The following is a 115,343-nucleotide window of genomic DNA, read 5'->3' as shown; positions in this document are numbered from 1 at the left end:
CGCAAATTTAGGTATACACTCTAGGTTAAACCCAAAATGAGAATGAGAAGGTGATGATATGTCGTATTCAGTACTCATCTGCGATGACTCAGCGTTGGCTCGAAAGCAGATGGCACGCTCTCTCCCTGCATCGCTTAATGCAGATATCACCTTTGCTGTACATGGACTGGATGCGCTGAGTATTTTAGAAACGCAGCGCTTTCAGTTGATGTTTCTCGATTTGACGATGCCGGAACTGGATGGTTTCGGCACGTTAGAAGCAATGCGTGATAAAGGCTATACCACTCCTGTGGTGGTGGTGTCCGGCGATATTCAACCCAAAGCGAAAGAACGCGTATTGGCCCTCGGTGCTAAAGCCTTCATTCAAAAACCGATTAATAAAGACGATCTCAATGCGGTTATCCGTACGCTGGTTGAACCGCCCACGCAGCCACGTATCGTTACGCCTATTTCCATTGAACTGCCGGTTCTGCGCCGCCGCGATATTTATATGGAAGTGGCGAACGTTTCTATCGGCCGGGCAGCGGATGCTTTAGCACGTCACTTCGACGTGTTTGTGCAGTTACCTCTGCCAAACGTAAATATTTTTGAAGTGAGTGAACTGCACATGGCGCTGCGTGACTTGGCAGATAACGTCCACGTTTCCGGTGTTTGTCAGGGCTTTAGTGGCGAAGGGATTGCGGGGGAAGCTTTGGTTTTGCTGACCGATTCCAGTGTCGCCGATCTGAAAAAACTGATGAAAGTGCCAGCTGATAATGAAGAGTTGGAAGAGTTAGAGCTCATCATGGATGTCTCCAATATTTTGGTCGGGTCTTTTCTGAATGGGTTGGGCGAGCAGGCCGAAGTGCGTTTCTTCCAGAGCTCGCCGGTGCTGCTCGGTCAGCACATTCCAATCGATTCTGTGATTCAGTCAACCGCAGGTTCGTTTAAGAAAACCATGACGTTTGAAGTCAGCTACAACATAGAAGGCACGTCGATCCGCTGCGATCTCTTGTTTATGTTTGTTGATGAATCGCTACCGCTTCTGGACAGCAAACTCGCTTATCTGATGGAGGATTTCTGATGTTGTCGCTTCCTGCAGAATTTGAACAATTTCACTGGATGGTGGATATGGTTCAGAACGTCGATATGGGACTGATTGTCCTCGATCGTGATTACAACGTTCAGGTTTGGAACGGCTTTATGACTCATCACAGTGGTAAGTTAGCGCATGAAGCGATAGGCCAATCCTTGTTTACTCTGTTTCCTGAGATTCATAAAGAGTGGTTCAAACTCAAAACCAAGCCTGTTTACGATTTGGGGTGTCGCAGTTTCATTACCTGGCAGCAGCGTCCGTATCTGTTTAAATGCCGCAATGTGCGTCCGGTGACCCAGCAGGCCGAGTTCATGTATCAAAACATCACGCTCAACCCGATGCGAACGCCGACAGGCAAGGTGAATTCATTATTCTTGTCGATACAGGATGCCACCGCCGAAGCGCTGATGACGTTGCAAGCCAAGTAAATCGCGTCCAAGCAGAAAATTGACAACTAAGCCAAGGTGAACCTTGGCTTTTTTGCATACACTTTAAGTTTATCGTTTTGTATACAGGGACCAAACTGATGCCGTTACCGAAAGTTTTCTATACCGCGCAACAAGTCAAACAAGGTGAAGTGATGGCGGCCAAAACCAAAGGGTTGGAGATGTTCAGCCTGATGGAACGGGCCGGACAGGCGGTGTTTACCGTCGCGTATGCCCAATATCCGGGAACGCATCACTGGCTGGTATGTTGCGGTGGCGGTAACAATGGTGGCGACGGTTATATTGTGGCGTGTCTGGCCCGCTCGCTGGGCGTTCAGGTAACGGTTTGGCAAATAGGGGACCCAGAGCAGCTCAAGGGAGATGCACTTTCTGCCTATTACCACTGGCTGGATCATGGGGGAGAAGTGTATCCGATCGATGAAGTGGTGCCGGATGATGTTGATTTGATCGTCGATGGGCTGCTCGGCACTGGCCTAACGGGTACCGTTCGCGAACCGATGCAGCAATTGATTGATACGCTGAACCGCTGCTCAGCGCCGATTGTCGCAATTGATATTCCGTCAGGGTTATGTGCCAACACTGGTGCGGTTTTGGGCACGTCGATACGCGCTCAGCATACCGTCAGTTTTATCGGGCTGAAACAAGGGTTAGTAACGGGTAAAGCGCGTAACTACGTCGGAGAATTGCACTTTGCCGGGCTGGGGCTGGAAGAAAGCTTTAGTCAGCAAAATGTGCCGACCGTTCAGGCGATCGATCAGAAAACGCTTAAGCAACTGCTGCCCAAGCGAGAACCCTGCTCGCACAAAGGCAGCCATGGCAAAGCTGTGATCGTGGGCGGAAATGACGGTATGGGGGGCGCGGTGATCCTTGCGGCTCAGGCGTGTGCGCGGGTCGGCAGTGGATTAACCGCCACGCTGATGCATCCGAGTAATACCGCTCCCATGTTGTCCGCTTGTCCTGAAATCATGGCGGCAGGATGGACTGACGAAGCGATGATCGATGAGCGTCTGCAATGGTGTGATGTGCTGGCGATTGGCCCGGGACTGGGGCGAAATGACACCGCGCTGCAAATGATGCACAAAGTGCAAAAGCAGCCCAAACCGAAAGTCATGGATGCTGATGCGCTGCATTTTCTGGCGCAATCCGCAAACTTCGACCAGCAGCGTATTCTGACGCCGCATCCGGCAGAAGCGGCCAAACTGATGGATACCAAAGTCTCGAGTATCGAGGCGGATCGTTATAGCGCGGTGAAAGCGCTGCAGAAAAAATATGGCGGCGTGGTGGTATTGAAAGGGGCCGGGACACTGGTGTGTGATGGCAAAGAAACGTACGTGTGCTTGGCGGGCAATCCGGGAATGGCAACGGGCGGAATGGGCGATGTGCTGACAGGTATTATCGTTTCACTGCTTGCGCAGGGCCTGAGTCTGTTTGAGGCCGCGAAAATGGGCGTTTTGATCCACAGTTTAGCGGCGGATCAAAACGCCAAAGCGTTTGGCGAGCGTGGCTTGCTCGCCAGTGACTTACTGCACCATCTGCGCAGTTTAGTTAATTAGTTCGTTGCCTGACGTCGTGCCTTGCTCAAAGGCCAGTACGTTGTTCAGCGTTGTCTGGGCGATATTGTGCAGGGCATCTTCGGTCAGAAACGCCTGATGGCCAGTAAACAGTACGTTGTGACACGCTGACAGGCGACGGAACACATCGTCGACAATGACATCGTTCGACTTGTCCTGGAAGAACAGATCTTTCTCGTTATCGTACACATCCAACCCCAGTGCGCCGATACGACCTCGTTTCAACGCTTCAATCGCGGCAACCGAATCCAGCAGTTCACCCCGACTGGTGTTGATGATCATCACGCCGTCTTTCATTTGATTGAACGCATTTTCATCCAGCAGATGGTAGTTCTCTTTCGTCATCGGACAGTGCAGGGTAATGATGTCGCTTTGGGCGAACAGCTCTGGCAGCGACACGTACTTTGCGCCGATTTCAATCGCCAGCGGGTTCTCATACGGATCGAAACACAAAATGTTCATGCCCAGCCCTTTGAGAATACGCATGGCCGCGATGCCAATTTTACCTGAGCCAATAACGCCGACGGTTTTACCATAAAAGTTAAAACCGACCAGGCCTTCCAAAGAGAAGTTCGCGTCACGGGTACGCTGATACGCTTTGTGGTAGCGGCGGTTCAGACACATCATCAGACCAATGGCATGTTCCGCAACAGCTTCCGGTGAATAAGCCGGAACACGCACCACTTGCATACCAATGCGTTTAGCGGCATCCAGATCAACCTTGTCGAAACCTGCACAGCGCATCGCAACAAGGCGGGTACCCCCTTGATACAGTTCAGTCAGAACATCTTCACTCAGATCATCGTTCACAAATGCACATACAGCTTTACAGCCTTTGGCCATTTTGGCGGTTTTCTTCGTTAGACGAAAATCATGGAAATGGAGCGTGAACGCGTTTTTGTCGACGATTTTTTTGAATGAGGTTTCGTCGTAAGTTTTTGCGCTGAAGAAAGCGATATCGATCATAGCAGTCTCCTTAAATAAGACCTGACTTCAAATAATTATCGCTATAGTTAAACGGATGGTGGCAAAAATAAACCATAAGTTTTGTGTGTGAACAAAGGCTGAGCGGTGGTCGCTCGCCTTTTGTTCAGATTGAGGGAAAACACTACATTCTAAAGCGCGCACCCACACTGAATGAGGTACTGGAGTAACCTTTATCAAGGTCTTGGTAACTGACTTCAGCGGTAAACTCAAGGTTCGGGTTCAATCCGGTGGCGACGCGAGCGCCAGCACTCACATAGGGATTAACGCCCGAATGTGTCGAGGAGGTTTCCGGCACGGCGCTGACATTCGTTTCTTCCAACTGCGTATAGGCAAAGCCGCCGCGCGCGTAGAGTGTGGCGTATCGGGTGACTGGCGCCTCGGCGCGAATACCGCCGTAGAAACTGTCGTATTTGGTTTCGATGGCATTGCCGTTGCCATCGCGCAGTTTTGCGGTGCTCGACATCGTGCCGTTATAGCCCAAATCTACGCCCATGAAAGGCGAAAAGTAGTAGCTGTAGCCGACGGTCGTGGTAAATACCTGATCACTGCTGTGACCGTTATCTAAGGTGGTATAACCTGCATCAACGTTGAACTGATGCTGGCTGTTGGTGGCGGCAAAAGTTGGCATGGCGGCAAACAGTGTTGCCAGCGTTATCCCGGCGATCATGGGTTTTATCATTGTTGTTCTCCACTGCTGTTTCATAGAAGTTAGCCAAAAACAGGTATTTGGCGCTGCTAACTTCCGGTGAAGGAATTAGCGATAGTTAAACCTTAGCAAGGTTTACACCGTTTCAGAGGCTTTCGAAGCAGAGAGAAGAAAATGTGTGATCAGCGAAATATCGCCGTCATAATTTGTGGTGTTTTGCTGCCATTTGTCCGTTTGAACATGAGACATCAGTCTCACTTTTAGATTTCCTCACTCAGAGTGAACGTTTGCGGTGAACGTTTTCCTAGAGCAGTTTAATAAGTAGGTTCTAATTAACTCACTGAATATTAAGTGTTAAATCTGATATTTAGGCGCAGGGGAGAGAAAGGAGTGCGAACAGGTATGAAATCTTCGACAGGGTAACACAAAAAAAAGTCAAATATCAGACTTGCCGGAAAGAAATCGCGGCCTATAATGCTGAAAACCGGAGCGTCTGCCAACGCTCCGGTTTTTTTGTGTCCGAAAAGTACCAAAGTCTGCCAACCGCGGTACTACGCACTCTGCAAAAAGAGACACAAACTGTGAATCAATCAAGGAATTACACAATGCGTATCGAACAAGAACTTAAGTTGGGTTTTAAAGATGTCCTGTTTCGCCCGAAACGTTCAACCCTGAAAAGCCGTTCTCAAGTAAATTTAACCCGCGAGTTTACCTTCAAGCATAGTGGCCGTCAATGGTCCGGTGTGCCAGTCATTGCGGCGAATATGGACTCAGTGGGCAGCTTTGCGATGGCCAAAGCACTGGCTGAGCATGGTGTAATGACCGCAGTCCACAAACACTACACCGTTGAAGACTGGGCTGAGTTTGCGAAAACCGCAGATAAAGCCACCCTGAACAACGTGATGGTGTCTACCGGTACTTCCGACGCAGACTTCCAAAAAACCCAAGACATCATGGCGCTGTCAGATGAATTCATTTTCATCTGTATCGACATTGCCAACGGTTACTCAGAACATCTGGTTGAGTACGTTGAACGAGTGCGTGCAGCCTTCCCGGATAAAGTGATCTCAGCAGGCAACGTTGTGACAGGCGATATGTGTGAAGAGCTGATTCTTGCAGGTGCAGACATCGTCAAAGTCGGCATTGGCCCAGGCTCTGTGTGTACCACTCGCGTCAAAACCGGTGTCGGTTATCCGCAACTGTCTGCCATCATTGAGTGTGCTGATGCGGCACACGGCCTTGGCGGCACCATCATCGGTGACGGTGGCTGTTCATGTGCAGGCGATGTCTCTAAAGCCTTCGGTGGCGGCGCAGATTTCGTCATGCTGGGCGGCATGCTGGCTGGTCACGAAGAGTCAGGCGGCGAAGTCATCGAAAAAGACGGCGAGAAGTTCATGAAGTTCTACGGCATGTCTTCAAAGAGCGCGATGGACAAACACTCTGGCGGCGTCGCGGGCTACCGCGCAGCTGAAGGAAAAACCGTCCTGTTGCCATACCGTGGCAGTGTGCACGGCACCATCCAGGACATCCTCGGCGGTGTGCGTTCAACCTGTACCTACGTAGGCGCAGCAAAGCTTAAAGAGCTAACAAAGCGTACTACCTTCATCCGCGTACAAGAGCAAGAGAACAACGTATTCGGTAAAGAGTGATCGTAAGATTGCTCGGAAAATTGTTGAAACAACCATAAATTGATATTTACAACCATATATTGATATTTGGTACAACCATAATTTGATATTGCCTCTTCATAGTCTAGACTTATGTAAGTTTACGACAAAATCGTGATGAGGCAATATTATGTCTGTTCTATCTTCTCCTTCTCCTTCTCCTTCTCCTTCTCCTTCTCCTTCTCCTTCTCCTTCTCCTTCTACTGCCGCCCTGATTGCACTTGAAAGTGCATTTGTTACTCCTGCTCGAAACTTAACTAAGTCGCGTGGGAAAAACATACACCGTTACGTCAGTGCTAAGATGGGAAAAAGAGTTACAGTAGAATCTTTTTTAGAATGTGCTGCTTGTTATCATTTTGATTTTGAGCCCAGCATCGTGCGCTTTTGTTCTCAGCCGATAAGATTTTCATACTGCCTAAATGGTAAGACCCATACTTATGTTCCAGACTTTCTAGTTCAATTTGATACCGGTGAATTTAAGTTGTACGAAGTAAAGTCCGATATGGAAAGCTCAAAAGAGGAATTTCAATGTGAATGGGAAGCAAAAGTTCAAGGTGCGTTTGAGTTAGGTTTGGAGCTAGAGCTGGTTACAGAGGAAGAAATACTGGATGAGGTCATATTTAGCAACCTTAAACTTTTGCATCGATATGCTTCAAGAGATAACTTGAATCACTTTCATCAAACTCTCCTTGCCACCTTTAAATTGAATGGTACCCAAACCGCAAAGAGTTTAGGACACCACCTTGGCCTAAATGGAAGAAAAATATTACCATTCCTGTGTGATTTGCTCTCTCGAAACTTACTTCAAACAAGCTTAGAGACGCCACTTTCACTTGAGTCTGAATTTGAATTGGTTTGTCATGCCTAAGAATTCCTTTTCTAGTTTTCATCGGAAGTCGGCATTTCAGCAAGACAAACTTGAGTCGAATGATAGGGTTGTTGTTGATATCAATGATGTCGATGAAGCAACATATCAAGACATATCCGCATTTCCTGACAATTTAGCCACTCAGATTACTTTTCGTCTAAGTATCCTTCGTTATTTAGCCAGTAAGTGCGAACAAATCATTCCAAAGACTATCGAACCGCATCGCGTCGCACTACAACGTTTACACGACAGAAATATTCCAAGTTCGATATCAATATACCGGTGGTGGTTAGTTTTCAGAGCGTCTGATTGTAACCCAGCAAGCTTAGCTCCCAAGAACAAAGATAAGGGTAACAGTAAAGTCAAAGTACCAATATTCGTTGATGCCTTGCTGGAACAAGCTGTAGAAAGAGTTATCTCTGGGCGAAAAGTGCGTATAAGAAGTGCCTACAAGCGCGTGCGAAGGAAATTACGTCAGCATAATTTGAACAATGGAACGGAGTACAAATACCCAACTTATGAATCCCTTCGGAAACGGGTTAAAAAGAAGACCCCTTTCGAATTACTGGCCGCGAAGAAGGGCGAGCGAGTCGCGAAAAGAGAGTTCCGTAGGATGGGAAAGAAGATATTGACTTCTTACGTCCTTGAGAGGGTAGAAATAGATCATACGGTGGTGGATCTATTTGCTGTACATGAAGAACATCGCGTGCCATTGGGCCGACCTTGGCTTACTCAATTAGTTGATTGTTACAGCAAAACAGTTATTGGTTTTTACCTAGGGTTTGAACCACCTAGCTACGTATCAGTGTCACTCGCACTTAAAAATGCAATACTGCGGAAAGATGATCTTTTGAGCTCGTTCGACTCAGTACAAAATGAATGGCTATGTTACGGTATCCCTGATTTACTCGTGACAGATAATGGTAAAGAGTTCTTGTCTAAAGCTTTTGATAAAGCATGTGAATCACTGTTGATCAATGTACATCAAAACAGAGTCGAAACGCCCGACAATAAACCGCATGTCGAACGTAACTACGGTACTATCAATACTTCTCTGCTTGACGATTTACCAGGGAAAGCTTTTAGCCAGTACCTTCAGAGAGAAGGTTACGACTCAGTGGGTGAAGCTACCCTTACACTAGATGAAATCAAAGAAATTTACTTGATTTGGTTAGTCGATATTTATCATAAGAATTCTAACCAGAGAGGTACTAATTGTCCTAACGTAGCATGGAAAAGGGGCTGTCAAGAATGGGAGCCGGAAGAGTTTACTGGATCTAAAGATGAGTTGGACTTTAAATTCGCTATTGTTGATCACAAACAACTAACCAAAGCAGGTGTAACGGTTTATAAAGAACTGGTATACAGTAGTGAACGTTTAGCTGAGTATAGGGGTAAGAAAGGAAATCATAAAGTTCAGCTCAAATATAATCCGGAGTGTATGGCGGTCATTTGGGTGTTAGATGAAGACCTGAACGAGTACTTCACGGTTAACGCGATAGACTATGTATATGCAAGTAGAGTGTCTCTCTGGCAACATAAATACAATATGAAGTATCAAGCAGAGTTAAATTCAGCAGAATATGACGAAGACAAAGAAATTGATGCAGAGATAAAAATTGAAGAAATCGCTGACCGTTCAATTGTTAAGACTAAGAAAATCAGAGCACGGAGGCGTGGTGCCAGACACCAAGAGAATAGTGCAAGAGCTAAGTCTATCAGTGATGCCAAGCCTGTCCCATCCCAGAAACATGAAGACGAAATTGTAGTTGTTGATAATGAAGATTGGGATATTGATTATGTTTAAGAAATCCAGATGAATGAAACTCGAGAAGCACGCATCTCAAAAGCTAAAAGAGCATTTGTATCCACGCCGAGCGTGACGAAAATATTATGTTACATGGATAGATGTAGAGATTTATCAGACTTTGAATCTGAGCCTACTTGTATGATGGTCTATGGTGCTTCGGGAGTCGGTAAAACGACAATTATCAGAAAATATTTAAGTCAAAACAAACGAGATTCTGAAGTCGGGGGCGATATAATTCCAGTCTTGCATATAGAGCTGCCGGACAATGCGAAGCCGGTAGATGCTGCGAGGGAGTTGCTGGTTGAAATGGGGGATCCGCTAGCACTTTATGAAACAGATTTAGCCAGATTGACGAAAAAGCTAATTGATTTAATCCCGCTAGTTGGCGTGAAGTTGATTATTATCGATGAGTTCCAGCATTTAGTAGAAGAAAGGTCAAATCGAGTTCTCACGCAAGTAGGTAACTGGCTAAAAATGATACTCAACAAAACGAAATGTCCAATCGTTCTTTTCGGAATGCCATATTCAAAGGTTGTACTACAAGCTAACTCGCAACTTCATGGACGATTTTCAATTCAGTTCGAACTGCGACCCTTCAGCTACCAGGGAGGCAACGGTGTATTCAAAACTTTTTTGGAGTACCTTGATAAAGCTTTACCTTTTGAAAAGCAGGCTGGCTTAGCTAACGAAAGTTTGCAGAAAAAATTGTATGCATTCTCTCAAGGAAACATGCGGTCATTGAGAAATCTTATTTATCAAGCATCTATTGAAGCAATTGATAATCAACATGCGTCGATTACCGAAGAAGATTTTGTTTTTGCATCGAAGTTGACCTCAGGTGATAAACCTATTTCCTGGAAAAATCCTTTTGATGAGGGTGTTAAGGTTACGGAAGATATGTTGCGGCCGCCACCAAAGGATATTGGATGGGAAGACTATTTGAGAAATACCACTCATAAAATTAGAAATTCAGGAGTAAAAAATAACTTTTTCGATTAACACCCTACAGACTGATAAAAGTCGAAGAATACCAAACCTGGCGAATGTAGGTGTAATGCGTTTACACTCGTATTACGTGAAATTGCTCTTTTGTTCTTCCTATTCGACCGAACTGCGGAGATTCTCTTATGTTTGAAATCATTACTCTTTCATCAGGATCGCCAATGACAACTTTTTAACTTTTGACTACATTGTAATTGGCTAGAGGTGATAAAAATCAAATAAAAGCTATTAGGATATCGTGTGATAGAACGTCGGATAGATAAAAATCGTTTTTCTGAATATGTTGTCAGGCAAGCATTGTATTGGATGTCGCATCGGGCATCATGGCAACTCAGTGAAAGCGAGCAAGAATGGATTGTTCAGTTTTCTGCCGAGAGTGATATTGAGATTTATGAATTTGAACGCTTGTTGAATGACTATTTACTCAGAGAACGACTTTCACATCAAACAATTAGGTTGCGGGAACGAATTACATTATCTGTACTTGAATCGGTAGAACGGAAGTTACGTTTATGAAACTTCTTCCTTTCAACTTCGAGTTTATTGACTCAGATATTGCATTCTTAAGCAATGAGGCGGGCTTCTTCGAGTATTTGAATAGATCCCAGCTTGAATCACTTGTTTCCTTTTCTTCCACTGGTACAGAAGAACTAGATTTATTGCTGGAGTCGAAGTTGTTTTTGACTTCCCCCAATAGCTCAGGCGTATCAGTTAATGCCTTAGCATCTGGTATGTCCAAACGTCTGATGAAAGCGTTGCAATTCAACCCAATCTTCATGATCGTTCCAACATTACGGTGTGATCACACATGTCGATACTGTCAGGTTAGCCGAGCCTCAATACACGCTCGGAATTTTGACATGGAAGAAAGCAATATCACTCCGATGATGGAACAAATTAAGACCTTATCTTCACCTCCCTACAAACTGGAGATCCAAGGTGGGGAACCTTTAATACGTTTCGATCTCGTTCAGAAAATTTATGATAGTGCTGTTAGCATTCTTGGAGAAGAGCAGTTTGAGTTTGTCATCGCTACGAGCCTTTCCCTTTTAACGGATGAGATAGTTTCTTGGTCGGAAGCCAAAGCTATCCACTTTTCTACTTCTCTGGATGGTTCACACCTAATACATAACTCACATCGAATACTAGGAAATGGGGACTCATTTGAACGTGTTAAGCTGGGCATACAAAAAATCAAAAGCTCTCTTGGTGATAAACATGTGGCAACGGTGACAACCGTAACGAGCGCTCTACTACCATATCCCGAAGATATTATCTCGACACATACAGAGCTGGGACTGAACGATATTTTTATTCGACCTGTAAGCCCTTATGGTTTTGCCAATCATGATCAGCGTTCGACATATTCTATCGATGAATACATCTCCTTTTATGAACGTTTTCTTAATGTTCTGAGCACTTATCATCAACGAGGATATAAGTTGGTAGAGCATTCAGCACTGATTCACCTGAAACGTATTCTAGACCCGAACTATAGCAGCTATTCTGATTTAAAGTCCCCAAGCGGCGTCATTTTGAATTCGATACTTTTTAACTACGATGGCCGAATCTTTGGCAGCGATGAAGCGAGAATGCTTCAAAAATCGAACTCAGATATCGATTTTTCCCTCGGTACTATTCAATCTCCAAATGTAAGTAACAACCAGTTTTATCGCAGTGTGCTGAGTCAATCTTTTTCTCTGTGTCATCCAGGTTGTATTGACTGTGCATATCAGCCATTTTGTGGTGCAGATCCCTGCCAAAACATCAGCGTATTTGGTGAGCCAGTAGGGGATAAAAGCCAGTCTCGCTTTTGCCAATATCATAAAGCCATGTTTACGCTGGTGCTCAAGCATTACCGTAGCAAAGATGAGGTCGGCCAGATGTTCAAGGAGTGGATATATGGATGACGCGATTCGTCAGGATCTCTTTGAATTGAGTTTGAGAGACTTCTCCAACAGTGGTTATTATCAACTGCGCAAGTCTACCAATCCAGTAGAGACACAGTATCTCGACCAATTGCTGATAATGGGAGATGAAAGTACGTCACTTCCATCAATTCCGATAGGGTTTGTCGGTGTTGTGTTTAACCAAGCCTTATATGAGTCTATTTATGATGGAGACATTGCCACCATTAATACATTCGATCAACTTCGAGTCATTCTATCGCGCAATGCCAATCACAACACTCTACTTGTCACTGAGCGATGCAATAACCTGTGCTTGTTCTGCTCTCAACCACCTAAAAAGGATTTTGACTCGTGGTTATTGACCTATGCTGCCCAAGCAGTTGCAGCGTTTGGTTTTGACGGTGAGATCGGTATTAGCGGTGGTGAACCATTGATTTATGGATCTGATTTTTTGCGCTTTCTTGATTTTGTATCCGAGTTCGCGCCAAAGACGCGACTGCATATTCTTACTAATGGCCGAGCGTTTTCTGATCTGAGGTTTAGCCAGGAAATAGCGCAACGAACTAGAAATATGAGACTGGCCTTTGGTATTCCCCTGTATGCAAGCAGAGCCGCTATTCATGATGAGCTTGTCGGCTCGAAAGGCGCATTTGCCGAGACTGTCACAGGTATGATTAATGCTGGTAACTTAGGTATTGAAATGGAAATTCGTTTCATACCTACACAGGCCAATATGAATGAACTTCCTGTTCTCGTGGAATATATCAGCAGAGTTTTTTCCAATGTTGTTCAATTGTCTGTGATGAATTTGGAAGCTACAGGTTGGGCTAAAAAAAATTGGTCTACCTTGTATAGTACAACGGATGATTATGTCGAGTGCTTAAAAGAGGCTGTTTGTCTCGCAGACGTTTTAGGTTTACACCCAACGTTGTTTAATTTCCCTTTATGCCATCTTCCGTCTGAACTTAGACCCTATGCGGTTAAATCAATTTCCGATTGGAAGAACTATTATCCTGATGAGTGTGGACAGTGTCTGCTATTGAAGAGTTGCGGTGGTTACTTTACCTCGTCTAGAGGGAAGTATCATCAACAGGCTAGGAGAATCATATGAAGAATAAATGGAACTTGGTGGCCCTATTACCAGGCTTTTTGGCAATGAGCACATCGTCTAGAGCCCAGGAGGCAATGGCTGTAGGAGACGGAGTACTTAATGATTTTGATTTGGATAATATAGCATTGGCCCCACTCAACAATGAGGTGCCTTTCTATATTGCAGCACATCGAAGTCATAGCAGTCACCGGAGCCACAGTTCTCACCGCTCATCATCAGGGGGCACATATACAGCTCCAACTAAAAAGTACTATTCGGAGCCATTAAGCGAGCCTAGCACCCCTAGTTATACCGCACCCTCAACAACCAAACCACAGAAGGTCAATCCAACTGACTTGGCGAAGCGCAAGGACCTCATCATAAGAGTGCAATTTGCACTTTACAATCTGGGATATTATCAGGGAACCATAGATGGAATCATGGGTAAGCAAACGCGCGAAGCTCTCAATGCATATCGAAAAGTGAATAACATTCCGTTGTCGAAAACGCTGGATACGGAGACACTCAACTCATTGGGGATCATGGCTCGATGAGACGTCTGTTTTACGTCATTGTGTCATTGTCTTGTTTAGTTTGGATAAGCATATACGTTGCTTCACCTGTTACTGCGTATTTTGTTTACAAAAATCAGTTTATGCAACAGACGGCGGAATGTGCTCTCGCTATGGATGAGGCTTGGTATATTGAACAAGCGAACCAACCAGAGCTTGATACAACGACGAAAGTCCATCTGATGGCATGCCATGAATATGACAAAACGAGAAAAATCATGTTGTCGTTAAAGGTTCCAGAAAGTGTTTTGGAATATCTAGGATTAGAAGCGATAGAACTTCATCAACGTACAATTGATGCACTGACTGAGCAGCATCGCTTTAGGGAGCGATAGATGAAGATTTGGTTAATCCTTATTATCACGAGCTTTCAATGTTTTCAGTCTCAGGCATTAACCTTGGATGAGTCATTGGATGTTGCCATTCACGCTTTTCAACTTAAAGGTGATGTATGTAAAAAGGGAGGAGTACCCGGACTAACGCCAATGGCATCTGTTGGAAAAGTCATTTTTGAACGTCCAGTATTGAGTGGAGATAAGGATATTTCTTGTGCCAATTGTCACATCGACAAAAAGGCATTAGCAGATGGTTTACCTTTATCTGTGGGCGTCGGCGGTGTAGGGGAAGATAAGCAGCGGCAAGAGAGTGGTGGAGCTGTTGTGCCGAGAAACGCATTTACTTTGTTCGCTCGCGCTGATGCACGTTTTACAACGTTCTTCTGGGATGGGAAAGTCAAGCTCGAAAATAACCAAATCTACTCCCCAATTGGTGAAGGCTTTTCCATGGGGTTTAATTCTGCATTGTCTGTTGCTGCCGTGTTACCGCTGCTTGCAAGAGACGAATTTCTTGGTCATAGCGGACCATATGACAATAACCGCCATGTTGAGCTGGTCGAAAGTCAATATTTTCAAGATAAAGTGCATGCTCAGAACATCTTTCTACAAGAGCGACTTAACGAATCGAATGATATTGATGTGCGCTCGTTATTAGACGCGTTGAAGTCTGCCGGTTTGTCGAGTAAGGATCTGACATTGCCTGTAGTTGGGAATGCTTTGGCTAGCTTTATTAGTCACAAGACAGCCAACTCATGTGAGCCGTCAAGATGGGAAAGATACATAAACGGCGACAAGGCGGTGTTATCTCAGGAGCAAAAGCAAGGTGCATTGGTGTTTTATGGAAAGGGACGATGCGGAGCCTGCCACAGCGGTGATTTATTGAGCGACATGAAGTTTCATTCCATCGGTGTTCCTCAAGGTTCCCAAGGTCCTCACATGTTCGGGCAAGATTTAGGCCGAGCTATGGTTACGCACTTGGCGCAAGACCGATATCGATTCCGGACACCTTCACTCGTTAGTGTTTCTAAAACGAGTCCGTATGGACACAACGGTTTGTTCTCCTCACTTGAAGAGGTCGTCAAATATCACGTTAGCCCAATATTCTACTTCAGAAGTGAGAATATAGAGGAGTCAATGATCTTTCGTAACAGTGAGGTTATCGCAAGTCGAAGTGATTTTTTACGTTGGATACGGTTAGATAAGCAGGAGTTTACTGTTCTATTGGCATTCCTTGAAACCTTGTGAAAGCTATAGGAATGTGCCTGTCTGGTGTCGGAGGACAATAAACTGTGATAGGAAACGTGCCTTTTGAGGCAATTCTTAGGCTATAAAAAGATAAAGTTTGATCATTTTTGAGGTGCATTGCTATCTTAAAAACTGCCGAAACGACAATAAAGTCTGATCGACTTCTAGCAAGCATTTTGGGCAGAATTAATCATTTTCGGAAAATTGAACATTAGCAACACATGAATAACTAGAAGTATGGAAAACCAATTTCTGATTCAATGTTGTGGTTGATAAAGCACACAAAGCCCCATATTTTGAAAATCGACTCGCAACGTTACCTTGGCTATGCAAATCAAACGAGATTTTGACTACTACCACAACCTTTACAACGTCATTACCCACGCCCTGCTTCATTTGCTGTGTCAGGTATCTGCATCCACCCGTTTTTTTCCAGTAACAACACGCAATGACATACTGCTCAAATACCTTAAGCCAAAGTTCAATTATAAGCCATTATCGATAAAAAGGTCATTATATAAACGATTACACTGGGTAAATGCACAGTATAATGATAAGGTGTTGATTGAGAGAATTATTCAAAACTAAGGTACTCTAATATGAAAAAACAATTAATGACAGCGGCTTTGCTTTCTGTCTTGGGGAGCCCTCCAACTTTAGCCGACACATTGCCCGACCAATACGTGTATCAAGTGGCACTATTTGATGGCGATGATCTTTTGTATAAGCACTCAAGTGTCACGGTGGACAGTAACCGATATTCCAAAGGAAAGCGTATCCCATACTTAATAAAAACGTGTGAAAACCAAGGGGAAAAAACCATCAATAAATCGGGCGGTAAGCAATTCTATCAGGGGATGGGCTACCAGATTGATGTGCATGCCGCGACGGTGACGTTTGTTGAGACGGTTATCGATGAATCTACGTACATTGAGCCACAAAAAGACGAGTTCGACTTGTGTATGAATACGGGTGAACCCCAAGAGAAAGAATACGAGTACAACGCGAACTTTGATCGGAACGTACTGGGAGTTCAAAAATTCACCTTTAATAATAACCGCCGCATCGAGATCATTGTGCAAAAAGAAGGGTGAATGACATAAGCGGCCCGCTGCTGTCAGGACAATAAAGATTGATCTCTTTTGGCTGCTCTATGCGTTATGTTTGATCGTTTTTTTTGAGTCGGTTTATTCTATATTGACTTAAGCTAAGACAATATAGTTTGATTTGGCTTTTGGATTTACAAGTCCGTTATTAACAATAAAACCGACAAACTTTATTGGCATCCGACATCTGGATCATTTCAAATGCGTTAGCTTCATTACTCATCCAAGGAAGAAATTTTCACCGACAGAATGTCAATAGAAACTATTAGATGAAGACAAATTCATGACTATATCAAAACAGGTAGAAATGAGGATAAAGCGCTCAAAACGTGATGTTTACATGCGTGCTGATTTTAGCGATCTTGGTAGTTATTCCCAGATAGGAAAGGCTTTACAACTGATGTGTTACAAAGAAGTTCTAATTAAAATTGGCTATGGTATATATGCCAAAGCTCGACGTAATCGTATCAACAATAGATTAATGTTTGCTGCACATGGAGGACCAAACAGCATACTCATTGAAACTCTTGACCGACTTAAAATTCCCTATGAGTTTTCTGGCTTAACAGCTTCCTACATTGAAGGATCCACAACCCAAATTCCAGCGTCACTAGAAATCAAGATTAAAAAACGGTTTTCTCGAAAACTAGTAATAAATAATATAAAAATCAATTAGATTTTATTAAATATAACAGAATTGGTATCAGTTGAATTTGCTACAACATACTAAAGTAAATCCTTTTGGCAATGAGTAATATTCTAGGTACTGGAGACCTAATAGCCTGACTGTAATGGAAGCTGCACTTTTAAATAGTATTTCTGGAAATGGCTATCAAGTTTTTCGCGTAACTTTGTTCTAATTTTTTGTAAAGGCTACCAGTGGAAATAATGTGTATCGACAACTATGGTGGCGCTATCAAATCAAGAAAAACTTCTCTAAGTGAGATAATTGCTGGGACAATCACCCGACGGAGTGGTTCTTCAGAAGTCTAAAGACAGAATGGATACCATTGTCAGGTTATCGAAGCTTTACCGAGGCAAGAGGACAAATAATTCGTTATATCACAGGTTATTACAACCAGCTCAGATCCCATCAATATAACGGCGGGCTGGCACTCAATAAATCTGAAAGGCTGTATTGGGAAAACTCTAAAACCGTGGGCAATTTTAGATGACCACAGTTTCTCTATACAGGACATTGAGTTTGAAACCTCTTATCAGGGTACAAAGTATATTCACACGATATGGCAACATGATTCACCGACATACTAAAGAAAAGTCGCTTCTAATTGACAATTAATAGTATAAAAAGGCCCGGTTGTCGCGGGTAGGCGTAACGAGTACAGCTGTGAGAGGTTCGGCAGCCATGATTCTTGGGAGTGATACTCGAGGTTCTCCGTCTTAAAAATACGGAATGTCGATAACTATTTGAATGTGCTGGCCAATTTTTCAATATCTACTTATTCAGTAGTACCTGATCACGAGCTCGAATGAAAGTGGTACGTTTGTTATCAACTACTTTTGCAGTAGTATTGAGGATTACAATCCTCAATTATTAGCAAGGCAAACAGTCTTTAAAAGACTATTTGTGAGTTAAATCTGCCTATGCGGCGGTGAACTTGAACGTCCGGAACGGCTTGCGCCCGTGCAAATTATCAGCTGCCTATGCGGCGGTGAACACTTCACATTTACGGTTTCCGTCGCTCGCCATATTATCAGCTGCCTATGCGGCGGTGAACAATGGTCAATTTAAATATAGTGTATATTTATCAATCTATTAATCGGTAAAGCAAAAATAATACCTTTTATTTTAATGGTTAATTTTTTTGTTTAAAAATCAGGAAATTATAGGGCATGAATATTAAATTGGTCAAATGACGGGAACAGGGCAACTTTCAAGTTCTTTATTTGCAAGCCCGTAGCTTGAGAATGCCCATCTTCCATGTGCCACGGTATCTAGTTGTTGATATTGCAAGTTTAACCTGAATGATTGACCACTACGGGTACTGGTTATCGGTATAGAATGATAATGTTCAAACAAAAGGTCTTCTGGGGTAAATCGAGTAGGTGAATCGCCTCTATCTCTAGCGCGTTTCGCCAAACGTTCGGCTCTGATTCTTTGCCCATTCGGTGTCGCTTGGTCGATTTTTTGATTGCGTCGAAAAACAGCCAGATGGCATTCTTCAGGAACCATTGTTGACTCCGATATGTTGAAGTATCCAAGCGCTGTCATGTCAGCAAAGTAGGCTTGCTGAAGCAAAAAGTCTAGCTCTAGCGGGTTGGGTGAGATAAAACTGATTTTGTCACCGATGGTCTCCTTCCGCCACTCGGGAAAAGACACTCCGATAGTGTTGATGGTGTACTTAGTACATACACCATGAAGTACTTTTAGGCAGCATCCGATCAATGCTTCGTTATTCTTTTTGATTGGCAAAAAAGTGACTGTTCGATAGTAAAGCATACTTTCAATCCCCTTTTTCCTGAAATAGTCCACCTTTGATGAGGTTAGCCATAAGGAAGTGCATATCATTGAGTTCGTCTTGATTTAACTTTTTGGTCTCTTTTAGTCGGTCAACAAATTGGTCGGTTCGCTTTAAAATACTAAAGAAGTCCTTTCCTGTATCGGGATGCCGATATGCAGTACAGTTTTCCCGATCTACGCCGTAGTGACCAATCCGAATTGGTACCTCGGCGTCTGGATACCAAGAATCTATTCTGGCGATGGCGGCTCCCGTTTTATAACAACCCATAATGGGGGATTTGATACCCTCAATAACGTTCGACTGATAAAGACGACTATTCCCCTTCTGGGTGGCTTCTTTAAACATTTGGCTAGGGTATAGTTGCGCCATAGTGGGCTTTAACAAGTTGGCTTTAACTTCCAGAATGCACAAACCTAAAGGGACGCTTAACGCTTCTCTAATTTTTTCGACGAGCTCATTCCAGTAGGGCAATTCATGGATAGAACTTTGACCTGAAAGGTATTTTTGTATGTTATCGATGATAATCGGTTCTCCTTCCCAGGGCCACGGCCGAATTTCTATGGCAATGCAATAACTTCGTTTGGTGTTGTGCCAAAGCCAGGTTCCTAGTGCAATATTAGCGAGGTACTTGGTTATCAGTTCGTCTAACCCTGTGTGCTGGTTATACAAGTGAACAAAATCTTGAAGAGTTTTTTTGACGCCTGCATCTGAACATTTATAAGGTGTGAGCAATGCAGAAGAAAAGGAAACGGAGAAGCAGCACTCTATTGATTTAGCTCCGTATGGCACAGAACAATAATCCAACTCATGAATATTGCCCTCGACCAGCGTATTCGTTTTCAAGTTGCTTCGTACAGCACCGGAATCGTCATAGCCAACGTGTGAGCCCTCGTTGAGTCCAACGATTGTTCGGGTGTAACAAGGCAGTGGCTCTTTATGTTCATCTGGCCAAACGACTAAAAAGGCAACATCAGAAGGGGAAATTGAGCGTTCAAAAGCTAAATGGGTCGGAAGTTTCATTTGATGCTCCTTGGGAGTAAGCAAACGCCAAAGGGTTTGACCTGATAACACCAAAATAGATCATCTAAATTGGTCGCTCGGGATACGGGTTGGGATTTCACATATCCCAAGATATTTTCGACAAAGGCGTGAGGATAATCTCGCAGAGAGTCGGGTTTCACCGTTGGCGGTTCTAAATACTGGTATCCCATTCCCGTTAACCATAGATTTCTGCGATTGACAGCGATACCGACGAGTGAATCTGTTGATGTTAACGACAAGTCCGCTTCAAACGACAACCAAGTACCGAGTGGATTTTTTATTGCCTGTATTGCGGTGAATGGCTCGGGAAACGTCGCTATGTTTTGAATGTCATCAATGGGCAACCAAATCGACCCTCTTGCAAAGCGTTTTGGAAGTAATGCAACGATTTTGTCGGTGGATATCGTTTTCGATTCCGGTGTTTTGATAATCAGACTGATACAACTATCGAATTGCCAATCATCATAGATGGCGGGAGGCGCAATTTTTTCTTTCTCATCTTTATTTGCTTTTGTTTTTTTTATCGCTTCTTTGGTTAACCCTCGTTTTTCCAGGTGGTAGTTATGGATGCAAATGGCAAAACTATCAATGGTAAAACTCGTCAGCACACGATGTACGTTTCGTTCAAACGCATGGATAAATCCATAAAGTGACATCATCGAGAATAGTCCTACACTCACCGACGAACTCATGGCTGAACCTCCACATATCCTTAGCTCTGGAATTAAGAGGTACTGGCTAGTCGCTGCCGGTTTTCTCTCTTCTTTGGAACTGTTATTTTCTATATCACTTTCAATCAGCTGTATAAATAACCGGGTCAACCTTGGTTGATATGCGTATTTTTCGACAATACGTATGGATGCTATGTCATTATTTAATTGTTCGGCTAAGGCGGTAGGGGAGAGAACATCCGTCTTTGTGACGGTGGTTAACCAACGATTGATCATCGCGCGAATGTCGGACTTTACTGTTGTCATGTGACGCAGTTTTTTAATTGGGGTCGCTAGCCATTGTTCGGACCGTAAATACTGCTCCATCGCTCGAATGGCTTCTTTGGTGAGCCAGTTCGCTTGTTTTGAAATGCACTGGTGTCGCTTATCTTTTATGTATGGTTTCGTTTCAATCAGGCGAAGTCGACCACCACAACTGGCGGCAAGTAGCCCCATATTCGGTGCACGGTCAAAGCTCATGAGTGCTGTTTGTCGATGATGCTGTTCCAGCGATTGGTAAACAAAGCATTGCATAGCTTGGGATGCAATGGGAGAGAAAGATAGATAGCTATCCTGTCCATCCGGAAAAGACACTTGGCTGAGATAATTACCGGTTAAATCGACATCAGTTAACTCATTGGCAATTTGAGAAAGCGCCTTGACAGCCTGTTTCTTAGTATTTTCATAGCACCCTAATTTTTTGAGTGCCTTCCAAAGTGGGTGTTCACTATCAGCCAAGGCTTTGGCTAAGCAGCATGCTTGTCCTGCCCATAGAAATTCAGATGTAAAAAACAGACAGCGGTTGATATCGGAAGAGTCCTTTGAATAAGACCACCCTATATTAGGCAATTTGCTCGACGTGATAAAATAAGCAGGAAGGTTATCGGGTGCTGCAGTTCGAATAGTGCCTGTCGAACGAATATCTGGAAATTTAACATTATGGCTGTGCCGGTATTGGGCTGTTTTTAAGACTGCCGCCCACCATTTGTCATCCCTTAACTTTTCTTTACAGCGAGTCCTGTCCATGAGGTTTTTGTTGGTTATGCCTTTTTCTGTCAGGTTGACCAAGATAGTCAGTGCATCAAGCGGATTGTTGGTAATATCAATGAGTGGAGATAGTGGCCGAAATGCTCGCTTAGTGCTGCTTACAAGGTCCTCAAAGTCAGTGGCTGCTAATAGTTCATCTAACGTCATAGGATTACCATCGAGAAGTATAGAACGAACGATTAAACTCATCGGTCTGAAATTCGGCAAGCCAGAGACAGAATATGTCACCGAAATGGAATAAGTAGTTTGTATAACTCAAGGGCTCATCGTGCTTTTGATGCCTCATAGCTACTAATAGCCCTTGCTCAACCATCGACGCCAATTGCTCTATATCGCAATTCAATACAAGAGCAGCTTCTAAAGCGTTCAACTTCAAATTGGCAATTAATCCATTGTTCTCCCATAAATGACTTTCTAGGTAGTAGAACAGTTCTCTCAGGATCAGGTTGTATTGGAGGTTTCGTCTCGGAAGGTTAATGGCACCAAAGAGCAACTCGCCGATTAAGTCTTTGAGTCGCCATTCTTGAGGTGCCTGTAGGGAGTACTCTTGGTTATGACTTAGTGTTTGTTCGATTAGATTATGGAAGGATTCCGGCCATTGACGCCAAAAAGTAGAGAAGCTACAGGTCTCTAGTACCTCCGTATTTTGATTTCTCATCCACCAATGAATCGTTCCCCAGCGATAACTCGCTGGGAGCTCCGGTAGCCACTTGATGGTTTCTCCGGCTAACCAAAGTGAAATTTCTAATGAGTCAATTTCTGGTTCATTTTTCGATTGAGTGATTGTTGTACCGCATGAGGAGCACTGTAAACTCAATCCGTTTATACGGTAATCGTAGGGCTCGCCACATTCGCAACGGAATGTCAGTAGCTTCTGATGGATATGACAACAATCATAACCTTCAAAGTGCCAAAGGTAATTGGCATAGCCTTGTTCAATCAAACAGCTTGAGCAGCAAGGAATGTGTTTCGTTCGGATTAACGATTTTGGAAGTATTTCACCAGCCCGAATCACTGATGTAGTTGATGGCGAAAATTTTAGTGGTGACCGGCTGATGGCTAGACGAAGTAAATCTGCAGTTTCTGTAAATGTTAGTTGACTGATGTATTGAAGTGCATGACTTCTAGCTGCGGAACTTCGCTGTGATGAAGATGGATTTATTTGTCTAATGTCAGTCGGGAAAGTGGTAAATCGTTTTGAGTCGATATGGCAAAGGTAATGTTTTAGCGCCACCAAGAAGCGATTGATGTTTTCATAGCCATTGTTGTTTGCTACCCGTATCAGATAGCTTTCAAGGCTTTCATCAGCCTGCGGTTTTGGGCGTTGCAATAACATTGTTTGTCTCTCTCACCAAACTGTTTTTACTGTACGTCCAAATACACTCATGTTGATAACTTAAATGACAGTTTTTGGCTAAATGTCACAACTAGTAGTATGGATAGCCACCGAGTCAGCAAACACTAGTTCGTCCAATCTTCACTCATAATATAACTTTCAGATTAGTCTCATTTCAATTGGCTTATGTATCAGTAGAATTTTCGCCTATCTTATTGGTTAGGACGCTTAAAAATGAAGACAAATATCGACCCAATTACGCGATGGTTCCACTGGTTCATGGCGAGTATCATTCTATATGCCACGGTGGCAGGCTACTATATGCATTTTGTTGTAAATAGTCACCCTAAAATATTTAACTTTCTATCAACATTGAACATGTCTCTTGCTACTGTTGCGGCACCTGTGTTTGTTGCTAGATGGGTATGGTCATATTTTAGACCATCTGAAGGCAACGTTAAAAATAAAACCACTTACTCAGCAGTAGTTAGTTTAGCGCATGCTATATTATATTTTTTAATGTTCATGGTGTTTATAAGTGGATTTTTTATGCTAACGGATGGGTATTATCTTTTTTGGCTTATATACATGCCAAACTTAATTACCAGCGTAGATATAAATGGTTTGTTTTTTACTATACACAGATTTTCATGTTTGGCGCTATTTAGCTTGGTTTTGGTTCATATTAGTGCTGCTCTATATCATCACTTTGTGATGAAAGATAAAATTTTGCTTAGGATGTTAGGTAAAAATTTGCAGTAATTAATTTGGGAAAATGTATTTCGCTGCCATTTTTCATTGAGCGCTAAATAAGGTAATGGCGTTTTTACCACCTCATTTGGTGTTCGAGATCATTAAGCTGCTAAAATCTATGCTTAAGTCGAACGAAATGGGGTAGGTCTTAATTTTAGTGAACTCCATTATATCTACGGCTCACTCGATATATGGCAGCGTACGTGTCTCAAGGCTCACTTCTATTCTCTCATATTATGCTCAACTTGCTGCTCAACTGACCCCCTATCTTTCTTAAAACACAATTATATGAATGCAGCACCAGTGTGTGGTCAACTAAAATTGGCCACGGTTTTAGAGTTTTCCCAATAATCGTTCTGACTCATTGGGAGTTAGACCACCGTTATACTGATGTGGCCTGAGTTGGCAGTAATATCCAATGATGTAGCGAGTGATCTCTTGTTGAGCCTCAGCAAAGCTACGATAACCCACCGTTGGCACCCATTCCGTTTTCAGACTTCTAAAGAAGCGCTCCATCGGCGCATTATTCCAGCAATTTCCTCGGCGCGATAAACTCTGCTTTATTTGAAAACGCCACAATAATTGGTGGTATTTACGACTGGTATAGTGACTACCTTGATCGCTGTGGAACATGACACCTTTAGGCTTACAACGAGACTCATAAGCCATCGAAAGAGCTTTGCCTGTTAGCCTAGAATCAGGTGATAACGACATCGACCAACCAATCACTTTGCGGGCAAAAAGATCGATAACAACCGCTAAATACATCCACCGATTACCTGTCCAAATATACGTAACATCGCCAGCCCAGACTTCATTTGGCGCAGTAACCGCAAACTGACGACCTAAGTGATTTGGAACTTCAATATGTTCTTGTGAAGCTTTTCGGTAACGATGTCTTGGTACTTGGCAACTCACTAACCCAAGCGTTCTCATAAGCTTTGTCGCTCGGTATCGGCTCAGATTTACACCCTGATTTGTGACTATATCTGCAATGGTTCTCGCTTCCGCAGAGCCATTGCTTGCGGCATGAGCCTCACTGACCAAGCTGCGCAATTTTACTGTTTCAGCATTAATTACCGTTGGGCGTTTAAGCCAATAGTGATAACTACTTCGATGAACATTGAAGACTTCGCATAATGTTTTTACGCTGTAGCTCTGCTTGAGTTTCTTGATTATCAAGAATTGTTCAGTGAGTCCGACATCAACAGAGCCGTGGCTTTTTTTAATATTTCATTATGCTCTTCAAGGTGAGCCAACTTCTTTTTTAATTCCCGAATTTCTATTTGTTCAGGGGGCATCGGTGAAGCTTTAGGTGTTTTTCCTTGGCGCTCTTCTCTGAGCTGGCGAACCCATTTATCCATCGTGGACTTGCCCACATTCATGGCTTGGGCTGCTTCAGTCACTGAGTAGTTTTGGTCTAGGACTAACTGCGCTGCTTCTAACTTAAATTCTGCGCTAAATAGTCGTCTTGTACGTTTTGTCATAGTGTCACCTGTTAACTTATGAGGTGATGATATCACCTCTAACTAAGTGACCAAATTCACTATGTCACTACAATCAGTGCTAAAACTTCGATTTTGTTTGCCCGTATTCTTGTCCGACTTAAAACTGCTATTGACTCAGTTTTGTTAGCCGTTGATGTGCGCTTAGATGCTAGTTATGAATTTCCGGAAACTTTTACTGATGTACTGCAAGGGCGTGATCTTATACATTCTCTTAAGCAAAAGAAGTTAGAAGATGGGCATTATGGTAAGCGTCGAGCTCTCGATGATCTTGTTCGAGTTTCAGGCGAGTTGGAGAGTTTAATAGATAAGCTCGTACCATTTATTAGCTATATGGAGACGGATGAACTTGCACTTTACTCGATTCTTGAAGACATACTAATTTTTGAATATATCGGGCAGCATGACGAGTTTCCACCTAAATCTACATTGCTTGCAGATGAGTTTCCTACAATTGTCAAAGCGTATTATGATTGCCAGAAAGTTCAAGGAGTCGAAGTTACCCCAATTTCATGGAGAACTTGAGTGCGCACATAACAAAAGAATCGAATTGACTCGTTATGCTCGTCATTTTTTGTATGGAGTTCGGTGCACTTTGTTGGTTCAACGGGCTTTGTTGCTTAAATCGGTGGAACTAAATCAAAAATCTACGATCTGATCGGCTATACCCATCAATCGTCGTAGCCTCATGCCTAAACCTCGTTACAAAACAACTAACTGGAAGCAATACAATAAAGCCTTAATCAACCGTGGTTCTCTGGCCTTTTGGATTAATGAGAAAGCGATAGCCGAGTGGAAGCAAAACAAACAAGGCAAGCGTGGTAGACCTCGCCGATTCAGCGACTTAGCCATTACTACCGCACTGATGGTGAAACGCGTTTTCTCTATACCATTGAGAGCGTTGCAAGGTTTTCTAGACTCAGTATTTAAGCTGGCTAACATCCCGCTTGTTTGCCCGCACTACACCTGTATAAGCCGCCGAGCTAAGGAAGTTGAGGTCTCATTTAAAACCAAAACCAGAGGTGCGATACAACATCTGGCAATTGATGCCACTGGCCTCAAGGTTTATGGCGAAGGTGAATGGAAGGTCAAGAAGCATGGAACTGATGGGAAGCGAAGAGTCTGGCGTAAGCTGCATATCGCGGTAGATACAAGCACCCACGAAATAGTCGCAGCAGAGCTGAGCTTATCTAACGTAACTGATGCCGAAGTGCTCCCCAACTTACTCAAGCAGACACGTCGTCAAATCATTGAGATATCAGGCGATGGCGCTTATGACACAAGGAATTGCCATGATGCCATACGGATCAAGCGAGCTGTTCCGCTCATCCCGCCAAGAGAAGGAGCAGCCTTCTAGGAACAAGGGCATCCTCGTAACTTAGCGGTAGGTTGCCAGAAGCTCTACGGCTCCAACAAGAAGTGGAAAAAGAGGTATGGCTATCATAAGCGCTCTCTGTCAGAGACCGCAATGTACCGAGTAAAACAGTTGCTAGGTGGGAAATTAAGTCTAAGAAATTACAATGCTCAGGTTGGCGAGACTTACGCTATGATCAAAGCGCTGAACAAGCTTACAGGACTTGGTATGCCTGAAACTCGGTATGTTGTTTAAGAACTGAACAACATGGGGCTACCATGTCTTCTCACCGAATTAAGCAACAAAGCCGTTTTCATAGCCATTGTTGTTTGCTACCCGTATCAGATAGCTTTCAAGGCTTTCATCGACCTGTGGTTTTGGGCGTTGCAATAACATTGTCTACCTCTCTCGCTAAACTGGTTTTACTGTACGCCCAAATACACTCAGGTTTGTGACTGAAATAACTATTTTTCGCTAAATATCACATTTAGTTGCGTATATAATTTGTCGAATCTTGAGTAAGTGCGGCGTGACGAAATAGCTGAGTGTAAAATCTCGAAGCGGGACACACTTCTCTTCTAACTTAGGACGATTTCATCAGTCAAATCTCGAAGCCAGACTTTTGTTCGATAGCGTCGCCAACACATAAACAACTTGATTAATTCTTCAATGAGCATGAGTGCGTAGACGTATTGAAAATCCATCTGCATGAAAAATGCGCCGACAGCTGTAATGGGTATACCACACAGCCACATTGCCACGAAATCGGTGCGTAAACAGAATGCATTGTCGCCTCCTGATCTTAAAATGCCATTGATCATAATCATGTTAATCATTTTCAGACTGACAGCGATACTTAGTATTGTTATTGCGGGTTTTGAGATTGGCAAAAATTGTTCTGAGTCCATTGCCAATAAGCGTAAAAGCAAAGGTTGTAGTAAAAGCAAAACAGCAGATGAAATAATACCGAGTAAGCCAAAGACCTTAGTAAACATCACGGATGTCTTGAATGCATCGTCATAATTTTTCCCGCCTAAACGTTGTCCAATCATGACAGAACAAGCGACAGAAAGCCCAAAGAACAACGAATAACACAGCGATTCAAATGGGCCTAATGTGCTGTATACCGCAAGTTCCAATGTTCCCATGTGGCCAAAAATCGTCTGATAGACCATTGTTCCCATGGCCCACAACAATGAGTTTGCAACAGCTGGAATGGCTAGTCTTCTATAAGTGATTCTAAGCGTGGCGCTATCTCTAAGTTGAGAGACTGACTGTAGCCAATGTCGTTTGATATGAAAGTAACTCAAAAAAACGGCAAGCTGGACAATCCTTGATATTGTGGTCGCTAAGGCGGCTCCGGCAACACCTAATGCTGGCATACCAAGATTTCCAGATATCAGACCGTAATTCAGTATGATGTTGATGGCGATCGTCATTACTGCGATAAGTAAGGGTGTAAAAGCGTCATTCGTAGAGCGCATGGTTGACTCGAATACGATAACTAAATGGGTCAGAAGTAATACGGGGGATGCGTACCACAGATATTCAGAACCGAGTCGGACGACATTCATGTCATTGGTTTGGATATGAAGTATATGATCCGAAAACACAACAAATATGACACTGATGGGGGTCAAAAGAATCGTTCCGGCTTTGATAGCAATTATGGTGACCGTTTTGGCTGATGTTGGGTCGTTCTTCCCCCAAAATTGTGCAATTAAAATGCCACTTGCAGTCGATAGACCCGCCATAAGCATGATAGCGACGAAGTGCCATTTAGACGCAAGACCGACCGCCGCGGTCGCTTCTGTCCCAAAGTTACTCACCATCAATACGTCAGCTAAAGACAGTATTGCGACTAAAGCACTTTGTATTGCAACGGGCAGGCCGATTCTGACCGTTTGAGAAAGCAAATTTTTGTCTTTATTATCGATTTGAAACATGTAGGCTACGTCTCATCGTTGAATGAATTTGGATGTGCGAACTTTAAGCGAACGAATAACGATTGAGAATGTTGTGTTCAGGTGAAAATCTGTTCGAATCCGTCATGTGAGAGGTTAAGCAATGTGTAAAATTTGGAATGATGAAGTTTATCTTGCTGCCGAATGTGAAGAGCGCTTCCTTGTTGCGTCCGATATCGCAGAGATGAAGCAGTATGATATTTTCATGGCTGGTCTTGCTCATCTTAAAGAGGGTTATCGAGTCGAGCGCTCTCGGCCTGATATTCATACTGTGCTGGTGACATTAGAAGGCGCGGGAGTACTTTCTACAGATGAAGGTGTTTTTGATATATTGCCCAATACAATCACAGTACTACCGAGTGAGAAGCCATTTTGTTTTGAGCTTGCTTACCCATGCAAGTCTTGGAAAATGGTTTGGCTCCTTTTACATAGTTCAGACACTTGGACAAATTTGTTACGAATCAATCGTCCGGTTATTCACTTTGATGCTTGTGAATCTATTTGGTCTCTTACTTCGTTGATTTACAGAGAAATTGGCGGCCGTTCTGCTTTTAGGAACATGATGCTAAGTGAGTTGGCGAAAGTATTGTCTAGTGTTACCGCGAATATTTCAGATACTCATATGCGGGTACTTAGTGTGTTGAATAGCGTCGAATCGCAACTGCATCTTGATTGGAAAGTGTCGACAATCGCTGAACTTACTTTTCTGAGTGAAGAACAGTTAAATCGTGTTGTTAAGCAGCTTGTTGGTATGTCGCCGCGTGATTATCTTTTAACTTTACGCATGAAAAAAGCGACGGATTTGCTGAGCCACAAAGATTGGTCGATAGCGATGATTGCTTTACGATTAGGTTACAAAGACCCTAATAACTTCACTCATCGGTTTAAAAAGCACTTTGGAAAGCCGCCTACTCACTACAGAGCATCATTATTACCAAGCAAATTAACTTAAATTCGTAACGTTTCGATTTTGTTGAATTCTCATAATTAGGAGAGAATCTTGTTTCTTTAACAAAGCGGACATATGTGGGCTTTGATCACAAATGATAGGGTGGAGAGGTACTGTTTATTGATCCGTTTCACATTAACCTTATGTGACGCTTATAGTTGATTGCGATGACAAAATCGTAACGTTAAGATTTGTTCGGGAATGAGATGAATTAGTCTGACTGAACTAGTTGAAGGTTGGACGTTATTGGGAGTTTTTATGTTTAACTTAACGTTAAAGCAGCAGCAGAGGTTGATTATCGTCATGTTCTTGGCGATACCATTGACATTACTATTTACCTTTTCGTATTACCCTGCCAGCCAACTGTTTTACATGAGTGTTACCGACTGGGATGGTTATGCACCAGTCAAAAATTTTATTGGTCTAGAAAATTATACGTACTTATGGGAAGAACCTGATCAGTTGAATCCTTTGTTAGTGACGTTGTACTACTTTGCAGGCGCGGTCATTCAACTGACTCTGTCACTGTGGTTTGCTGTACTGGTCAATTCCAAACTCGCTGGCCGGAATTTGTTTAAGACACTACTTTTTATCCCGTTTGTTTTGAATGCAGTCGCGGCCTCGATGGTTTTTCAAATTTTCTACCAAGTCGATGGCGCGTTAGATAGCTTCTTGATCTTGATTGGTTTGGATGATTGGATTAAGCCTTGGTTAATGGATCGCAATGTTGTTAACTGGGCGCTTGTTGCAGCATCGATTTGGCGTTATTTGGGCTTTAACCTAATTCTATTTTTTGGTGTCTTACAGTCGATTCCGCAAGACCAATATGAAGCCGCACGAATTGAAGGGGCTAGTGAATGGCAACAATTCCGCTTTATTACGTTACCTTCCATTAAACTCGTGATCGGATTGCAAGTGCTGTTAGCATTTGTGGGGTCCCTGTCGGTGTTTGAAATCCCTATGATCATTACGAAAGGTGCAAACGGAACCAAGACCTTTGTAATGGCTACATTGGAAACTGCATTCAATTTCAATGATTTTGGCCTTGCCTCTGCGATGGCAGTGCTACTGCTGATGATCGTTGTCTTGTTTATGATTCTTCAAAAAGTGTTGTTTAAAGGAGAAAACTGATATGTCTGAACAAACCACTGCAACGACATATGAAGAGCAACTGGTTATCAATAGAGTTGAGCGTTCTAAACGAGAAATGCGAAAAGCCCGTTTTAGAAAAAATATGTCAAATCCTTCATGGGTATTTTGGTCAGGTTTTAAGTATCTCACATTAGCTTTGGCTTCATTAGCTGTACTTGTACCACCATATTCTGTTCTTATGGCATCGTTTAAGACACTGGATGAGTATTATAATACGAGTAAGGTTGGTATACCTGATTCGTTTCTTAACTTTAGTAATTATATTAAAGTGTTTACCGATGGTGATCTCGGTTTAGCTTTTCTCAATACCGGGACTATTTTATTAATTTCGTTGTTTTTTACTATCGTCTTCGGAACCCAAGTTGCCTATGTGTTATCGAGATTTGAATTTCGTGGGAAGAAGTTAGTTTTATTAGCTTACGTTGTTGCTATGGTTATACCTGCGGTTACCACACAAGTCGCGACCTTCGAAGTTATCAAGTCATTGGGATTAATCAATAATAAAGCTTCAGTCGTATTATTATATATTGGTGCTGATGTTGTAATGATCTATGTTTTCCTTCAATTCATGAAAGGTATTCCTGTCGAACTTGATGAGGCCGCAAAAATGGAAGGGGCATCGTATTTTCTTATCTATAGAAAGATTATTCTGCCTTTGTTGAAACCAGCAATAGCGACCATCATCATCCTACGAACTATTTTTATCTACAACGATTTTTATTTCCCTTTGTTGTACTTGCCAGAATCTTCACAGGTAACAGTATCGACAGCTCTCTATAAATTTACATCGGTATTCGGTACGGAATGGACCACAATATCTGCAGGAATTATTATTATTCTTGTACCTTCGGTCGTCATCTTCCTATCCCTACAGAAGCAAATTTATGCGGGTGTAACTAACGGTGCGGTGAAGGGATAAAGATGATGTCAACGTCGCCTTTGATCAATTTTTGTCGGTGGTTATCGCGTTTGGTTTGGTTAAATATTACATGGGTTTTGTTCACACTACTCGGTGGTGTTGTCTTTGGTTTTTTCCCTGCGACCGTCACAATGTGTTTCATCATCCGACAATATCTTAACGGTGCTGAAAAATCGACGATCAAGACGATGTGGACTGTCTTTAAACGTGAATTTTTACGAAGTAATAAAGTTGGTTGGGCAGTATTAATACCTACATTATCACTTCTCTGGTACGTAAATTGGGGAATAATAAATTTAAGTGAATTGTATTCGCTTATAGCAATAAGTTTCTTCCCTTTAACGTTATTACTAATCGCATTAATATACTATTTGATGATTCAAATCAGTATTTATGATACAGATGGAATAAAAAATAATTTTGTTAGTGCTTTATCATTGTTGATAAATGATAAGCAGACATTCCTAATGACGATTTTGGTAGGGATGATATTAGTATTGTTTGGTTTGTTCTTTCCGATAATCTTTTTGTTATTCGGTCTTTCACCTATATGTTTTTGTACAATTGCCTTGCTTTGGTTGAAAAATAGTGAATTCCAATACAATGCGTATGATTCATAACCAAAATTACGAGAGAAATTATGTTAGATTTAAATAAGTTTAAAAATGAGATTGCGGCAGAAGCTGAGCATATTCTAGATTTTTGGCTAAAATTCCAAGATACAAATCTAGGTGGATTTTACTGTTTTGCCGATTTTGTTGGTAACATTGATCCGGAGCATGACAAAGCTGTTCTACTCCATTCAAGAATATTGTGGACGTTTTCTGCCGCATACAGAGTCTTAAAAAAAGAAGCGTATCTACAAGCTGCTGAGCATTGCTACCAATTCCTCGTGGATAAAGCGATCGACAAGGAAAATGGTGGCGTCTATTGGCTTTTAGATAAAAATGGTAACGTTACGGATTCGCAGAAGCATGTTTATAATCAAGGATTTGCTATTTATGCGTTGTGCGAATTCTATTTAGCGACAGGCAATCAAACGGCTTTAGATACAGCATTATCGCTCTTTGACTTGATAGAGAAACATGCCTTTGATGTGGCATACGGTGGTTACCGAGAAGCATTTGATCGGTATTGGAACCCAATAGAGAATCAGCTGGTGTGTGACACTGCAGAAGGCATCCTCGCTGAAAAATCAATGAACACGCACTTACATGTATTAGAAGCGTACACCGTGCTTCACCAAGCAACACAACTTCCAAAGGTAGCAGAAAAGCTAGAAATGTTATGTACATTGATGTCCACAAAAGTTGTGGATGAGAATATGCATTATGGCCTGTTTTTTACCCGTGATTGGCGCTGCGTTTCTAAGGATGTGTCCTATGGGCATGACATTGAGGGTTCCTGGCTTATCGATCTAGCGGCCCATGAGTTAAACAACGAGCAATTGTTGACGCAGATTGTTGACCAAAGCTATGAAATGGCGATAGTGACGAGTACTGAAGGCGTTGATAAAGACGGCGCCGTTTTCAATGAGTTGCGGGAAGGTCATTTACTTGACTCCGATCGGATTTGGTGGGTTCAAGCCGAAGCCATGGTTGGATTTTTCAATGCATATCAGAAAAAACAAGCGCCAATGTTTCTAGAAAACGCTCAGATGTGCTGGAACGTCATTAAAGGACAGCTAAAAGATCGCCTAAACGGTGAGTGGTTTTGGAAAGTCAATCGGTATGGGAAACCCTACAAGGAGACCCCTAAAGTTGAGCCTTGGAAATGCCCATATCATAACGGGCGTGCTTGTATTGAAATGATCAAACGAATTGAGTTAGTCGGTGCTGCTCAAAAGGCCACAATTGTATAAACGTGAGGATGACAACATGCATGCTGTAGAAGTAAAAAAACTAAATAAATCTTTTGGTAAAACGGTCATCCTAAATGACATTGATTTGGAAATGGAAGCTGGAGGCTTCACGGTGCTTCTGGGGCCTTCTGGTTGCGGTAAGTCGACTCTGCTTCGCCTTATCGCTGGATTAGAAGATGTCACTTCTGGCCAAGTGGTGATTGGCGGTAAAGACGTGACGCTCGCAGACCCTAAAGATCGTGATATCGCTATGGTATTTCAATCCTACGCGCTGTTCCCTCATATGACGGTCAGTGAAAATATCGGCTTCGGTATGAAAATTAATAAGAAGCCAGCTGACCAGATAGCGCAGCGTGTGAAAGAAGTTGCTGATATGTTGCAAATTGGTCATTTGCTTGACCGAACGCCGGCTCAATTGTCTGGTGGACAAAGACAACGTGTTGCCATTGGTCGAGCATTGATGCGACAGCCCAAAGTGTTCTTGTTTGATGAACCATTATCTAACCTCGATGCAAAACTACGTGGTGAGATGAGGCTCGAGTTGAAAAAGCTACATGCGACTTTGGACTCAACGATCATCTATGTGACTCATGACCAAATTGAGGCGATGACTCTGGCGACCAAAATCGTACTGCTGAATAAAGGTATCCCACAGCAAATCGGGACACCTTATGAGATTTACAACAAGCCAGCGAATGTGTTTGTCGCGAAGTTTGTGGGAGCTCCGCAGATCAATTTGTTGAAAGGTCTGTTGTATAAAGAGGGCGACCGATGGGGGGTACTGGTTGATAATATATGGATCCCTGTGGATGGGTATGAGTTTTCAGAGAAGCCGGTAAGTGATCGTAAAGTGTTATTTGGTATTCGTCCTGAACATGTGACTCAATCACCGCTCAATAGCCATTTTGAGATTCAGTTGCCAGTCAACGCTTTTGAGATGACCGGTTCTGAAACACTTGCGGAGTTTGATATGTATGGGCAACCGCTGAGATCTAAGCTCGATGCTAACCAGCAAATCAAGAATGGAGAATCGCTCAATCTGCATTTGAATCTTCAAAACGTATCGATTTTCTGTGCTGCTACTGAAGAACGAATTTAGTCTATCTATACTCTCCACTAATAAGAACAGGCATTAACTGCCTGTTTTTTTTGATTCAGTTAAAATTTTACCAACATAGACTTGAGTCCTGATTGCTTCAATGCGACACTTTCTTAACGTTACGAATTTTTGCAGCCCGAAGAAATTTATGTCTAAAGCTACGTTAAAAACTATTGCTGAGTTTACTGGATTATCGGTTACCACGGTCTCTCGTGCTTTGAAAGACGGAGATGATGTCAAACAACCCACGAAAGACAAAGTAAAAGCAGCAGCAGAAAAGCTAGGGTATCGACCGAATCTTTCTGGTTTAGGATTGAGAACGGGGATCAACTACAATATTTGTGCGATTTTACCGGTGACAAAACCCGGTGATATTGTCGGTGATGTCGGTACTCTAGCGCTCATCGCCGGGTTGACTGCGGGCCTTGAGGGAACACCATTCCATCTGACAGTGTTACCTTTAGAACCGGGACAGGATCCGCTGATTCCGGTCAAATATGCTGTAGAAAACAACTTGGCTGGTGGTATTATTTTTAACCTGACTCTGACTCAAGACGAACGAGTGACGTATCTCCACGAGCAAGGTATTCCATTTGTCACTTTTGGTCAGACGGAGATGAGTGTCGAGCACGCATATGTCGATATCGATAACTATGATATCGGGTATCGAGCGGCAAGTTATCTATACGACAAAGGATGTGAGCATATTCGTTTGCTCAGCTCCTCACAAGTATATACCTACGCCTGGCATAAGTATTACGGTGTCAAAAGGGCATCCATGGAATACGGAATGTCTTTTTCCAAAGACAAAGACATTATCTTTGACACTGATGTTGATAACTATCGAGATTACGCAAAACGATTGATGGAAGGAGAGAATGCTCCAGACGGTATCATCTGTGGTTCTGAGATCAGTGCTTGCGGTATGATTGCCGGGATTCAAGATGCGGGTAAACAGATCGGAAAAGACATAGAATTGATTGCGGTAGAAACGTGTGATTTGCCTAGCTTTTTTATGCCGCCAATTCCGGGTTTAAGGCAAGATTTTCACAGTGTCGGTAAGATGTTGTCTCGCTACATCGTCAAGTGTGTTGAGGGGGCGGATCCAAAAGATCTGAGATATGTCGAAAAAACAACGCTATATCCTCGATAACTAATTACGGTGCAATCGTAAGCCTTTCATTTTTGAGCCAGAACGAGAAGTTCTGGCTTTCTTTTTAGTGTTGTTTCGCCTGTTAAAACTCAATATACATCACACTTATTGTCTAAATAATGCAGATGTTCTTGAAACTTTTTGGCAAAAACTCAAAAATGGTAACGTTACGATTTCTGGAGAGAATAATGGAAAACTTAGTCCAAGCATTTAAAGCTTATGACATTCGAGGTCGGCTGCCAGATGAATTGAATGAAGATATTGCTTACCGAATTGGTCGAGCATACGCGGAGTATCTTCAGACAAAACAAGTCGCGGTTGGCTACGATATTCGTTTAAGTAGTGAGTCTTTGGCATCTTCACTTCGCAAGGGGCTGATCGATGGTGGTTCTGAAGTCATTGACCTAGGTTTAGTTGGAACAGAAGAGGTCTATTTTGCGACGAGCCATTTAAACCTCGATGGCGGCATCATGGTGACTGCTAGCCATAATCCGAAAGAATACAACGGAATGAAGCTTGTTCGCGAACAATCCAAACCGATTAGCGGTGACACGGGTTTAAATGACATTAAGGCGCTCGTACAGTCCCAACCCTATTTACCTTCCAACGATATTGCTCTTTATGACAAAAAATCGAAACGTTACGATATATCGGGTGAGTATACGAAACATTTGCTTGGTTACATCAATAAAAGCGAACTAAGGCCATTGCGTATCGTCGTGAATGCAGGCAATGGTGCCGCTGGCCATATGATTGACAATCTAGAAGCTCATTTACCGTTTGAGTTCATAAAAATCAATCATACGCCTGACGGCAATTTCCCTAATGGGATACCGAACCCATTATTACCTGACAATCGACAAGCGACAATTGACGCCGTTATCGAAAAGAAAGCCGATTTTGGTGTTGCTTGGGATGGTGATGTTGACCGCTGTTTTTTATTTGATGAAAACGGTTGTTTTATCGAAGGTTATTACATCGTAGGTATGTTGGCTCAAGCGTTTCTTGATAAAGAACCGGGTGCAAAGATCATACATGACCCTCGATTAACGTGGAATACCATCGATGTAGTTTCGAATTCTGGTGGTGTTGCCATTCAATCAAAAACTGGGCATGCGTTTATCAAAGAGCGAATGCGTCAAGAGGACGCTGTCTATGGTGGGGAAATGTCTGCACACCATTATTTCCGAGACTTCGCTTATTGTGACTCGGGTATGCTGCCTTGGTTATTGATTGCTGAACTCGTATCAAAAACAGGTTTGAGCTTATCTCAATTCGTATCCAAAGCTCAAACCTGCTATCCAATTTCGGGCGAGATAAATCGTACTGTTCCGAATCCTGAAGTTGCGGTTAACCGAGTCTGGGATGCCTTCATTGATAGTGCGGTTGTGACAGATATTACTGATGGTATCAGTATGGAATTTGAAGATTGGCGATTTAATCTACGCTCCTCCAACACTGAGCCTGTTGTTCGTTTGAACGTTGAATCGAAGCGTAACCCTATCTTAGTTGAACAGAAAACAAATCAGATTCTGGCGCTGTTACAACAGTAGTACCTTCTTTTTTTGATTTTTAAGTTTGGAGAATAAAATGTCTGTAAAAATTATTGGTGATGCAATTCCTAACATGCCTTGGCAAGAGAAGCCTGTTGGCGAAGAAGGGGTTATGTGGCGTCACTCTGAGAATCCTATCATCGACTGGAACCCATTTCCTGCCGCTGCTCGAGTGTATAACTCTGCCGTCGTACCGTTTAATGGCGAGTTTATCGGTGTATTTCGTTGTGATTATAAAAATGGTCGTCCGCATTTGCATGTTGGGCATTCAAAAAATGGATTGAATTGGGAATTTCAACAAGATCCTATCCAATGGTTAGATGTTGACGGAAAGCCTTTTCAACCCACATACGCCTATGATCCGCGAGTTGTAAAAATCGAGGACATTTACTACGTGACTTGGTGTACTGATGACCATGGTGCCACGTTGGGTGTTGGTATGACTCGTGATTTCAAAACGTTTACGCGTTTAGAAAATGCATGTGTGCCATTTAACCGCAACGGTGTTTTGTTCCCTCGTAAGGTCAATGGTCAATTTCTGATGTTGAATCGTCCTTCTGATTCCGGCCACACTCCGTTTGGCGATATTTTCCTAAGCCATTCAAATGACATGGAATACTGGGGTAAACATCGCCATGTGATGGGCAAAGGTGGCAATGGCTGGTGGCAGGGAACCAAGATTGGTGCTGGGCCTATTCCTATCGAAACCTCGGAAGGGTGGTTGATGATTTATCATGGCGTATCTGGGACATGCAATGGTTTTGTATACAGTTTTGGTGCTGCATTACTTGATTTAGATGAACCATGGAAAGTGAAATACCGTACTCGAGACTACATTTTAACGCCTGAAAAGAGCTATGAAACAACAGGTTTTGTTCCGAACGTTGCCTTCCCATGTGCCGCGTTGGCGGACTCTGAAACGGGACGAATCGCAGTTTATTATGGAGCGGCTGATACCTATTCAGCTGTCGCCTACACAACTGTTGATGACCTCATGCGTGAATTAAAAACAAAATCTGAAGTTTTCTAACGTCAAACTTTAAATATCAAGCACATAATGATGATAAATCGTAACGTTAAGTTTTTATTTGTCATCATTATAACGATTGTCATTCATCGTCTGATGATGATGTCTGTTTTAAAATTTAGGGTCAAATATGTCTATTTTTAGCCAAAGACTTTCTGATTTGAAATCAGATTTTTCTCGTAATACTGAATATGAAAATTCACCAATTACTCCAGGAAATGGAATTTTTTATCGCTACAAAAAACCTGTATTGACAGCGGCACATGCACCATTGGCTTGGCGTTATGATCTGAATCCAGAAACGAATCCTTTTTTGATGGAACGCCTAGGTATTAATGCTGTATTAAACCCAGGTGCTATCGAGTTAAATGGGAAGTTTTACTTAGTTGCGCGTGTTGAAGGACATGATCGTAAGTCTTTTTTTGCCGTAGCGGAATCAGAAAACGGTGTTGATGGTTTCAAATTCTGGGATAAACCTTGTGTTATTCCGCAGACGATTGAGCCTGATACAAATGTTTACGACATGCGTTTAGTGAAGCATGAAGATGGGTACATTTATGGCCTGTTTTGCACTGAGCGAAAAGATCCTGAAGCTCCCAAAGGCGATGAGTCTTCGGCTGTAGCACAGTGTGGCATTGTACGTACTACTGATTTAAAAACCTGGCAGCGTTTACCAGATCTTAAAACTCGTTCGGCGCAACAACGTAATGTTGTTCTGCATCCGGAGTTTGTAGACGGCAAGTATGCACTTTACACACGACCACAAGATAGCTTTATTGAAGCGGGCAGTGGTGGTGGCATTGGCTGGGGGTACACCGATTCTATGGAAAGTGCTGTGGTTGACATGGAATATGTCATTGATCCAAAGACTTACCATACAATAAAAGAATCTAAGAATGGTCAAGGGCCAGCGCCAATTAAGACGAGTCAAGGGTGGTTACACATTGCTCATGGTGTGCGCAATACTGCCGCAGGTCTTCGTTATGTTCTCTATAGTTTTATGACTGCACTCGATAACCCAACGAAAGTGATCCATCGACCTAGCGGATACTTTTTGGCTCCTGAAGGAGAGGAGCGGGTAGGCGATGTGTCCAACGTCGTGTTTTGCAATGGATTAATTGCTCGAGACAATGGTGAAGTGTTTATCTACTACGCATCATCAGATACTCGTTGTCATGTATTAACCACAACTGTCGATCAGTTGGTCGATTATGTGATGAATACACCAGAAGATCCGCTAACATCATATCAATGTGTTGCTCAAAGAATTGAATTAATTAAGTCAAACGAAAAATATGTATGACGCTAAGAGCACGTATGTGCTCTTTTTATTTATCTATAATATTATTTGTGATCTAAGTTATATAAAAAAATAAAAATGTGATGCTTATAGAATATTAATATTAGGTAATCACATGGAAATAGATCTTGGATCTCATTTATGATCATAACTTATATTCTCAATCATAAATGGTGATCGAAATCGTAACGTTACCATTTTTTGTTTTGGTATAGTTACCTCAACCCAAATGAAGCCAGTAAGTAAAAGGATTTTGTTGGGTGGGTCTTTTTGAATTTCAAACAGTAACGATAAGAAGAAGCACTATGAAACTAAATAAATTAGCAAAAGGTATCATCCTTGGATTATTTGTAGCGTCTGCCCCTGCGCTTGCTTTAGAGACTTCAGGAGAGCTACACGGTTATCTCAAATCGGGTCTATTACTCAACGGTGATGGAACACGATCCAACTCCCTAGGGCTTTTTACCAATTACGGTAAATTCCGTCTTGGGAACGAACAAAACACCAAAATCGAGCTGTTGCCTACAATCAAAATTACCACTGACGAAGGAACATGGGCTCGAGTAAGAGCGAACTTGACGCACGAAACGAAGTGTACAGCAGACTGGAACTGTGTTGATGGGGATGATCATGACATTCAGTTCCGCGAAGGCTACGTTGAAATGGGCGGGTTTTCGTTTGCGCCAGAGAGTGTGTTTTGGGCAGGTAAACGATACAGTTCATCTAACACATCGAGCCATCAATACGATTGGGAGTACATTCAATACAACGGTACCGGTGGTGGCGTTGACAAAATTGATGTTGGCTTCGCAAAAATGGACGTAGGTGTTTACGCTTTTACCCCTAGTGGCGAAAACTCTGCAGATCCTGACGATAGTTCGACCCAAGGTTATCCAGAAGATATTTCTCTTAATGTTTGGTTCAAAAAAATCGCTGATTCAGGTTTAGATTTCCAAGTTGTAGGGCACACAATGGAGAAAAGCTCGTGGCGTCAAAATGGTCCTACAAGTGGTTTGGGATTGACCGCGGTTTATAACTTCGATGGCTTTTATGGCTTAACGAACGGCTACTCTCGCATTACTGCTCAATATGGTGAAGGTCTTGCTGCGGGGGATTCACTGGGTAAAAACGGTTGGGGTTTTGGTAATGCTAAAGACGCTAAGTCAGCGCGTATTGTTTTTGATGGCCTAGCAAATCTAAGTGAGTCTTGGGAGCTATCTACTTTTGCGTTTTATCAGAGTGATTCAGATTATGCGCCATGGGCCGGTACCAAAACTGGTGCAGATCGCGATATCTACGCAATTGGCGTTCGCCCACATAACCAAATCACCAAAAATTTCGCAATGCAGTATGAACTTGGTTATGAGCATATTAAAGAAGACGTTGCTGACGGCGCAGATGGTGGCTTCTATAAGGCAACTATCGCTCCAACATTGATGCTGGAAACTGGCTTCTGGGCTCGTCCACAAATTCGTGCTTTTGTCACTTATGCGAAATGGGATGATGGTGCATCGTCAAAAATTGATTCTGGTTACACTCGTAATGGTGAAACAGATACATTGAACTTCGGTATTCAAGCGGAAGTTTGGTTCTAGGTTATCTATGTAGATTTACTGCCCTTCTTTGGAGAGAGCATTGCTCTCTCCTTTTTTAATATTGGTGAAGGAATGCCATGAAAGTTGTAACCCAAATTATAATAGCCTTTGTTAGTGTTCTATTGATTCTTACATTGACGAACTCATTCGTAATCTATCATTCAAATTCAGCGAAGGATGACATTGAGTTCGCAATCAATAAATCGCTTTCTTTGAATGAAGTAGCCAGTCAGCTACAAAGTGAAAGTCAAAATATTGATATTCAACTGTCAACTGTTATGAATGCTAATGATGCCAATATTATTAATAATGAAATTTTTTATTTACATGAGAAAATGGATGCCTTTATCAATTCATTGTCTTCATCTCACCTTGCTGATGTGAATTATCTAGAAAATATTGCTGATGATTTAAAGGAAGTTATTGAACAAAAAATATCAATTAAAAAATTAGTCCTTGACAAAGAAAATAAAATAAAAACAGATCGAAATGAAATGGAAAATATTTCCGTTTCATCGGCTATTATAATTAAACGAACATTGACAATGTCTAATGAGTCTGATGAGTTTTTAATTAAAGATATAGAGTCATATCTCGAAAAAATAAACGCATCCATAGCAATGACGAATAAGATTTTGTTTGTAGATGATGAAGTCGAAGCAAAAACAATTGTCAACCAGATGAATAACCTCAAAAGTCTAATTGAGGATGATGAAGAGTTTCTTTATGAAGAATTACCATCGATTAGAAATGAAAAAGATTATATAAGTTCGAATGATAAGTTAATGAGAATCCTCTTTTCTGAAAATAGCCTTCCTCAGTCTAAGTTAAATGTCATACGGTATAATGATGAACTTGAACAGTTAAATGTTAATTATCTTGAAAAGAAAGAAGAATTGTCGAGAAAATTAATCGAACTCAGAAACGACGCAAGTAAAAGTAACGAGGTCGTAAAGAAAGATATCTCTATAACACTTGATTCCATTGTTAAAATTCAGCTCGTGTCCTTATTCCTTTGTTGTACTGTTATTGTTGTTTCAGCTTGTATTTTAGCAAGGAAAATAAAAACGCCAATCAATTATTTACTTGATGTGCTTCAAGGGTTAATTAAAGGGAATTATTCCCAATCTGTGACTTGCCAGGGGTGGAGTCTCGAGTTTTCTTTACTTATTCACCAATTAAATGAAGTAATTGTTACTAACAGAGAGTTGATAAATAAAGTAAAGTCGAACAATTTGAGCATATTCTCATCAAGTGAAGATAATGCACGTTGTGTAGACAACCTGCGGGGTCTTAACAATAGTCAAGTATTAGCTGTACATTCTATATCAGCAGCTTCTGAACAGTTAGAACAAACAAGTAAAGAAACGGAAAGTTATATAAATAACACGAGAAATCATACACGAGGAATAAGTAACTCTGTTGATGATGCCATTTGCTTAATCGATGGCAGTGTGGATGGAAATGACTTGTTGAGCGAGATGATTAAAGAAAGTTCACTGACTATTTCAGAGGTTGAGTTTAGGACGAAAGATATTAGAAATATTGTCGATGTTATTAATGACATTGCTAGCCAAACGAATTTGTTGGCACTCAATGCTGCTATTGAGGCCGCTAGGGCAGGAAGTTATGGACGAGGGTTTTCTGTTGTATCTGATGAAGTCAGTAACTTGGCCAAACAAACAACGCAATCCACCAATAAAATACAAAAACTAATTGAAGCATTGAATATGGCTAGTTCTAATGCTGTAGAAAGCATGTCTGTTTGTACTGAACAAATGAAAAAAAATTCAAAGGACTTACAGCAAACTAAAGCGGCAATATCTGATATTAGTGAACATGTCTCGGAGTTAGTTCAACAGACAGATATTGTTGCTCAATATGCTCAGGAGCAGTTCCAATCATGTGGACATATTGCGAATTCAGTTTCTTCTGTTGTTCTAGGGTTTGATAAGAGTGTCGAATATTTAGATAACGTTTCTGGAGCGAGTCATAGCTTATTAAGCCTATCTAATGGTCAGAAAGAAGAGCTAAATAAATTTCTAACGTAATTGATTTTTATTGTTGATGTTATTTTATTTTGAGGTGAGAGTATGATCGAAATTAAAGGTGTGATTAAGAACTACGAATGGGGTGGTCATCATTACATTTCCATGATGACAGATTCAGATTTATCAGATATGCCTATGGCAGAGTTGTGGCTTGGCGATCATAAGTCCGGCTCTTCTATGCTTGTTGACGGATCATCGCTTTCAAAATGGATAGAAGCTTCCCCTGAATATCGTCTAGGTAAAAAGTTGGTTCAACGTTTTGGTACTCAACTGCCATATTTGTTTAAAATCCTTGATGTTAAGGAGCCTTTATCTATTCAAGTTCATCCCACACTCGAGCAGGCTAAACAAGGATTTCTTCGAGAGCACTCTCTTGGAATTCCGGTTCAATTGAGAAGTTATATGGATGAGAACCATAAGCCGGAGCTGATGCTCGCACTTTCCGATTTCTATCTGCTACATGGATTTCGTAACGTTACGGAAGCTTTGAATGAACTTAGTTTGTTTAAGTCTTTCGACCCGTTAGTTCGCTTGTATTCAGATCTAGGGATTCAAGGGTTTGTATCGTCAATTTTCGCGTTGCCAGCGGATAGGATTCGGTCTTTGCTTCTTCCTGTGATTGAGCAGTATCGCAACGCTTATCATCAAAATGAAATTTCTAAATCCGAGCCACTTTTTTGGTTTATGAGATCGGTAGAAATTATTCAGAAAAAAGCTAGACCGCTTGACCCTGGTTTGATCATGATTTTTATTATGAACCTGATGTATGTTCCAAAAGGTGGCGTTGTTTTTCAGGATGCTGGGGTGCCGCATGCTTATCTTGAAGGTCAGAATCTTGAGTTAATGGCGAATTCAGACAACGTAGTGCGCTGTGGGCTTACGCCTAAGCATATTGATATCCAAGAACTGCTGGCTATCACTAAATTTTCTCCAATTGTGCCGAAGACTTTAGCCGGTAAACCGAGTTTGGATGGAGGATTAGATTACATTGTAGAATCAGATGATTTCCAACTAAGAGAATATCGACTAGATAAGGGGCAATCGCTTACTACTCCGGATGAGCTGGGAGCTTGTATTTGGTTTGTTCTAAGTGGAGAAATTAGACTCGGAAATCATCACCATTATTCTCGCTCTGGTAGTGCTTTCTATCAACGTCCAGAAGAAGTCAATGTTATCCATGCAACTTCAGATGCTTTGATTTATCGAGCTTCTGTGTCAGCCAGAGTTTTTTCTTAATTCAATTCATTTATGTCGGATCAGCAATAGGGCCTTAGCCTTCTCCGATGTTAAGACACAGCAAGTCACCAGCTAAAACGCCAGCAGTATAGCTGGCGTTTTAGTATCTAGTTTATCTTCTTTAGTAGACAGGTTTAAGAAACTCGATGTCTTCAATGTAGATTGAACCGTTCAGTGGGAATTTATCACCGACAATACAAACAAACATGTCAGGTAATTTCTTGGATAGGTCCCCTAAGTTGATTTCTACGACTTGTTTATAAAAATATTGACCACCCATTTTCACTTTATCTAGGTCTTTAACTTGAACTCGATGTTTGTCAGCATCGAGCTTAACCCAACCATCACCGAGAGCAGCATAAGGTCTCAGGCCACCTTTATCGTCGTTGTTGACGGGAACGTAGAGTGTGTAGCGCATCTTGGTATGTTGTGAAAAATTAGAAACTGCTTGGTTTCGAATCTTGAGCTCTTCCCAGTCATGTTTACCAGACCAATCTACATTGAGTTGTAGCATTGGCTTGCCCAATTTTTCAGATACTTCAATCGCGGGAGTATTCCAACTGGCTTGCCATGTGCCGTCTTTTTGCCATCCTTGAGTTGTGCGATCACTAAAATCGTATTTAGTCTCGACTTCATATCCCTTAATTGGTCGATTAATGTCAACGCTTGCTTTATCGGTTTGACGCTCACCTTCAGCAAATGTTGCGACGGTGATAAATGTTTTGGCTCCATACCCAATATCGGCAGAAACCAAATTTGCTTCAAAATATCCGTCGCCATTGGTATCAACCATATCTACAGTTAAATCATTCTCCGGAATTCTTAGCTGCATTTTTGTGATTTCATTGCCTAGCTTAGGCATTGGATAACTGCGCGCAGTAAACGTTGGTTCAGATATCTTCATTCCGTCAATTGGGTACGTGAGATACACGGTGTCTTTTGTTGAGTATTCCACTCCTCTCATTTGCTTCGAATGGTTGGTGAGGATCTGTGCCGTGCGACCACCATCATTTAAGATTCTAAAGCCATCATAATCAGGGTACAGGTTATTGGGTTGATCGGGGTCTGTACCGGTTAAAATCCAAAACATACTGCCAGCTAGGCCTGCTTGATAGGCTGTATTTGTCCATTTATGATAGATGAAGTCTCGATTCTGTGGCTCATTCTTGCCAATGCCATACTCTTCAAGTACAGCCGGTTTGTTAGCTTTCTTCGCGGCTTTTGCATGCTCCTTGATCCACTGGGTTCCCCATTCTTCGGCGTTATGTTTTCCCCAGTGTTCAGGGTACAAATGGAATGTACCGTAGTTGATATTGGGCAGCGTGATGATACGTTCCCAATCGACACCTTCACCGCCATTATATGTCCAGTCTGTATTGCCTTCGCGGTTGAAAAAGCCTTCAGACCCTAGAGCGATCAATTGATGCGGTGCAAGCTCTCGAACAAAGTCACTCATCTCTTTGGTCCAATTAAGCAGCAACTCACCCGTGTTATCTGATTGTGCTCTAGGTTCGTTTGCCAGCTCCCAAGTTAAGATGGTTGGTTCGTCTTTATTGATAATACCTGTATAGCGGTTTTTATGTTCTATGAGATGTTTTACGTAGTTTTTATAGGCGTCTTTAATATTGATGTCTTTGTAAAAATCATCATGATGAGTGCCGTTAAACCAGTCGACATATTGTTGCATTCCACCAAAATCGCCCCAGTTGTTCGTCAGTACGATAACCACCCGAATACCACGTTTCTTCGCCTCTGAAACTGTATAGTCCAGTTTCTCTAAAGCGCTTTTAACGCCGGCCGGTGGGGTATATATTCCTGGTTCGGGTTGCATGGTATGCCCATGGCTAACTCCTTCCATAAATCCCCAAACGCGTATGGTGTTCAGTCCCATGTCTTTTGCATCGTCTAAGACGGAATCAATCATGTCATGCGATGCATAATGCATGTAGTAATTGTTCGTGCCAACGATACGAAATGGTTGCCCGCCAACCATGAATGATTGGCCTTGTTGGACAACAAAATTGTTCATTGAGTCGGTAGGAAAGGGATGTGTTGATGTGACCCCACCACCACTACAACCTGCAATGATCGTCAATAGGGGTAGAGCATAGCGGATGTTCTGCATACATAGTCCTTTTTAATGTTTGTATTTTGACGATGCTATTGTCCTCAAAACTCGATGCAAAATTAATGGTAACGTTTCGATTATGTGTTTTACTTCAATAAATATGACGCTTTGTGACTGCCGTCTCAATTTAATCATTGTTATGGTTAATTAACTATGATGCTGTTTTTATTGAATTTAATTAAATTTTTATTACTAAACTCTGAATCTTGTGGTGATTTTGCTCACGTATCAATGCATTTCAACTAGATTAATAAAATCGTAACGTTAATATTTAGGCAAACAAAACAACCAAGTATCGGCTTTGATACACATGGAGATAGAGAATGAAATCATTTGTACCCACAATTACAAAGACACTCATCGCCGGAGCAATCACGCTCGGAACTAATGGTATGGCACATGCTGTCGTGACCGATGGGATCAATCAAGCTCTAGTGAAAGGATCAATTACGTTCTATACGAACCGTACTGACCTTGTTGAGGCGGGAGTCTATAAGCGATATGAGAAAGAGTTTAAAGATATCTATCCCAACGTTACTGAAGTGAAAGTGATTGGTTTTGCTGACTATCAAGGCGGTTTACGTCCAAGGATGAATACCGGTGATTATGGTGACCTCGTTCTGATTCTTCCTTCTGTTCCTTCAGAACAATATGGAAATTTCTATGAACCCTTGAACGCCCTTTATTCACCGGAACAAGTTTATTTTTATGATGCTTGGGAGAACAATGGAAATGCGTATGGCATCTCAATGGGTAACTCGGTTGAAGGTCTAGTTTACAATAAAGAAGTTCTTGAGAAAGCTGGCGTTGAAGTGCCAATTAAGACGCTATCCGACTTTTTTGATGCGGCACAAAAGATCAAAGCAAATGGTCAGATCCCGCTCTATATCAATTTTGGTGCTCAATGGCCGCTCCAACAATGGGATAAATTCCCATTGGTTGTGGAAGGTAACGATGGTGTATATGAACGAATGCTTACTCAGGATAAGCCGTTTTCAGGTGACACTGCTTACAACAAATCATTGAGTGTACTTAAAAAGTTAATCGATGATGGGTTGACTGAAAAGGACTTGATGACGAATTCTTGGGAAGACTCCAAGAATGCTATCGCAAAAGGTGATGCGGGTATGTATTACCTAGGAAACTGGGTTATCCCTCAAGTGATTGAGCGTGGCGCTGCGTCGAACAACATCGGTTTCATGCCAATGCCTTCAAATGATAAAGGTGAGTTGAATGCGCAAATGAATCACGACTGGGGTTACGCTGTTAGTAAGTTTTCAAATAACAAAGAGACAGCTAAAGCTTATCTTAAATATCTGATTGAAGATTCAGATTTCGAGAAAATTGCAGGCTTTATTCCTACGTTAAAAAGCAAGAAACCATCTTTAGAACAGCTCAATGAATATATGAGTTATGAACCTCATGTAATTCAAACTCCTGTTAACTCATCGACATTTATTGAAGTAACTAATCGCTCGAAAATCGATTTCTATTCAGGCGGATATATTCAAGATGTGATTACATCTAAAAACTTTAATGAAGCTCTTGAAAAGTTGGACTCACGTTGGGAGCGCGCTAAAAAACGGGTAATGAAGTAGTTTAAATTGCGGCAGCATAAATTGGCTTATAGCCAAGGTCGTTCGGGGGAGCGACCTTTTTTTTAAATTTTTACTGAGTATTTTCTATATAGTTGTTGGAAAAACACTTAGAACGAACTAACGTTATAATCTAAGGGTATAGAAATGAAATATTTTAATTTTTGCATAGTAACGCTTTTATTTTTATTTTCTAATACGGTTTTTGCTGGGCTTTATGTTTCTGGCAGTGTGCTTTATGAATACAATGGAATCCCATTTAAGATCCGAGGCATTAATCACGCTCATGCTTGGTATGCAGATAAGCTAGAAACTGCATTGCAGGGAATATCATCAACAGGAGCTAATACGGTGAGGATCGTATTGAGCAACGGACATCGATGGAATAAGACTAGTGCCGAAGAGGTTGGCAATATTATCCAACTAGCTAAATCATACAACTTGATTGCAGTCTTAGAGGTGCATGATACGACAGGTTACGGTGAAGAAAGCAGCGCAGCTGATTTGAATTCTGCGGCGGATTATTGGATCGAAATTAAAGAAAAACTAATTGGTGAAGAAAACTACGTTATTATTAACTTAGGCAATGAACCGTTCGGTAATGGAATCATTAGTAGTGATTGGGTAAAGGCACATAAAGATGCAATTAACCGGTTAAGACGTGAAGGTATGAATCATGTCATCATGGTCGATGCACCGAATTGGGGACAAGATTGGCAAAATATAATGTTAGATAATGCCACCTCGATTTTAGATTCAGATCCTTTACATAATATAATTTTTAGTGTGCATATGTATGAAGTTTACGGCGATTATAGCACTGTAAATAATTATATCTCGTCTTTTGTCAATAAAGGTCTCTCTCTTGTTGTGGGTGAATTTGCGGCGACACATAAAGGGTCTAATGTAGATGAAAGCGCTATCATGGAACGAACAGAAACATTAAGTTTAGGATATATCGGTTGGTCGTGGTCAGGAAATGATGATTCGACAGCTGATTTGGATATTGTCAATAATTGGAATAATGATTCTTATACGAAGTGGGGTAATACATTAATCAATGGCGAAAATGGAATAAAATCGACTTCTCAGATCGCAACAGTTTTTACGTGTAAAGATGATTGTTCTGGCGAAAGTACTCAGTATCCCATTTGTAGTTCATCTTCCCTTGACCCTGATGGGGATGGTTGGGGGTGGGAAAATGAGCAAAGCTGTATCGTTCAAGACTCAAATGATACCGCTCCTAACGGTTATGCTTATTGTTCATCTGAATCATCAGATCCAGATGGTGACGGCTGGGGATGGGAAAATAACGAATCGTGTGTTGTGAAAGGTTCTAACGCAGACTATTAATATTTACTAATTCAGACCTGATCTGACATCTATCCACTTTTCGACTCGGTGTTTGTCAGATTATATCTGAGCTAGATTCTTTTCAGACCATATTGATTTATTTGTTCTGCGATAAAATGGAGGACAATGGTTCTTATCAACAATACGTCTAGATGCGTTTCTGTAGTGGCCAATTTTAGTTGACCACTACAGCCATACCTGAAGTTATTCATGAATTGCTAATGTTCAATTTTCCGAAACTGATTTTTTGTCCAAAACCTTGTTAGCGCTGGTGGCGTTTAGATAAAGGATGAAGATCTGCGGACAAGGAGTGTGAGCCAGAATGCTGAAAGTAACTTTCTTACCGGTGGAGTTTTAGTAAATCGTCGGGTTCACAAAAATATCAACTTATGGTTGTTTTGAACGATATCAACATATGGTTGTATTTTTGTATCTAATTGAATTTAAATAAATTATGAATATCAAGATATGGTTGTATCAACAAAAATACGAACTATTGAGAGCCGCTTTTAGCGGCTCTTTTTTTACGTCAAAAAAGGAAGTGGCGACAAAGTGGCGACAGAACCTCAACTTTTTTTGTGGCGGCAGTCAGCGAGGCGATAGGGTTTAGGGAAATCGCTTCCGTCAGGTGATCTGGAGCGAAGTGCGCGTAGCGCATTGTCATACTGAGATCTGCATGGCCGAGAATGTCGCGTAGTACGAGGATATTGCCACCATTCATCATGAAGTGGCTGGCAAAGGTATGGCGAAGAATGTGGGAAGCTTGACCCGTCGGAATATCTAACCCCAGTTTGTTCTTCAAAATGTAGCAGAAAGGCGTATAGCACTGGGTAAACAGCTTTCCGCTGGTTGGTTTATAGATTTCATTGTACAAGTCGATCATTGCTAAACGATATGCGGCAAAGGGGATTGAAATTTCGCCGGATGAAATAGTCATTACTGCTGGTGCACTGGAAGCGTTAAATTTGAGTCTACAAGCCTGCACTCGTCCCGGTGACTGGGTTGTTGTGGAGTCGCCTACATTTTATGGTGCTTTGCAGTCACTGGAACGTTTAGGGCTGAAAGCCCTGTCTATTCGAACGGATCCCTTTACTGGGATTGATTTGGACTCACTTGAGAGCGCGTTGCAAACCCACGATGTGAAGGCGTGTTGGTTGATGTCTAATCATCAGAATCCGCTTGGCTATACGTTATCAAATGAAAAGAAGAGGCGTGTGGCTGAATTGATGCAAAAGTATCACGTCGCACTGATTGAAGATGATGTTTACAGTGAACGGTATGAGAGCGATGAAGCAGTAAGCGCAATGCGGACGTACGATGATTCAGGTAATGTCATGCTGTGTTCTTCGTTTTCAAAATCTTTAATCGCAGGGTTACGTATTGGCTGGGTTGCGGCAGGCAAACGCGCGATTGAAATACAGAAGCTGCAATTAATGAGTACAATGGCCACCAGCGCGCCAATTCAAATGACGCTGGTTCAATATTTGACCAGCCGTAATTATGAATTACATCTGAAACAGTTACGTAAGAAACTTGCCGAGCGTAAAAAGAGAATGGTTGAAGTGCTGCAATCTCAGCTGCCAGATAAGGTTAAGATTATCAGCCAGCGTGGTGGATATTTTATTTGGCTAGAACTGCCTAAACATATTGATGCGATTCAAATCTACCATCGGGTGTTGCTACAAAATGTCAGTATTGCTCCTGGCAAGATGTTTAGTTTGACGGAGCAGTATAATCACTACATTCGGCTAAATGCATCTTTTGAGCTCGATAATGTTCATATACGAGCACTCGACCTTTTATCAGGTTGTATTACTGCGTTAATCGAAGGGGAGAGAGTTAGTGAGTAGAAGCTATTCCACACGAGACGTTAGAGCACAAGAGAGTTTTGAATACTGGCAAAGTCTGGTTGGCTCTACGTATTCCGCGGTGACCAAAAATACTAACCTGACTGAAGGTGATTTTCAGGGGGAGTTAGCGGTTAAATCTCTGGGGAGAAGTGCCTTAATCACCCGTATACATTCCACACCGATGGAGTACCACGAAACGGAAGAAGCAAGTTATACGGATGATTATTTTATCTGCCTGTCGTTATGCCCCTATGCTCAGCTAACTCAAAATAATACGACAACAGAACAGTCAGATGGCGATATTGTTGTTTACGACAACAACCAGCCATTCTCATATCGTTTCCCTCAAGGGGATAACCAAATAGTTATCTCAGTACCTCATTCAGTATTTAACGCAAGGATAAACAGCACTGAGTTCCCATTAAATAAGACACTTAAACGTGACTCACCATTAGGGCGCTTCGTTGGTTCAATGATCGAGCAAGCATGGGAAAGTGAAGAGCAGGAAGATATTGTTGGCGATAAGATGCTCTTTGCCATTTTATCTATGCTGGGCAGTGCATTTGAGGTTGCTTCACCTGAAGGTGATCGAGCGATTCAGCGTGATAAGAAAGATAACCTGACATTGGTTCAGCAATTCATTATTGACAATATTGGTGACTCGTCTTTGTCTGTTGAATCCATTTCTCAGCAATTTCATATGTCTTCAAGAACATTGAGCCGATTGTTCAGTAAGGAAAAGACTTCGGTCATGCGATGGGTATGGCAGCAAAGGATTAAAGCAAGCTATAAGTGGGTAATGACCAAGCCAGATGTACCTATCAGTGATATTGCACACCACCACGGTTTCTCTAATATTTCTCACTTTAGCAAGATGTTTAAAGAAACATACGGCGTTACGCCTTCACAACTTCGTCAGGGTTAAACTTGGCGTTTACAGCAAACAGGCTGTCCGTTAGAGAGTAACGTTTGTAGGGAGCTTTCATTCATAATTCCATCACGTTTAATCACGCTGACATGTGCAGCGTATGAAAATTGTCGGAATAGCAATGAAAGCATTAGTCGCCAAGCAATTCGGTGCTCAGCCAGTTCTTCAAATTGAAGAGCGCTCAACTCCTCAAATTAAGCCGGGTTTTTCACTGGTGAAAATGCACGCTGCAACGGTAAATCCACTGTCGAACCAGATTCGAATGGGCGGCGTTCCTGCAGCAAAAGCCCCGTTAGTATTAAGCAATGATGGTTCTGGTGTCATTGTAGAAAGTGAGCACTTTAAAGCGGGTACTGCTGTGGCTATTTATGGTGGCGGTGCTTTGGGCATTACCGAAGATGGCTTGCAACAACAATTCGTATTGGTAGAAGACATATGGATTGTTGAACTTCCGGTCGGTACAGATCTGGATATCGCTGCGGCGTTGCCAATTAATTACGTATCTGCGTATCAGGCAATTAGTCGGGTGGGCCAACTTAAAAAGGGACAAACAGTACTGATTTCGGGTGCGACCGGTTCTCTTGGTCACGCTTTAATACAGCTGGTAAACGCATTAGGAGCAACACCGATTGGCGTTGTTTCAACCAGCGGGAAAATAGCCAATGCGTTGGATTCTGGTGCTAAACATGTGATTGACCTTTCTGCTCAGGATATGGTTTCAACGGTATTGGACCTTACTCAGGGTAAAGGTGTTGATTTAGCTTTTGATACCGTGGCGGGTGAAGTTTTAGGCCAGTTAATGAAATGTCTGAAAACCCGGGGGGCTGTCGTTTCTATTGGGTTTGCTGGTGGCTTTACTTCAGAAATCGATATTGTTGATGTTGTTGTTTACGAGAAAAAACTGCTTGGATTTGATGCACATTTAGAAACAGATGAAGACGTGGAACATGTATTCCATGTCCTAAAAATTCTTTTAGAGCAAGGCAAGATCAAACCTCGAATCGACAGTGTATTTTCACTGGAACAACACGAACAAGCCTATCAACATTTAATTTCGCGTCAGGCTCAGGGAACCATTTTGCTTCGGCTGGAGCAGTCAGGCGAATGACAGATATTGCTACCTGAAGTGAAGTGACTTGGCACTGCTGAACAAGTATTTGTCTTTTTCAGCCAAGTATTCACCTTCGGAGCGAGTATATTGACTAGTAATGGAACACAAATAATCAGGACGGATTCAATGACTAAGATAGTTGTGAAGGAATATATCGAACTTAACCACAAGTTAGAACATGGAATGGAAACTTACCCGGGGCTTAGCCATGTCGAGGTGTATGACCATTTCCCTCGATTTGGCAATAATGCTCTGATTGACGGCATTAACTTGCTGGGTATTTCCGGTACGTATATCGATGCGCCTTATCATGAAGACCCGGATGGTGACAAGATTTGTGATTACCCATTAGAAAAATTAGCTCACCTTCCGCTTATTGTGGTGAATAAGCCAGACAGCAGAGTCTCTTTTGAAGTAGAAGATTTTGAAGGCTTAGATGTGACAGGTAAAGCGGTACTGCTTAACAGCAAGCATGACCAGTTTTTTGGTAAGGAAGAGTACGGGATTAATACGCCATACCTTTCTGTTGAAGCGGCCGATTATTTAGTAAAGCAAGGCGTTGTTCTGGTTGGGATAGATTCTCCGTTGGTTGATAACATCGAAACCTCGGAATCAGCGATTCCGGTTCACAACATTTTATTGAGCAATGGCATTGTGATTTGTGAAGATATGACCAACATCGCTGCCGCAGAAGGCAAAGATGCCTATTTGACTGCGGTTCCGCCCCGAGTCCCACTTGCCAGCTTCCCTGCACGTGTATTTGCAACAGTTTATGAGTGATACAGAGGTTAGTCTGTATCTCAATTTAAGGTAATTTATTTATGTCTGTAGAAAATAACAAAACCCTTCGACTACTCATGCCACAATGGCAAGGCGGAAACAATCACGCTTACTATTTCGGTGCTCAGTTGCTGGCCTGGTTAGCGCCTGAAGCGAACGGTCCGGTTGAACAAGTGAATGTCACTTTTGACGAAAACCGTCAGCTTGAGAACGAAAATGGGATTGTGGGTCGTTCAGAGATCATCCCTCAAATTCAACACGCAAAAGAGCTTATCCAAAAACACTCGCCGGATAGTCTGGTTGTTCTTGGCGGTGACTGTCTGGTTGATTTAGCACCATTTGCTTACTTGCAAGAAAAGTACGGAGATGATCTGGGTATTCTTTGGGTGGATGCTCATCCGGATATCATGACATCTGAAGAATTTGAACATTCTCATGCATCGGTATTACGTGCTCTGATGGGTGAAGGTGACAGCGATCTGACTAACTTTGTTAGTACGCCAATTAAAACGAACAAGATTATGTACGCTGGAGTTAATAACGAAAGCGAGTTTGAAGCGAACTTCCTGAAAGACCGCAACATGCGTGTGTGTCGCCCGGAAGAGATTCAAAGTGAAATTACTTCGATTCAAAAATGGGTAGAAGAAGAGAACATTAAGGTACTGGCGATTCACCTTGATCTTGATGTTCTTAGTATCGCGAACTTCGGCTCATTGTTGTTCAAAAATCCAAATGTACCGGCAGATGCCTATGAAGGGATCGCTCAGGGGCAGATCACTCTGGAAGACGTTGTAAAAGTTATTAACGTAGCCAGCGAAAACACCGAAGTTGTGGGCTTGGGTATCGCTGAACACTTGCCATGGGATTCATTGAACCTGAAAAACATGCTTGAAAAGCTGCCTTTGCTGGGTAAGAAATAAACGTATTTTTCTGTATTTGTTGTGTGTTTGCATACGGGTAAGCGGCCTTAGGGTTGCTTACCCTTTTTTTATATCTGCTTGTTACTGTTGAATTAAAAGTCTCAAATTCAGGACTTTTTCCTGTGTCCTGATTATCACAATACTTGTCCCGGTCAGACAAGTATCACTCGCCATTACAAGGCTAAGATGTCCTCAATACATAAATAAAATGTATGAGTTATGCGGCTTACTTAGAGTTGAAAACTTTGATTGAAAAAGAAGTAAGCCCTCAATCTCAATGATTTTGAGAAAGGACAGCAGCGCAATGGAAGCAAAAAATATACTGACGGCAAGTCACATATCTAAACGATATGGTGGCGTGTTCGCTCTAAACGATGTCAGTTTTTCTCTCCGTAGTGGAGAAATTCTCGGCTTATGCGGGGAAAACGGAGCGGGCAAAAGCACGCTGGTCAAAATCCTGGGTGGTTATGTCACACCAGATACCGGAACTTTAGATATTGGGGGAATGCAGGTCGAGCTCGGCAAACGTGTTGACCCGTCTTTGATTACTATTGTTCATCAGGAACTGTCTATTCTGCCTCACCTGAGTGTTCTGGATAACATCGTTATCGGCATGAAAGAAAATGGGCAACTCTATCGCAGAAGTCGTTATACCGAGCAAGTCACCAAGCTGCTTGCTGATGTTGGATTAGAACATATTTCTCCTTTTCAGCTTGCAGAGACACTTTCTTTAGCGGAAAGACAACTGGTCGAGATTGCACGCGGGCTGGCAAGCGGTGCCCACGTACTGCTTCTTGATGAGCCAACTGCGACATTGTCTGACGCAGAAATTGAAAAAGTTTTTTCTATTATGCGCAAGCTTAAAGCGGCTGGCACCACTTTGGTTATTATCAGCCACCGGTTGGATGAAGTTTTCACCATTACCGATCGAGTGACGGTATTTCGTGGCGGCAAGCATATCTTTACTCGTAATACTAAAGATGTCACCGGACCGGAGCTGGTTAGCGCAATGTTAGGCCATGAAGTGGAGAGGGGCGTAATCAGACCTCAACGACCACATGGAAAAGTGCTGCTCGAATGTAAAGATGTGCAGATAGAGAATGGTTACGGGCCGCTAGATTTTACCTGCCATAAAGGTGAGATTGTTGCTGTTGTTGGGCAACTTGGCGCTGGTGCTGATCTATTTTTACGCACATTGGCAGGTTTAGCCCCGGTAGAACAAGGGGAGTTATTGCTAAACCAAAAGCCGGTTTCTCTTGATTCTATCTATGATGCTGAACAGCATTCTATCTCTTATGTCCCGGAAGACAGGGCAGGCAAAGGTGCATTTTTAGAAGCGCCGATTGGTATGAATTTAACGTCAAGAGCGCTGGATGTTTTGTCTCGCTGGGGCGTAATTTCAAAGTCTGAAGATACCCGAAATGGCGTGGAGCTAGCGGAATCATTTACGCTAAATCCCGACCGAAATCATGAACCTGTTTCTTCACTCAGTGGTGGCAACCAACAGAAAGTCGTTCTGGGCAAAGCCATTGCGACTAATCCCGATTTATTACTACTTAACGAGCCAACTCGTGGGGTGGATATTGGTGCCCGTGCCGATATTTATCAACGGTTAAGAGACCGTGCTGACCAAGGGCTTTCTATCGTTTTCTACTCAACGGATCTGGAAGAGATTCTTGATTTCGCTGACCGCATAGTCACGGTATTTAAAGGTGAAATTATTAACAGCGTATTAAGGAAAGATGCGACTCAAGAAAGCATCTTACAAGACATTTTGCATGGAAAAGTGAGGGATGCAGCATGATACGAGCAGCTTCTTCAAAATCAACGTTACCTTTTATGTCGCTAAGCGGTGCGGCATTTTCTCCGACCCGAATTCAGGCAACATCGGTCAGAATCGCGATTGTCATTGTGGCTCTGTTGGCGAGTGTGTTTATTGAAGGGTTTGCGACTGCGCAAAACCTCAGTTCAATTCTGTTTTCAACGGTATCGGTAGGGATTGCTGCCTGCGGATTGGCACTGGTTACCATTAGTGGCAACCTGTTTATGCTGTCTATCAGTGCCACAACGTCAATCTCCACGATTGTTTTCGCTAGCTCATTACAGCTAGGAATTCCCGCTGCGATTATTTTGACATTAGCCGTAGGGATTATCTTTGGTGTGATTCAGGGCGCTGCCGTCGGTGCGATGAAAACCAACCCTATCATTACTACGATAGCCGCGTCATCGGTTATCACCGGTATCGGTTCCTGGGTGTCGGGCGGCCGGACTATTACCAGTGATGTCGGTGTTCACTGGCTTGGTGTTGGTCATATATTTCCGGGTGTTCCAAACCAGATATTTATTCTGATATTCGTCTTGTTTGCGTGTGAATTCTTTTTATCTCGTATGCGATTAGGACGTGAAATACAGCTGATTGGTATTAACTCCACAACGGCTAAGTTATCCGGGTTACGCGTGGGGCTGGCGGTTGCCATGGCTTACATTATTGCCTCTTCAACCGCTTCTTTGACCGGTATTCTGATCGCGTCTCAAAACTCTCAAGGAAACCTGTCTTTGGGTGCGGGGCTAGATTTTAGTGCGATTGCTGCGGTTTTGGTTGGCGGTGTCGCCATAGCCGGCGGGCATGGTCGTATCAAGGATGCTGTATTTGGTGCATTGTTCCTGGCTGTCGTCGGAAACGTATTGTTGCTGGCGGGCTTTTCTCTCGACATGCAGTTGATGGTGAAAGGTGCTGTTGTTCTTATTTCTGTAGTGCTGGGCGCATTACTGTCTCGTAAGCGTAAATAAGGGAGGCGCAAAATGAAATCTAAATGGAATTCGTCAGATATATTACGAGTCTTTCTGTTTATCGCTATACCGGTATTTTTTGCCTGTATGAATAGTTTCTTCTTAACCAGCGGTAATCTTTTTGCCTTAATGCAGAATTTTGGCTTAGTCGGATTGGTGGCGTTAGGTTTGGTTCTCACCATGATTGTTGGTGAGTTCGACCTGTCAGTGGCTTCAATGGTTGCAGTTGGCGGTCTTATTTTGGCTAAAACCGGTGTAGACAGTGCTGTTATCGGTGTGTTTTGGGCTGTGATGTTTGGCTTGGTTGTCGGTCTGATTAATGCCGCGTTCATCATTAAGCTAAAAGTCTCATCTTTAGTGAGCACATTAGGCATGATGATTCTGTTATCAGGTTTTGCATATTGGATCGCTGATGGCAACGTTGTCCCTTATTACAACTTTGATGCATCAGATGTTTTAGACGCTCAAATAGCCTACGTACTTTCTCCACGTATCTTAATTACCGTTGCTGCGATGATAGTGGTGTATCTGCTACTGAGCTTTACACGTCTTGGAAGAGACCTCTATGCGACGGGCAGCCACAGACAATCTGCAATTATGAGTGGAGCTAACACATCTGCCGCATTATGTGTCGCATTTGGTTGCTCTGGCATGCTTGCAGCCTTAGCGGGCGCATTGATTTCAATAAGCCTTGCTACCGGTTCCCCAACATTAGGCGACACGCTTCTGATTCAGGCAGCCTCTGCAGCCATTCTGGGTGGTGTCTCACTTGGCGGAGGCGTAGGGAAAATTCATCAGGTTGCGGTAGGAGTAATGATTCTCGCCGCATTAGGCAATGGCTTAAGCCTTATGGGTGCAAGCTCTGCCACTACATTACTCGTTAACGGTTGTGTTCTTGGGTTTGTCGTTCTGATGAACGGGGACCTTAGTTCATTACGCTTAAATCTGCTTAAAAAAACACATGGATAATCAACGGACAACGGAGACGTCACGATGAAAACAAAATCACTGGTAAAACACTCTTTGACTGCGCTGGCAACCACAGCAGCATTAGCTTCAGCAATGTCGGCTTCAGTTGCACAAGCCGCTGAAGGTAAATCAGTCATCTTGCTGCAACCAACAGAAGAATGTACCTACTGTGCTGACTATTTACGTTTCTTCAAACAAGAAGCAACAGCCGCCGGGTTGAATTTTGAAACAACAACCAGCCCATTTGACCCTGCTAATCAGGCCAATCAGGTTGAACAGGCGATTGCTAAACGCCCGGATGCAATCATCCTTTGGCCGGTCGATGCTAACGCTTTGATTCCATCAATGCGCAAGATCCAAAAAGCGGGTATTCCACTGATCATCAGTGATGCACTTCCTGCAAAACAGTCTGAAAAATTTTGGGATGTTTACACGGGTGGTAACAGTGAAGAGATAGGTCGTGAATCGGCTAAAGCAATGGTTGATGCATTTGAAGCAAAAGGTTTTGGCAAAAAAGGCGAAATTTTTGTGATTACCGGTACGCCGGGAGCTCCAACGTCGATTGGCCGAATGAAAGGCTTTACCGAAGAACTTAACAAGCTTGCTCCGGATATCAAAATCCTTGGTGAACAACCGGGTAACTGGGATCAGAATGTCTCTATGACGGCGGCTTCTTCACTCTTTACTCGTTTTGGCGATCAGGTTGAAGGTGTATACGCGGTAGAAGATCTGATGATGGCGGGTGTAATTGTTGCAGCTGAGCGTGCCAATATTGATGCGAAGAAACTTGCTCTGGTTGGTGTGGGTTGTGAAGTCCCTGGATATAAAAATATCAAAGCAGGCATTCAGTACGCTACGGTATTATCCGATGCCTACAGTGATGCGAAATACGCGGTAGATGCAGCGGTTAAACTGCTGGATGGTGAGAAGCTGGATAAATATATCTATATGCCAAACCCAATTATCACTAAAGACAACTTGAGTGAGTGTAAAGGTATTCAAGACCTATAATTAGTTATCTTGATTAAAATGAAAACGGATAAGCCTTTTGAAGACTTATCCGTTTTTTATTCTGTTTTTTTGGGGGATGACTATCTTGTCAGTTCTCTTGGTGAATAACCAAATTGCTTTTTGAAGGTACGGCTGAAATGAGACAGATCTTTATAGCCAAAGGTGAGTGCCGCTTCTGTGATATTGGTGACTCGTTTATTGGCTAATGCGTCATAAGCACAGGATAGGCGCTGCGATTGTAACCAGTTGCGTGGGGTTTCTCCCGCCTCCGCAAATAGTCGGCTGAGTGTGCGCAGAGAAATCCCTTTTTCAGAGGCGACGCTTTCAAGGCTTAGCTCTTCATCAGTAATATGATTACGGATGTAGGTTTTGATTTCGTTTAACAGTTTATTGTGAGAGGCAATAGGGGTATCGGTACTCGTTGCCCGACTGATGGCTGTTGTCAGCATATCGAGCGTTGGCACAATAAATTCGTCTTCGTTTATAAGGTCAGGTGATGACGCGATAATCGATGTTTCATTCATCAGCGATTTAATTAACCGGCCAAAAGACGATTGATCATTCAGTACGGTGCCACCCAGATTATCCAACCGAGTGACTTTGGCCTGAATTAAAGGGCGTGGTATGCGCAAAAGCATCGCTTTATATGCTGACGTGTAATTGAATGAGTATGGTTTGCCTGAATCATAGATCAGAATGTCGCCGACCTGATGTGATACCTGACGTTCATTCTGCTCGAAATAACCTTCACCTTCTAACATCACGGATAGAAAGATATCTTCTCTGGGAACTGAGCGTAAATCTGCTACACGGCGATCGTAGCGAATACTTTCTGAAGCGACGTGGCTTAACTCTGTAGAACCGACATGCTGAACTGTGGTTGTAGCTTTAAACTGAGTCGAATCACTGGCGATTCCTAAACACGGTGCATAGTGTTTAGTTACCACATCGTTCCAGTAATTGAATCTATCTTTTTGTTCTAATGTGTCAGTCGAAAAAATAGTGCTCATAATTCAGGTGTTCCCAGCTATAACCAGTTAATAGCAACTAAGCAATATAAGTGCCATGGGGGGGATTAATTAGAGCCGTGCGCGCGAAAAAGGTGCATATTGCATAAATAAAAGGAAAACAGAGAGATAGTGTTGCTGATAGCAAGACGACAGGATGAATGGACTTTACGGTAATAAAGAAAAACGCACTCCCGTGGTGCTCTTTCACCTCAGGAGTGCGTCGATTGTCTGTGATGTTCAGTCTTGGTGCGTTTGCGCCGATTAACTTTCGAACTCGGGCTGTGCCACAGTGGCTTCAGATTCTGTCGACTCAGACAGCAGGATAGAACCGGTCACCATGAGTAGTGCGATACCGTCTGTCACAGTCAGTGACTGGTCGAAGAAAATGATAGAGAAGAAGGTTGATGCTACTGGGATTATCGCAAACGCCATACCGGTAGCACTTGCCGGAATCTTAGTTACACCGCTGAAGAAGCAGAAGTAAGGGACAGCCCATACTAGAATGCCGTAGTAAACCATGGTGATAGAATTTTTGCCGTTAAATAGTAGTGACAGGTCAATATCTTTTGTTTCAAGCAGGAACATTAACGGCAGGGTAAAGATCATGCCGGTAAAGCAAACACCTGTAGCCATCGTTAAGGCTGGAAGTTGCACATCGTATTTCTTCGCTGCAATGACACAACCTGAAGTTGAAAGTGTCGATAGTGCAAGAAGAACGATTCCGTAAAACGATGTGCTTCCGGATGTGTCGCTGGATGGAACCGTTAAGACAAGTACACCAGCGATTGCGAACAGAATTGCTAATCCTTTGCGGGAGCTAAGCTTTTCTTTAAGCAAAAAGTATGACAGTGCTAGTACTACGGCTGGAGCGATACTCGTAAAAATTGAGGCAGAAATTGCGTTTGAGTATTCAAATCCGTAGAGCAGGAATGCAGTATATAACACAGCACCAAGTAACGACTGTAAGCTGATGATTGCCCATGTTTTCAGGCTAAGTGAAAAGATAGCAGGGGCTCCGGTCGCACGTCCGATAATGTATAAGAACGCAAAACCAATAGCGAAGGTGATAGCGATGAATGTCCATACCGGAATACTGTTCATCGATTCGGCTGCAATCGGGTAACTAATACCAACCAGCAGATAACACATTAGTACATTTAAATATCCCATATTCATGATAATTTCCTCTTTCCTTGAGATGTAAATTCATCATGCCTGCATATTATTTGGCTTACTTGCTCGTATCTGACAAGAATTGGTGTGAGTGAGACAAATGCACATTGTAATGCTAGTCGCATATTTATTAACGCTTTCTGTTAAGCCTTTTTAATGCACTTATTTTGTAGGAGAACGTCTAATATAAGACTTCTCCTTTATTGTTCGAGCGCCTCTCGAATGCGTTTGAAAAGAGGAGGAGAGGGGAATGCAGGGGGATTTTTATGTAAGAAAGTTTCCTACATAAATAATTAGCTTTAATACAAAGTATCACAAAAATATCAACTTATGGTTGTATTTGGTTATATCAACATATGGTTGTATTTTACGTAATCAATTGATTTACAATGAATCGTAAATATCAATTTATGGTTGTATCAACAGAAAATACGAACTATTGAGAGCCGCTATTAGTGGCTCTTTTTTTACGTCAAAAAGGATAAGTGGCGACAAAGTGGCGACAGAGCCTCAACTTTTTTCAGTGGCGGCAGTCTGCGAGGCGATAGGGTTTAGGAAAATAGCTTCCGTCAGGTGATCTGGAGCGAAGTTCGCGTAGCGCATTGTCATACTGATATCTGCATGGCCGAGAATGTCGCGTAGTATGCGGATATTACCACCATTCATTATGAAGTGGTTGGCAAAGGTATGGCGAAGAATGTGGCAGGCGCTCAAACTTAAGACGGCTCACAATGGCTGATGCGCATAACAGAGGCTATGCTGAGCACTCTGACCCCAAGCGTAACGATCAAAAATGCACAACTTAGAATTCAGACAATGCGACGAAACTAGTCCTTATTGGCAGGATGTCGAACGTCTGTTTCAAGGTGAATGGTCCGAATTCCGTTTTCGCGATACTTATAAGCCGGATGTCCAACTTCCACCTGTCATCATGGTGCTCAGTCAAAACACAGTGATTGGTGGGCTGGCTTATTCCTATTATCAGGAGCCGAATCAGGTCGCTGATGTCATTTGGATCAATGCCGTCTCTGTTTCTCCACCGTGGTGGGGAAAGGGGATTGCCAGTGAACTGATTTGTCTGGGCGTTAGTCAAGTTTCCCCTTTCAGTCAGCGTCATCTTTACGCTTACACTAACCTTCCATCACTCTATTCGCGTTTAGGTTGGACGGTAGTCGATACGGAATGTGAACCGAATCATTGTGTTATGCGTATCTCCCTAGAATCTGAGCCACATCAACAAGTCATCCGTTGAATCTGAGTTTTATCGTTTAAATCACTTCTATTGCTCAACCAGTGCAGTGTTACTCGCGCGTTGTCACTCAACTGTCATGTTTAAAATTTAATATATGGAAATTCGTATATATGTCTTTTCATATGTTTATTCCAGCGTTAGAGTACCGACATGGCTGCGCTGGCTTATAGTGAAAGAACGGACAGTGCGCATGGGCGAAAACTAAGTGTTCGGAGGAAAAATGGGTCTGTTTGAACGTTATCTGACCGTTTGGGTCGGGTTGGCTATTTTGGGTGGCATTGCATTGGGTAGTCTCGCGCCTCAAGCGTTTGCAGCGATTGCAGGCCTTGAGCTGGCACACGTGAACATCGTGATCGCGGCGTTGATTTGGTTGATGATCTTTCCAATGATGGTGCAGATTGATTTCTCCTCTCTGAAAGATGTTGGTAAGAAGCCGAAAGGTCTGGTCCTGACTCTGGTGATCAACTGGTTGGTCAAGCCGTTCACCATGGCGTTATTGGGGTGGCTGTTCTTTAAGGGGTTATTCGCTGACTGGGTCGATCCGCAAACCGCGAGCGAATACATTGCAGGCATGATTCTGCTGGGTGTTGCACCATGTACGGCGATGGTGTTTGTCTGGAGTCAGTTAACCAAAGGCGATGCAAACTACACGCTGGTGCAGGTTTCGATTAACGACATCATCATGATCTTTGCGTTTGCTCCGATTGCTGGCTTTCTGCTTGGCGTCACCGACATTACGGTGCCGTGGGACACACTGTTGCTCTCGGTAGTGTTGTACGTGTTGATTCCACTGTTGGCAGGGGCTGTCGCTCGTCAAAAGCTGGATAAAGCCAATGACCACTCAACGCTGAATCGTTTCCTGGCGACGATGAAACCGTGGTCGATCGTAGGTTTGCTGGCAACGGTGGTACTGCTGTTTGGTTTTCAGGCGGAGACCATTCTGGTCCGTCCGCAAGCGATTGTGCTGATCGCCATCCCTCTGCTGATTCAGACCTACACCATTTTCGCCATTGCTTATTGGGCGGCTAAGCGCTTGAAGCTTCCTCATAATGTGGCCGCACCAGCTTGTATGATTGGTACGTCGAACTTCTTTGAGCTGGCGGTGGCGGTCGCGGTGTCGCTGTTTGGTCTTCATTCTGGTGCGGCATTGGCAACTGTAGTGGGGGTGCTGGTGGAAGTGCCGGTGATGCTGTCGCTGGTTTGGTTTGCGAACCGTACCCGTGGCTGGTTTGAGATGACGGAATCATCCCAATGATCGTTATTCACCATAACCCGGATTGTGGCACGTCACGCAACGTACTGGCGATTATCGAGAAGGCGGGGTATGAGCCTGTGATCGTCGACTATCTGCAAGAAGGATGGAGCCGTTCGCAGTTGCTGGCACTGTTTGCCGCCGCCGATCTCACACCTCGATCAGCGCTGCGTACCACCAAATCTCCGGCGCAGGAACTGGGTTTGCTCGCTGAAGATGTGAGTGACGCGCAGATTCTCGATGCCATGCTGCATTATCCGGTGTTGGTCAATCGGCCGATTGTCTGCTCACCGAAAGGGGTTAAGTTGTGCCGGCCTAGTGAATCGGTACTGGATTTACTCGATAGGTGGCCGGCCGGCCCTTTGTACAAAGAAGATGGCGAACTGATTCTGGATGCCTCCGGCCACCGAGTGGTGTGATTTCACGTTCGCAAACCATGTTGTGACGCGATACAACGTTGACGCTTTCCGGCTACAAAATCAGGCCGGATCGGGAAGATTGAATCGCGTCAACCCACATATCTGCACCGCCCACCTGCACGCCCAATACATCTAACGTGGGAAGCAGTATTCCGCTCAGAACACCACTCAGCACGTTGCCTAACGTCAGGCTCAGCACGCTTGATAACGCAGTCGTCAACGGAGTTAACACCGCATTGAGAATTAACGAGTTCGGTACTTCTATCGATAGATTGATTTCGGTATCAAACAGTGTGCCTCGGTTGATGGTGGAGGTTTGCGGCAGCTGAGCGAGCGAAATGGTTTGTGTTGCGGTGACGGGATCTTCATTATTCACCGCGATTTGAGCGGTCACGACGATGGGCGAACTGACCAGCGGAATGTAAATGCTGATGGTCAGAGGTTCAACGCTGACATCAACCAGCGAACTCTCTGTTGCGAACTCCGCTTCGGAACTGCTCGGAGAGCGGCTGACGCCCACCAATGTGGCGGTCGATTTGGACGCATTCGCCTCTATTTTTAGCGGGCTGATAACCACATTGGCAAGCCCAAGGCTGACCACCGATAAAGCAGAGGTGATGTCATCGACAATATCAAGATCGGCCGACATCGATAAATCCACCTGTGAGTTGGAGACGCTGGGCTCCTTACTTTCAATGACTGGCAGTGTGGCAATGGTGAATGAGGGCGGCGTGATGACGTCGGTGGCGAGAGCGATACTGGCCACGTTGGGCACTGAAACGCCTAACGCCGGAACATCGATAAAATGACTGCTGTCTGAGGCGAAGATGGACGCTTTGACCAGAGAAAGTGCGTTGATGGACGATTCAAGTGCCGCGCCATCGGTGTTGGTTTCGGAGAGCGCCACGATATCGCCCAGCACGATGTCGGGTACGGTCTCTGCCAGCGCCAATTGATTGATCAGCAGGTTAATGCCATTCGGATAATCGCCATCGCTGCTCAGCACATCGGCGTAAGCATTGAGAATATCGAGCAGAGAAATACTCGATTCCAACACCTCTTGGGTTGTGCCTAAACTCAGATCTACTGCTAACGCGCTGAGCAAAGATCCTAATCTGACCGAGCTGTTTGCCAGGCCATTGTAATCGGCAACATCGAGATCGAGCGTTGTGCCGAGCACATTGCCCAACAGGCTGTTGAGAAGTCCCGCTTCGGTTTCCGTCGATACGGTCTTTGAACCGACGCCAAAACTGATGACACCTGATTTCTGAACTGCCGCTTCGGCGTACAACGTCATCGTTCGGTTATTGAACAGCCCACCTGCGACCATGCTTTCCGGGACTTTTTTGGTGACGACCACTTTGGCCGTAGGATAACCGTTGTCGGCGGTTGCGCTGGTGTCGATTACCCAGCGTCCATCGACGATTTTTGCCGTGCCGTATTCGATCGTCAGCTTGTCGATTTTGTCGCTAAAAAGCGAGGCAACCGTCTGTTCGGCTTCCGCTTTCTGATTCGGGTCCAAAAAATAGGGGCTGCTCACGCCGAGTTCAGTTGCGGCTAAATCGGCGATCGATTGCAGTTGTTGGCGTTGAAAAGCCAGCCTTGCCGTGTCGAGTGCCACGGAGGTGAATATGACCAGGCTCAGCAGCGCGGCGGCGAGCCAGAGTGTCACGGCACCAGACTGAGCTTTAAGCGTCATTATTTCTCTCCGAATTCACTCTTAATGAATTTGTCCGGCAGCTCATGGCTAAAGGTTTTGATGGCCCGCTGCTGGCTGGCTTTGGCGGCTTCGGGAGAGAGGGTGTCCTGATAGCTGGTGGCCATCATATTTTCCCTTTGGATTTGCAGCCAAATTTGCGTTTCTTTGGTGTCTGGCATTTTCATACCCTTGGTTTCCGGACGTTGCTGAGCAGCCGAAGCATGAGTGGACAATACACACAACAGAGCCATCAGTAGGTTGAGTTTCATTTGTTCGTCTCCAGATTTTTAATCGGGTTGAAGGTATTAAGAGCGTTCGCCAGTTTCTGACTTTCGACCTGATCCCAGCCATAACGTCTGGTGAGGCTTTCCGCTGCTTTTAAGTCCTGAGCGCGCGCCAACGCCAGCCAGAGATTTTTGGCTGCTTTTTGGTTGTTTGGATTGAGTTCTAACGCGGTCAGAAACTCTTTTTTGGCCACGTCGACTTCATCAATCAGCAACATATAAAAGCCGTAGTCGTTGCGAATGTCTGAGTTAGCGGGTTCCATATCCACCGCAAAGCGCAGCCAGTGGCCGGACTCTTTGTATTTTTTCTGATACGCGGTCAGCAATCCCAAGCCGTGTGCGGCCTGGCCTTTCATGCAGCTATTAAGCAAACTGGTGTATTTCTTATTGGCCTCGTCCCACTGGTTGGTTTTCAGCAGGGCTTTGGCTTCCAGTGCCGTTTTGGTTACGTAAGTGCCTTCGATTTTTTGCAGCATAGCCAGCGCGGAGTAGTAGTTTTGGTTGGCGAAGGCTTTCTGCGCCATCGAGAGTTGCATGCCAGTCGATTGTGAGAATTTCTCACCACACAACCCCGGCGCTTGAGTGTATTGCGTCTCTTTCGGGGCTGAGGTACAGGCACCCAAAGTGAGAGTGAAAATCACGAATAGTCGTCTCATTTAGCCTCCAAAAGCTGCCAGCAGAGCCAACGCTGCCGGGCCACCTAACACGATGAATAGAGCAGGGAACATCAGAGTCATCATCGCAACCGAGATTTTTCCCGACATCTTGGTGACTTTCTCTTGCAGCGCCACGCGCTTGCGTTCATAAATCAGCTCCGCTAGTGACTGAAATGATGTTTTCAGCCCGCCACCGGTTTCTGAACCTTGCGAGAGCATCGACAACAGATCCTGAAGCCCGGACGACAGCGTCATCGTGGCCATGTCGCGGAACACCCATTCACGGTTCTGGCCCGCTTCAATCCGGGCGATGATGAGCGCGATGTCTTTGTTCATTTCCGGCGTCAGGTGGCGGGCTTCTTTGTGATACGCCTTGAGCAGGCTTTCAAGCGACAGCCCGACCTGCCATAAGATGGCCATCATGTGCACCGCGGTCAGCATCTCTTCATCAATGATGCGGGCACGTTTGTTCGCCTGCATGCGAATCCAGCGAATGGATACCAGCGCGCCGATTGCCATAAACAGGGCGTAGTACAAAAACGTGCGCTGAAACGAGGTGGAGAAAAGATATTGCTGCCCCGTCAGGATCAGAAACAGCCCGCTCCAGACCAGAAACATTTTGAACAGACACAGGATCTGTTGTCGGCTGCTGATGTAGCCCGCCTGACGCATGGCAATCACGATTTGCGACAGCGACTTCTGGTGTTGCTGTTTCGATTTTCCCCACCATTTTTGTGAGTGCATCAACAGGTGCTCTTTGGTGCTGCCGGCTTTTTTATCTGCACCCACGGTAATCGATGTCTGCCCGACATATTTGCGCGAATAGTGAAAGCAAAGTGAGGCACACACCATACAGATAGAAGCGATAAAGAAGTAAAAAGCGCCTGCCATGTTCTCTTCTCCCGACTATAAGCTGCGAAACATTCGCCAAATGACGATAACGCCGATGATTTGCAGTGAAATCCCTAAGATGAGCGCATGACGGCCACTCTCGGAATACCACATGTTGATCAACAGCTCAGGGTTCTGGGTCATCATGTACGCGCTGACGAGCAGCGGTGCACTGCCGATGACCCATGCGGTGATGCGGGTTTCGCCTGTGATGGATTTGAGTTCCCGGCGGCTGAGATCTTGCTGACGAAGCAGCTTTACCAAACTTTCCAGAGAATCCGTAATACTGCCGCCATAGCGTGAATTAATGCTGAATATGGAACCCAGCAGATAGAACGCTTCGACACCGGTAATGGCGCTCTCTTTCTCGAACGCATGTTGTAGCTCGACCCCCACCGTCTGACGATGGCTGACCCGCTGCAACACGTCTTTTAGCGGGCTGGTGGTGGCGCGAGCGGATTGCTCAACCGCCTGAGTTATACTCAGCCCGACTTTGATACGGCGGTTCACCTGATCAACAAACGACGGCAGCTGCTGGACCAACCGCAGCTTGATGTTGTTGCGGCGAATTTGCGCAATGGTCAGGGCGACCGTAATACAAAAGAGAAAACTGATGGCAAACCCGGTGATGCCCAAAATTAAGGCGCACAACAGGCTAAACATTACGATACCACCCAACATCAGCAGGTTTTTGAAGGGCGAACGACTGAAACCGAGTTTTTGCAGCCGTTCGGCAATAGGGTGATGCTGGCCCATTTTCTGCTTTGCCAGTGTCGCCAGCAGAGTCGATTGCGGTGTTCCCAACACGTCTTTGGATACCCGCTTAGACCACACAAAGCAGAGGTAAGCGGGAAGGCAGAACGCCAGCCCAAGCAGCAGATACTCGTTCACCATATCTGCTCCTCAAGTTTGACGGTCAGCTCTTCCGATGGATCTTTTAACGCCTTGAACTGGCGTTTGGTTCGCACGTACTGGAACAGCGTCTGAGTGTTAATGTTCGCTGTCTGCACATCGGTTACCTCCACAATTTCAGAGATCACTCGTTTGCCGCTGGGCAGACGAATGACCTGCACAATCATGTCGACTGCTGAAGAGACCACTTTGCGAATGAACGTTTCGCTGGAGCGAAAACCGGTCAGCGTCACCATCATTTCGAGGCGAAGCAGCGCATCTCGCGGTGAGTTGGCATGCAGCGTACTCATCGAACCGAGGTGGCCTGTGTTCATTGCCTGCAGCATATCCAGCACTTCGCCGCCGCGACTTTCGCCAAGAATGATGCGATCCGGACGCATACGCAGCGCATTTTTCAGCAATTCGCGTGCGGTCACTTCACCAGCGCCCTCGGAATTGGGCGGGCGGGTTTCCAGACGCACCACATGGCCGTTGCGCAGTTGCAGCTCTGCGGCATCTTCAATCGTGACCACACGTTCATGGGCATGAATGTGCTGGCTCAGCACGTTTAATAGCGTTGTCTTGCCCGAACCGGTCGCACCGCTGATCAGAATGTTGAGGCGTGACTGCACACAACGTTTGAGAAATTCCAGCATCTCCGGCGATAACACTTCATTTGCCAAGAGAAATTCGTCGGTCAGGACATCCTGTTTGAACTTGCGCACCGATAAACAGGCCCCGTCCAGCGCCAAGGGGGGAATGATGGCGTTAATGCGACTGCCATCGGGAAGGCGGGCATCCACCATCGGATTGGACTCATCAATCCGGCGGCCAAGAGGCGAGAGCATGCGGCGAATCACGCGGATAACGTGTTCGTCGTTGAGAAAGTGGTGATTCACTTGCTCGAGGATACCGTTGCGTTCAACAAAAACGTGTTTCGGGCCGTTGATCAGAATATCGTTGATGGTGTTGTCTTTCAGCAGGTTTTCAATCGGGCCGTAGCCCATCATCTCATCCACCAATTCGGCGGCCAACACATCAATCGGAGGCGGGTTAGCGATTTTTTCCGAGTCGAGATAGAGCTGAATATAACTGCTGACAGGCAACAGCAGGTTGCAGCGCTCGGACGATGACATGTCGAAAATGATGCCGTCATCTTCCATCCGTTCCAGAACAAACTGATGCAGTGCCGCTTTCAGTTCCAGATCCAGCGGTTGGTAACCTGAGGATTTCATGGTGTTTAACCAGTCCATGGCGTTCATACAGCACCTTCCTAGTGTCTAATCAGAGAAACCAATGTCTTCAGGTAAGTCATCCGGCTCGGTTTGCAGGAAAACCAGATCGAAGAAGTCAGGCCGATAGTTGCGATAAATTTCGCCGGGCAGTGGCGGCAGGGTGGCTCCTTTGGCGATCGGCTTCACCAGATGCGGCGTTACAACCATCATCAGCTCTTTATCGTTGGTTTCTAAGCGGCTTGAGCTGAAAAAGGCACCGAGAATCGGAATGTCACCCAAACCGGGGAAGCGGTCGGAGTTTTTCATTGTGCTGCTGCTGATCAGTCCGCTAATGACGAAGGTTTCGCCGTCACCGAGCTGCACCGTGGTGTCGGTGCGTCGCACGCTCATACCGGGCACCAAAACACCGCCGGTGCTGACGGCATTGTTGTAGTTGAGTTCGCTCACTTCTGGCGCCACTTTGAGCATGATGCGTTCATCTTTCAACACGGTCGGCGACAGATTCAGCCGCACGCCGAACTCTTTGAATTCAATGGTGATGTCGCCATCGTTGGACGATTTGGGATAGGGAAATTCACCGCCGGCCAGAAATGTGGCCGTATGGCCGGACATGGTCACCAGGCTCGGCTCGGCAAGGGTATAAGCAAAGCCGTTGGCGTTGAGCGCGCTGATGGTGCTGAGAATGCCCTTGGACGCATTGCCGATCACGACATTGAATGAATCCGCCAGCGATGTGAAGTTATTGCTTGATAGCAACTCACCGGCAAAATTACCGCCGTTCAAAGCAGAGTTGTTCCCGATAGCAAAGGTGGTATTGCCCGATTGTTTTCCGAAAAAGAATCCCGCCTCTTTCAGGGCCGACTTACTGATTTCCACCACTTTGATGTCGGTTTGTACCTGCACGTTGGAGCTGCTGACCATTGTCGGCACGACACTTATCTGATACTCGTTGGGCTGCTTACTACCTTTCGGCCATACCAACAGCGAGGTTCGGCCTCCCTGATGGCCGTTGATGAGCAAAGTCGTTTTGCTCAGCACATTGATGGTTGCGATTTTAGGATCAGATACGGCAACGCGCGCGATCTCCTGTCCGTTTAAGGCGAGGCTTTTCTGCGTGTTTTCATCCAGAGTAATGACTTCGGCCGCCATCGCTAACGTAGACGCGAACAATGCAAACAAACTTGTAATAGAAAATGTGGTGATGCGCATTGCAGCCTCCGCTTAGTTTTTCGTCGTGACCATGGAGCGTTCATTGCCCTGAATCACTTCCACGTAACTGACGGGTTGAGATGGACGTTTGGGCACGGGTTTCACTTTGGGCGACGCTTTAGGTGCCAGATTGAATTGTTTGAGCTCAACGATATTGGCTCCACGGTTGAGTGCAGAGGATGACGTGGTTTGGGAAACCGCCACGGTATGAAACAGCGCATTGTTCTCTGCAAAAGAGCTGTCTGGACGGTTGCTCTGCGCCACCTCTTTACTGCCGACAGCGGCAAGTCGAATTTCTCCCGACGCATCGGCGAGCAAAAGAATTGGCGCGATAGACTCATGTACCGCAAGGACAACCGATTTGGCATGATCCTCACGCTGAAAGTCGTCTTTGCTGGTCTGATTTTCACCAATAGCCAGTACCATCAGGTTTGAGGCGATAGTGCGGGCACTGGTCATTGCCCCGGACTCTTTATTGGGTTTCAGCAGCAGCATCACATCCACAAAGTCACCGGGCTGAAGATAGCCACCGACAGTCAATACTTCACCCGCTTTAATCGCGATGGCGCGGTAGTCTTCTGGTAAATCGTCAATCACGGGGCGGTTCGGCGCGAGCAGTTTGGTCGTCAGATAGGTGCCGGGCGCGACTTCTTCTTTCAGCCGCCTTCCGATGGCGATGTCCGGATTTTGGATGAAGCTGTCGTTGAACTGTGGTGTTGATACGGGTTCAATCAAGTCGGTGGTGATGATCGTGCCTTTCTCCGCACCATGAGTGAGCACCCAAGCCTGGTACAGCCGTTCTGGCTGCGTTTGTGGGATGACTTTGGTGGTTTCACGCTTAGCAGTCATGATGCCTGTGATGAAAAAGACTAAACCGATGGCCAGCAAGGCTCCTGCTGCGATTTTGAGCCAGAGTGATTTATCGAGCGTCATTTTCATCGGCTTCTCCTAATTCAGTTTCAATACGGCGGACGCCGTAATTTCAGTGGGAAAGACAGAGTCATCGCCGGGTATCAGGCCATCGATAATGCTGGTCGGGAGAAAAGGCGTCGTTTGATAGTTGGGTAATGTGATGGTGACTTTGCAGCATCCGCCACTATCGATGGTGGTGATGCTGATTAACGTATCGGCGGCGGGTAGTGTCACACCAAACAGCTGTCCGGGGCTGGTTCCTTCTCCATGCGTGAAACCCTGTATCACCTGGAGTGCGTTGTTGCGAATAACCTGCGACACATTCCCGAGTACGGTATTGTCGCTGCAGCCGCTGCCCGAATAATCGAAATAACACTCTTCATCGACGTAGGAGATGGATTGGCGAATACTCTCTTTTGCGGCGTGATCAAACAGGCTGGCGGCGAAGAAGATCATCGAATAATGGATCACCGCAAACAGTAAAATCATGATGATAGGCATCAGGCAGACGGTTTCTATCGCGACCGAACCGAGCTGCCTGTTGTGTATCTGATGTATCGTTGTCATTTTGCTTACACCATCCCTGCCAACCCAAAGACGCCTGTTGTAATAAAAATAGCGGGAACAAACGGCGCCTCATTTTTTGTCGAGAATTTTACTGTGCTGTAGAAAATGAATATGGCCAGCGTGATAAATATATAATAAATCATGATATTAAACGGAGAGATGCTGGCTAACCCCAGCAGAATACGGATATCTGCCGCGCCAAATTCCCCTTTAATAAATCCGGGTATTGTCAGGACTAATACTAAGAAGATAGACTTTAATTCAATCAGTGAAAAATTAAAGTCGGAGTCTAATAACAACCAAACTGGAGGGCCTAACATCAATAAATAGCTAATAATATTAGGTACCTTCATGGTTTTTATATCAAACACACTTGCAATAAGCAGCAGCCCTAATTCAAACCAATATAAGCTCATTTATCAGCGTATCGAGTAATTATCCCGCTGTGGTCGGCAGTGCGTTCTTCACACTTGTTAATACCGCTTCGATGCGATCGGCAATGGTGTCATCACCCGTTGAGAATAAGGCAATCGCAATGGCTGCGATGGTAGCGATAATGGCGTACTCAATACCAGAGGCACCTTTATTATCGATTAGGAAAGAGGTAAATACGCACCAAGATTTAGTAACTAACGTATTGAAATAATTCATGTTAAATCCCCCTAGCACAACGCTTTTTATTCTGCCAGTGCTTATCCAAACACTGGCTGAAGATCCACGAAATGAGACAATTTTGTGGCCTTCGTTCAAACTTAAGACTAGGTGTGCCGGCAAGAAAAGCAGACTTTTTTATGTGACTAATGTCATAAAATAAGAATGAAACTAGTGGCATTTCAAAAAAAATCAACCTGTTGTTTTCTTATTTATCAATTGATGAATGATTAATTTTCAAAATAATTAATGACTTAGATGTATAACCACAAAATTAGTGTTTGAATTATGTTGATTTTCATTATTTTTCAGGAGTGATCTTTTTCTGGATTTTTATTTAACCCTTAACGATATTCTATACAGAATATCGTGCCTTGATGGCAATCTTTGCTAAGTATGGCCGATGATAATAAGAAAATATTTGATATTGGTTGGCGTTGATTTTTTCTGTTTATCTCTACTTTCCCCGATGTTGTATTACTTAAGCATCGAAAAGTCCTCCAATATTTCTCCTGTTTAATGGCGGTTGTCCTTAATTTATGAATAGAAAAATTGGGGACGATATTGATGTTATCGACTTATTTTTAAGCCATTTTATTTTCCCAATCGGGTTTGAGCAATGCTCAACAATACGTTAGCCGCTGAAGCGCGTTTACCTCGCTTTAGCGCATCAACCTAAGCGAATCGCCTAGGAAGTATCTGATAAAGGAGAGATACGATGGTCAATGTGTATCGAACTGCGATTGTCACCGCACTGGCCGCATTAGCGGTAGCCGCTTGCAGTGGCAACGGTTCCGTGGCTTCCAATAATTCCGGAAGTTCTCAGGATGTGACAAGTAAAGACGTGACAACGGACACCGCTAATACCAGCAGTCAATCGGACAAAAATCTTGTGTCTGAATCGGGGGGAGTGATTTCACAGAGTCAACTGACCGATACTTTGGACACGATCACGACCGGATCCGGAGATGTGTTGGTTAATCTGGGCGAAGTTGTCAGTGCACTTGGTGATGGTTTACCGCTTGGCACCTCATCGTTAGAGGTGGGCAACTCTTACGTCTCAACGACCTTGCAAGGTGCGACGAAAGCGACCACGCAACTGGGTACAACGGTCGTCTCAACGGGGGATGCGATCGCTCAGCTAGACGCGCTCCCTGTGTTTGTTCAGCTCAACAACAAAACAGGTTTACTGACTTATACCGGAGAGACGGTTTCTGATTTGGGGGGCACGGTCGAAAATGTCGGCCAGTGGCTTGAGTATCACACCTCAGAACAGGGCGGGTTGTACGGCCTGACTGAAGGGGTTTCGGTGATGACGGCTCCGATACTGGTTCAGGTTGGCGACATGATTGATCTGAAAGGTCATGCGCTGGTGATCGTCGATAAACCTCAGGATTTGAAGAGTGCCTTGCCAAGCTTGGTTTATCTCTCTTCTACCAGCCTCAAGCAGGGAACCACGGCGCTGCTGATGAATGCCAATGGCACGGTTGAAAACCTGGGGACGGTATTCGTCGGCGAACACGGTGTGACGGCGCTGCTCTTCAACGAACTGAACCGCGACGATACCACGTTGGCTGCGGTGAAAGATCAGCTGTCAGACAAACTCAGTACCAGCCAGTTGAATGACCTGAATGATCTCGATTTGGGCAGTGGCGGCGGGTTGTATACCGACGTGCAAGGCAATCTGACCTTGGTGACGCAAAGACTGGGTGACGTGCTGAGTTTGGATGCGGGGTTGATTGGTTCACTCGATCTCAATCAATCGCTGCTGAATCTGGATAGCGTCAGTACTTCTTCAACGCCGCTGAAAAGCCTGCTGACCAGTTCGGCACAAAGCCTGACCACCATTGTGGGCTCGCTGACGGGCTCAACGGTCAATACGCTCTCTCTGACCAAAATATCCGACGATGTGTTTACCGACAGCAGTGTCGTGGCATCGGATTCAAGCGAAAAAACTAACTTACTGAATTACCTTAATACTCAGGTGTTATCACCATTACTGGGTAACTGATGTTGTCTGCTTAGATTCGCGGGGTCTGATGCCAGGGCCCCGCAGGAGTAATCAATGGTCAAAAAGAAGCCGCTTTATTTTGCAGGCATCAGCTTGATGTTTGCTTCTGCATCCTCCTGGGCGATTGAGCCTCCACTGCTTGTTAAACCACCTGTTCAACAGGAGCCGGACACAAACCAACCCATTACTGAACTCTCCCTGGTCGAGAAAATAGTCGGCCAGGTTGAGTCGCAAGGTGACAGCACTATCAAAGGCATTCACTTTGTCGGTGGCACCTCACTGGATTTGCAGCTCATTGCGCAGGACGTCAACTTTCTGATTGGGCAGCCATACCAAAAAGATCTGGTACAAATTGCGATTGATAAAGTGTCCGCCCGTTTTCACGACAACGGATTTCCCTTGGCTTTTGCCACCGTCGGCCGTAACGGGTTCGCTGACAGCAAGCTCACCATTACCGTAGTGGAGGGCTATATCATTCGCAGCGAAATCGTTGTTGACGACCCGCATGTTAAAGAGAGGATCGACGATATTCTGGCTGACGTCCTGCAAGAGAAGCCCGCGCGTCAGGAAACGCTGGAACGTGCGATTGCTCTGATTAACGACATTCCCGGGTATCAGTTTACGTTGTCACTGCCAAGGCCTAAAACGCTGTCCGGAGCAACGTCATTTCGCATTGAACAGAAAAACCGAGAGATGATTGAACCCTTTGTCGGCTACGCCATGCAAAAAGATTCCGATAAGAGCATGTCGGTCGGCTTGAGGCTGAACGCTAACCGCTCTTATCTGCAAAGCCTGACGATGAATGCGCTGGTTCCGATCGACAATCACGACCAGCAGTTCTACTCGGCAAACTTCACCCACGCATTAGGCAGTGATGGGTTAAGCAGCGCGCTCAATCTGACTTACTATCAGGACAGCGAAGAGAGCGAGTTGCCGATCAACGGCAACCAAGTCTCTATCGATAACAAAATTGAGCGCCAATCGGCCAACTACGACTTGTCTTATCCATTTATCCTCAATAAAAACCAGCGTCTGACGGCGAAAGTAGGATTGCTGTATGAGTCAGAAGACCGGGAATATCATCTTTCATACAACGATACCTATCTCGGGCAACTTGATGATTCCATTCGATACCTTATTGCTTCGCTGTATGTCACTTCGCAGCACACGCAGGAAAATTTTAGTTTCTCGGTCGGTGTGGGCGTGAACCAAAGTGTGCCCAGCGCGTTCGATTACACCAGCGATTTGGGCAACAGCCAGTTGTACGATGACGGCTTTCGTTTTTACGAGATGAATGTGCTCTCTTCTTATCAACTAACCAGTCGCTATCTTGTGTCACTGAGAGGTAATGGCGTATATGCCAGCGAAAGCATCGTGCCTTCTCAGCGGGTTAGCTACGGTGGGGTGAATTTTGCCCGAGGTTATCCCGAAGGAACGCTGGAAGGCGATCGCGGATATGGGGCTGAGTTGAAATTCATGCAGCGAAACAGCCGCAAAAAGTATTATCTCAACCCGTTTATCTTAGTGGACTACGCCAACGCCGAGCAGGAGCGGCTGACACTGCCTTATTCCGAACTGGCGTCCGCTGCGATCGGGTTTGAGGCTGGCTACAGCCGCAACGTTCATCTCTCGTTTGACTATGCTAAACCGCTGATCGAACACCATCGCTTTACGCGGGATGTGTTTAACCTCAGTTTGCGCTGGAAGTTCTGAGTCGGGTTCATCTTTGCGTTACGGACTAAGTGAATGATGGAAAAGAGAAATGTGGTAGAAAATCTGATTCTACCCCCGCTACTCGTCGCTGTTTTTCTGGTAAGGTGAATCGGTCGACGGCTACGGCGTGAAAGAGTCGCATCTTTCGCCTTGAGCGCCACACGTCGAGCTGACTCAGTACATCAGTTAAGGAGAACCACATGGTACAAAGAGTGAATTACGATACTTTACCCGAAGCGGTGGGGCCTTACGTGCATGCTACCAAACACAACGAAACTTTGTATCTTTCCGGATTAACGGCGCTTGCTACCAAAGCTCAGGCTGGTGGTTTTCAAGAACAATGTGCCGAGGTTCTGGCACAGATTGAAGGTGTCCTCAAACAAGAAAAACGTTCTAAGGGCGATATCGTGAAAGTGACGATATTTCTCAAAGATATTGCTCAACTGTCGGCGGTCAGAGAGCAACTGTTTGCCTTTTACGATGGACATCTGCCCGCCTGTTCGCTGGTGGAAATCTCCAGCCTAATCCATTCGGATTTGCTGCTGGAAATGGAAGCGATCATCGCTTTGCAAGCTTAGCTCGGTCGTTTCGCTCGCTGGCTTGCCCGCGTGGAGCCAGCGATGCCTGATTTACCTCTTCACATTCATTTCACCTTTCCTTAATTGGTCAGATTTTGACAAGTCTGACCTGTCAAATTGACTTTTTTTACCCCGGCTCAAACTCCTTGATTTTGTGACCGATCTGACAGTTATTTCCATCTGAATGTTTAATTAAACGTTTGATATTTATGTCAAAAATGAATGTTTTTCACCGTGTGAATGATGTCGTTTGTGCTTTCAATTGATAATTCGGATTGTTCAATTGTCTGTTTATTCTACAAATTGAGTGAAAACTGGTCTTTTGTGACTGTTTACCGAAGAGCACTTTTATTGTGTAATCGGCGCTTTGTTTTTTTTGGTCGTTTTCACTAGCAATCTACAACTCACAAGGGAAGAAATGGACACTCAAGCACAATTGCCCCGTCGGGGATTTTGGTCAGGTATGGCGTTATGGAAGAAAATTCTGGTTGGTATGGTCGCGGGTATCGTGGTGGGCGCTCTGATGGGCCCAAGTGCTGCGCTGCTTAAACCCATCGGCACACTGTTTATTAATGCGATCAAAATGCTGATCGTACCGCTGGTTTTCTGTTCATTGATCGTCGGTATCACATCGATGAAAGATACCCGCAAGATGGGCCGTATCGGTGCCAAAGCGATTATCCTTTATCTTGGCACCACCGCGGTGGCGATTGCCATTGGCCTGGCGCTGTCAGCTCTGCTTCAGCCGGGTGCCGGCCTGAATATGGTAGCGAAAGATCTGGATGAAGCAGGTAAAGCTGCGCCGCCGCTGGTCCAAACGCTATTGGCGATGATCCCGCAAAACCCGGTGAACGCTCTGGCGGCGGGTAACATTCTGCAAATCATCGTGTTTGCGATTGGCCTGGGGGTATCTCTGGTGCTGGTTGGCGAGAAAGGCGAACCTGCGGTGAAGGTGTTTGAAAGCCTGGCCGAAGCCATGTACAAGCTGACTGAAATCGTGATGAAGCTGGCACCTTACGGCATCTTTGGTCTGATGGCGTGGGTTGCGGGTACGTATGGCCTCGACGTGCTGATGCCGCTGATCAAAGTGATTGCTGCGGTATATATCGGCGCGCTGATCCACATCGGTATTTTCTACAGCGGTCTGTTGACGCTGCTGGGCCGTTTGAACCCAATCCAATACCTGCGCGGCATTTCAAACCCTGCGGCGGTTGCGTTTACCACATCAAGCAGCTCAGGCACTCTGCCTGCGACAATTAAAGCGTCACGTGAAGAGCTGGGCGTATCGGAAGGGGTGTCGAGCTTTGTTCTGCCTCTGGGTGCGACCATCAACATGGACGGCACCGCGCTTTATCAGGGCGTGTGTGCACTGTTTATCGCTCAGGCGTTCGGTGTTGATCTGCAAACGTCGGACTACATCACGATTATCCTGACCGCGACACTGGCATCGATCGGTACTGCCGGTGTTCCGGGTGCGGGTTTGATCATGTTGTCACTGGTGCTGAGCACCGTGGGTCTGCCCATTGAGGGTCTGGCGATTGTCGCTGGTATCGACCGTATTCTGGATATGGCACGCACCACTATCAACATCTGTGGTGACATGATGGTGGCCGTTCTGGTTGCGAAAAGCGAAGGTGAGTTGGACGAACAAACTTACCAAAGCTAACTAAAGTATATAAAAAGCCCCGGACTGTTCCGGGGCTTTTTTATGGGTCAAAACTAACCCAAATGAAAATTTGCTGGCGGTTGAATACCGATGCGTATCAACGTTTGCACTCACTGCAGCGGTAACAATAGTTGCCGTCTATTTTGAAGTGAATCTGCGGATGTTGAAATGAAGATTAAATACAAGTTATCCATTCCTATTTTATTGATGGTTTTTACTTTTGGCTTGGTGACCGCATCAAGCATCTACCAGTCCAAACAACAGCGAAAAATCACTCAGGACCTCAATCAACACATGTATCCTGTGGCGTTCAGCCTTGATGATGCCTACCGCGATCTCTATCAGGTGATGCATGCGGCGCAGGGGGTGTTACTCAATCAGGACCAAGCGTCGATCGAGTACTACAGCGCGGAATTTGACGACAATGCCTACAAGGCCGCGCCCCGAATGGCCAAAGTGGCGACGTTGATTGAGCAGCAGTTGCTGCCGTTGTCGGTGCAAGACGATCTTGATCAGCTCCTTTCGGCAACCCATCGTTGGGTGCAGTTGTATCAGCCAGTGTTTACTCATCCTTATCAGGCTGATCAGTACTACGCAAAGATCCATAACCAACTCGACTCTGAATTTAAGGTCATTCGTAAGCAGCTGAAAACCATCAGTAATCGGCTTGATGACAAAAAGGCGCAGTTGCAGGCAGATTTTGAGCGCAGCCAGCAGGTGGCGCAGCGTATCCTTGAAATCGGTCTGGTGTGTGCGCTGCTGAGCGCGATGGCCGCCTTCGCGGTTGCGTTTCGCTTTGTGCTGCAACCGATTCGTAACATTGAACAGGCGATGGTGGATATCGCGTCAGGCGAGGGCGATTTGAAGCAGCGCCTTCCTGAGCAGAGCAATGATGAATTGGGCCACGTTGCCAAAGCGTTCAACCAGTTCGTCTCTCAGATTCACCATACGATGCAAGAAGTGACCAAGCTGAGCAATGCACTGCGGCGGGAAATGCAGGTGATTGTTCACTCTGCGGATCAGGTCAGTGCGTTTTCGCTGGCGCAGCAGCAGGAGAATGATTTAGTCGCCGCCGCCGTGCACGAAATGCAGGCGACCAGTCAGTCGGTGACCGACAGCGCCTGCCAGGCTGCACAGTCGAGCCACGAAGCACATCAGGATGTATCGAGTGCGCAACAAACCGCGAGTGCGACGGTGACTTCCATTAATCAACTGTCGGAACAGATGTTGTGCGCGACAGAAACTATTCATCAACTGGATCAGGAAGTGCTCAGTATCGCCTCCGTGTTGGATGTGATTCGCGGTATTGCAGAGCAAACGAACCTGCTGGCACTTAACGCTGCGATTGAAGCCGCGCGGGCTGGCGAGCAGGGCCGAGGTTTTGCGGTGGTAGCCGATGAAGTGCGCAGCCTGGCAAGCCGCACGCAACAAAGCACCGGGCAGATTCAACAGATGATTGAAAGTCTGCAATCCGGCGCGTCACAGGCGGTAAAAGTGATGGCAGACAGCTCAGCGCATCGGGAAAAGGCAATGGAGGAAGTGGAACAAGCGAATGCTTCGTTGCAGCAGATCTCCGCTTCCATCGCGCACATGAATGATATGAATACTCAGATCGCAGCCTCTGCAACCCAGCAAACGACGGTCAGTTCAGAACTGAACGGCAGTATTCAGCATATGGCTGACAACGCTTCGCGTATGGTTGATATGGTGCACGAAACCAAATCCTCGTGTGCAACCCTCAACCAGCAATGCACGCAGTTGGATCGATTGGTGAGTCGCTTCAAAGTTTAGTCGGGTTGTCACTCAGAATTAAAGGAAAGGAGATGCTAAAGTGGCGCTGCGTCTGATTTCGGAGAATGTTATGACCGTTCGTTTTATGCTTGCAGAGGATATTCCTGCCGCTGCTTTGGTTCACCAGTCCGCGTTTCCCAGGCAGCGCCATTCGCAGCAGTGGCTGCAGTGTAATTTCAATGCTGCGCCCCGTTATCTCTGTTTTGTCGCGCAGCAGGCCAACGAGATTGTCGGTTATATCATCTGGGTTCAGAAAAGTGGATTCCGGCCGGAAGCCGTGCTGGAACTGGAGCAGTTGGCGGTTGCGCCCGAGCATCAGGGCAAGGGCATTGGACGGGAATTGATCGCCGCTTCGCTGCCTCTGGTCAAAGCGCAATTGAGCAAGCAGGGCTCAACGCTGAAACACATTCTGGTGACCACCCGCGCGGATAACTTCGCGCAGCAGCTCTACCGCGAGACGCTGGGAGCAGAGGTGGAAACCACCATCAGCAACCTTTATTCAGCCGATGAAGTGCTGATGATCGCCCGCAATGTATCGGTGTAAACGACCCGTTACCGAGGAATAAAAAAGAGCCGCATTGCGGCTCTTTTATCAGGCGATCAATGGAAGAAATCGACCTGTTGTTTGAGATGACTCGCCAGTTGAGAAAGCTCATCGGCGCTGTGTGAGGTCTGCGCGGTGGTATCGCGGCTTTCGCTGTTGAGTTGGCTAATTTGCGCTGCGCTAGCGGCCACTTCCTGAGACACTTGCGCTTGCTGCTCGGCGGTCGCAGCAATCGCATCCGACTGCCCAGCGATATCGCGAATCTGATCGGCGATAGACTCCAGCGAGGTACCGGCTTCCTGAGCTTTGTCCAATACCTGGTTGGCGTTGTGCTGGCTCATCTTCATCAGTGACACCGCGTTGCTGGTGGAATCTTTCAGCTTATCAATGATGGTAACCACATCTTTGACCGACACTTGCGTTCGGTGCGCAAGAGTGCGGACTTCGTCTGCCACGACCGCAAAACCTCGGCCTTGTTCCCCGGCGCGCGCGGCTTCAATGGCGGCGTTGAGCGCCAACAGGTTGGTTTGCTCGGCAATTTCATCGATCATTTTGGTCACCGCATGAATGCTGGCGCTGTCATCGCTGACCTGATTGATCGCCGCCGCCGATTGATCGAGCTGATCGTTGAGCTGGGCGACATCAATGCACACCATTTCCACCACAGACAAACCACTTTGGGTGTTGAGATCCGCTTCGCGTACGTTGCCGGCAATCGCTTCAACCTGCTGCGCGACGGCTTGTGCCGACGTTGCCATCTCTTCAATCGCGGTGACCACCTGCTCAACTTGTTGTTGCTGTGCATCTGCTTGGCGCAGGTTGTGGCGAGCATCGCTCAGCACGCTGCCGGACTGGCTGTGCACCTTATCGCTGGTGCCTCGAATATCGCTCACCAGCACATGGAGTTGCGTTGCCATGTCGGCCACACCGTTGGTCAGGCGCACAATTTCATTGGCCGATTGCGCATCCCCTTTGGCAACGCTGAGGCTGACTTCACCCTGGCTCAGACGCTCCATGTATCCGGTTAACACCGTGAGCGGTTTGGTGGTGCGAATGATGTACAGCGTCACGACCGCAAAGGTGGCCGCCGCAACCAGTGCCGAGATAAGCACGATCAGCTTGAGCAAATCGCGGCTTGCTTTGGTCACTTCCGCGGTATAGGTACCGCCCAATAGTTTCCAGTCCCATCCAGGGATCTCGGCGTACACCATGTATTTTTCGCTGATGCCGTTTTGCGTCTGGCTCGGGTAAAGAATCAGGCCGCTGGCTTGCTGGAAAATCGCGGAAAACGGCTTGTTTCCCTGTGCGTCGGTGGTGTTGATGATGGAATTGGAACCATTTGCCATGGTTGGATGCAGCAGGTACTGGCCACGATGGTCTTCGCTGTTGTCGACCACTACGGTATAGCCGGTGTTACCCCAGGCGACAGCTTTGAGGGTGTCAAAGATGTCTTGCGCCGCTTTCTCGACTGGTAAACCGATGAAGGAGATAGCAATCAGTTCGCCGTTATGGTTTTTAATCGGGGCGTAGTAAGTGATGTAGCGTTGACCGAACAGCGTCACCTGCGCGTAGTAAGGCTGACCACTCATCAGCTTTTGATAGCCCGGATGGTCACGGCCCAGCAATGTGCCGATCACCCGGTTACCGGAGTGGTCTTTGAGTGATGTGGCAACCCGCAGCCAGTCACCATTGGCAGAAGCAAAAATCGTCGCCACGGCGCCGGTGTCGCGGGTAAAGCTATCCACCACCGTATTGTTGTTGATCAGGCTGACGCCGTTCTGCACGATGTCGTTGACCTCATGCCCCTGAAACTCAACGCTGCTGCTTTGCATTGAGGTGCCATTGAGGTAGCCGTGCTGGAAAGTGGACTCCAGAACCTGCGCGGTTTCCAGATAAGCGTCAAACTGGCCGGCGATGGTTTTCGCCATCGCATCGACTTTGGACTGCTGTTCCTTGAGTGTGGCGTCGAGCAGAATGCGTGACGCGTTGTGATAAACCAGAGCGGCGATGCTGCTGAACGCAATCAGCAGGCATATCGCCATGACAGCACGTAGCTGGAACCCCACGGTTTTATTTTTGTAATAGCGAATCATGGTAAGTCTCTTCTGATGAATATTATTGTTGTTGGTAATGCGTTCCCCCTGAAAAACGCTCAACGACTATAAAAAACTCATCCCTATGGCACATTGATTTCGGGCAATGAAACCGCTTCCAATTGAAGGCGATGGATAAATAAGTGATGAAATGACAAAGAGATAGCGAGAAATGAAGGAAAATATCAGAGATGGGTTCCAGGGCGATATTTCATATAGACGAATTGGGTATCTTCGCGATAAGTACGAAAGCCAAAGCGTTGATAAAGATTAGCGGCGCGATTGCCTTGCAGATAGCATAAAACACAGGGGAGATTTGTTCTGTCAGAAAACTCCGTCACCGATTTTAATACTTGGCCGCCAACCCCCTGTCCCTGATAGTCGGGCAGAATGAAAAAGCGGGAAAAGTAGAGAGTGTCATTTTTATCATGCAGCATGTAAGTGCCGACGGGTTGGTCATCGATGCAGATGATCGTCGGCAAACCGGATTTCCATTCCTGACGATGAAGCTCCCATTGCAGCTCTTCGTCCCAGCCAAAATTACGTGTGACTAAATCTTGTTCAGTGGCCTTTTTCAACTCAAAAGCGAACAGGTAATCGGCATCAGTGGCGGGGCGATAAGAGAGCTTCATCCATCATTCTCCATCTGTGAGGTATTCCGTTACGGTATCGCTCTCACTCTACTGAAAAGCAGGAAAATCGCTACCACAAATTGCACGGCAAAGCAGACGCTAAACAGTTCCGCCGAGCCATAACGCGTGACTAAGTAGCCGGAAGCCGCTAAGCCAAACGGCATCAACAGCTTGAACAGTGAACCCGTCAGGCCGGCAATGCGGCCGAGATGCTGCTGCGAAAACGCTTCCTGACGATAGCTCCAGATACAGATGTTACTGAACAGCCCCACCGCCGAGACCCAGAAAAAGGCCACGATCAACATCATCGGCGTCGGGCTCAGCACTGGCAGAACAAACCCGACCGATTCGAGCGCAATGCTGAGGATGAGCAGTTTCCCCAGGCCGATTTGACGGCGAACTTTGTCGGCCACAAATGCGCTCAGTACCCCACCAATGCCCGAAGCGGCGACCATATAGCCGACTTCGATGGCGCTTAGCGACAATTCTGCTTTGGCAAAGTAGATCGACTGAATCCAGAAGATTGAGCCAGTGGTGTTGATCACCATCACCGCCAGCGTGATCAGCCACATGTTCTTTTCATTGTAAAGAACCTGCCAACCTTCGCGTAGTGCCTGCCACAGCGGAGGATGGTCGCTCACTTGGGGCGTTTCAAGCGTCAAACGATTGAGCTGCCAGTAGGCCAGCAACCAGAGCAGAGCAAGCCCGAGAAAAATCTGATGCAACTGAGACAGCAGCAGTAACGCGCCGGAGAGCACGGGGCCGACCGTTTCCATCAGGCTGTAGAGCGCGCTCATGCGCGCGGTGGCGGTATTTTGTTGCTCTTGCGGCAGCGCCAGTTTGAGCATCGCCATGCGCGCATTATGGTAGCCGTAGTTAAACGCCATCATCAAAAACGCGCACGGAAACAGCACATACAGCGGCTCTGTCATCCAGTTTACCGCTGAGTAGGAGATAAGAATGGTGACGATCTGGCCAAGCAGCATCGCCTGCGACCACTGTTTTTTATCAAAGCGATCAACCCACACACCGATAAACAGCGCCAGCAGCAGGTTAGGCAGAAATTCGACGGCGCGCATCCAACCCATCATCTCAGAGGATTGGGTCAGATCATAGACCAACAATGGGAGAGCTAAGTCGTATATTTTGCTTCCTAATGCGACAAAAAAAGCGCTTGAGAATAGAATGACAAAGCTGGAACTTTTCCAGATGGAAGTTCGATAATCCGTTAACGTGTTCATTTTAGGTTCCTTTTTTCACGAAGACGTTTATTCATTATCGAAATAAAAAGATGAAGAAAAATAGAAGAATAGAAAAAGGATTTCGTCTTTATGCATTACTGGAAGGCATTAACCTTGCTGCGTGATCGTCTGGTGATTAATGCACCGACGCCGCTCTCTCTGGACACGTTCACGCACGAACTGGGTTGCACCAAACGCAACGCGCAACTGGTGGTGAAAAAGCTGGTGGATAACGGCGTGATTCGCTGGCAACCGTCGGTCGGACGCGGCAATTTTCCGTCAGCGACCTTACTCAAAGATCCCAGACCCATGCTCGAAAACAAAGCGCGTCGCTGGATTGAAGAAGGCAAAGTAGATCTCGCTGTCAGCCTGATTGCACCACAGCAACGTGAAGCTTTTATTGCCGCCTACATCGCCCGTTATCAAACAGGCAGTCACGACGAAGATATTCTACAAATCCCCTTTTATCGTGGTACGCACGACCTTGACCCGGTTGGGATCACGCGTCGCACTGAGCAGCATCTGGCCAGCTATCTGTATGCCAATTTGCTGCGGTTTGATGAGCAAGCGCGTTGCTATCGCGGCGATTTGGCTCAGATCTTTCAAACCACCGAGCGCGGCATGGCGATCACGCTGCGCAAAGGGCTGTGTTTTCACAATGGCGAACCCTTGACGGCCGAATCGGTGCGACAGCATTTCGAACGTCTGGTTACTACGTCTGAGCATTACCGATTGCTGTATCAATTGATTGACGGCATTGAAGTGCATGACCGCTATCGCCTCGAAATCATCAGCTCTCATGCCCGCCATATTCTGCCCAAGCTGCTCTGCACCGGAGCGATGGGAATTGCATTGTGGACGGAGGGAAGTGAAGGGCGAGGGGCCAATGTTATCGGCAGCGGTCCTTTTGAACTGGTAGAGCAAACCGAATGGCGCACGCTGATGAAAGTGTCGCGTTACTATCACGGCTATCGCCCGTGGGTCGATGGCATCGAAGTGTGGAATATCGGCGACAAAGCCAAAGATTTTGCGCCCAACAGTCATCTTTTCCATCCGTTGCTGGAGCTGGATAACCATGAGGGTGAATACGAGCAGAAAGCACAATGGGAAGCGGGCTGCGAGTATGTGTTGCTTAATGCCAATCGTTCAGTGTGGCTCAGCAGTCTGAATCGCCGTAAGAAACTGATGGCCATCATTGATGCGTTAGGTGTCCCCGCTTCGTTTGCTGACAACGTTGCCAAAGCAAACGGAATGTTATCCACACCGTCAGAGCCATTGCAGGCCAATCTTGGTTTGGCAAGACAACTCGCGGCGCAACTGGATAAACCGCCAAAGCCGCTACAGCTGCTCACCTACGAGTTGGGACAGCACATCGAATACGCACACCACCTTGCGGATTTACTCAGTGAGCTTGGGATTCTGTGTCAGGTCCTGGTGTTACCGTTTCCTGAATTTTGCCGAAAACCGAATCTGTCACAGGCCGATATTATTCTGTCCGGCGAAGTCTTTAGTGATGATGTCGACATGTCCTGGCTCGGTTGGTTGCTGGCGAGCACCAACGTGCAAGTCTGTTTGACCGATGCGCAGATGCAGTGGCTTCAGCAAGAGCTGGCGAGCATCTATCCGTTATCCGAATCTAAGCGTGTTAAAGCCTACCAATCTTTGGAGAAGAAGCTGATCAAAAAAGGGCTCTATCTGCCGCGTTTTCATGTTCAGCAAAACTTGTCTGTCGCCAAGTCGGTCACCATCACCGAATTGCTTTCCAACGGCTGGGTTGATTTTTCTGAGGTGGTGATGACGCACTAAACAGGCGCACCTTGCGGTGCGCCGTGTGGGTTAGACGATGGTCTGTTCGAGCTGCTTTCGGTTGGCGCACGCGTCGGAATAGTCACCCTGCATGGCGGCAATCAAGCCATCGACGGCGCACTGCACCATACTCAGGCGGGTTTCGTGGGTTGCCGAACCGATATGAGGCAGTAAAAACACGTTGTCGAGCTGGGTGAGCGGTGAGGTCGCAGGCAGTGGTTCAGTCTGGAAAACATCCAGCCCGGCCGCGCGAATGGCGCCAGTTTGTAGCGCCCGAATCAATGCGGGCTCATCGACCACCTTGCCGCGTGCGGCATTGATAAACACCGCGCTCGGTTTCATCAGATTAAATTCGTTGTCGCCGATAAGATGTTCGGTTTCCGGGCTCAGCGGCACTAACACAACGATAAAGTCGGCGATTTGTAACAGATCTTCAAGATCCATCCGCTGGGCGCTGAAATCCTGTTCGGCTTCCACATTGACGGAACGATTGTGATAGCAAATCGGCATGCCAAAGCCATAGTGAGCACGTTTGGCAACCGCATACCCGATGCGGCCCATGCCAATAATACCCAGCGTTTTGCCATGAAAATCGACGCCAAAGTGTGCTTCGGTCAGATTCTGGGTCCAGCGTCCCTGTTTCACGATCGCAGACAGTTCACCCGCTCGTCGCGTCGCGCCCAGCGCCAGCAAAATTACGGTATCGGCGACGGTTTCATTGAGCACGCCCGGCGTATGGATCAGCGGAATGCCGCGCTGACTCAGGTAGTCGACGTCAAACTGGTCGATGCCAACCGAAATGGTGGCCATCGCTTTGAGCTTTGGTGCGCGGTCGAGTAAATCAGCGCTCATCATCACACCCGTACCGATAGTACCTTCAGCGCGTGTCAGTGCTTGGATAAATTCGGCGCGGTTGCCGTCATTAACACCGTCAAACTCAATCACATCAAAGTGACTCTGTAACTTAGCAAGCTCGGCGGGTGGAAGCGATTTGTACAGCACGACTTGTGGTTTCATCGGGTTCTCCTTAACAGATGACAAGTTTGAAAGCGGCTGAGTTGTGCTTACTCACAAAAACAGCGATTGAGAAAGACGCTGGTGACAATTGCGTATATAAGCTCACCGTTAACCCCTTTGAACATTAGGACAGAACATCATGTTAGATGCAAACCTGGCGCAGCAGATCGTTGACCGCACGATGTCGATCATCGGCTACAACATCAACGTGATGAATCATGCCGGCATCATCATCGGCAGCGGCGACCGCAGACGTATCGGCCATGTGCACGACGGCGCCATTCTGGCGTTGAAGCATGGTGATTCGATTGAGATCAACTCGCAAAGCTGCCAGTCGCTGAAGGGCGTTAAACCGGGCATCAATATGCTGCTGATGCAAGGTCAGCAGGTGGTGGGGGTGGTTGGCGTAACCGGAGAACCGGACGAGATTCGCGAGTTCGCCAATCTGGTTAAAATGAGTGCGGAAATGATCATCGACCAGGCTGAACTGATTGAGCAGTTGCAATGGGATCGCCGCCACCGCGAAGAGTTCATTTCGGCCTGGATCAGTCATCCGCTGTCACACGATGAATTGCAGGCGTGGGCGACGCGCCTTTCGCTCGATGTCACAAAGCCGAGAGTGGCGGTGGTGATTGAGTTTCGCCAGCAAACATCCGCCAAAAATGTCGACAGCGTGCGTCAGGTCGTCGATCTGCTGGAGCATCCGGAACGTGACAACTTGGTCGCGGTGGTGTCCATGAACGAAATCGTGGTGTTAAAGCCAGTCAAACATCCTGAACACTGGACCAGTGATGAGGAGAGCCTGCGCATCGATAAACTGATTGCCCGCCTGACGGAGCATCATATCGATGGTTATGACATCGCGCTGGGCCAGCTCTTTCCCGACCCGAGTGAACTGCACCTTTCCTATCAAAGTGCCAAGCAGGTGCTGCGAATAGGAAAGGAGAAGCAGCCTAAGCAACATAAGCATCTGTTTGAGGAATTGCGACTGCCAGTACTGATGTCGCCACTACGTGACTACTGGCAGGGTGAACAATTGTGTGAAGCGGTCGTGAAGCTCAAGCAGCGTGATCGGTCCGGTCAGCTGATGAAAACACTACAAGTGTTATTTGAGCAGGGAGGGAATCTGTCCGAGTGCGCCAATGCCCTGTATATCCACCGCAATACGCTGCGTTATCGACTGGATAAAATCGCCGAGATCACCGGGATCTCGACCCAGAGTTTCGTTGGATTGGTCGAATTATATATTGCGTGTCAGATCTCAAAATGAGTGATAATTTGTGCGTATGCACAAAATGTTACAGTTATTCACCAAAGTTATTTGGCCAGTTGCCTAAAGGAATCGCGCCATAAACTCCGGATAATAGACTCACCCTACACAGGCCCGCTTTGAGGCCTGACACTGATAAAAATGACATGGAGTTTTTGGTATGAGTCTAATCCTCATTCTGCTGGCGGTGATCGCTTTTATAGTGCTCGCTACCACCAAATTTAAGTTACATCCCTTTTTAGCACTGATCGTGGCCGCATTTCTGGCTGCGTTTGCCTATGGACTGCCAGCAGAGAGCATCGCGAAAACCATCGCATCAGGCTTTGGCGGCATTCTGGGCTACATCGGCCTGGTGATTGTGCTGGGTACTATCATCGGCATCATTCTGGAGAAAAGCGGCGCGGCCATCACCATGGCAGACACCGTGATTAAGCTGCTGGGTGAGCGTTCCCCAACTCTGACCATGAGCATCATTGGTTACATCGTATCGATTCCGGTGTTCTGTGACTCTGGCTTCGTTATCCTCAACTCGCTCAAAGAGTCGCTGGCCAAACGCCTGCGCACCTCCAGCGTAGCGATGAGTGTGGCGCTGGCGACGGGTCTTTACGCCACCCATACCTTTGTTCCACCGACTCCGGGACCTATCGCAGCGGCAGGTAACCTGGGGCTGGAATCCAATCTGGGTCTGGTGATTGCGGTTGGCGTGTTCGTAGCGGCGGTTGCGGCGATTGCCGGTATGCTGTGGGCGAACCGTTTCAAGGACGTAGAGCCGGATGGTATCGATCATGAAGAACACCTGAAACAAGACTGGAAAGCGCTGAAAGCCTCTTATGGCAAGCTACCAAGCGCCACTCAGGCTTTTGCACCGATTTTCGTGCCGATTCTGCTGATCTGTCTTGGCTCTGTGGCCAAATTCCCAAGTCATCCGCTCGGTGACGGCGTACTCTTTGACGTGTTGAGCTTCCTTGGCCAGCCACTGACGGCACTGCTGATTGGTCTATTCTTGTCGGTGAGCTTGCTCAAATCCGACAACAAAGTAGCCGAATTTGGTGAACGCATCAGCCAGGGTATTACCGCCGCGGCTCCGATTCTTCTCATCACTGGTGCGGGCGGCGCATTTGGTGCGGTATTGAAAGCGACGCCACTGGGCGACTACCTCGGTACCACGCTATCGGCACTGGGTGTGGGCATCTTTATGCCATTTATCGTCGCGGCGGCACTGAAATCGGCGCAAGGTTCTTCGACGGTGGCACTGGTGACCACTTCTGCACTGGTTGCGCCAATGCTGAGCCAACTGGGTCTGGATTCCGAAATGGGTCGCGTGCTCACCGTGATGGCAATTGGTGCCGGCGCGATGACAGTATCGCACGCCAACGACAGTTTCTTCTGGGTGGTGTCGCAGTTCAGCCGTATGAGCGTCGGCCTTGCGTACCGCGCACAAACCATGGCAACACTGGTACAGGGCATTACGGCAATGGTTGTCGTGTATATCCTGAGCCTGGTCCTGCTGTAATTTAATTTAGGAGAGTGATATGAAAGTGGTTATCGCCCCAGATTCGTTTAAAGAAAGTTTAACGGCGAAGCAGGTCAGTGACGCCATCCATGCCGGACTCGCACGAGTGTGGCAGGACGCAGAATTTGTCTCAGTACCTGTGGCTGATGGCGGTGAAGGAACGGTTCAGTCGCTGGTGGATGCCACCGAAGGTTATCTGGTGCATCTCAAAGTGAAAGGACCGCAAAACAAGCCAGTGGATGCTTTCTACGGAATGTTGGGCGATAGCCAGACCGCGGTGATTGAAATGGCGGCGGCGAGTGGGTTGCACCATGTGCCTCTGGCGCAACGTGACCCGAAACTGACCACCAGTTTTGGCACGGGCGAACTGATTCGTCACGCGCTGGATCAAGGTGTGAAACGGCTGATCATTGGCTTGGGCGGCAGCTCGACCAATGACGCTGGTGTCGGCATGCTGGCTGCGCTGGGCGCCCGCTTTCTCAACCGTGATGGCGACAGTATTGCGCTGACGGGCGGAGGCCTGACCGAGCTGGCGCAGATTGATATTGACGCGCTCGATCCAAGGCTGAGCGAGTGTGAAATTCTGGTCGCCAGCGATGTGAACAACCCGTTGTGTGGCCCGAAAGGCGCATCCGCTATTTTTGGTCCACAGAAAGGCGCAACGCCGGCGGATGTTGAATTGCTGGATGACGCACTCAAAAACTTCGGTTTGCTCACCCAACACGCCACCGGCAAAAGCGTGATTGATACGGCGGGCGCGGGCGCGGCGGGTGGTATGGGCGCTGCGTTATTGGGTTACACGCAAGCGGTACTCAAACCGGGTATCGACATCGTGCTTGAAACAGTCAGACTGGCCGAGCTGGTGCAGGGCGCGGATCTGGTCATTACGGGTGAAGGCCGGATTGACAGCCAAACGGTCCACGGCAAAACGCCGATGGGCGTGGCACAGGTCGCCAAGCGGTTTGATATTCCGGTGATCGCGCTTTCCGGCTGTACCGGAGACAACTACCAGGCGGTGTATCAATGTGGTATCGATGCGGTGTTTTCTGCCGTGCCGCGTGCCATGACACTGGAAGATGCGCTTAAAGAGTCCGACTTTAACCTCGCCGATTTGGCCGAGAACGTCGCCAGACTGTGGAATCTCTCCTAACGAAAAAAGCCAGCGAAAGCTGGCTTTTTTATGCTCGCCATCGCGAGGGTGAGGAAGAAAAATGCTCACAAAACCGGAAGGATACAAGGCGTTTTGTGAGCGATAAGCAAAGGTTACAAACCAAAAGGTAAGCCCAGACCGTACCAGACGAAGTAAAGCGCGCTCCAACCCAACAGAATTGCCAGTGAATAAGGCATGGCTGTGGTCAGCAGGTGCCCCAGCGAGAACGACTTATTGTAGTTTTGTATCACTGCCAGAATCAGTGGCAGATACGGGTTGATCGGCGAGATCACGTTGGTAGACGAATCTGCGATGCGGTAAGCCGCCTGAATCGCTTCCGGCTCCAGGCCGAGCAACATCAGCATCGGCAGGAAGATAGGCGCCATCAATGCCCATTGCGCAGAGCCGCTGTAAATAAACAGGTTAACCACCGCCGCCAACAGAATGAAACCAACCAGCACCAGAGTAGAAGGCAGATTCATGTGCAGCAGCCAGTCCGCGCCGTTGACCGCGCCGACAATCGCTAAGTTGGACCAGTTAAAAATCGCAATAAACTGCGCCACCATAAAAACGATGACTATAAAGCCACACATCTCGCGCATTGCTTCTTCCATTAAGCGCGGCACGTCACCAGACGATTTGATCTTGCCTACCGAAACCCCGTAGACGATGCCGCACAAACAGAAAAAGATCATGATGATCGGCACCAAGCCGCTCATAAACGGGGAAGGCAGCAGGCCACCTTGCGGGTTTCTCAGCCCCGACGTTTCCGGCAAAATCAGCAGCGCTACCGCAGCGACATAGCCCAATGCGACCAGACCGGTTTTGCGCAGTGCACGGCGTTCAATGTCTGTCAGTTGGGTATGCTGCGCGTCTTTGTTTCCAGTCTCCTGCACATGAAAACGCGCCAGCATCGGCTCGGTGTATTTATCGTTCATCACTGTGATGATCAAAGTAATAAACGGCACGGATACACACATAAAGAACCAGTTTGCCAACACACTGACTTCATAGCCGGGACGCACACTCTGCACCACTTCGGTAGAGATCCCGGAGAGCAGCAGGTCAGTCCCTGCGATAAAGAAGTTGGCACTGAATCCGGCGAAAATGGCGATAAAGGCCACCACAATACCGGCAATCGGATTGCGACCGACGGTTTTGTACATGATGGCCGCAAGCGGCGGAATGAGGAACACTGCGGCATCTGAAACCAGGTTACCGATGATCGATGTCATCACGACCGCAGGCGTAATTAAGCGCGGTGAGACATTGCTCAGCATGCGCTTAATGGTTGCGTCAGCCAGACCGGTTTTTTGGATCAAACCAAGCGCCAGCACCATCATCAACACTAAGCCGAGCGGACGAAAGCCGGTAAAGTTCGTCACCGCTTTGGTAACCATAAACTTGAGGCCGTCCCAGCTCAGCAGCGAACGTACCTGAATCAGCTCATTGGTCACCGGGTGATGAATCGGATCCGCCCATACGCTCATCACAGCCGAGAGCAGTAACGTTGCGACAAACAGGGCGAAAAACATGATGAAAGGATGCGGTAAGGCATTCGCCATATTCGCAATGCGATGCATGAGTCCGGAGTTGTTGCCGGAGGTCAGGGTTTTGCTTTCTTCCATGAAAAATTCTCCTTGGGATAAATCTGGATTACTGTGTCGGCAATTCGCGTTCGATCAGGCGCACGAAAAACGACGCCCCAGCCGGAATGATTTCATCGTTAAAATCGTAGTGAGGGTTGTGCACGCAGATGCCACCGGTTTCGCCTTCCAACCCATTGCCGAGCAGCAGGTAGCAACCCGGTACGGCTTGCAGCATGAATGAGAAATCCTCGCTGCCAGACAGCGGCAGGCAGTCGGGGTTAACGTTCGCGTCGCCTACTACTTGCCGTGCGACTTCGGTGGCAAGGCGGGTAGCATCAGCGTCGTTAATGGTTGCTGGGTAGCTGCCGGGACGGAAGGTTACCGACGCGCTGGCACCATAAGCGCGCGCGGTGCTCTCAACCAGCTGTTCCAGACGTTCGATAGCGTGCTCGCGTACGCTGTTATCAAAGGTACGAATACAGCCCATCATGGTCGCGTTGCCTGGAATTACGTTGAACGTGCCGGAACCCGCATGCAGATCGGTAAACGACAGCACCGCAGAGTCGAGCGGCGAGGTGTTGCGGCTGATGATGCTTTGTGCGCCGCTGATGATGGCGCTGACAACCAGCATCGGATCGACGGCATGCTGCGGCAGGGCCGCGTGGCCGCCTTTACCCTGAATCTCAATGGTGAAGCGATCGGAGCCTGCCAGCAGCGCCCCTTCACGCAACCAGAAATGGCCTTGGGGAATGCCCGGCATGTTGTGCATGCCGTAAACACGGTCACACGGAAAGCGTTCAAACAAGCCGTCATCAATCATCACTTTCGCTCCGCCTAAACCTTCTTCGGCGGGTTGAAAAATAAAGTGAATGGTGCCAGCGAAATTGCGGTGGCGGGCCAGATACCAGGCTGCCGCCAGCAGCATCGCGGTGTGCCCATCGTGGCCGCAGCCATGCATTTTCCCCTGATGACAAGAGGCATGGCCGAAGTCGTTATTCTCGGTCATCTGCAACGCATCCATATCGGCGCGCAGGCCGATGGTGCGAGTTGATGCGGTGCGGCCTCGCAGCACACCCACAACGCCCGTGGTGGCGATCCCCGTATGGACTTCGTCGAAACCCCATTCGGTCAGTTTGTCGGCGACAACTTGGGCGGTGCGGTGTTCTTCAAACCCGAGTTCCGGGTGTTGGTGAATGTCGCGTCGCCAGGCAGTAAACAGCTCATTATTGATGGAGATTTCTTCGATCATCGCCTCGTCCTTTGCTAAGTGTTACCCATAGCCAAATGTTATGCATATGGGTTCAAATGTGACATTTTTGTTGTTTTTAACTGTATACTGGCTGCCTTTACGCTTTCTAATGACTTGTGATTATTGGACGATAAGGAAAAGTTATGGCTCATCGGGGTTTTACGGACAGTCAGATTGAAGCCTTTATGTGGATCATGAAGACCAGCAGTGCGACGGAAGCGGCGGATAAGATGTTGATTTCTCAGCCCGCTATCAGCCGCTTAATCAAGCAGTTGGAAGCTCGCCTGGGCTTTGAATTGTTTGAACGTCACAATAATCGCCTGCTCCCGACAAGGCGTGGCACTCTGTTCTATGACGAAGTTGACCGGGTCTACTTAGGTCTTAATCACCTGCGACAGTTTGCCGATCGGCTGAGAGAACAGGCGACAGGCCAACTGCGCGTGGTGAGCATGCCTTCGTTTGCCATGAGTCTGGTTCCGGAGGCTGCCGCACAACTGGCCCAGCAGTTTCCGGATCTGGAAATCAGCCTCTATTCGTACCGCTCCAATCAGATTCCGGAAGATATGGTGGCGCAGCGCTTTGACTTTGGCATCACGACGGACACTCGGCTGGATCCCCGTTATCAGAGCTTTCAGCATTCGTTGCCGGGCGTCTGTTTGATCCCGGCTGACCATCCGCTGGCGGCGAAGTCGGTGATTGAGATCAGCGATTTCGAGAACGAAACGCTGATTTGTGGCGAGCCTGCGGAGCAGAGCCGCAATCTGATTACTCAGCACCTAACTGACCAGCAAGTCACGCCCAAGAAAATCTGGACGGTGTCATTGAGCGAAATGGCGATTCGGCTGGTGGCGAACGGCACCGGGCTGTCGATTGTTAATACGGTTTCTGCATGTGATGCCAAACGGGCAGGGGTGGTGGTCAGGCCGCTGGGGTTTGATATTCACTACGATTTTCAAATCATTCTACCGCTGGCGAAAAACGTCGAACCGGCACTCAATGAGCTCAACGGTGAACTCATCACGTTGATTGAGAAAAAAATTCACGCCAGTTTGAACGTATTCGCCTGACGGTCATATTGGTGAGTTAAGGTCGCGCAACAAGCTTTCAATGACTATGTTTACTCACAGAGCAACAGGGATAAAACGTCATGGCGAAATGGATAGCGCTTTTGCTCAGCACGCTGGTGCTGGTGGGGTGCGGCACTAAATTTGTTTATCACAATATCGACTGGATCGTTATTGACTATCTGGAAGATTACGTTGATTTGACCGACGAGCAGGAAGATAGGTTGAGCGATCGCATCATGCTGCTCAGCCAGTGGCACCAGAGTGCCGAGCTGCCCGCTTACATTGAGCAGCTCGATCAGTGGCTAGCACTCGACCCGGCGAGCTTTACCGAGCAGGATCTCAAGCAGCAGCAAGCGTTGATCAATGACCATTATCAGCGTCTGCTGAGTAAGTTTCTTCCCGACGTTTATCAGCTAGCCAATAACCTCAGTGACGCGCAGGCTGAGGAGTTTTTGCAGGGTGTGGCCAAGCGCCATCAGAAATTCGCCGATAAATATCAGGGGCTCAGTGAGCCTCAGATCCGCGGCCGTTACGTCGAACGCATCTCCGAACGGATGGAGCAATGGCTGGGCGATTTGACTCCAGTGCAGCAAACACTGGTGAAGCAGTGGGCCAATGAGGTGCAGGTGACCACCAACGATTGGATGGCGTTTCAGGCCAGTCTGCGCAATGAGCTCAGAACCCTGCTTGATGAGCGCCATGAGGAGTCAAGGTTCAGCACTCATCTGCAAGCCTTGTTGTTTGAGCCGGAGCAGTACTACAGTCCGGTGCTGAAAGCGAAGCAAAAGTATAACGACAGCATCAGCGACAAATACGTGGTGCAGATTGTGCGTTTAGCGACACCGAAGCAAGTGCGCTATTTCCGTGATGAAGTGAGCGGATGGAAGCAACTGGCGCAGGAGCTGAATGACGATGCAAAAAGCAGTGCGCGTCTGCCCTTCAACAAGCAAAGGGCAGAGCAAACGAAAGAGCAGGGTTAAGGTTGCAGTGCCAGTTGGCGATGCTTGTGGCGGCTGTAGAAAAACACCATCAATCCCGGTATGTAGAGTAAGGTCGACAGCGCCAGGCTATTCAGCCCCGCGGCATAGATCAGCCACAAACCATACACACTGGCGCCCAGACCGATGGCTTTGATTGGCCAGCGACAGCGCTGCTCAAAGGCGACTTTCACCAGATATGCGCCCACCAAAAAGTACGGCACCAGAATCATTGAGGTAGAGACCAACACCAAGGTGTTGTAGCTCTCGCCCGTCCACAAAATCAGCGCCAAACAGAGTTGCACCGTCAGGCTGGTCAGAGTGAGAGAAGCGGTCGATGTGCCTTGCTCATTCTGCTGAGCAAAAAAGCGCGGAAATGCGCCATGTTGCGCAGTGGTACACGGCACTTCGGCGGAGTAAAGAATCCAGCTCAAATACGAGGCCAGCACCGACACAATCAGCCCGAGGCTAATGACCCATTGACCGACACTGCCACTCATGTGCGCCATCAGGCCAGACATCGACGGATTACTCAGCGCTGCCACGTCACCGCGGCTCATCACACCCAGAGAGAGCAACGTAATCGCCACGTACAACACCAGCGCGAATACCACTCCGAGATAGGTCGCTTTGCCGATGTCTTCACGGCGCTTGGCTCGAATCGACAACACGATCGCGCCTTCAATGCCCGTGAAAACCCACAGCGTGATCAGCATGGTGCTTTTCACTTGTTCCATAAACGGGGTGCCGAGCGTGCTGCCAGAGCGATCGAAGTTGAAGGTCTCTGGCTCAAAAGCCAGGTAAGCCAGAACGATAAACGCAATCAGCGGCAGGCTTTTGGCTAATGTGGCAAGCAGGTTGATGAACGCCGCTTGTTTCACGCCGCGCAGCACCAGGTAATGTACTGACCACAAAATGATGGATTCACCGATGAACGCCGGGAGCGTATTGCCGTCGCCGAATAATACCGAATCGGGTGTATCCACAAACGCGCCGACGGCGGCAAAGGCCACCACCAAATAGCCGACCACACCAATGGTGGCGCACAGCCAGTAACCCCAGGCAGAAAGAAAGCCCGCGATATCGCCAAAGCCAGTGCGCGCGTAGGTGTAGATACCACCATCGAGATCCGGTCTCAGGCGCGACAGATGAAGAAAGCAGCCCGCCAGCAGCAGAATACCCACGCCAGTGATGAGCCAGCCAGTGAGAATCGCATCGACGCCCGCCACTTCGGCCATGTTTTGCGGCAGGCTGAAAATGCCTGCGCCAACCATGGAGCTAAACACCAGAGCGGTCAGCGCCGTCAGGCCAATTTTTTGTGTGTTCTGCATGCCATCACCCAGCGTGGCTGAAGTGTTGGCTCAGCGTCGCGATGTGCTCAGGGCCAATGCCACAGCAGCCGCCAATCAGACTGGCGCCTTGCTGTTGCCATTTTTCAGCCCACAGCAGATAAGCTGGAGGGGTGAGATCGGCGCGCAGTTCGTCGAGGCCATCGTTGGCAGTGGCATCTTTCGGTTGAGGGGGAAACGCGTTGGCGTAAGCGCCCAGCTGAATCTGCTGTGCGCCGGTTTTTTTGAGAATACTGGCCGCGATAGTGAGGGCTTCTTCAATCACTTCCGGCTGGCAGCAGTTGAATAAAATCGCGCTGACGTTCAGTGTGATCATGGCGTGAATGGCATCGGCAACGGTTTCGCCCGAGCGCAGGCGCGGCACATCAGTGGGCTCTGCATCTTCGAGGGTGAACGATACCCACAGCGGTTTGTGTTGTGTATCCAGCTCATCCAACAGGGCTTTCACGGCCACCGATTCGGCAATCAGGCTTTGAGTTTCCGTCAGCCAGAAATCAACATGCGGCGCCAACCCGTTAATCAGCGGCGTGGCAATTTCTTCAACACGCGTGGCATCGAACAGATCGGCACGGTATGAACCAAACAGAGGCGGAATTGAACCTGCAACGCGAGTCGCTTTGCCTTCCAGTTGCACGGCTTGACACGCGACATCGCCCGCGCGGTGTGCAAGAAGCTGGGCTTCCTGATGAAAACGGGTTTCGCCAATATGGAACGGAATCAGAGCATAACTGTTGGTGGTGATCACTTCGGCACCGCTCTGAATAAACGCACGGTGAACGTCCCGTACGATTTCTGGTGCTTCGATCATTGCCAGTGCTGACCACTCAGGCTGGCGGAACGGCGCGCCACGTTTTTCCAACTCTCGACCCATTCCCCCATCGAGAACACTGACAGCATGATTTGACATAGTAAGAACCTCATTATTTTTATTAGATGTTTAAACGTAAAGATGTTTAGACGTCCATAAATTAAGGCGAAGCCGATTCAGATTCAACAGAAAAAGTGATATGACTCGAAAAAAGTCAGGCGTTGGTGAGATTGTGAGCAGGCGGAGAGGCAGAAGCAAAAAAACGCACCGAGAGCGGTGCGTTGTGAAAGAAGGGTTACGAATTGGCAGTGATGGATTGCCACAGGGCATCCCAGTCACGTTCCCGGCCATAGTAGTGGCTGACCGGAACGGATTTGAACTGACCGTTTTGTTCCAACACCAGTGACGGGAAACCGCCCAAGCCCCATTGCGACATCAGCATCTGGGTGCGTTCGATTTCTGGCATGAGCGAAGCTTTTGCCTCTTGCATTGCCTGCTGCCAGCTTTCGGCGTCAATGCCCATTTCAGCTGCGAGGGCATCAAGCACGTCACGTTCCGCGACGGCTAAGCCGTGGACGTAGTGGCCTGCCTGAATGCGTTTCAGCATCTCGAACGGCGACTGACCTGTCAGCTGCGCAGCCAGAATAGCCTGAGCCGTGAGATAAGAATCGAGCATGATGGTTTCGCCGCTGCGCACTCTGGCGATATACGCATCACCAAACGGTTGGCGGGTAAGGCCCGCGATGCGTTGGTCCGCTTCCAGAATGTGCTGGCGAAAATCATCACTCAGCGCGCTGCGGGTCATCATGCCACCCGGATGCATCACCAAATTCACCTCAGGGTGAGCGGCCAGAGCCTGCATCAGTGCGGTGGCGCCGTAACACCAGCCGCACATCGGGTCGAAAATATAGTGGGCCGTTACCATTGCATCTCTCCTGTGTGTACTTTCGCGCCGATTTCCAGTGCCATCGGCAGACCTGCGGTCGGATAACGTTGTTGCATGGCGTCGATCAGCTGCTGACTATTTTTGCTGTGCGCTTTCGCATTCGTGAAATCAGCCAGATACTGTTGTGAGAATTTGATCGCGCTGCTGTCGGTTTTTGTGCCCGGCATCATGTGGCCCGGAATGACCATTTTCGGTTTCAGCGCTGCCATATCAGACAACTGCTGGGTCCATGCCTGACGCTCTGCATCGCTTTGCGCGTCGGCCATCCATAAATGCACGTTACCGTATACTGCAACGTTGCCCAGAATCGCCTGATTTGCCGGAATCCACAAGTATGGACGATGATTCAGTTCGCCTTCGTTGCCGCGGATTTCAATGGTGCGGCCATCAATGTTCAGTGTGTGACCGTTGTACGCAGTCGGCAATACCGGTTTCACCGGCGCGTTGCTGCCCATTTTCGGCGCCCAGAACGCCAGTTTGCCAGCCAGATTCTCTTCAATCGTGGCGCGCACCGCAGGCGTAGTCAGCACTTTTGCGTCCGGATACAGTTCATGCAGCACTTCAGCACCGAAGTAGTAATCCGGATCCGCCTGGCTAATGAAAATGGTGGTCAGTTTCTTACCAGAATCGGCCACTTTGGCCGCGATGCGCAGTGCGTCGGCTTTGGTAAAGCCAGTGTCGATCACCATCGCTTCGGTTTCACCATAAACCAGAGTTGAGTTGACATGGAAGCTGTTGCCATCGGCATTGTAGATATCCAGCGTCAAAGGTTGTGCCGCCAGCGCGCCGCCAGAAACAAGTAGGGTTGTGCTTAATGCAAGTGTGGTTTTCATTAGGTTGTCCTGTTCACTTCGTTGAGTTGATGGACGCAGTTTACGCATTGGACTTGTTCGGATATATAGCGAATAATTAGCATCATTGTTTCTTAAATCGAGCCAATTATGGACAGACTGATTGCAGCCAAAGTGTTTATTGATGTCGCGACGACCAACAGTTTTACCGCGACCGCCGATCGGTTGGAGATGTCACGGCCGATGGTGACGCGTTACATTGATGCGATGGAGAGCTGGCTCAATGTGCGCCTGCTGAACCGCACCACGCGCAAAGTGTCGCTCACAACGGCGGGAGAGCAGTGTCTGAGCGAGGTCGAGCTCTGGGTGGAGCAGGCAGAAGGGCTGCAACACCGCTTGCTCAACCGCGATGAATTGCGTGGCAAAATACGCCTCGCGACCAGTATGTCGTTTGGCTTTTCTCAGTTGATCCCGGCCGTTAATTCGTTTCTGGCTGAGCACCCGCAGGTGGAGATCGACATTGATGTGCAGGACAGAGCCGCAGATCTGGTAACGGAACGCATAGATTTGGCAATTCGTATTGCGGCCAATCCGGATCCGTCGCTCATCGGCCGCCGGATAGGGCGTTGTGAGTCAATGCTGGTGGCATCGCCGAGGTATCTTCAGCAGGCAGGCGAGATTCATACTCCATCAGACTTAGCGCAGCATCGCTGCTTGGGTTACAAGAACTTTGACCGTCATGTGTGGAATCTTACCCGCGGCAGTGAACAAGCGGCGGTGGAAGTGCACTGCGCGCTGACCGCCAACGAAGCCACCACGCTGCTCAGTGCGGCCATGCTGGATATGGGAGTGAGTATGCAGCCCACCTATCTGGTCACCAGTGCGCTGGAGCGGGGCGAACTTGTGCAGGTTCTACCTCAATGGCAGCCGACTACGATGGATATTTATGCACTCTATCCGTCACGTAAACATCTTGCTCCTGCGGTCCGTAGCCTAATTGATCATCTGTTCGACTATTTTAAGCACAACAAGTGGCAGAATATTCGACTTTAGTATTTGCATGAAAAACAAAGGTCGCATAGCATGTTGTTTACATGAATATAAGAAACATTTTCATTACATTTCAGATGCACTGCAATGTGTGGGATATCAATGGACTAAGATCACTTTGATGGATGTAAAGTGTCATGCAAAACTTTTCCTTTAAAAACAAACTTATACTTTTAATCGTTTCGCTTATAACGGTCACCATTCTGGTTTCGTATCTGAGTGTTAACCACTTTATCAGTGGCTACATTTACGAGTCCGACACTAAGAACATTACGCACAATATCGATTTAGTAGACCACAAACTGAATACTGAACTGGGCTCTAAGCTCTCGCTCGCGAGCAGCTTGAACTTTAGTATGATGGATATCGTGGATACCAAAGAGAATTCCGGCTTTTACCGCATCATTAAGATTGTGAGTGGTTATGCATTTGATGACACAGGTTCGATGGATGAAGCCAAAGCGCAGAAGTACATCGATCTGGCAGAAACGCAAAGCATGGAGCCAACCATCAGTCCGGTAGAAATGGAAGATGGCCACCCGATGCTTACCATTTCGGTGAAGAAGGTCGATGATTCGGTGAACTTCTTTGTACTCGATCTGAATGAGCTGACCAGCGTACTGAAGAATTACGCGCTCGAAGGGAGCTACCTGGAACTGACATCCAGCAACAACGTCACCATTTTCTCCAACAAAACCGGCACCAACCTGATCCCCATCTCTCGTCAGGTGAAAGTGGGTGACCAGAACTGGACACTGACGGGTTATATTGATCTGGATAAGATTCAAGCGAACACCAACAGTCTCAACTGGATGATCACGCTGGCGCTGCTGATCAGTGCGGCGATTATCATTGCTCTGAGTGTGTTGATGCTGCATTTCGCGTTTAAACCGTTACTGCGTTTGAAAGATCTGGTTGCAGATCTGTCGCAGGGCAATGGTGATTTGACTCAGCGTCTTGACGTCACCTCGAAAGATGAAATCGGTCAGATCTCTTCGTCGATCAACCGCTTCATTGAGCAGCTGCAAGGCATGTTCATTCAGGTTTCCAGTTCATCATCACAAATTGATGGTGCGGTGAATCAGTTGTCCAGTCAGTCTGCTTCAAACGTTCACATGTTGCAGTCGCATACTGTTGAAACTGAGCAGGTGATTGCGGCGATTGAAGAGATGAGTGCGACGGCGGCTTCCATCGCGCAGAGTGCGGCAGACGCTGCCAAGCTCACCGAGCGCACCAACACCTACGCAGACGAATCGAAACACACCGTCAACGATGCGGTGAACAGCGTGACTGAGCTGGAATCGGACGTAGCGGAAATGTCTTACACCATCGGCACCATGAGCGAAGACACCAAGCAAATCAGCACCGTATTGCAGGTAATTGGCGACATCGCTGAGCAGACCAACCTGCTGGCACTCAATGCGGCCATCGAAGCGGCACGTGCAGGTGAGCAGGGCCGAGGCTTTGCGGTGGTCGCTGACGAAGTTCGCGCATTGGCAGCCCGCACGCAGCAAAGCACGGCGCAGATCAACGATATGCTGTCGAAACTGCGTCAGACCAGCGACAATGTGGTGAACAAGATGGAATCGACTCGTCGCAGCTGTGAAGCGACATCGGACAGTACCCACAAAGTGATGGAGTCACTCAACACGGTGACCACATCGGTGGTGGAGATCAACGACCTCAACACGCTGATGGCGACGTCTGCTGAGCAGCAAAGTCAGGTGACGGGCGAAATCAGCCGTAACATGGCAGCGATTCAGAGTCTGATTGGACAACTGAACCAGAACGCGTCGGATACTGACCTTATCAGCCGAGAGCTGGGTGACACTTCAAACGGGCTGTCCCACGTGGTCGGGCAGTTTAAAGTCCACTAAGCGACTTGCGTTATCAGCGCATCATTGGTTTAAAGGGCACCCTGCGGTGCTCTTTTTTTATCCGCTACTTTTAGCGGGCGGTATGCGGAAAGTGATTTTATTGTCAGTGTTCAGGCGGCATATTGAGCCGAAAATGATAGCAAGGTTAAATGCGTTCCGAGTCTGTCTGATAAGGAAAAAGAATGAAACGTATTGGAACCTGCCTGGCACTGATGATGCTGTGTGGCGCAGCACAAGCAAAAGTGAACGTTGCTGGTAATCAACTGGATATCTCAACCGATTGTCTGGAAGTGGCGACCAAAGGCATCAAGATTGGCACAGGCGACTGTGAGGCGAAAAAGCCGAAATCCGATAAGCCGGAAAACCGCAGTTTCAAAGGCAACAACAACCCGGGCAAAGGGCATAAGCCAAAACACTGAGTGGCTGAACGTTGTGGCCAATAAAAAAGCACCCTGAGGGTGCTTTTTTTACGTTCGGGTTTTGTTAACAACCGCCTTGTTGCTGCGCTTGTTGCACCAGAGCAAGACGTTTTTCTTCTTGCTCTGACGGTTGTTCATTTTCCTTACCCGCTTCGTGTTCCAACTCCACTGGAACGAAAACATAGTCTTTCATGAATGTCATCGTTAGTTCTCTCAGTAGGAAAGCTGAGCAAAAAATAGAGGATGTTAACAATGTTAACATCCTCCTTGATGCTCAAATTTTAGGCGTAGGCTCAGGGCTGATATTGCCCTGGTTACGTCTTATACGTCGTAGGTAGTCGACGCAGTGTCACCGCCTGTACCAGTCCAGTTGGTGTGGAAGAATTCACCACGTGCACGGTCAGTACGCTCGTACGTGTGCGCGCCGAAGTAATCACGTTGTGCCTGCAGCAGGTTTGCTGGCAGACGAGCCGTGGTGTAACCGTCCAGGAAGGTCAGGGCAGATGTGGTACATGGCATTGGAATACCGGCTTCCAGAGATTTCGCTGCCACTTTGCGCCATGCTGCCAGACTACCCGTCAGGATGCCTTTGAAGTAATCATCAGAGCCCAGGAATGCCAGATCTGGGTTCGCTTCGTATGCATCACGGATGTTGCCCAGGAATGCAGAACGGATGATACAACCACCGCGCCACATCAGCGCTACGTTACCGTAGTTCAGATCCCAGCCGTTTTCGTTTGACGCTTCACGCATCAGCATAAAGCCTTGTGCGTAAGAGATGATTTTTGATGCCAGCAGCGCTTGACGAAGTGCATCAACCCACTCTTGTTTGTCACCTTCAACCGGAGTGATGGTTTTGCCAAACAGTTTTTCTGCTTCAACACGTTGGTCTTTCAGTGCAGACAGGCAGCGCGCAAATACAGACTCAGAGATCAGAGTCAGTGGAATACCCAGATCCAGAGCGTTGATACCTGTCCATTTACCGGTACCTTTCTGGCCTGCAGTATCCAGGATCTTCTCAACCAGTGCTTCACCGTCTTCATCTTTGTAGCCAAGGATGTCAGCCGTGATTTCTACCAGGTAGCTGTTCAGCTCAGTTTCGTTCCAGTCAGCGAACACTGCCTGCATTTCGTCAGCAGTCATGCCCAGGCCATCTTTCATGAATTGGTAAGCTTCAGTGATCAGCTGCATGTCGCCGTATTCGATACCGTTGTGAACCATTTTCACGAAGTGGCCAGCACCGTCGTTGCCAACCCAGTCACAGCAAGGCTCGCCAGCGTCAGTTTTTGCAGAGATCGCTTGGAAGATAGGTTTCACTGCTGCCCAAGCTTCTGGTGCGCCACCTGGCATGATAGATGGTCCGAAACGAGCGCCTTCTTCACCGCCTGATACGCCAGTACCGATGAAGTGAATGCCTTTTTCGCGCAGTGCTGCAACGCGGCGGTTAGTGTCTGGGTAGTTTGTGTTACCACCGTCGATGATGATGTCGCCTTTATCCAGCAGAGGAACCAGTTGATCGATGAACGCGTCAACCACCGCACCAGCACGAACCATCAGCATCACTTTGCGTGGTGCTTCCAGTTTATCAACCAGCTCTTGCAGCGTGTATGCGCCAACGATGTTGGTGCCTTTTGCCGGGCCTTCCAGGAATTCGTCAACTTTTGCCGCAGTACGGTTGTGCGCTACCACTTTGAAACCGTGGTCGTTCATGTTCAGGATTAGGTTCTGGCCCATTACTGCCAGGCCAATTACACCGATATCACCTTTCATTTTATTTCTCTCCTTCACGCAATTTTCGTTGCTGCGTCTAAATCTAAATACCACTCCGTCTCACCAGTTGCTGACTGGATTTTCGCTGCCGGGTAAGGCAGATCTTCAGCCGGAGTTGTGTGAATTTCGTAAACGATCTCGGCCTTACCTGCGCCTAGAACGAGATAACTGATGCGTTTTGCTGCTTCCAGTACTTTCGCGGTTTTCGATACGCGAAGCTGGCCGGATTCCGGATGGCTGGCAACCACAGACAGGTTCTCGTCGTCGTAGTTGGTCTTGCCCGGGAACAGGGAAGCGGTGTGGCCGTCTGCGCCAACACCCAGCAGAATCCAGTCAAATACTGGTGTGCCGTTTTCTGACGGAATCACGTCTGCCATTTCTTGCGCAAAGCGCTGCGCTTCGGCTTGTGGTTCGTTTTCACCCAGGATGCGGTGAATATTGCCAGCCGGAATGTCGATTTGGCTGAACAGCAGCGCGTTCGCTTCGCCGTAGTTGCTTTCTGCATCGTCCGGTGCCACGCAACGCTCGTCGCCCCACCAGAAGTGCAGGTTCTTCCACTGGATAGTCGTGGCGTAAGCGTCAGAAGCCAGTAGCTTGAACAGCATTTTTGGGGTGCTGCCGCCTGACAGTGAGATGTGCACAGGGCGATCCAGCTCGCTGTACGCTTTCATGTCGTTCGCTAAGGATTCAACAACAGCATCGGCAGTTGGAAAAATCTTATGATTGATCATAGTTCGCAGTAGTCCGTGTTGGTCAGGTTTTTACAAGGAAAGCGCCAGTCGCGGCCGTCGTTTTTCAGCAGCTCGTCAGACTCTTTTGGTCCCCAGGTACCACAGGCATAGCCGTACAGTGATTGCGGATCTTGTTTGAAGTCCAGAATCGGCTGAACGAACTTCCAACACGCTTCCACCGCATCGGTACGGGCAAACAGTGTTGCATCGCCGTTGAGGGCATCCAGCAGCAGACGCTCGTAAGCGGTCAGCATTTTGGTTTCTTCCAGCGAAGCGTAGTGGAAATTCATCGACACTTCTTTTGCCTTGAAACCTGCGCCCGGCTCTTTCAGGCCAAAGCTCATCAGGATACCTTCATCCGGCTGAATGCGGATAATCAGTTTGTTTTCCGGGGCATTCTGACCAAATACCGGGTGCGGAGTACGTTTGAAGTGAATAACCACTTCGGTTACGCGCGTTGGCAGGCGTTTACCACTACGTACGTAGAATGGTACACCGTTCCAGCGCCAGTTATTGATGAACATCTTCAGTGCCACGTACGTTTCGGTACGTGAATCTTTCGCTACACCGTTTTCGTCGCGGTAACCCGGCAGGAACTGACCACGAACTTCGGATTCTGTGTACTGACCCAGAACCAGGTTCTTACGCAGATCTTCATCAGACAGTGGCTGTAGGCTCTGCAGAACTTTGTTCACTTCGTTACGGATAGAGTTGGCGTTGATGGCCGCTGGTGGTTCCATACCGACCATTGCCAGCACTTGCAGCAGGTGGTTCTGGAACATGTCGCGTACCGCGCCTGAACCGTCGTAGTAACCACCACGTTCTTCGACACCAAGGAATTCTGCGCCAGTGATTTCAACGTAATCGATGAAGTTGCGGTTCCACAGAGGTTCGAACATGCCGTTCGCAAAGCGGAACACCAACAGGTTTTGTACCGTTTCTTTACCCAGGTAGTGGTCGATACGGTAAATCTGGTGCTCTTTGAAATGGTTGTGGATTTCGATATCCAGCTCTTGCGCCGATTTCAGATCGTAACCAAACGGTTTTTCGATGATCAGACGTTTCCAGCCATTCTTCTCGTCGTTCAGACCTTGAGCAGCAAGGCACGCAGGAATTACGCCGTAAAGGCTTGGAGGGGTCGCAAGGTAGAAAAGTGTATTGCGTTCAGTTTGATCGTACTTGTCAGCAAGTTGATCAAGGCGAGTGGTCAGCTTCGCGTAGTCATCCATGTCGGATGTATTGATTGCTTGATAGTGAAGGTGTTCACAGAAGGCTTCAAGAATCGCAGGTTCTGTCTTTTCCAGTTCCTGAAGTGAGCGCTTTAACTTCTCGCGGTATGATTCATCGCTGTATTCAGTTCGGCTCACGCCCAAAATAGCAAAGGACTCTGGCAGTTGTTTGCTCGCATACAAGTGATACAGAGCAGGAATCAACTTGCGGTAAGTCAAGTCTCCCGAAGCACCAAAAATCACGATGCTGCTGTTTTCAGGTATTACCATCATCTTTCCCTTAAAAACGAGGTAGTTAGCATGCGCCAACCCTAGCAGCGCAATACACAAATAGAAAGAAGGCATTGCCTATCATTCATATAGACAAAACCGATAGCCAGATCACAATTGCTAGCAGATTTGAGATCTCGCCCGGGTGCGTATTGTCTACGACAATTTGACACACATCAACTATTGATAACGCAATCGATTAAATATTGACTCGTTTTTTTGTTAAGTCATTAATTTTAAAAGAAGCGGCCGCATTTGGCCGCTTTCGTTGCATATGGAGTTATTGCTCTAGTCAGAACTGCGCTTTCATGTACGCTTTGACGGTTTTGATGTGCTCGGCAACGTCAACGTCGTTGCGCTGTTCTTCGTCAAGGAAGCGCGCGGCGTAGTCGTTGTGTATGCCTTTTTCGAGGAAGAGGACGTAGAGTTTAGGGTCGATGTGGCCTGAGGTGGCCATGCTGGTCATGATGTTGATTGATTCAGACAGCGTTTTAGCTTTTTTGTATGGGCGATCGTTTGATGTCAGTGCTTCAAACACGTCGGCAATCGCCATCACACGCGCCGGAATCGACAGATCTTCTTCGTTCAAGCCACGTGGGTAACCTTTGCCATCCATGCGTTCATGGTGACCTCCGGCAATATCCGGCACGTTTTTCAGATGCTCCGGATAGGGCAGACGCTGCAGCATCACAATCGTCTGCACAATATGGTCATTGATGATGAAGCGTTCTTCGTCGGTCAGGGTGCCACGGCGTACGCCCAGGTTGTAGAGTTCGCCGCGGTTGTATTGCAATTCTCCCGGTTTGAGAATGAATTCTTCCGACCAGGCATCCTGCGGACGCTTACCTTTCTCCCACGGGATACGGTGCACTGGTTTATCGGCGAGCAGATTTTCCATCACTGGCAGTTCAGGTTTATCACCGCAGCGACGGCTTTCCAGCCACGAAATACCCAATTGGTCATCCAGAGTCCGTTTCCATTGGCGCTGGGCAATCTGGCTCAGGCGTTCAATGTCTTCATCACTCATGAATTCGCCGCCGATGTTGCATTGTGCGACAAAGGCAAATTCTTCATCCAGCGCCTTATGCGTGGCTGCCAGATGCGCTTGCAGTTCATTTGCGTCGCCACCGTTGGCGAGTGCCTGCCAGTAATTACTTTCTGCCTGCGATTTCAGCACTTCAAAGCGCATTCGAATTTCATGAATACGGTCATAAATGGTTTCTAGCTTGGTCGCTTTGTCGACCACGTATTCCGGTGTGGTGACTTTACCGCAGTCGTGCATCCACGCCGCCAGCATTAATTCTTCCCACTGTTCGTTGTTCATTTTGAAACGGGGGAAGTAGTGGTCATCTTTCGCCGCGGCTTCGGTGAGCATTTTGGTCAGTTCCGGCACGCGCTGACAGTGGCCGCCTGTATACGGCGACTTGGTATCGATGGCGGATGCAATCAGAGCAATAAAGGCATTGAGCATGTCTTTTTGTTGCTGCATTTTGTCGATGTTGTCTTTGGCGATTTCAGCAAAGCTCAGCACTTCGCGCAGGAAGGCGTGTTTGTCGAGCTGTGCTTTGGTGGTCGTGCGTTCATAGCCGAGGTTGAGTACACCCACCAACTGTTTGGCGCGGTTGAGCAGCGGAAACAGGTAAATGTCGCTGTTGTAGAGCTGCTCTTTGTGCTTACGTAGAATATTGTCGTCGCGCGTCAGATGAACGATTTCCCCTTTACGCAATTCCGCCAGCAGCCAGGGGGTATCCTGAACCAAAACATTGAGGTCAATTTTGAACGGGATGATGGCGTGGTTGGCGACGATGGAAAACGCCTGCTGCTCATTGGAATAGGTATAAAGCAGAATGGTTTCTGCCCGTGTCACCAGATAACTTTGATGCGTAATAGTTTTCGCGAGTACCTCGAAATCCTGATTCGAAGCGGTATCGCGCAGTAAACCCAATAAATCATGCAGGGTATGTTCCATCAGTTCGATGGAGTGGGTGAGGTCGGCGACCTCTTTGATCATGCTTTTCGGATAACGGGTTTTCTGGAAATCAAACCGGGCGATGTTGTCGGTCTGGACCACCAGTGTCGAGAGCGGGCGTGCCAAACGACCCGAGATAAACCACACCAGCACCAAACTGAAGGCAAGCAGAATAACGGCTACGATCACTTGCTTGTTGCGCATGCCAATCAGGGTTGCGAGCAGATCGTCGGTGGGGGTCGCTTCAGCCAGAAGCAGATGCACATGTTTGTTGAGCGCGACAGGCGTCAACGTGACTGACCATTTTGTTCGGTCATAAGTGGTGGTCTCATAGAGCATTTGGCTGCTGATGCGGTTCGCTACGGGGGCGAAAACGCTGTTACTCAACTCGTCCTTGACGTTGGCTTCGTCGGTGCGCGGATTGAGGTCTGATTGATAGCCGGCGAGCAAGTTAAACTGATGATCGAACAGCGCCAGCTTGGTGTTCGGAGAGTAGCCGATTTTGGCAATCTGACTCGATAACGAGTCCAGCGTGAAGTCAGCGGCGACTACCTGCTTGCCACTGCCGGAGCGGCGAGCGAGCGTCACGCCATAGGCTTTATAGAAATAGAAAAAATAGGGTTCGGTGAGGCGAATGGCGCCGTCCTGCTCCGCGGTTTTATACCAGGGGCGCGCGCGCGGGTCGTATTGGTTGTCGGTATTTTTAACCGACTGAATGATGTTCAGATCAGCATCAAGGAAAATCATTTCCCCATTGCCATTGATCTGAGTATTGCGAATAAACATCACAGCAGTATCGGGGGCATTAAACCGTTCGCGTGCCTGAGGCGTGAACATGGGGCGAATGATGGTGAAGTCACCGTCATCGGTACCGTAATACAGCGAGACAACGTGGGGATTGTTTTCAAAAAAAAGACGAGCAGAGCTGAGCCAGCGATTTTCCTGCATTATTGGCGTGTTCTGTTCGATAAATTTGTTGTAGGCCATGAAGTCCAGCGTTGTCAGAATGGGCGATACGTTCTCGCTGAATGTCGCCTCCAGTTTATCGCTGTTTTCGTAACTGATTTCCTTGGCGCTGCTGATCAACAATTGCTGAGCGTGCTGATAACTGACGGACACCAATACCGCGCCGATAATAGTAATGAGGATCAGAAATAACGTGCTGATCTGTATGCTTAAAGGGTAATGATGCTTCGTCATAAACCAATCCCTAGCCAAACGATTGTATAAGTATTGTTCAACTTAGTTAACTTGCAAAAAAATCAGCACATTGCGTGCGTTCTATTTTGCTTTCCGTTGTTGGCTCACAAATCTTTGAAACGTTGGGTAAAAAATCGGCAATTTACATCAAGTGTCATCTATAACTGTAATCATGCCTCACATGGTGCAACCGGGTGCGTAACTGCGCTCATCAGTACCGTCGAATGAATGACAGACAAAAGGAAAGCCGTATGTTGACCCTGAATTACCAAGTCGAAATTCAGTCCGATCCCGACATGGTGTGGAAAATGCTAACGGAGCTGGAACTCTACACCCAGTGGGCGACCGCGTTTTCGCCACATTCTCAGTTCAGTGGTGAATGGCGCGAAGGTACTGACATGAAGTTTTTCGATCCACAACTGGGTGGCACTCGTGCGGTGCTCGATACTGTCGAGCCGGGTAAATCACTGGCGTATCATCATGTCGCGATTTTCACCCCAGAGCATGTGCAGGACATTGACAGCGACATGGCGAGAAAATGGATTGGTTCGACGGAAAGTTATCGCATCATTCCCCAGGCGGGCAGCGTGATCCTGCAAGTCACCATCACAACCCATTCCGATTTTGTCAGTATGTTCAATGATGGTTGGGAAAAGGCATTGCCGCTGATCAAATTATTGTGCGAACAAAAAGCTTAGTGTGGTTATTGATCGATTACATGCATGCTCTGGTCTGATATTTATCGGTTCAATGGTTTGATGGAAAATTTGCGCATCTCTCCCTCTTTGTTGGTATCCGTACGGTGTGGCTGATAAACTGCAGCGATTACGGAGGGAGGGAATATCGAAATGAAACTTGCGGTTGATACACACACTCACACTTATGCCAGTGGTCACGCTTACAGCACGTTAATCGAAAATGCCAAGGCGGCGTCAGAACGCGGTTTATCGATGTTCTGTACCACGGATCACGCGGAATCCATGCCTGGTGCGCCACATTATTGGTTCTTTGCCAACCAACGTATCCTGCCTCGTTTTCTTGAAGGGGTTGCCATCATTCGTGGTGTGGAATCCAACATTCTCAATTCTCAGGGCGAAATCGATATTCATCCATCCGTCGACCAACATCTTGATTGGGTGATTGCCAGCTTTCATGAGCCTGTATTTCGTCCCTCGGACAAAAAAGACCATACCGAAGCCCTGATCAATGTGATTAAAAGTGGCCGTATCGACGCGCTTGGCCATTTGGGTAACCCGCACTTCGATTTCGACTTTGACAGCGTGATTCACTGCGCGAAAGAGCACAACGTCGCGATTGAAATCAACAACAGCACCCTGAAAGGGCACAGCCGGGTGGGTAGTGTCGACCGCTGTTACCAGATAGCGGAAGTTGCTAAAGCGGCTGGCGCCTGGATCACCACCGGAAGCGATGCGCACTTCTGTCAGGATGTCGGCAACTTAACGCTGGCAAGTGAGCTGCTGGACAACGTCGGCGTCGAGTCAGACAACGTCATTACCCATACTGCTGAGCAGTTCTTAGCGTTCCTGCAAATCCGTGGCCGTCAGCCTGTGGAAGAGTATCAAGCGTGGTATGCGCGCTGATTGATGCAGGTGAAGGCTGGGCACGGTTTCACATGGCTCAACATTTGAAACCATTTTCGCATCAACATCATCGGAGGGATGGCGTAAACTGTCCCGTCCATCAAAAGGAAGAGAATAAATACAATGAAAAAAGCCATTATTTTAACCGCAGGCCTGCTGTTGGCGACTCAGGTGTTTGCTGCTGATTCTGATCTCAAACAGATCATGAAGCAGATGAAAGTGGAGTTTAAACATGCGGCTGAAGCGCAGACGACAGCAGAGATGCAGGCACCGATTCAGGAGCTGACCAAACTGGTGGCCCAAGCCAAACTGGGTGAATACCCGCCAGAGAAACAGGACATTTACCTGGAAGGTTTTAACAAACTCACCGTCGCGCTGGACAAGATCGAGAACGAGCTGGAGCACGACGAGTTTGACGCGGCGAAAAGTTCACTTCAGCAAGTGGATAGCCTGCGCAAGGAGTATCACGAAAAGCGTAATCCAAGCATCTGGAAACGCCTGTTCGGTTGAGAAAATATCCTTATAAAATCGCAGGTTTTGTTAATTTTCTGAGTATCAGCACTGTTATTTTATTGATGAGCCGATATAGTGGCGGGCAATTAGATTAGAGAATTGATATGACCCGCTTACGGCTTTTTCACAGAATCATGCTACGTGCCAGTATCCTGAGTTGGGTACTGGTGTCGTTGATGCCTGTGATTAATGCGCACGGCAGTAACGCGGGCGTCTGGGCAACACTGTGTACCATCAATGGTTTTGAACTGGTCAAAGTCTCCGATGGTAAGCCACAAACTCAACATGGTAAGCCGTGTCCGTTTGCCCACTTCTCGAACTTTCACGCCGACAAGCTTCCAACTACACGACCCAACACCACACAGAGCTCTGTCATTTCAGACAACTACACTTTTTTGGCTCTAAGTGTACGATTTGAAAGACAAGTTCCTCGCGGCCCACCTGAGCCGATCATTGTCTAAATGTCATTCTTACAATACTTATAAGTAAATCAGTCAAGTCATACGTCTGACGCCCTTTCAATACCTATTGAAGAGGGTGTTTTTGCGTTTATAAAAAGGAAAACTCATGTTGGGACAAGCTTCAACGCCTCAACCCGATTCTGCTGCGCGCGGAAAATCACTCTACTTTCTCACCTGGCGCTGGCACTTCTATGCTGGCCTGTTCGTCATACCGTTTATGCTCGTTCTTTCTCTGACGGGCTTGGTGATGTTGTTCGATGATGAGATTGAGCAAGCGCGCTACAGTGAACAACTGCAAGTCATACCGCAGCACCACAGTGTGGCTGTTTCTCAACAGCTGATGGCGGTGCAAGAAGCCTTTCCGCATGCCGTGGTGACCCAGTTCATCCCGTCAGCATCGCCGGAGATCGCGAACAGATTCTCTATTCAGATGGCCGATGGTCTGGAGCTGTTTGCGACGGTAAACCCTTACACTGGTAAGGTGCTGGGCACGATTGA

The 115,343-nt window shown here is 46.6% G+C and carries 100 protein-coding genes and 6 pseudogenes (1 of these 106 only partly in view); 67 read left to right on the top strand and 39 right to left on the bottom strand.

Annotation, left to right across the window (positions count from 1 at the left end):
* Window positions 1-58 precede the first annotated feature (58 nt).
* The 3 genes from DYA43_RS16375 to DYA43_RS16365 all read left to right on the top strand — a co-directional run bounded on the left by DYA43_RS16375 (window position 59) and on the right by DYA43_RS16365 (window position 3,074).
* Entirely contained in the window at window positions 59-1,063 is a 1,005-nt protein-coding gene (locus tag DYA43_RS16375; protein WP_020329832.1) for a response regulator, read from the top strand.
* Window positions 1,063-1,503 (top strand): PAS domain-containing protein, encoded by a 441-nt coding sequence (locus tag DYA43_RS16370; RefSeq protein ID WP_020329833.1) that lies wholly within the window; start codon window positions 1,063-1,065, stop codon window positions 1,501-1,503. Before DYA43_RS16375 ends, DYA43_RS16370 begins: the two co-directional genes overlap by 1 nt.
* A 98-nt stretch (window positions 1,504-1,601) precedes the next feature.
* Window positions 1,602-3,074: a bifunctional ADP-dependent NAD(P)H-hydrate dehydratase/NAD(P)H-hydrate epimerase gene (locus tag DYA43_RS16365; RefSeq protein WP_047462009.1), complete on the top strand. Its 1,473-nt coding sequence runs from the start codon at window positions 1,602-1,604 to the stop codon at window positions 3,072-3,074.
* Here the strand turns inward: DYA43_RS16365 and DYA43_RS16360 are convergent.
* Entirely contained in the window at window positions 3,063-4,058 is a 996-nt protein-coding gene (locus DYA43_RS16360) for a 2-hydroxyacid dehydrogenase (RefSeq protein WP_047462007.1), read from the bottom strand. The genes DYA43_RS16365 and DYA43_RS16360 overlap by 12 nt on opposite strands.
* A gap of 142 nt (window positions 4,059-4,200) precedes the next feature.
* A complete protein-coding gene (locus tag DYA43_RS16355; RefSeq protein ID WP_225869381.1) occupies window positions 4,201-4,758 on the bottom strand; it encodes an outer membrane beta-barrel protein in 558 nt (185 codons plus the stop codon).
* Between the two features lie 572 nt (window positions 4,759-5,330).
* Here DYA43_RS16355 and DYA43_RS16350 point away from each other — a divergent pair.
* The 14 genes and pseudogenes from DYA43_RS16350 to DYA43_RS16285 form a co-directional block, all read left to right on the top strand.
* On the top strand, window positions 5,331-6,374 hold the full coding sequence (locus DYA43_RS16350) for a GMP reductase (protein ID WP_020329838.1): 1,044 nt from the start codon (window positions 5,331-5,333) through the stop codon (window positions 6,372-6,374).
* 148 nt (window positions 6,375-6,522) lie between these two features.
* Window positions 6,523-7,260, top strand: coding sequence for a TnsA endonuclease N-terminal domain-containing protein (locus DYA43_RS16345; RefSeq protein ID WP_225869380.1), 738 nt, complete (start codon window positions 6,523-6,525; stop codon window positions 7,258-7,260).
* Window positions 7,253-9,067: an integrase catalytic domain-containing protein gene (locus tag DYA43_RS16340; protein ID WP_061055924.1), complete on the top strand. Its 1,815-nt coding sequence runs from the start codon at window positions 7,253-7,255 to the stop codon at window positions 9,065-9,067. The genes DYA43_RS16345 and DYA43_RS16340 overlap by 8 nt, the downstream gene beginning before the upstream one ends.
* Before the next feature lie 9 nt (window positions 9,068-9,076).
* On the top strand, window positions 9,077-10,069 hold the full coding sequence (locus DYA43_RS16335) for a TniB family NTP-binding protein (RefSeq protein ID WP_061055923.1): 993 nt from the start codon (window positions 9,077-9,079) through the stop codon (window positions 10,067-10,069).
* Window positions 10,070-10,312: 243 nt separating this feature from the next.
* Window positions 10,313-10,588: a His-Xaa-Ser system protein HxsD gene (hxsD, locus tag DYA43_RS16330; protein ID WP_081094725.1), complete on the top strand. Its 276-nt coding sequence runs from the start codon at window positions 10,313-10,315 to the stop codon at window positions 10,586-10,588.
* Window positions 10,585-11,982, top strand: coding sequence for a His-Xaa-Ser system radical SAM maturase HxsB (hxsB, locus tag DYA43_RS16325; RefSeq protein ID WP_061055922.1), 1,398 nt, complete (start codon window positions 10,585-10,587; stop codon window positions 11,980-11,982). The genes hxsD and hxsB overlap by 4 nt, the downstream gene beginning before the upstream one ends.
* Window positions 11,975-13,093 (top strand): His-Xaa-Ser system radical SAM maturase HxsC, encoded by a 1,119-nt coding sequence (gene hxsC, locus DYA43_RS16320; protein ID WP_061055921.1) that lies wholly within the window; start codon window positions 11,975-11,977, stop codon window positions 13,091-13,093. Before hxsB ends, hxsC begins: the two co-directional genes overlap by 8 nt.
* Window positions 13,090-13,626 (top strand): His-Xaa-Ser repeat protein HxsA, encoded by a 537-nt coding sequence (gene hxsA, locus DYA43_RS16315; protein WP_061055920.1) that lies wholly within the window; start codon window positions 13,090-13,092, stop codon window positions 13,624-13,626. Before hxsC ends, hxsA begins: the two co-directional genes overlap by 4 nt.
* Window positions 13,623-13,979 (top strand): TIGR03982 family His-Xaa-Ser system protein, encoded by a 357-nt coding sequence (locus DYA43_RS16310; RefSeq protein WP_061055919.1) that lies wholly within the window; start codon window positions 13,623-13,625, stop codon window positions 13,977-13,979. Before hxsA ends, DYA43_RS16310 begins: the two co-directional genes overlap by 4 nt.
* Entirely contained in the window at window positions 13,980-15,224 is a 1,245-nt protein-coding gene (locus tag DYA43_RS16305) for a His-Xaa-Ser system-associated MauG-like protein (RefSeq protein WP_061055918.1), read from the top strand.
* A 327-nt stretch (window positions 15,225-15,551) separates the two neighbouring features.
* Window positions 15,552-15,791: pseudogene (locus tag DYA43_RS16300) on the top strand (DUF2913 family protein); the annotation flags it as partial.
* Window positions 15,792-15,823: 32 nt separating this feature from the next.
* Window positions 15,824-16,318 carry a hypothetical protein gene (locus DYA43_RS16295; protein WP_061055917.1) on the top strand — a complete coding sequence of 165 codons (495 nt, stop codon included), beginning with the start codon at window positions 15,824-15,826 and terminating at the stop codon, window positions 16,316-16,318.
* A gap of 295 nt (window positions 16,319-16,613) precedes the next feature.
* Window positions 16,614-17,006: a hypothetical protein gene (locus tag DYA43_RS16290; protein ID WP_061055916.1), complete on the top strand. Its 393-nt coding sequence runs from the start codon at window positions 16,614-16,616 to the stop codon at window positions 17,004-17,006.
* A gap of 217 nt (window positions 17,007-17,223) precedes the next feature.
* A pseudogene (locus tag DYA43_RS16285) lies at window positions 17,224-17,505 on the top strand (integrase core domain-containing protein); the annotation flags it as partial.
* Window positions 17,506-18,200: 695 nt separating this feature from the next.
* Here DYA43_RS16285 and cas6f read toward each other — a convergent pair.
* Genes cas6f through DYA43_RS16265 form a run of 4 tightly spaced genes read right to left on the bottom strand, consistent with a single transcriptional unit; the run spans window position 18,201 to window position 22,947 of the window.
* Window positions 18,201-18,791 carry a type I-F CRISPR-associated endoribonuclease Cas6/Csy4 gene (cas6f, locus tag DYA43_RS16280; RefSeq protein ID WP_061055915.1) on the bottom strand — a complete coding sequence of 197 codons (591 nt, stop codon included), beginning with the start codon at window positions 18,789-18,791 and terminating at the stop codon, window positions 18,201-18,203.
* A gap of 4 nt (window positions 18,792-18,795) precedes the next feature.
* A complete protein-coding gene (gene csy3 / locus DYA43_RS16275; protein ID WP_061055914.1) occupies window positions 18,796-19,833 on the bottom strand; it encodes a type I-F CRISPR-associated protein Csy3 in 1,038 nt (345 codons plus the stop codon).
* Entirely contained in the window at window positions 19,830-21,758 is a 1,929-nt protein-coding gene (locus DYA43_RS16270) for a type I-F CRISPR-associated protein Csy2 (RefSeq protein WP_061055913.1), read from the bottom strand. The genes csy3 and DYA43_RS16270 overlap by 4 nt, the downstream gene beginning before the upstream one ends.
* A gap of 4 nt (window positions 21,759-21,762) precedes the next feature.
* A complete protein-coding gene (locus tag DYA43_RS16265) occupies window positions 21,763-22,947 on the bottom strand; it encodes a TniQ family protein (protein ID WP_061055912.1) in 1,185 nt (394 codons plus the stop codon).
* Between the two features lie 234 nt (window positions 22,948-23,181).
* Between DYA43_RS16265 and DYA43_RS16260 the strand changes: the two genes are divergently transcribed.
* Window positions 23,182-23,709, top strand: coding sequence for a cytochrome b (locus DYA43_RS16260; RefSeq protein ID WP_081094723.1), 528 nt, complete (start codon window positions 23,182-23,184; stop codon window positions 23,707-23,709).
* A gap of 302 nt (window positions 23,710-24,011) precedes the next feature.
* Here DYA43_RS16260 and DYA43_RS16255 read toward each other — a convergent pair.
* A pseudogene (locus DYA43_RS16255) lies at window positions 24,012-25,187 on the bottom strand (IS3 family transposase).
* 141 nt (window positions 25,188-25,328) lie between these two features.
* On the opposite strand from DYA43_RS16255, the gene DYA43_RS16250 reads away from it, so the two are divergent.
* Both DYA43_RS16250 and DYA43_RS16245 read left to right on the top strand, forming a co-directional pair.
* Entirely contained in the window at window positions 25,329-25,730 is a 402-nt protein-coding gene (locus DYA43_RS16250; protein ID WP_061055909.1) for a hypothetical protein, read from the top strand.
* A 163-nt stretch (window positions 25,731-25,893) separates the two neighbouring features.
* A pseudogene (locus tag DYA43_RS16245) lies at window positions 25,894-26,814 on the top strand (IS5 family transposase).
* A gap of 323 nt (window positions 26,815-27,137) precedes the next feature.
* On the opposite strand, the gene DYA43_RS16240 reads toward DYA43_RS16245, so the two are convergent.
* Entirely contained in the window at window positions 27,138-28,505 is a 1,368-nt protein-coding gene (locus tag DYA43_RS16240) for an MATE family efflux transporter (RefSeq protein WP_061055908.1), read from the bottom strand.
* A 121-nt stretch (window positions 28,506-28,626) separates the two neighbouring features.
* Here DYA43_RS16240 and DYA43_RS16235 point away from each other — a divergent pair, with 121 nt between their 5' ends.
* From DYA43_RS16235 to manA, 13 genes are all read left to right on the top strand, one after another.
* Window positions 28,627-29,475, top strand: a complete 849-nt coding sequence (locus DYA43_RS16235) for a helix-turn-helix domain-containing protein (RefSeq protein WP_004726979.1) — start codon at window positions 28,627-28,629, stop codon at window positions 29,473-29,475.
* A gap of 255 nt (window positions 29,476-29,730) precedes the next feature.
* Window positions 29,731-30,603 (top strand): carbohydrate ABC transporter permease, encoded by an 873-nt coding sequence (locus DYA43_RS16230; RefSeq protein ID WP_000482741.1) that lies wholly within the window; start codon window positions 29,731-29,733, stop codon window positions 30,601-30,603.
* A gap of 1 nt (window position 30,604) precedes the next feature.
* On the top strand, window positions 30,605-31,543 hold the full coding sequence (locus DYA43_RS16225; protein WP_004726978.1) for a carbohydrate ABC transporter permease: 939 nt from the start codon (window positions 30,605-30,607) through the stop codon (window positions 31,541-31,543).
* Window positions 31,544-31,545: 2 nt separating this feature from the next.
* Window positions 31,546-32,163 (top strand): YesL family protein, encoded by a 618-nt coding sequence (locus tag DYA43_RS16220; protein WP_225869379.1) that lies wholly within the window; start codon window positions 31,546-31,548, stop codon window positions 32,161-32,163.
* A 20-nt stretch (window positions 32,164-32,183) separates the two neighbouring features.
* Window positions 32,184-33,404: an AGE family epimerase/isomerase gene (locus tag DYA43_RS16215; protein WP_014257547.1), complete on the top strand. Its 1,221-nt coding sequence runs from the start codon at window positions 32,184-32,186 to the stop codon at window positions 33,402-33,404.
* Window positions 33,405-33,420: 16 nt separating this feature from the next.
* Window positions 33,421-34,503, top strand: coding sequence for an ABC transporter ATP-binding protein (locus DYA43_RS16210; RefSeq protein ID WP_000543403.1), 1,083 nt, complete (start codon window positions 33,421-33,423; stop codon window positions 34,501-34,503).
* Between the two features lie 148 nt (window positions 34,504-34,651).
* Window positions 34,652-35,656, top strand: coding sequence for a LacI family DNA-binding transcriptional regulator (locus DYA43_RS16205; protein ID WP_014257546.1), 1,005 nt, complete (start codon window positions 34,652-34,654; stop codon window positions 35,654-35,656).
* A gap of 188 nt (window positions 35,657-35,844) precedes the next feature.
* A complete protein-coding gene (locus DYA43_RS16200; protein WP_061055907.1) occupies window positions 35,845-37,209 on the top strand; it encodes a phosphohexomutase domain-containing protein in 1,365 nt (454 codons plus the stop codon).
* A gap of 37 nt (window positions 37,210-37,246) precedes the next feature.
* Window positions 37,247-38,239 carry a glycoside hydrolase family 130 protein gene (locus DYA43_RS16195; RefSeq protein ID WP_000111640.1) on the top strand — a complete coding sequence of 331 codons (993 nt, stop codon included), beginning with the start codon at window positions 37,247-37,249 and terminating at the stop codon, window positions 38,237-38,239.
* 127 nt (window positions 38,240-38,366) lie between these two features.
* Window positions 38,367-39,539: a glycoside hydrolase family 130 protein gene (locus DYA43_RS16190; RefSeq protein WP_000021873.1), complete on the top strand. Its 1,173-nt coding sequence runs from the start codon at window positions 38,367-38,369 to the stop codon at window positions 39,537-39,539.
* 302 nt (window positions 39,540-39,841) lie between these two features.
* Window positions 39,842-41,131, top strand: coding sequence for a carbohydrate porin (locus DYA43_RS16185; protein ID WP_000773470.1), 1,290 nt, complete (start codon window positions 39,842-39,844; stop codon window positions 41,129-41,131).
* Between the two features lie 77 nt (window positions 41,132-41,208).
* Window positions 41,209-43,182, top strand: a complete 1,974-nt coding sequence (locus tag DYA43_RS16180) for a methyl-accepting chemotaxis protein (protein ID WP_061055906.1) — start codon at window positions 41,209-41,211, stop codon at window positions 43,180-43,182.
* 42 nt (window positions 43,183-43,224) lie between these two features.
* Window positions 43,225-44,418: a mannose-6-phosphate isomerase, class I gene (gene manA, locus DYA43_RS16175; RefSeq protein WP_000569777.1), complete on the top strand. Its 1,194-nt coding sequence runs from the start codon at window positions 43,225-43,227 to the stop codon at window positions 44,416-44,418.
* A gap of 121 nt (window positions 44,419-44,539) precedes the next feature.
* Here the strand turns inward: manA and DYA43_RS16170 are convergent, their stop codons facing one another.
* Complete coding sequence (locus DYA43_RS16170) at window positions 44,540-46,543, bottom strand: cellulase family glycosylhydrolase (protein ID WP_061055905.1); 2,004 nt, start codon at window positions 46,541-46,543, stop codon at window positions 44,540-44,542.
* 326 nt (window positions 46,544-46,869) lie between these two features.
* Here DYA43_RS16170 and DYA43_RS16165 point away from each other — a divergent pair, with 326 nt between their 5' ends.
* Together DYA43_RS16165 and DYA43_RS16160 are read left to right on the top strand one after the other, a co-directional pair.
* Window positions 46,870-48,144, top strand: coding sequence for an ABC transporter substrate-binding protein (locus DYA43_RS16165; protein ID WP_014257541.1), 1,275 nt, complete (start codon window positions 46,870-46,872; stop codon window positions 48,142-48,144).
* Between the two features lie 144 nt (window positions 48,145-48,288).
* Window positions 48,289-49,494, top strand: coding sequence for a cellulase family glycosylhydrolase (locus DYA43_RS16160; RefSeq protein ID WP_061055904.1), 1,206 nt, complete (start codon window positions 48,289-48,291; stop codon window positions 49,492-49,494).
* 589 nt (window positions 49,495-50,083) lie between these two features.
* Here the strand turns inward: DYA43_RS16160 and DYA43_RS16155 are convergent.
* A pseudogene (locus DYA43_RS16155) lies at window positions 50,084-50,371 on the bottom strand (tyrosine-type recombinase/integrase); the annotation flags it as partial.
* Here DYA43_RS16155 and DYA43_RS16150 point away from each other — a divergent pair.
* The 9 genes from DYA43_RS16150 (at window position 50,361) to DYA43_RS16110 (ending at window position 59,853) form a co-directional block, all read left to right on the top strand.
* The gene (locus DYA43_RS16150) at window positions 50,361-51,344 is read left to right on the top strand and encodes an aminotransferase-like domain-containing protein (protein WP_439951167.1); all 984 of its coding nucleotides are present in this window, start codon (window positions 50,361-50,363) and stop codon (window positions 51,342-51,344) included. The pseudogene DYA43_RS16155 and the gene DYA43_RS16150 overlap by 11 nt on opposite strands.
* Window positions 51,337-52,269, top strand: a complete 933-nt coding sequence (locus tag DYA43_RS16145) for a helix-turn-helix domain-containing protein (protein WP_061055902.1) — start codon at window positions 51,337-51,339, stop codon at window positions 52,267-52,269. The genes DYA43_RS16150 and DYA43_RS16145 overlap by 8 nt, the downstream gene beginning before the upstream one ends.
* 124 nt (window positions 52,270-52,393) lie before the next feature.
* Window positions 52,394-53,380, top strand: a complete 987-nt coding sequence (locus DYA43_RS16140; protein WP_061055901.1) for a quinone oxidoreductase family protein — start codon at window positions 52,394-52,396, stop codon at window positions 53,378-53,380.
* A 129-nt stretch (window positions 53,381-53,509) separates the two neighbouring features.
* On the top strand, window positions 53,510-54,163 hold the full coding sequence (locus DYA43_RS16135; protein WP_061055900.1) for a cyclase family protein: 654 nt from the start codon (window positions 53,510-53,512) through the stop codon (window positions 54,161-54,163).
* A 41-nt stretch (window positions 54,164-54,204) separates the two neighbouring features.
* A complete protein-coding gene (locus tag DYA43_RS16130; protein WP_061055899.1) occupies window positions 54,205-55,083 on the top strand; it encodes an arginase family protein in 879 nt (292 codons plus the stop codon).
* 304 nt (window positions 55,084-55,387) lie between these two features.
* Complete coding sequence (locus DYA43_RS16125) at window positions 55,388-56,887, top strand: sugar ABC transporter ATP-binding protein (RefSeq protein ID WP_162268971.1); 1,500 nt, start codon at window positions 55,388-55,390, stop codon at window positions 56,885-56,887.
* Window positions 56,884-57,873 carry an ABC transporter permease gene (locus tag DYA43_RS16120; protein WP_061055897.1) on the top strand — a complete coding sequence of 330 codons (990 nt, stop codon included), beginning with the start codon at window positions 56,884-56,886 and terminating at the stop codon, window positions 57,871-57,873. Before DYA43_RS16125 ends, DYA43_RS16120 begins: the two co-directional genes overlap by 4 nt.
* Window positions 57,874-57,885: 12 nt before the next feature.
* Window positions 57,886-58,842: an ABC transporter permease gene (locus DYA43_RS16115; protein WP_061055896.1), complete on the top strand. Its 957-nt coding sequence runs from the start codon at window positions 57,886-57,888 to the stop codon at window positions 58,840-58,842.
* A gap of 24 nt (window positions 58,843-58,866) precedes the next feature.
* A complete protein-coding gene (locus tag DYA43_RS16110; protein ID WP_061055895.1) occupies window positions 58,867-59,853 on the top strand; it encodes a sugar ABC transporter substrate-binding protein in 987 nt (328 codons plus the stop codon).
* Between the two features lie 80 nt (window positions 59,854-59,933).
* Here the strand turns inward: DYA43_RS16110 and DYA43_RS16105 are convergent, their stop codons facing one another.
* The 3 genes and pseudogenes from DYA43_RS16105 to DYA43_RS16095 all read right to left on the bottom strand — a co-directional run.
* Window positions 59,934-60,863: a helix-turn-helix domain-containing protein gene (locus DYA43_RS16105; RefSeq protein ID WP_061055894.1), complete on the bottom strand. Its 930-nt coding sequence runs from the start codon at window positions 60,861-60,863 to the stop codon at window positions 59,934-59,936.
* A gap of 261 nt (window positions 60,864-61,124) precedes the next feature.
* A complete protein-coding gene (locus DYA43_RS16100; protein ID WP_061055893.1) occupies window positions 61,125-62,039 on the bottom strand; it encodes a DMT family transporter in 915 nt (304 codons plus the stop codon).
* A gap of 507 nt (window positions 62,040-62,546) precedes the next feature.
* A pseudogene (locus tag DYA43_RS16095) lies at window positions 62,547-62,744 on the bottom strand (tyrosine-type recombinase/integrase); the annotation flags it as partial.
* Between the two features lie 85 nt (window positions 62,745-62,829).
* Here DYA43_RS16095 and DYA43_RS16090 point away from each other — a divergent pair.
* The 3 genes from DYA43_RS16090 to arsC all read left to right on the top strand — a co-directional run bounded on the left by DYA43_RS16090 (window position 62,830) and on the right by arsC (window position 64,959).
* The gene (locus DYA43_RS16090) at window positions 62,830-63,288 is read left to right on the top strand and encodes a GNAT family N-acetyltransferase (RefSeq protein WP_081094719.1); all 459 of its coding nucleotides are present in this window, start codon (window positions 62,830-62,832) and stop codon (window positions 63,286-63,288) included.
* A gap of 220 nt (window positions 63,289-63,508) precedes the next feature.
* Window positions 63,509-64,543: an ACR3 family arsenite efflux transporter gene (arsB, locus tag DYA43_RS16085; RefSeq protein WP_061055891.1), complete on the top strand. Its 1,035-nt coding sequence runs from the start codon at window positions 63,509-63,511 to the stop codon at window positions 64,541-64,543.
* Window positions 64,540-64,959: an arsenate reductase (glutaredoxin) gene (gene arsC / locus DYA43_RS16080; RefSeq protein WP_061055890.1), complete on the top strand. Its 420-nt coding sequence runs from the start codon at window positions 64,540-64,542 to the stop codon at window positions 64,957-64,959. The genes arsB and arsC overlap by 4 nt, the downstream gene beginning before the upstream one ends.
* Window positions 64,960-65,011: 52 nt before the next feature.
* Here arsC and DYA43_RS16075 read toward each other — a convergent pair whose 3' ends face one another.
* Genes DYA43_RS16075 through DYA43_RS16025 form a run of 11 tightly spaced genes read right to left on the bottom strand, consistent with a single transcriptional unit; the run spans window position 65,012 to window position 73,954 of the window.
* Entirely contained in the window at window positions 65,012-66,658 is a 1,647-nt protein-coding gene (locus DYA43_RS16075; protein ID WP_061055889.1) for a pilus assembly protein TadG-related protein, read from the bottom strand.
* Window positions 66,658-66,927 carry a DUF3613 domain-containing protein gene (locus DYA43_RS16070; protein ID WP_055453581.1) on the bottom strand — a complete coding sequence of 90 codons (270 nt, stop codon included), beginning with the start codon at window positions 66,925-66,927 and terminating at the stop codon, window positions 66,658-66,660. The genes DYA43_RS16075 and DYA43_RS16070 overlap by 1 nt, the downstream gene beginning before the upstream one ends.
* Window positions 66,924-67,598: a tetratricopeptide repeat protein gene (locus tag DYA43_RS16065; protein ID WP_225869378.1), complete on the bottom strand. Its 675-nt coding sequence runs from the start codon at window positions 67,596-67,598 to the stop codon at window positions 66,924-66,926. Before DYA43_RS16065 ends, DYA43_RS16070 begins: the two co-directional genes overlap by 4 nt.
* On the bottom strand, window positions 67,599-68,489 hold the full coding sequence (locus tag DYA43_RS16060) for a type II secretion system F family protein (RefSeq protein ID WP_061055888.1): 891 nt from the start codon (window positions 68,487-68,489) through the stop codon (window positions 67,599-67,601).
* Between the two features lie 15 nt (window positions 68,490-68,504).
* The gene (locus tag DYA43_RS16055) at window positions 68,505-69,383 is read right to left on the bottom strand and encodes a type II secretion system F family protein (protein WP_061055887.1); all 879 of its coding nucleotides are present in this window, start codon (window positions 69,381-69,383) and stop codon (window positions 68,505-68,507) included.
* Window positions 69,377-70,642 (bottom strand): TadA family conjugal transfer-associated ATPase, encoded by a 1,266-nt coding sequence (locus DYA43_RS16050; protein ID WP_055453578.1) that lies wholly within the window; start codon window positions 70,640-70,642, stop codon window positions 69,377-69,379. Before DYA43_RS16050 ends, DYA43_RS16055 begins: the two co-directional genes overlap by 7 nt.
* Before the next feature lie 18 nt (window positions 70,643-70,660).
* Complete coding sequence (locus tag DYA43_RS16045; RefSeq protein WP_061055886.1) at window positions 70,661-71,824, bottom strand: type II and III secretion system protein family protein; 1,164 nt, start codon at window positions 71,822-71,824, stop codon at window positions 70,661-70,663.
* A gap of 12 nt (window positions 71,825-71,836) precedes the next feature.
* Window positions 71,837-72,763, bottom strand: coding sequence for a Flp pilus assembly protein CpaB (gene cpaB, locus DYA43_RS16040; RefSeq protein WP_061055885.1), 927 nt, complete (start codon window positions 72,761-72,763; stop codon window positions 71,837-71,839).
* A 9-nt stretch (window positions 72,764-72,772) separates the two neighbouring features.
* Entirely contained in the window at window positions 72,773-73,303 is a 531-nt protein-coding gene (locus DYA43_RS16035; RefSeq protein WP_081035200.1) for a TadE family protein, read from the bottom strand.
* 5 nt (window positions 73,304-73,308) lie between these two features.
* Complete coding sequence (locus tag DYA43_RS16030; RefSeq protein WP_061055884.1) at window positions 73,309-73,719, bottom strand: prepilin peptidase; 411 nt, start codon at window positions 73,717-73,719, stop codon at window positions 73,309-73,311.
* A 19-nt stretch (window positions 73,720-73,738) separates the two neighbouring features.
* Window positions 73,739-73,954 (bottom strand): Flp family type IVb pilin, encoded by a 216-nt coding sequence (locus tag DYA43_RS16025; RefSeq protein ID WP_061055883.1) that lies wholly within the window; start codon window positions 73,952-73,954, stop codon window positions 73,739-73,741.
* 718 nt (window positions 73,955-74,672) lie between these two features.
* Here DYA43_RS16025 and DYA43_RS16020 point away from each other — a divergent pair.
* From DYA43_RS16020 to DYA43_RS15995, 6 genes are all read left to right on the top strand, one after another.
* Complete coding sequence (locus DYA43_RS16020; RefSeq protein WP_061055882.1) at window positions 74,673-75,965, top strand: collagen-like triple helix repeat-containing protein; 1,293 nt, start codon at window positions 74,673-74,675, stop codon at window positions 75,963-75,965.
* Window positions 75,966-76,019: 54 nt separating this feature from the next.
* On the top strand, window positions 76,020-77,678 hold the full coding sequence (locus DYA43_RS16015; protein ID WP_061055881.1) for a POTRA domain-containing protein: 1,659 nt from the start codon (window positions 76,020-76,022) through the stop codon (window positions 77,676-77,678).
* Between the two features lie 200 nt (window positions 77,679-77,878).
* Window positions 77,879-78,256, top strand: coding sequence for a RidA family protein (locus tag DYA43_RS16010; protein ID WP_047461960.1), 378 nt, complete (start codon window positions 77,879-77,881; stop codon window positions 78,254-78,256).
* 418 nt (window positions 78,257-78,674) lie between these two features.
* Window positions 78,675-79,922: a dicarboxylate/amino acid:cation symporter gene (locus tag DYA43_RS16005; RefSeq protein WP_032080720.1), complete on the top strand. Its 1,248-nt coding sequence runs from the start codon at window positions 78,675-78,677 to the stop codon at window positions 79,920-79,922.
* Window positions 79,923-80,090: 168 nt separating this feature from the next.
* Entirely contained in the window at window positions 80,091-81,713 is a 1,623-nt protein-coding gene (locus DYA43_RS16000; RefSeq protein WP_061055880.1) for a methyl-accepting chemotaxis protein, read from the top strand.
* 70 nt (window positions 81,714-81,783) lie between these two features.
* Entirely contained in the window at window positions 81,784-82,257 is a 474-nt protein-coding gene (locus DYA43_RS15995) for a GNAT family N-acetyltransferase (RefSeq protein ID WP_370446021.1), read from the top strand.
* Between the two features lie 56 nt (window positions 82,258-82,313).
* Here DYA43_RS15995 and DYA43_RS15990 read toward each other — a convergent pair whose 3' ends face one another.
* The 3 genes from DYA43_RS15990 to DYA43_RS15980 form a co-directional block, all read right to left on the bottom strand.
* Window positions 82,314-84,350, bottom strand: a complete 2,037-nt coding sequence (locus DYA43_RS15990) for a methyl-accepting chemotaxis protein (RefSeq protein WP_061055879.1) — start codon at window positions 84,348-84,350, stop codon at window positions 82,314-82,316.
* Between the two features lie 185 nt (window positions 84,351-84,535).
* Entirely contained in the window at window positions 84,536-84,982 is a 447-nt protein-coding gene (locus tag DYA43_RS15985; RefSeq protein ID WP_024375296.1) for a GNAT family N-acetyltransferase, read from the bottom strand.
* A 29-nt stretch (window positions 84,983-85,011) separates the two neighbouring features.
* On the bottom strand, window positions 85,012-86,223 hold the full coding sequence (locus tag DYA43_RS15980; RefSeq protein WP_061055878.1) for an MFS transporter: 1,212 nt from the start codon (window positions 86,221-86,223) through the stop codon (window positions 85,012-85,014).
* Window positions 86,224-86,313: 90 nt separating this feature from the next.
* Here DYA43_RS15980 and DYA43_RS15975 point away from each other — a divergent pair, with 90 nt between their 5' ends.
* Window positions 86,314-88,029: an ABC transporter substrate-binding protein gene (locus tag DYA43_RS15975; RefSeq protein WP_061055877.1), complete on the top strand. Its 1,716-nt coding sequence runs from the start codon at window positions 86,314-86,316 to the stop codon at window positions 88,027-88,029.
* 30 nt (window positions 88,030-88,059) lie between these two features.
* On the opposite strand, the gene DYA43_RS15970 is transcribed toward DYA43_RS15975, so the two are convergent.
* On the bottom strand, window positions 88,060-89,046 hold the full coding sequence (locus DYA43_RS15970; protein WP_061055876.1) for a 2-hydroxyacid dehydrogenase: 987 nt from the start codon (window positions 89,044-89,046) through the stop codon (window positions 88,060-88,062).
* A gap of 136 nt (window positions 89,047-89,182) precedes the next feature.
* Here DYA43_RS15970 and DYA43_RS15965 point away from each other — a divergent pair, with 136 nt between their 5' ends.
* The 3 genes from DYA43_RS15965 to DYA43_RS15955 all read left to right on the top strand — a co-directional run bounded on the left by DYA43_RS15965 (window position 89,183) and on the right by DYA43_RS15955 (window position 92,979).
* A complete protein-coding gene (locus DYA43_RS15965) occupies window positions 89,183-90,316 on the top strand; it encodes a sugar diacid recognition domain-containing protein (protein WP_172465315.1) in 1,134 nt (377 codons plus the stop codon).
* A gap of 160 nt (window positions 90,317-90,476) precedes the next feature.
* The gene (locus DYA43_RS15960) at window positions 90,477-91,829 is read left to right on the top strand and encodes a GntP family permease (protein ID WP_061055874.1); all 1,353 of its coding nucleotides are present in this window, start codon (window positions 90,477-90,479) and stop codon (window positions 91,827-91,829) included.
* 19 nt (window positions 91,830-91,848) lie between these two features.
* Complete coding sequence (locus DYA43_RS15955; RefSeq protein WP_020329856.1) at window positions 91,849-92,979, top strand: glycerate kinase; 1,131 nt, start codon at window positions 91,849-91,851, stop codon at window positions 92,977-92,979.
* 113 nt (window positions 92,980-93,092) lie between these two features.
* Here DYA43_RS15955 and DYA43_RS15950 read toward each other — a convergent pair whose 3' ends face one another.
* Window positions 93,093-94,607 (bottom strand): AbgT family transporter, encoded by a 1,515-nt coding sequence (locus tag DYA43_RS15950; protein WP_061055873.1) that lies wholly within the window; start codon window positions 94,605-94,607, stop codon window positions 93,093-93,095.
* Window positions 94,608-94,635: 28 nt separating this feature from the next.
* On the bottom strand, window positions 94,636-95,817 hold the full coding sequence (locus DYA43_RS15945) for a M20 aminoacylase family protein (RefSeq protein WP_024374595.1): 1,182 nt from the start codon (window positions 95,815-95,817) through the stop codon (window positions 94,636-94,638).
* A 143-nt stretch (window positions 95,818-95,960) separates the two neighbouring features.
* Between DYA43_RS15945 and DYA43_RS15940 the strand changes: the two genes are divergently transcribed.
* A complete protein-coding gene (locus DYA43_RS15940; RefSeq protein ID WP_020332462.1) occupies window positions 95,961-96,884 on the top strand; it encodes a LysR substrate-binding domain-containing protein in 924 nt (307 codons plus the stop codon).
* An 80-nt stretch (window positions 96,885-96,964) separates the two neighbouring features.
* Window positions 96,965-97,864, top strand: a complete 900-nt coding sequence (locus tag DYA43_RS15935; RefSeq protein WP_061055872.1) for a DUF6279 family lipoprotein — start codon at window positions 96,965-96,967, stop codon at window positions 97,862-97,864.
* Here the strand turns inward: DYA43_RS15935 and DYA43_RS15930 are convergent.
* From DYA43_RS15930 to DYA43_RS15915, 4 genes are all read right to left on the bottom strand, one after another.
* Window positions 97,861-99,192 (bottom strand): basic amino acid/polyamine antiporter, encoded by a 1,332-nt coding sequence (locus DYA43_RS15930; RefSeq protein ID WP_061055871.1) that lies wholly within the window; start codon window positions 99,190-99,192, stop codon window positions 97,861-97,863. The genes DYA43_RS15935 and DYA43_RS15930 overlap by 4 nt on opposite strands.
* Window positions 99,193-99,196: 4 nt before the next feature.
* The gene (locus tag DYA43_RS15925; RefSeq protein WP_061055870.1) at window positions 99,197-100,117 is read right to left on the bottom strand and encodes a homocysteine S-methyltransferase family protein; all 921 of its coding nucleotides are present in this window, start codon (window positions 100,115-100,117) and stop codon (window positions 99,197-99,199) included.
* Between the two features lie 196 nt (window positions 100,118-100,313).
* On the bottom strand, window positions 100,314-100,943 hold the full coding sequence (locus DYA43_RS15920) for a DsbA family protein (protein WP_061055869.1): 630 nt from the start codon (window positions 100,941-100,943) through the stop codon (window positions 100,314-100,316).
* Window positions 100,937-101,797 (bottom strand): MBL fold metallo-hydrolase, encoded by an 861-nt coding sequence (locus DYA43_RS15915; protein ID WP_061055868.1) that lies wholly within the window; start codon window positions 101,795-101,797, stop codon window positions 100,937-100,939. The genes DYA43_RS15920 and DYA43_RS15915 overlap by 7 nt, the downstream gene beginning before the upstream one ends.
* Before the next feature lie 108 nt (window positions 101,798-101,905).
* Here DYA43_RS15915 and DYA43_RS15910 point away from each other — a divergent pair, with 108 nt between their 5' ends.
* From DYA43_RS15910 to DYA43_RS15900, 3 genes are all read left to right on the top strand, one after another.
* Window positions 101,906-102,808 (top strand): LysR family transcriptional regulator, encoded by a 903-nt coding sequence (locus tag DYA43_RS15910; RefSeq protein ID WP_020432634.1) that lies wholly within the window; start codon window positions 101,906-101,908, stop codon window positions 102,806-102,808.
* Between the two features lie 134 nt (window positions 102,809-102,942).
* Window positions 102,943-104,682: a methyl-accepting chemotaxis protein gene (locus tag DYA43_RS15905; protein WP_020432632.1), complete on the top strand. Its 1,740-nt coding sequence runs from the start codon at window positions 102,943-102,945 to the stop codon at window positions 104,680-104,682.
* A gap of 182 nt (window positions 104,683-104,864) precedes the next feature.
* The gene (locus DYA43_RS15900; RefSeq protein ID WP_061055867.1) at window positions 104,865-105,101 is read left to right on the top strand and encodes a hypothetical protein; all 237 of its coding nucleotides are present in this window, start codon (window positions 104,865-104,867) and stop codon (window positions 105,099-105,101) included.
* Window positions 105,102-105,165: 64 nt separating this feature from the next.
* Here the strand turns inward: DYA43_RS15900 and DYA43_RS23145 are convergent, their stop codons facing one another.
* The 5 genes from DYA43_RS23145 to DYA43_RS15880 form a co-directional block, all read right to left on the bottom strand.
* Complete coding sequence (locus tag DYA43_RS23145; RefSeq protein WP_255283839.1) at window positions 105,166-105,294, bottom strand: hypothetical protein; 129 nt, start codon at window positions 105,292-105,294, stop codon at window positions 105,166-105,168.
* Between the two features lie 128 nt (window positions 105,295-105,422).
* Window positions 105,423-106,871, bottom strand: coding sequence for a decarboxylating NADP(+)-dependent phosphogluconate dehydrogenase (gene gnd / locus DYA43_RS15895; protein WP_024374350.1), 1,449 nt, complete (start codon window positions 106,869-106,871; stop codon window positions 105,423-105,425).
* Window positions 106,872-106,885: 14 nt separating this feature from the next.
* Window positions 106,886-107,602: a 6-phosphogluconolactonase gene (pgl, locus tag DYA43_RS15890; protein ID WP_061055866.1), complete on the bottom strand. Its 717-nt coding sequence runs from the start codon at window positions 107,600-107,602 to the stop codon at window positions 106,886-106,888.
* Complete coding sequence (zwf, locus tag DYA43_RS15885; protein ID WP_061055865.1) at window positions 107,599-109,101, bottom strand: glucose-6-phosphate dehydrogenase; 1,503 nt, start codon at window positions 109,099-109,101, stop codon at window positions 107,599-107,601. The genes pgl and zwf overlap by 4 nt, the downstream gene beginning before the upstream one ends.
* A gap of 292 nt (window positions 109,102-109,393) precedes the next feature.
* Window positions 109,394-112,270, bottom strand: coding sequence for an HD domain-containing phosphohydrolase (locus DYA43_RS15880; RefSeq protein ID WP_061055864.1), 2,877 nt, complete (start codon window positions 112,268-112,270; stop codon window positions 109,394-109,396).
* Between the two features lie 251 nt (window positions 112,271-112,521).
* Here DYA43_RS15880 and DYA43_RS15875 point away from each other — a divergent pair, with 251 nt between their 5' ends.
* The 5 genes from DYA43_RS15875 to DYA43_RS15855 form a co-directional block, all read left to right on the top strand.
* On the top strand, window positions 112,522-112,968 hold the full coding sequence (locus tag DYA43_RS15875; protein WP_020332477.1) for an SRPBCC family protein: 447 nt from the start codon (window positions 112,522-112,524) through the stop codon (window positions 112,966-112,968).
* Window positions 112,969-113,118: 150 nt separating this feature from the next.
* A complete protein-coding gene (locus DYA43_RS15870) occupies window positions 113,119-113,871 on the top strand; it encodes a phosphatase (RefSeq protein ID WP_061055863.1) in 753 nt (250 codons plus the stop codon).
* A gap of 123 nt (window positions 113,872-113,994) precedes the next feature.
* Window positions 113,995-114,381, top strand: a complete 387-nt coding sequence (locus DYA43_RS15865) for a cytochrome b562 (protein ID WP_020332480.1) — start codon at window positions 113,995-113,997, stop codon at window positions 114,379-114,381.
* Window positions 114,382-114,488: 107 nt separating this feature from the next.
* Window positions 114,489-114,845, top strand: a complete 357-nt coding sequence (locus tag DYA43_RS15860) for a hypothetical protein (RefSeq protein ID WP_061055862.1) — start codon at window positions 114,489-114,491, stop codon at window positions 114,843-114,845.
* Between the two features lie 106 nt (window positions 114,846-114,951).
* Window positions 114,952-115,343, top strand: the beginning of a protein-coding gene (locus DYA43_RS15855) for a PepSY-associated TM helix domain-containing protein (protein ID WP_061055861.1). The gene runs 1,054 nt beyond the window's last position; 392 of the gene's 1,446 nt are visible here — the first part of the coding sequence; it begins with the start codon at window positions 114,952-114,954; the stop codon falls past the right edge of the window.

The sequence above is a fragment of the Vibrio fluvialis genome (genome assembly GCF_900460245.1).
Taxonomy (GTDB): domain Bacteria; phylum Pseudomonadota; class Gammaproteobacteria; order Enterobacterales; family Vibrionaceae; genus Vibrio; species Vibrio fluvialis.
The sequence above is the reverse complement of the archived record's forward strand: the minus strand, read 5'-3'. Positions and strand labels throughout refer to the sequence as shown.

What these genes read in the sequence shown, in the direction of transcription:
- DYA43_RS16035 (WP_081035200.1), bottom strand. Translation starts at nt 73,303, where the DNA reads ATGACAACGATACATCAGATACACAACAGGCAGCTCGGTTCGGTCGCG.
- DYA43_RS16195 (WP_000111640.1), top strand. Translation starts at nt 37,247, where the DNA reads ATGTCTGTAAAAATTATTGGTGATGCAATTCCTAACATGCCTTGGCAA.
- DYA43_RS16340 (WP_061055924.1), top strand. Translation starts at nt 7,253, where the DNA reads ATGCCTAAGAATTCCTTTTCTAGTTTTCATCGGAAGTCGGCATTTCAG.
- DYA43_RS16335 (WP_061055923.1), top strand. Translation starts at nt 9,077, where the DNA reads ATGAATGAAACTCGAGAAGCACGCATCTCAAAAGCTAAAAGAGCATTT.
- DYA43_RS15870 (WP_061055863.1), top strand. Translation starts at nt 113,119, where the DNA reads ATGAAACTTGCGGTTGATACACACACTCACACTTATGCCAGTGGTCAC.
- DYA43_RS16230 (WP_000482741.1), top strand. Translation starts at nt 29,731, where the DNA reads ATGTTTAACTTAACGTTAAAGCAGCAGCAGAGGTTGATTATCGTCATG.
- DYA43_RS15925 (WP_061055870.1), bottom strand. Translation starts at nt 100,117, where the DNA reads ATGTCAAATCATGCTGTCAGTGTTCTCGATGGGGGAATGGGTCGAGAG.
- DYA43_RS16015 (WP_061055881.1), top strand. Translation starts at nt 76,020, where the DNA reads ATGGTCAAAAAGAAGCCGCTTTATTTTGCAGGCATCAGCTTGATGTTT.
- DYA43_RS15905 (WP_020432632.1), top strand. Translation starts at nt 102,943, where the DNA reads ATGCAAAACTTTTCCTTTAAAAACAAACTTATACTTTTAATCGTTTCG.
- DYA43_RS16355 (WP_225869381.1), bottom strand. Translation starts at nt 4,758, where the DNA reads ATGATAAAACCCATGATCGCCGGGATAACGCTGGCAACACTGTTTGCC.
- manA (WP_000569777.1), top strand. Translation starts at nt 43,225, where the DNA reads ATGATCGAAATTAAAGGTGTGATTAAGAACTACGAATGGGGTGGTCAT.
- DYA43_RS15980 (WP_061055878.1), bottom strand. Translation starts at nt 86,223, where the DNA reads ATGAACACGTTAACGGATTATCGAACTTCCATCTGGAAAAGTTCCAGC.
- DYA43_RS16310 (WP_061055919.1), top strand. Translation starts at nt 13,623, where the DNA reads ATGAGACGTCTGTTTTACGTCATTGTGTCATTGTCTTGTTTAGTTTGG.
- hxsC (WP_061055921.1), top strand. Translation starts at nt 11,975, where the DNA reads ATGGATGACGCGATTCGTCAGGATCTCTTTGAATTGAGTTTGAGAGAC.
- DYA43_RS16200 (WP_061055907.1), top strand. Translation starts at nt 35,845, where the DNA reads ATGGAAAACTTAGTCCAAGCATTTAAAGCTTATGACATTCGAGGTCGG.
- DYA43_RS15935 (WP_061055872.1), top strand. Translation starts at nt 96,965, where the DNA reads ATGGCGAAATGGATAGCGCTTTTGCTCAGCACGCTGGTGCTGGTGGGG.
- hxsB (WP_061055922.1), top strand. Translation starts at nt 10,585, where the DNA reads ATGAAACTTCTTCCTTTCAACTTCGAGTTTATTGACTCAGATATTGCA.
- DYA43_RS16190 (WP_000021873.1), top strand. Translation starts at nt 38,367, where the DNA reads ATGTCTATTTTTAGCCAAAGACTTTCTGATTTGAAATCAGATTTTTCT.
- DYA43_RS16265 (WP_061055912.1), bottom strand. Translation starts at nt 22,947, where the DNA reads ATGTTATTGCAACGCCCAAAACCGCAGGCTGATGAAAGCCTTGAAAGC.
- DYA43_RS16360 (WP_047462007.1), bottom strand. Translation starts at nt 4,058, where the DNA reads ATGATCGATATCGCTTTCTTCAGCGCAAAAACTTACGACGAAACCTCA.
- DYA43_RS15920 (WP_061055869.1), bottom strand. Translation starts at nt 100,943, where the DNA reads ATGGTAACGGCCCACTATATTTTCGACCCGATGTGCGGCTGGTGTTAC.
- DYA43_RS16000 (WP_061055880.1), top strand. Translation starts at nt 80,091, where the DNA reads ATGAAGATTAAATACAAGTTATCCATTCCTATTTTATTGATGGTTTTT.
- DYA43_RS15945 (WP_024374595.1), bottom strand. Translation starts at nt 95,817, where the DNA reads ATGATCGAAGAAATCTCCATCAATAATGAGCTGTTTACTGCCTGGCGA.
- DYA43_RS15860 (WP_061055862.1), top strand. Translation starts at nt 114,489, where the DNA reads ATGACCCGCTTACGGCTTTTTCACAGAATCATGCTACGTGCCAGTATC.
- DYA43_RS16185 (WP_000773470.1), top strand. Translation starts at nt 39,842, where the DNA reads ATGAAACTAAATAAATTAGCAAAAGGTATCATCCTTGGATTATTTGTA.
- DYA43_RS16210 (WP_000543403.1), top strand. Translation starts at nt 33,421, where the DNA reads ATGCATGCTGTAGAAGTAAAAAAACTAAATAAATCTTTTGGTAAAACG.
- DYA43_RS15875 (WP_020332477.1), top strand. Translation starts at nt 112,522, where the DNA reads ATGTTGACCCTGAATTACCAAGTCGAAATTCAGTCCGATCCCGACATG.
- DYA43_RS16225 (WP_004726978.1), top strand. Translation starts at nt 30,605, where the DNA reads ATGTCTGAACAAACCACTGCAACGACATATGAAGAGCAACTGGTTATC.
- DYA43_RS16065 (WP_225869378.1), bottom strand. Translation starts at nt 67,598, where the DNA reads ATGAGACGACTATTCGTGATTTTCACTCTCACTTTGGGTGCCTGTACC.
- DYA43_RS15900 (WP_061055867.1), top strand. Translation starts at nt 104,865, where the DNA reads ATGAAACGTATTGGAACCTGCCTGGCACTGATGATGCTGTGTGGCGCA.
- DYA43_RS16170 (WP_061055905.1), bottom strand. Translation starts at nt 46,543, where the DNA reads ATGCAGAACATCCGCTATGCTCTACCCCTATTGACGATCATTGCAGGT.
- DYA43_RS15880 (WP_061055864.1), bottom strand. Translation starts at nt 112,270, where the DNA reads ATGACGAAGCATCATTACCCTTTAAGCATACAGATCAGCACGTTATTT.
- DYA43_RS15915 (WP_061055868.1), bottom strand. Translation starts at nt 101,797, where the DNA reads ATGAAAACCACACTTGCATTAAGCACAACCCTACTTGTTTCTGGCGGC.
- DYA43_RS16260 (WP_081094723.1), top strand. Translation starts at nt 23,182, where the DNA reads ATGAAGACAAATATCGACCCAATTACGCGATGGTTCCACTGGTTCATG.
- DYA43_RS16125 (WP_162268971.1), top strand. Translation starts at nt 55,388, where the DNA reads ATGGAAGCAAAAAATATACTGACGGCAAGTCACATATCTAAACGATAT.
- zwf (WP_061055865.1), bottom strand. Translation starts at nt 109,101, where the DNA reads ATGGTAATACCTGAAAACAGCAGCATCGTGATTTTTGGTGCTTCGGGA.
- DYA43_RS16120 (WP_061055897.1), top strand. Translation starts at nt 56,884, where the DNA reads ATGATACGAGCAGCTTCTTCAAAATCAACGTTACCTTTTATGTCGCTA.
- DYA43_RS23145 (WP_255283839.1), bottom strand. Translation starts at nt 105,294, where the DNA reads ATGAAAGACTATGTTTTCGTTCCAGTGGAGTTGGAACACGAAGCGGGT.
- DYA43_RS16090 (WP_081094719.1), top strand. Translation starts at nt 62,830, where the DNA reads ATGCACAACTTAGAATTCAGACAATGCGACGAAACTAGTCCTTATTGG.
- DYA43_RS15955 (WP_020329856.1), top strand. Translation starts at nt 91,849, where the DNA reads ATGAAAGTGGTTATCGCCCCAGATTCGTTTAAAGAAAGTTTAACGGCG.
- DYA43_RS16115 (WP_061055896.1), top strand. Translation starts at nt 57,886, where the DNA reads ATGAAATCTAAATGGAATTCGTCAGATATATTACGAGTCTTTCTGTTT.
- DYA43_RS16345 (WP_225869380.1), top strand. Translation starts at nt 6,523, where the DNA reads ATGTCTGTTCTATCTTCTCCTTCTCCTTCTCCTTCTCCTTCTCCTTCT.
- DYA43_RS15975 (WP_061055877.1), top strand. Translation starts at nt 86,314, where the DNA reads ATGCATTACTGGAAGGCATTAACCTTGCTGCGTGATCGTCTGGTGATT.
- DYA43_RS16365 (WP_047462009.1), top strand. Translation starts at nt 1,602, where the DNA reads ATGCCGTTACCGAAAGTTTTCTATACCGCGCAACAAGTCAAACAAGGT.
- DYA43_RS16235 (WP_004726979.1), top strand. Translation starts at nt 28,627, where the DNA reads ATGTGTAAAATTTGGAATGATGAAGTTTATCTTGCTGCCGAATGTGAA.
- DYA43_RS16205 (WP_014257546.1), top strand. Translation starts at nt 34,652, where the DNA reads ATGTCTAAAGCTACGTTAAAAACTATTGCTGAGTTTACTGGATTATCG.
- cpaB (WP_061055885.1), bottom strand. Translation starts at nt 72,763, where the DNA reads ATGAAAATGACGCTCGATAAATCACTCTGGCTCAAAATCGCAGCAGGA.
- DYA43_RS16165 (WP_014257541.1), top strand. Translation starts at nt 46,870, where the DNA reads ATGAAATCATTTGTACCCACAATTACAAAGACACTCATCGCCGGAGCA.
- DYA43_RS15865 (WP_020332480.1), top strand. Translation starts at nt 113,995, where the DNA reads ATGAAAAAAGCCATTATTTTAACCGCAGGCCTGCTGTTGGCGACTCAG.
- DYA43_RS16240 (WP_061055908.1), bottom strand. Translation starts at nt 28,505, where the DNA reads ATGTTTCAAATCGATAATAAAGACAAAAATTTGCTTTCTCAAACGGTC.
- DYA43_RS16180 (WP_061055906.1), top strand. Translation starts at nt 41,209, where the DNA reads ATGAAAGTTGTAACCCAAATTATAATAGCCTTTGTTAGTGTTCTATTG.
- DYA43_RS16130 (WP_061055899.1), top strand. Translation starts at nt 54,205, where the DNA reads ATGTCTGTAGAAAATAACAAAACCCTTCGACTACTCATGCCACAATGG.
- cas6f (WP_061055915.1), bottom strand. Translation starts at nt 18,791, where the DNA reads ATGCTTTACTATCGAACAGTCACTTTTTTGCCAATCAAAAAGAATAAC.
- DYA43_RS16160 (WP_061055904.1), top strand. Translation starts at nt 48,289, where the DNA reads ATGAAATATTTTAATTTTTGCATAGTAACGCTTTTATTTTTATTTTCT.
- csy3 (WP_061055914.1), bottom strand. Translation starts at nt 19,833, where the DNA reads ATGAAACTTCCGACCCATTTAGCTTTTGAACGCTCAATTTCCCCTTCT.
- DYA43_RS16030 (WP_061055884.1), bottom strand. Translation starts at nt 73,719, where the DNA reads ATGAGCTTATATTGGTTTGAATTAGGGCTGCTGCTTATTGCAAGTGTG.
- arsC (WP_061055890.1), top strand. Translation starts at nt 64,540, where the DNA reads ATGATCGTTATTCACCATAACCCGGATTGTGGCACGTCACGCAACGTA.
- DYA43_RS16110 (WP_061055895.1), top strand. Translation starts at nt 58,867, where the DNA reads ATGAAAACAAAATCACTGGTAAAACACTCTTTGACTGCGCTGGCAACC.
- DYA43_RS16050 (WP_055453578.1), bottom strand. Translation starts at nt 70,642, where the DNA reads ATGAACGCCATGGACTGGTTAAACACCATGAAATCCTCAGGTTACCAA.
- DYA43_RS16215 (WP_014257547.1), top strand. Translation starts at nt 32,184, where the DNA reads ATGTTAGATTTAAATAAGTTTAAAAATGAGATTGCGGCAGAAGCTGAG.
- DYA43_RS15995 (WP_370446021.1), top strand. Translation starts at nt 81,784, where the DNA reads ATGACCGTTCGTTTTATGCTTGCAGAGGATATTCCTGCCGCTGCTTTG.
- DYA43_RS16290 (WP_061055916.1), top strand. Translation starts at nt 16,614, where the DNA reads ATGACTATATCAAAACAGGTAGAAATGAGGATAAAGCGCTCAAAACGT.
- DYA43_RS16220 (WP_225869379.1), top strand. Translation starts at nt 31,546, where the DNA reads ATGATGTCAACGTCGCCTTTGATCAATTTTTGTCGGTGGTTATCGCGT.
- DYA43_RS16075 (WP_061055889.1), bottom strand. Translation starts at nt 66,658, where the DNA reads ATGACGCTTAAAGCTCAGTCTGGTGCCGTGACACTCTGGCTCGCCGCC.
- DYA43_RS15985 (WP_024375296.1), bottom strand. Translation starts at nt 84,982, where the DNA reads ATGAAGCTCTCTTATCGCCCCGCCACTGATGCCGATTACCTGTTCGCT.
- DYA43_RS16140 (WP_061055901.1), top strand. Translation starts at nt 52,394, where the DNA reads ATGAAAGCATTAGTCGCCAAGCAATTCGGTGCTCAGCCAGTTCTTCAA.
- DYA43_RS16045 (WP_061055886.1), bottom strand. Translation starts at nt 71,824, where the DNA reads ATGCGCATCACCACATTTTCTATTACAAGTTTGTTTGCATTGTTCGCG.
- DYA43_RS16020 (WP_061055882.1), top strand. Translation starts at nt 74,673, where the DNA reads ATGGTCAATGTGTATCGAACTGCGATTGTCACCGCACTGGCCGCATTA.
- DYA43_RS16100 (WP_061055893.1), bottom strand. Translation starts at nt 62,039, where the DNA reads ATGAATATGGGATATTTAAATGTACTAATGTGTTATCTGCTGGTTGGT.
- pgl (WP_061055866.1), bottom strand. Translation starts at nt 107,602, where the DNA reads ATGATCAATCATAAGATTTTTCCAACTGCCGATGCTGTTGTTGAATCC.
- DYA43_RS15970 (WP_061055876.1), bottom strand. Translation starts at nt 89,046, where the DNA reads ATGAAACCACAAGTCGTGCTGTACAAATCGCTTCCACCCGCCGAGCTT.
- gnd (WP_024374350.1), bottom strand. Translation starts at nt 106,871, where the DNA reads ATGAAAGGTGATATCGGTGTAATTGGCCTGGCAGTAATGGGCCAGAAC.
- DYA43_RS15940 (WP_020332462.1), top strand. Translation starts at nt 95,961, where the DNA reads ATGGCTCATCGGGGTTTTACGGACAGTCAGATTGAAGCCTTTATGTGG.
- DYA43_RS15930 (WP_061055871.1), bottom strand. Translation starts at nt 99,192, where the DNA reads ATGCAGAACACACAAAAAATTGGCCTGACGGCGCTGACCGCTCTGGTG.
- DYA43_RS16135 (WP_061055900.1), top strand. Translation starts at nt 53,510, where the DNA reads ATGACTAAGATAGTTGTGAAGGAATATATCGAACTTAACCACAAGTTA.
- arsB (WP_061055891.1), top strand. Translation starts at nt 63,509, where the DNA reads ATGGGTCTGTTTGAACGTTATCTGACCGTTTGGGTCGGGTTGGCTATT.
- DYA43_RS16350 (WP_020329838.1), top strand. Translation starts at nt 5,331, where the DNA reads ATGCGTATCGAACAAGAACTTAAGTTGGGTTTTAAAGATGTCCTGTTT.
- DYA43_RS16025 (WP_061055883.1), bottom strand. Translation starts at nt 73,954, where the DNA reads ATGAATTATTTCAATACGTTAGTTACTAAATCTTGGTGCGTATTTACC.
- DYA43_RS16105 (WP_061055894.1), bottom strand. Translation starts at nt 60,863, where the DNA reads ATGAGCACTATTTTTTCGACTGACACATTAGAACAAAAAGATAGATTC.
- DYA43_RS15990 (WP_061055879.1), bottom strand. Translation starts at nt 84,350, where the DNA reads ATGATTCGCTATTACAAAAATAAAACCGTGGGGTTCCAGCTACGTGCT.
- DYA43_RS16370 (WP_020329833.1), top strand. Translation starts at nt 1,063, where the DNA reads ATGTTGTCGCTTCCTGCAGAATTTGAACAATTTCACTGGATGGTGGAT.
- DYA43_RS16055 (WP_061055887.1), bottom strand. Translation starts at nt 69,383, where the DNA reads ATGGTGAACGAGTATCTGCTGCTTGGGCTGGCGTTCTGCCTTCCCGCT.
- DYA43_RS16270 (WP_061055913.1), bottom strand. Translation starts at nt 21,758, where the DNA reads ATGACGTTAGATGAACTATTAGCAGCCACTGACTTTGAGGACCTTGTA.
- hxsA (WP_061055920.1), top strand. Translation starts at nt 13,090, where the DNA reads ATGAAGAATAAATGGAACTTGGTGGCCCTATTACCAGGCTTTTTGGCA.
- DYA43_RS15910 (WP_020432634.1), top strand. Translation starts at nt 101,906, where the DNA reads ATGGACAGACTGATTGCAGCCAAAGTGTTTATTGATGTCGCGACGACC.
- DYA43_RS16060 (WP_061055888.1), bottom strand. Translation starts at nt 68,489, where the DNA reads ATGGCAGGCGCTTTTTACTTCTTTATCGCTTCTATCTGTATGGTGTGT.
- DYA43_RS16295 (WP_061055917.1), top strand. Translation starts at nt 15,824, where the DNA reads ATGAAAAAACAATTAATGACAGCGGCTTTGCTTTCTGTCTTGGGGAGC.
- DYA43_RS16305 (WP_061055918.1), top strand. Translation starts at nt 13,980, where the DNA reads ATGAAGATTTGGTTAATCCTTATTATCACGAGCTTTCAATGTTTTCAG.
- DYA43_RS16375 (WP_020329832.1), top strand. Translation starts at nt 59, where the DNA reads ATGTCGTATTCAGTACTCATCTGCGATGACTCAGCGTTGGCTCGAAAG.
- DYA43_RS15950 (WP_061055873.1), bottom strand. Translation starts at nt 94,607, where the DNA reads ATGGAAGAAAGCAAAACCCTGACCTCCGGCAACAACTCCGGACTCATG.
- DYA43_RS16070 (WP_055453581.1), bottom strand. Translation starts at nt 66,927, where the DNA reads ATGAAACTCAACCTACTGATGGCTCTGTTGTGTGTATTGTCCACTCAT.
- DYA43_RS15960 (WP_061055874.1), top strand. Translation starts at nt 90,477, where the DNA reads ATGAGTCTAATCCTCATTCTGCTGGCGGTGATCGCTTTTATAGTGCTC.
- DYA43_RS16005 (WP_032080720.1), top strand. Translation starts at nt 78,675, where the DNA reads ATGGACACTCAAGCACAATTGCCCCGTCGGGGATTTTGGTCAGGTATG.
- DYA43_RS16010 (WP_047461960.1), top strand. Translation starts at nt 77,879, where the DNA reads ATGGTACAAAGAGTGAATTACGATACTTTACCCGAAGCGGTGGGGCCT.